Below are 95204 nucleotides of genomic sequence, written 5' to 3' on the forward strand. Positions count from 1 at the left end.
AGTAGAAAGTAGCTGCGTGATAAAGCCTGATAATTCACTAAAAGAGAGTGATTTACCTGTGCTCTCAGCAGGGTAAAAATTGTTATGTTGTGTGCTATCGTAGACTGACGTTGAAAAATCCACAGTAGTGCCCCTATACAAAATGCGTTGATATGCAAAGAAACAAGTGTCAAAGCCCTGACGTTTCTGTGGCCACATCTTCATTTTCGCGGAATTTATGGCGATCACAGCGGCAAAACTTGCCGGATCTGCATTTACACAGGGGATTTTGCAAACTAGATGCCAACAAAGTGTTTCAGGCACTAGTCTTTAGTTTAAAGCGTAAAATCGCGTGATTTATCGCGCTTGTTTTACAAATGGAAGTTTATGTAGCTTTAGGAGGTAGTGTGGGGACGAGCTTTTTAAATATCGTGATATTGATGTTTATATCGGTATGTGCGGTCGCATTATTTAAACGCATTCATCTCCCTCCTATTCTTGCTTATCTGTTTGCCGGCGTACTCGCGGGTCCACAACTATTATCTGTGTTTGCCCACCCAGAAGAAATGCACCTGCTCGCTGAAGTGGGCATAGTGTTTTTGCTCTTTTCACTTGGTCTTGAGTTCTCGTTACCTAAATTGTTGGCAATGCGCTCTTTAGTATTCGGTGTAGGATTAGGGCAAATGGTGTTTACCACGGCAGTGTTTACCTGTGTTCCTCTGTTTCTCGGCATTCCAATGAGTGCGTCCATCATTATTGGTGGTACGCTGGCGTTAAGCTCAACCGCTATTGTAATTAAGCAAGCTACCGAAATGGGCATTCTTAATAACAGGCGTACACAATTAGCGGTGAGTATCTTACTCTTTCAAGACTTAGCGGTGGTTCCGTTCCTAATTGCTATTCCTCTTTTAGCCCAGACTGGTGAAGTAAGTATTGCGCTAGCTTTAGGCGAGGCGTTACTTAAAGGTGTGTTTGTCATTGCGTTTCTAATGTCAGTGGGTAAGTGGTTACTACCTTGGGTGTTTAGAGAGGTAGCAAGAACAAGGACTGACGAGCTGTTTGTTCTGACCACTATATTGATTGCCCTATTGGCAGGAGGGCTCACTTATTACTTCGGGCTATCCATGGCGCTAGGCGCTTTCTTGGCGGGTATGATGTTGGGGGAAAGCCAATACAAGTATCAACTTGAAGCCGACATTCGTCCGTTTCGAGATATTTTAATGGGGTTATTTTTTGTTACCGTGGGTATGCAGTTAGAACTCACTGTACTGTGGAACAGCCTGTTTGAGATTGTTTTTGGCGTTTTTGCTTTGATGATAGTTAAAGTCATTTTAGTAAGAGGCGCATCTCTATTAGTTAAAACCGATGCAATAGATGGCTGGTCTGCTGGGGTTAAACTTTGTCAGATTGGCGAGTTTAGTTTTGTAATTGCTGCGCTTGCTACGACACACGGCGTGTTAACGTCAGAGCAGTCATCGCTGATTGTGTGTATGGGTGTAATCAGTATGGCGTTAACCCCGTGGCTTATGAATAACAGCGTCACCATAGCAAGGCGTATTGTTAACAAGGATATCTCGTTCGATGACAATGTGAGCTTTGGTAATGCAGAACCGTTAACCAACCACGTCATTATTTGTGGGTTTGGCCGCGTTGGACAGTCGGTAGCTCGCATGCTGAAAATGGAAGGCATTCATTTTGTTGCCATAGATATGGATCCTGTCAGAGTACACGAGAGTCGAAACGCGGGAGAGCCCGTCATCTTCGGTGATGCGAGTCAAAAAGATATATTGATTAATGCCAATGTAGAAGGTGCCAAGCTTGTGCTTGTTACGTTTGATCAAGTCGATAAGGCCAAGCAGGTGATAACGCAGACCCGAAGCATTACGAGCACTACAGATGTTATGGTGCGTACCAAACGAGACTACCAGCTTGAAAGCCTATACAGCGCGGGTGCCAATCAAGTCGTGCCAGAGCTTCAAGAGGGGAGCTTGATGTTGGTATCGCAGGTGCTGCACTACGCCGGCGTGCCGATGTCTCGCATTTTGAAACGGGTTCGTGCTGAGAGAAAAGGTCGCTACGATCATATGCACGGCTTTTACCCGGGAGAAACAACAGAGATCACCTATGGCACAGAAGACAAGTTAGAATTTATCCATGCTGTAGTGTTGTCCGAACACGCTTCCTGTATTGGCAAAGCCATAAAAGATATCGATTTCTCGAGAATGCGAGTAGCGATTAAGGGCCTAAGGCGGGATGGAAATGAAGTTAAAGACCCAGACCAAGACGCTATTTTGCAAGCCCATGACGTGCTAGTGATTGCGGGTAAACCCCGGCGTGTAGAGCGAGCAGAGCGAAAACTATTAGAAGGGAGCTAGCACGCAGTTAAACTTAGCGTTGTTTAATCTAGCGCGCTTGCCATGGAACGTGTGTTGAATTACGTGAGTTCAAGCTTACGCTACGCGGTCGCTTTCTAAGTCTGCAAATTGCTTTTTTAGGTCGTAGCGCTCGTCTGTCACTATCTTCTCAAGCACAGAAACTCGTTCCTTAAGCTCTGCAATTTCGGCTTTATAAGCATCGGTTTCTTTGCTGCTAAGTTTCTTCTTACTTTTGTCTTTTGCACTTTCGACAATGGTAACTAAGGCCCAGGCACAAATGGCTACTATTGCAATCGCGGTCATATTCACGGTGGTATCCCTCACAAATGGCTTTAAAACAGTGTAGGTGAAAATTTGGCCTGTTGCCTAATTCACCCCGTATTTAGTTAAATACTTATCGGTAAAATTACTGCTTCGCTTCAGGTACTATAGCGGTTATCTAACATACTTTTTAGTAAAAAATGTAACCTGTTAAGTCCATCACACTAGCAGTGTTATAATGAGAGATTGCAAGTAGGTTGCCAAGTGACAAAAGTCATTACTTTCTAAGAAGTTAGAATGTTTACCTAAGCTAATACAAAATAAATGTTAATGAATTTCACCAAGTAAAGTAGCAAAATTGACGAATGAGTGACCAAAATAGCAACCGTCCAACACCAAATTTCGACCTTGCAAACAAGCAAACGCAAGAAAAAGAGGCTGTGCAGGAGCCGTTGACTGAAATCGCAATGGAAGACATCGCGACAGAAGAAGACATAATGTGGATGAGGCATGCGTTAACGCTTGCCGATAAGGCTGAGTCGATTGGTGAGGTGCCAGTCGGCGCCTGCGTAGTATTAAACGGTGAGCTTATCGGTGAAGGCTTCAATACGCCGATAACGGATAATGACCCATCTGCGCATGCAGAGCTACGCGCTGTTAAAGAAGCAGCAGCTGCGGTGCAAAACTACCGACTTATTGATGCTACGTTGTATGTGACATTAGAGCCCTGCTCTATGTGCGCAGGTATGCTGGTACATGCACGGGTAAAGCGGGTGGTGTTTGGCGCAAAAGATGCGAAGACAGGCGCTGCGGGCTCGGTCATGAACTTATTGCAACATCCTGCGCTTAATCATCAACTTGAGGTTGTATCTGGCGTATTAGCTGACGAATGTGCTAACAAATTGTCAGATTTTTTTCGCAAGCGCAGGAAAGAAATAAAGGCTGCCAAAAAGGCGAAAAGACTGCTAGAGGGTGATGCTTCAAGCTAATTTATAGCGTTGCCTGAAGTTGTGCTTATTCGTGTTTTCGCCCATTTGGTATATACCGGTTACATGGTCAATCATTGTGAACCAGATGGCATAGAGGTGGCTTAGCCAGGCGTACGGGTTAACTGAGTGAACATATCGCTGGTAACAAATAGCTTGCGGCGCTGAAGTACTTTTTGGTGACAACGCTTGAGCATAAGTCTGCGTCTGTTGTTGTTTTTCAATTTTATTCCTTTTTTCATAAATCGATTTTTTTTCATTTGTTCTCCTTTCTCGCGTTGTGGCCACTTTATGTTTTTCGTGACCACTTTTCTTCCTTCGTGCGCAGCTCTCTTTATTTGAACAAGTCTCACGTTATACGAGAGATGTTGTCATTTAAGAGCTGCAGCTCTTCTAGAGCTTGTCATCGTTGAGAAAATAATTATTACTGAGAAAGTAAGTCAGTGTCTGACTAACTTCTTTTTAGGGTACAGTACAAAGATGACATCGAAATGACAGTTTTCAAGAGAGGAGCAAGGTGAACTGCGTCAAATTTTTCCTTGTTCGTCCAACCATACTAAGCTGTCATAATAACGACGAATATTTTCCACATACTGTAACGCTTCATCGCCTCTTGCATAGCCATAGCGAGTAGTACGGTAATATTTCTTTTGCCTAAGCTGTGGCAAGCGACGCTTTACATCTACCCAAAGGTCTGGATTGCCACCTTGTTGCTCGGTAAGAATGCGTGCGTCTTCTAAATGGCCCATACCTATATTATACGACGCCATAGCCATCCAGGTTCTATCTGGCTCGCTAATTCGCGCAGGTATGCGATTGAGCAAACTGGCAAAATAACGAGAGCCTCCGCGAATGCTTTGTTCAGGATCGGTTCTGTCATCTACGTTCCAGTCACTTGCCGTATCCATGGTGAGCATCATTAGACCGCGAACGCCAGTTCTTGAAATAGCGTCACTGTCCCAGTGACTTTCTTGATAACTCATGGCCGCAAGCAGTCGCCAGTCTAATTCACCTGCATACTGTTGAAATAAGGGTTTGTATTGGGCAAGTGCTGTCTCGGCGGCATAATTAAACGCACGACTGTCGACGTAATCAAACTGGCGAATATGGCCAAAGTACTTGTCTTCTAACACCGTAAACCAGCCTGACTGATGTACAGTACCAAAATATTCAATCAGCGCTGCTTTCACTGAGTCATCTTGATGTAATGGGAGTGCCCATGCCATCGGCATATCTTCATTAAGGGTTTTTGCCACGGCTAAGTTAGGATATCGCCTGCGTTGAAGGGCTAGACGGTTACTGTCTGCTACCGTATAAGCAATGTCGCCATTGGCAACTTGTTGTAACAGTTCTTCGGAGTCAGAATCTTCGGTGGTAACAAGTTGGGTTTTTATTATTGGGCTTTCACTATCACTTGCTTGGTCGGTTACCTGGCCTAATAAACTAGACAGTAAGTGAGCTTGGCTGCTACCTGCCACAGTAACAATAGGGGCATCAAGTTCTAATAAGTCTCTAGGTCTCGATGTCCCTGCTTGGAAGACGAGCTCTTGTTGAACGTGTTGATAGGCTGGACCGTAAGCAAAACGACTTTTAAGTGAAGGCGTTACCGCATCGCCTGTCGCGACAATGTCCAGATTACCTTCTTCTAACTGTTCTAACATGACTTCATAGCTGTAGAAGGGGTAAAGGTCGAGCGTCACGCCAAGGTAATCGGCAAATCCTGCCAGCAGCTCATATTCAAAACCCTGCGGCCCCTCTGCGCCGTTATAAAATGTTCCTGCACCATAAACGGTTCCCACGCGGATCGATTCTCGTTCCAACAATGAAGAGAGGGCAGTGGGTACGGAAGGAACGCCACAACTCATAACAGCAATAGATAATATGATTATTAATTGTAGTTTTAATCGTTTTTTATAGTCTTGTGACTGCATAGACCTTTACTTGTTGTCATTAAACCATCTAAGTTTAAAAAAAAGTTCATGTAAGCGCGTTATGAGGTTACTTACTGCGCATAATTACTCTATAATCCGCGCCGAAATACTCATCAATCCAAGAGGCAACGCGTCGCATTGGTGGTCGTTGTTTCTAACAAACCAGGTAAATCAATATGTTGGTCCTTCGAGGCGCTCCTGCACTATCAGAGTTTAACCAAACTAAACTGATTGCAAAGCTGGGTCAATCCGGCGTTAGGGTTAAAAACCTATATAGCGAATATGTTCACCTAGTCGATTCCCAAGGTGACTTGTCTAAGCAGCAAATAGAGATACTCGAGAAGCTGCTCACTTACGGCCCCGCGAGGCAAGCACAAACCCCTTCTGGAACCTTCTTCCTCATTACTCCTCGCCCCGGCACTATCTCTCCCTGGTCTTCTAAAGCCACCGACATTGCTCACAACTGCAGTCTAAAAAATATCAACCGCATAGAACGAGGTTGTGCGTTTTATATAGAAACAGAAAACGTTGTGAGTGAAGATGATTTTGCGCTTATCGCTAGTTTCTTACACGACAGAATGACCGAATCAGTGTTCACCAATACTGATGAAGCTGCGGTACTCTTTTCACATACCGAAGCCAATACTTTTACCAGTGTAGATGTATTAGGCGAAGGCAAAGACGCGCTAGTTAATGCAAATGTGTCGTTAGGCCTTGCTTTAGCTGATGATGAGATTGACTACCTGTTTGATAGCTTTACTAAGCTAGGCAGAAACCCGACTGACGTTGAACTTTATATGTTTGCGCAAGCAAACTCTGAACACTGTCGCCACAAAATTTTTAACGCTAGTTGGACCATTGATGGCGAGGACCAAGAGAAGTCGCTGTTTAAAATGATCAAAAACACCTACGAGTTGTTACCTGATCACGTGTATTCAGCTTACAAAGACAACGCAGCGGTAATGGAAGGGTGGCAAGCAGGTCGTTTCTTCCCGAACCCGCAGTCACACCAATACGAATACCATCATGAAAACATTGATATTTTGATGAAGGTAGAAACCCATAATCACCCAACGGCAATTTCACCTTTCCCAGGTGCGGCAACTGGCTCTGGTGGTGAAATCCGTGATGAAGGTGCTACTGGTCGTGGTTCAAAACCTAAAGCGGGTTTGGTTGGTTTTACCGTATCTAACTTACGTATTCCTGGTGCTGAACAGCCGTGGGAATTCGAATACGGCAAGCCACAGCGCATTGTAAGCGCCCTTGATATTATGCTTGAAGGCCCACTAGGTGGCGCAGCGTTTAACAACGAATTTGGTCGCCCTGCGCTACTGGGTTATTTCCGTACCTTTGAGCAAGAAGTAAATAGCTTCAACGGTGTTGAAGTGCGCGGCTATCACAAACCTATTATGTTAGCTGGTGGTTTAGGTAATATTCGTCGCGAGCATATTGAAAAAGGCGAAATCACGGTAGGCGCTAAGCTTATTGTGCTTGGCGGCCCTGCAATGAACATTGGGCTTGGCGGTGGTGCAGCCTCATCAATGGCATCTGGCCAGTCAAACGAAGACTTAGATTTTGCTTCAGTACAGCGAGACAACCCTGAAATGGAGCGTCGCTGTCAGGAAGTGATTGATGCATGTTGGCAGTTAGGGGATAACAACCCTATTCAGTTTATCCACGATGTGGGCGCAGGTGGTCTTTCAAATGCACTGCCTGAGCTGGTTAATGACGGTGGCCGCGGCGGTAACTTTGAACTTAGAAAAGTATTGTCTGATGAACCTGGTATGACGCCGCTGGAGCTATGGTGTAACGAATCCCAAGAACGCTATGTTTTATCTGTCGCGCCAGAAAATATGCCAGTGTTCGAAGCAATTTGTGCCCGCGAACGTGCGCCGTTTGCTGTGGTTGGTGAAGCCACTGCCGAGCAGCACCTAAACCTGAACGACAGCCAGTTTGACAACAAACCTATTGATATGCCTCTTGATGTACTTTTAGGCAAGCCGCCTAAGATGCACCGCGACGTAAGCTCGACCAAGGTAAGCTCGCCAGCACTAGACGAGGCAGGCATTACCTTAAGTGATGCAGCAAATCGCATTTTATCTTTGCCTACCGTGGCAGAGAAAACCTTCCTTATCACTATTGGCGACCGCTCGGTTACCGGCCTTGTAAGTCGTGATCAAATGGTAGGCCCATGGCAGGTGCCAGTGGCAGATGTGGCGGTTACTGCAACAGCGTTTGACACCTACCACGGTGAAGCGATGTCGATGGGTGAGCGTGCGCCTGTCGCGTTACTATCGCACGGCGCGTCTGCACGTCTTGCTGTGGGTGAAGCGTTAACCAATATTGCCGCAGCAAACATCGGCGATATTAAGCGCATTAAACTGTCAGCAAACTGGATGGCAGCAGCTGGACATCCAGGTGAAGATGCGGGTCTTTATGAAGCGGTTAAAGCAGTGGGTGAGGAGCTTTGCCCAGAGCTTGGCCTAACCATTCCTGTGGGTAAAGACTCTATGTCGATGAAAACCGCATGGAATGAAAACGGTGAAGATAAAGCGGTGACTTCTCCGCTATCACTCGTTATCTCTGCCTTTGGCGCAGTAAAAGATATTCGCAAAACCCTAACGCCTCAGCTACGTACAGACAAAGGCGCAAGCCGCTTGCTGCTACTCGACTTGGGCGAAGGGAAAAATCGCTTGGGCGCAAGCTGCCTGGCACAAGTCTATACTCAGCTTGGTGATAGCCCAGCGGATGTGGTCTCTGCAAATCGCCTTAAAGCCTTCTTTGACGCAATGCAGACGTTAATTGAAAAAGGCTTGGTGTGTGCTTATCACGACCGTTCAGACGGTGGCCTGTTTACCACCGTTGCTGAAATGGCCTTTGCTGGTAAAACAGGTGTAAGCATTAACCTTGATAGCCTAGTTGGAAACGACATTGCCGTATTGTTCAATGAAGAACTAGGTGGCGTAATCCAAGTGCTTGAAAGCGATATGGATGCCGTTAACGCAGTACTGACTGAATTCGGTTTAACTGAATTGACTCACGATATCGGTACGCTTAATAGCACCGACATGATTGAGTTTAGTCGCGGTGGCGTTGCTGTACTTGCAGATAGCCGCGTATCAATGCGTACAATGTGGGCACAAACCACGTTTGAAATGCAGAAACTGCGTGATAACCCTGAATGTGCTGAACAAGAACACGCGGCAAAGCAAGATGCTGCCGACCCAGGTTTGCATGCTGCGTTGTCTTATGATGTAAACGAAGACGTAGCAGCGCCCTATATTGCCAAAGGCGTTAAGCCAAAAGTGGCGATATTAAGAGAGCAGGGCGTAAACTCGCATCTAGAAATGGCGGCTGCATTTACCCGTGCAGGCTTTGATGCTATCGATGTGCACATGAGTGACGTGTTGTCTGGTCGCATTACCCTTGAACAGTTTGCGGGCCTTGCGGCTTGTGGCGGTTTCTCTTACGGCGATGTATTAGGTGCAGGTGAAGGTTGGGCGAAATCTATATTGTTCAACAGCATGGCTCGCGACCAGTTTGAAGGCTTCTTCAACCGTAACGATACGTTCAGCTTAGGTGTGTGTAACGGCTGTCAGATGCTATCGAACCTTAAATCACTGATTCCAGGTACTGAGCATTGGCCACATTTCGTGACCAACCAGTCGGCGCGATTTGAAGCTCGTGTTGCAATGGTCGAAGTGATGGAGTCTAAGTCTGTGCTGCTTGATGGCATGGCAGGTTCGCGTATGCCTATTGCTGTGTCGCACGGTGAAGGTCAGGCTGAATTTGCCAATGACAACGCGCTGTCACAAGTAGGCGCGCAGGTGGCGATGCGTTACGTAGACAACTACGGCAAGCCAACCATGCAATACCCGGCAAACCCGAATGGTTCACCGCAGGGGATCACAGGTCTAACTTCACTAGACGGACGCAGCACCATCATGATGCCGCACCCTGAACGTGTATTCAGAGCCGTGGCAAACTCGTGGCGTCCAGACGATTGGCAAGAAGATGGTGCGTGGATGCGTATCTTCAGAAATGCCCGTAAATTTGTTGGGTAACAATGCACTGTTAGTTCGATAAAAACAGGGGGAAACCCCTGTTTATCTTTCGAAAAAATACTGTTTAATAAACGTTCATACCATAAATAGGTGTCAAAGCTTTGGCAAAGTGTCAAAAATCTGATTTTTGCCCTTGTCATCAGTTTGTCACTGATCTATTGTAGTGCAAGCAAGGAATGCAATTAGGTTACAGGAGTTGAGTTAGGGTTGTACCAGTGAAAGGCATGTGCCAGCTGGTTTAAATAATAAGAGACGACCGATGAATCGTTCTTCTAAAGGGTTTGGCTTAACCGGAGTGGCTGTAGCTGTAGTGCTGATGTTCGTAACTGCTGTTTTTAGCACATCTGCGAAGTCTGCCGAAGCTCCAACAACGCTAAGTGTGCAGTCTTCAGTTAAGTAGTCTGAAAGAAAAATTCTAACGCCCGTATCAAGTTGCTTGATACGGGCGTTAATCATTAGGGGACAATAAAAACGTTCAGCATATAGCGCTTCATGAGAAAAGCCTAAAAGCTACACTTAAAGACAAGCCCAAAAAAGCAAAGCTGACTCAACGAGTTATTGCCTCTCATTTTATCCTTTCTTATTTTTTTCTCTGTTAATTAATTTCTGCTGCGGATGCTTTTTCAAAAGCACATATGTAGCACCAAAGCCTCCGTGCATCGGTTGAGCCGTATGGTAGGCAATGACTTCGTCTAGTTCTCTTAGCCAATGGTTAACATAACTTTTTTTCAAAGCGGGAAAGGGTTTGCTATTTTCACCTGTTCCATGTTTTATGAGCAGTGCACGAACCCCGCGTTCGTGACTAGATTTAATGGTGCTATAAACCAGGTCTCGGCTTTGTTCTAAGGTTTTCCCTGAAAGTGTTACGTTGGCCTCTAGAGGGTATTTACCAAGGCGAAGTTTTTTAAAAACGCCGTCTTGAATACCGGGCTGCTGGAAGTGTATGAAATCATCAGGGGGTACCGGCTTTACACCTTCCATGCTCAGTGGATTAGCGAGTTTTTCGCGGACGCTTAACTGCCTAGCCGCTCGTTTTTGTTTTTCAGCGAGCGCCTTTTCAGGATCGTGTAATAAAGCCTTATCATCTGAAGCGATTGGTTTTACATCTTGCATTTCTGCAAAAAACGAATCGATATCGTCGTTTTCAAATTGGCTCATATTAATCCCCGTATAAGCTACTTCTCTATCTTTTATACGCTATTTCTGCCCCGTTGGTCTATGGAGCATAACCGCTCGATATATCACCGGGCGCAACGAACAGCAGCACCGTCGATTGCAGTGTAATTATAAAGTGGGGATTAAATTCTAAAAATCATCGTTTAGTAAATGGCACCGGGTTCCGCTAAAGCTTCAATAGCATCCCACTCTTCTTCAGAAAATGGGCACTGCTCAGCTGTTTCGGCACAACTATCAGCGTTATCAGATGGGGGGAAATCGAAAGTCATAATGCTCTCCTGTTTTGAAGAGTATTACTTAAATTGGCTAAATTACAACCAAAGTATAATAAATTCTTCAATATTACAGGAGACGGTGTGTATAAGCATCTTTACTAAAAAGCAGAAACGTTGCGCAATTAATGGCGTCCCCAGCTGGAATCGAACCAACATCTAAGCCTTAGGAGGGCCTTGTTTTATCCATTAAACTATGGGGACCTAATGCGTAGGGAGTTTTATTATACGTAGTTCGGGAAAATACGAAACCCTTTGTCAACAAGGTGCAGCGCTATGAGAAGAATGTCTCTGTCATTGACGTGAAAGTAATGTGTCCATGGCCTGTTTTTCTAATGCATATAAAAAACCCTCGTAGATACGAGGGCTTTGGCTATGGTCAGCGTATTTTTAAATATCAAAGTGTACCGCTAGTCTCGTAAATCTAAAGAGCAGTGCATGGGGATTGTTCAATTTGTTAATTTTATATGCCGCTGTTGGACAAAACAGCATGTTTTGTTGAACAAATTCCCTATGATAGTTTGGATTCTAACAAAAACGAATTGAAGTAAAAGATTATAGTTACACTTTATTCAATGCTTGAAGTAATTGATATTCGATACCTTTCCAAAGGCAATTAATTCACTTAGATGACGAAAGTACTATATAAACTGGGAACTCTAAACTGTTTAAGGCAGATCGAGAAAGACTATTTTTTTACTACAAAATCGTGTTCTTGAATGTTTGCGATAATTCCTGCACCTTCGTTTACTACTAGAGACGAATTACCGTAGGCACTACTCACTACAAATTTGCCAGGATATAGCGAGTACTGTAAGTATTTACGGCCACGGTTATCGACAATCTCTTTAGCTTGATAAAGGTATAGTTCATCTTTTTCAGAAATGCCATTGTCTCTGCCTAAAGATACAGAAATTTTATCGCCGGCAACATTAATCACTCTACCTGTCATTGGCTGGCACGCAGTGGCTTCTTTTATGTCTTCAATCGCTTCTGCTATTGTCGCGTTGACAGTTTGCCCATAAAGCGACTGCCAAAATTTTGTCGAAAACTCATCAACATCTTCGAATCTGTCGAATGTCCATTCTCCTTGATTCTGATAAGACTTAGTCAACAACAGGCCTCCATTAATGCCGTCATAGACTTGAATGGTCATAGCAAAGGAGCGTCTAGAAGTACCCTCACGCCACGGTGTAAGAACCGAAGCCTCTTCCCGTGTCACGCTTAAATCATCTATCATGCCCACCAACACAAATTGAGTATTACTTTGCGCTGAAAGCGTGCGTACATTTTGGTCAGTATATCGACTGTCAAATTTTGCAGTATGTGGCGCGATATAGATAATATCTAGGTTTTCAGTTTTATTTCGCATGGCCTGCGCTAACTGCTGGGTGAATGAAGCATCGAAATTGGGAATATTACCCTGTGTTAGCTGCGCTCTGTTACGTACCCTGAAATGTGTAGTAGCGAAATGTTTTTGGTCATTTTGTGCGGCACACACTTTTCCTCTTGGAAAAATGTCAGCGCGAATACTTACCGTAATCACATCGCCGCTATAAACTTCATCAACTAGCTCCAGTTGTTCAACTTCGCCGGTAGAGCGAATGGTCATCTCTTCATTTTTAAGAAGACCATTTGTAAGCTTGGCGACACTATGAACTGATGCGCCTGCAAAAAGCATGGCTTGCTTAAGTGCCTCTTGGGTAGCCGCATGTCTGGCAGTTTCCTTATCACCATTTCGCACCACAGCCTGTCCTGTAGCCTCGTACCACACGGCATTTGCTTGCCCAACGAAAAATGCAAACAGGCAAATTACCGCCACGACAGCATTTAAAATAGTTACCAGCGTTGTTTTGCTAATATGTCGCACCGCACACCTCTGGAGGTTTTTGTCTAACTGCGCTATGCAAAGCGCCCGGTTTATAAGGCGAAGTATGCGAAAAGAGTGCCAATTGATGTGGTTTGGTCGTCATTAAATCAATCGGGCGCATATCTTGCACATACCTTGCAAAAGGTTTGTAAAAAGCGTCAGTTTAGATATGTCAAAATCTGCTACCGCGAGTATGGCGGTATCTCGTAGTTAAAAGGCTGCCACCGACGAGAGCAGCGTAACTACACATTTGATTTTATTAATAATGCAATTTGGAAATGAAACTATGTGCTTGAAAAAAATACATAAATCAAAATCGCTGCTGCTGTCTTGCTTTCTTGGTTTAGCAATAAGCAATGGTGGATGCGGCATTATTGATAAACACGTTGAGTGGGAAACAATAGAACCAGAAAGCTATCCCGTGCTCAAGGCGGTAGGCTATGCGCCAATTTCTTCTCAGCATGGCGAAAGCGACAGCATGAAGCTTATAATGGCGATGAAAGCGTCAAAATTAGATGCATACCGAGAGCTAACTGAACAAGTCTATGGTCAAAAAATTGAAGGCAATCAGTCTCTGTCTCACTTGGTTATAGATAGCGAAACATTGCGAGCATCTGTAGAGGGGGTCATTAGAGGCGCTGAAGTCGTAAAAGCCTATCCGGTAGGTGAAGATACATACGTCACCGAACTCGCTTTAGATATGCAGCAGGTTTACGATATATATCTGTCGACCGCAAAACCGCGCCGAGTAAAGGATGTTAAGTATTATTAAACGTTAACGAAAGGGGAGTTTGCGCAAGTGGCTGTATAGTGAAGTTTTAAAACATGCGCAAATTCACAGAGATATAATTTACTTTTACCGGTTAAGGCTTAATGGTTAAAGCTCGCTGAGTGGGGTTTACTGAAATCGCAAAACATTAGGCGCTCACTCCCGACCCTAAAGTCCCGCCTTTCGGCTTTCCTTTTTTGTCATAGGTGAGCGATTCTTTGGCACGAACTTCCATCATCAAGTTACGTAAGTGTGTGAGGCGTAGCTGTCCTTGCTCTACGGCTTTTTGATTGACCTGCGTGCGGTATTTGCAATCGTCCAGAAGTTTCTTTGCATTAGCCATTAATGCTTCATCTTCTTCTGACATTGAGCCTTGATCGCTAATTGTGCGCTCAATACTTCCATCGAGAGCCTGAATAGACGTTAACAGTGCTGTCTTTTCGTCTAACAAATTCATTAAAGATTCGGCGTCTCGCGAACTGATAAGTTGCAATTCTTTTTCAAGCAATACGGCAAGTGAAGACAGTTGCTCCACTTGCTTTATTAGTGCTTGTGTCAATTGGCTTTCTTGTTCAGTCACGTTAGCTCTCTTCTGGTTAGTTACGAGTTTTGTCGCTCACTATTTAGCGCCAAAAATCTCACCTTCTAGTTTTGCAATCTTGTTGGCAAGCACTTCAGGATTAACTTTATACTCGCCACTTTGAATCGCTCGCTTAAGGCGATCGACTTTATCTTGGTTGACAGGCGCTTCCGAACCTTTCTTCTGAACCTGGTTGAGCTGCTGAGCAGATTGCGTCAACGATACAGAATCCTGACGAGGAACTGATGCGGTTTGCGCAGCCTGTGTTGATGCCTGTTGTGGAGATTGCTGCGTCTGGTTTTGCTGCGCAACCTTTCCATTATCAACGGGTGTTTTCGGTAACCCATTGTTTATATTGTTAATTGCCATAATTAGTCCTCACTACTTTTTCGCCTCTGTAAAGTATATCGGCCTTTTGGCTAATTTCTTTAGCTAAATTGTGAACAAAAAAGTAGATATTCGCTGCCTCGTTTATAAGTGTATCACGACTTCTTCAGGGCTTGCGACTCTTGCTATCACCGCCTTTTGGCTACTGGCATTAATTACCTTAATATTGTCACCAACAACACCGTCTTGCTGAGCGATTCCGGCTGTTTTCACTTCCATACCTGCTACCTCAGCAGTTATGGTAATTCTGTCGCCTTTGCACACAAAGCATAGCATATTTGACTGTATAGCTTGTCCGTCAGTCACTCGGCGTTTTATTCTAGCCCCAATAAGCGCTTCTAGCTCAGTAAATGCGGTATGGCGCAATCGTCTTACATCAACTTTTGCCAGAGACAGATTCGATGATGTTAGTACGGTTCCTGGACTTATTGCGCCTTGAGTGACAACAATTTCTTTGGTACGCGTTACTTGCCCGCTGGTAAAAAGGTACCATTCATTATTTCTGCAGCTCACTCTAACTGAAATATACGATTGGCTCAGCGCTTCTTGCGATGCATTGTATTCGAACCCAGTTGGGCAGTCAGGAATATTTATCCTATCGTCTATCTTCACAATAGACACATCAATGCTAGTATCCTGCGTATTATCAGCAAGTTGAGTTATTAGGTATTGTTTTGCACCTTCTTCAACCTGTTTGTGATTGGTTTGTGCCGCCAAGCAGTTGATAGAAAGCACACTGAAAACGGTCAATGACAGTAATCGTGTGAATGTTAGGCGCGTTTTGGCGTTCATATTTTTCATCATGACTTTTCGTGTTCAGTTTACAAGTTATTGACTATGCTTAATACGGCCGGTTTGCTTAGTGCAAATAAATAACAGCCAAAGTAAATCCATAAGGTTTACAAGCACGAGCGTCAACGCAGGATCATTGACTAAGTTAAGGTATAAACCCTACTAAAGACTGAAAAATGCTATTTAGTGTCATTTTTCTGTCGTTTGACCTGCAAAAATTTAGTGATATTGTCTATCTTTATCATAAGAGGCAATGATCATGCCCAGTATTACTTAGAGGTGACCTATGTCGGGGATTTTAGATTCAGTAAACCAGCGCACGCAGCTTGTTGGGCAGAATCGCTTAGAGTTGCTGCTGTTTAGACTGAACGGCCGCCAACGCTTTGGAATTAACGTTTTTAAAGTGCGGGAAGTGCTTCAGTGTCCTCCGCTAACAGCAATGCCGAAATTAAACCCGTTGGTTCGTGGTGTGGCGCACATCCGTGGTCAAACCATATCGGTCATTGATTTAAGTATGGCAACACGCGGCCGTAAAATTGAAGATCTTTCTAATGCCTTCATTGTCATTGCGGAATATAACCGTTCAGTTCAGGGCTTTTTGGTGGGTGCCGTAGAGCGTATCATCAACACCAATTGGGATGCGATCATGCCGCCACCTCAAGGTACTGGCAGAGCAAGCTATTTAACGGCGGTGACTGAAGTTGAAAATGAACTTATTGAAATTCTGGACGTTGAGAAAATTTTGAACGAAATTTCTCCGTTGAATGCCGAAGTAAGTTCAGAGGTGGCCGAAAGCCTGACCACTGAAGGCCAAGAAAACAAGATTATCTTTATTGCAGATGACTCTGCGGTAGCGAGAAACCAAGTTAAAAAGGCGCTAACTTCACTAGGCTTAGAAATTGAGCTAGCTAAAAACGGTCTTGAAGCCTTAAATAGATTGAAAGAAATTGCGGAAGAGTATGGCGATGTAACAAACCGTGTAGGCGTGCTGGTCTCAGATATCGAGATGCCAGAAATGGACGGGTATACACTAACCGCCGAAATTAAGAATACGCCTGAACTTCAAAAGCTCCATGTTGTATTGCATACGTCGCTCAGTGGTGTCTTCAACCAAGCTATGGTGCAAAAAGTAGGGGCTGATGACTTTATCGCGAAATTCCACCCCGATGAACTTGCTACCGCGGTACAAAAGTGGCTAATGACTGAGTGCGAATAACGGAGCAAGATTGGATTGGCTAATAAAGACGTTTCGCCAGCAAGTTACCTCAAGTTTAGAGAGTTTTTGGAAAAGCAATGCGGCATAGTATTAGGTGATAATAAACAATACCTGGTGCGCAGCCGTTTAGCTTCATTACTCTATAAGCATAAGTATGAGTCTGCTGACGAGCTGATTGACGTGGTTGTGAAAGGGTTCGATAGAACCTTACTACAGAACGTTATTGACGCAATGACCACAAACGAAACGTTGTGGTTTCGAGACAACTATCCCTTCGATTTACTTGTAAAAGAGTTACTACCAACACTATCGGCAAAAAATCAGAAGCTTCGCATATGGAGTGCCGCTTGTTCGTCTGGACAAGAGCCTTATTCTATTGCGATGTCTGTACTTGAATATCAGCGCCAAAGGCCAGGTGCATTAAGAGCGGGTGTTGAGATTGTTGCTACAGATTTATCGTCAGAAATGCTGCAAAAGTGTGAGTTAGGTATTTATGACGAACTGTCCCTTGCAAGGGGATTGTCCCCTCAAAGGAGGCAGGCCTTTTTCCAGCAAAATGATAGCGGGCTTATGCAGGTAAAACCCGACGTTCGTCGGATGGTAAGCTTTAGAAGTCTAAATTTACTTTCGAGCTATGCAGCACTTGGCCGCTTTGATATCGTTTTTTGCCGTAATGTTTTGATTTATTTCTCGGCCGAAGTAAAACAACGCATCCTGCAACAAATTGCCGGGCAGCTGCAGCCTCAGGGTGTGCTTTTCCTTGGCGCCTCTGAATCAATCAGCGCTGCAAGTGATACCTACAGAATGGTTAAGTGCCACCCTGGCCTTTACTATCAAAAAAAATGATCTAACTTATCGGCCTGATAACTAATACTTTTTCTATGATCAGGTCGACACTTTTGACTTACACCCTCCGTCAAAATCTCATTATGGCATTTGCCTTGCTAACTATTTTTACAAACGACAGTAAAACGGCAAGATTCGATATTTAATTGTCCGCTTACATTGTCACCACGAAACAAATTTTTAGTATGTCAGAGGTCATGTTATGGCTATTAACCTAGATAAGCTGGTTGGCTTTCATGAGTCAGCACTCACTATACGCACAGAGCGTATGGAAGTGATTTCTGGAAATCTAGCGAACGCAAACACGCCTGGTTATAAAGCGCGGGATATTGATTTTAATAAAGCAATGCAGTCGGCTATGCGAGAAGCATCTGGTGGTACAGCCAATCACGCTTCTTCAGGAATGGTGCGGACAAATGATCGCCACTTAAGCGGCAATTCTACGTCAGTAGCGGCAAACTTTGACATGCAATACCGCATCCCAACACAACCAGACACTGGCGACGGTAATACGGTTGAAGTTCAAGCGGAAAGAAATCGGTTTTTAGACAATGGATTGCGCTACCAAGCCAGCCTAGAATTTTTGAACGGAAAAATTAAAGGCATGAAAAAAGCGCTTAGCTCAGGAGGTCAGTAGTCATGAGTTTATTTAATGTAATGCAAATTTCGAGTACGGGTATGGAGGCGGAGAATGTACGTCTTAATACTACGGCAAGTAATATTGCCAACGCTAACTCGGTTAGCAGCAGCTATGACGAAACATACCGAGCTCGCCATCCAGTTTTCGCTACGGCGTTGCAAGATGCAATGCGCGATCAGTCAAAAGGTGCAGGTGTTCAAGTAAAGGGGATTGTAGAAAGTGATGCTCCTTTGCAAGTGGAGTATTCACCTAACAACCCGATGGCAGATGAAAACGGCTACATCTATAAACCCAACGTGAACATTGTGGAAGAGATGGCGAATATGATGTCAGCGTCCAAAGCGTATGAAACTAACGTGCAGGTTGCGGACACCACAAAGCGTATTTTCCGTCGCGTACTGCAGCTAGGTCAAGGGCAGTAACTTGCCGCTTGAATAATGTGAGGATTACTCAGTGAATACCATAAACAACACTGGCTTAAATACTGATCTGTATTGGCAAGAGGAAACCGTCAAAATAGCTGACGGCACCGAGCAGCAGTTAACCCAGGAAGATTTCTTCTCAATGTTAACTGAGCAGTTAGCCAATCAGGATCCCACTGCACCTGTTGATAACGATCAAATGGTAGCGCAGATGACATCATTTACGATGGCCGACGGCATTTCCCAGCTTAACGAAAAGTTTGAGTCGTTTGCAGCTTCAATGACATCGAATCAAGCGTTACAAGCCTCTAGTCTTATCGGGCAAAACGTGCTGGTTCAAGGTAACGTGGGTTATATGGCTAATGAAGGCGATGGCATTTCGGGTGTAATTGTGAATGAAAAAACAGTTCAGAATATGACGATCACTATTGAGAACCAGTTTGGTGAAGTCATAAAAACCATTGATGCAGGCACACAAAGCGCTGGCAACATTGAGTTTGAATGGGATGGCAAAGATAAGCATGGCAACCAGATGGCACCGGGTGAATATGTTATCAGTGCCACTGGCGAATTAAATGGAGAAGGTGTTCAGCTAAATACCGCCGTTAATCGCCATGTTGGAAGTGTAAGCTTGGCTGGTAGTGGTCAAGGCGTAATTTTGAATTTGGATGGTGATGTCAGTATCAATCTTGATGACGTCATTCAAATCGGCAGTTAGTAGGAGAATCAATAATGTCTTTTAATATTGCACTGAGTGGCGTATCAGCCGCACAAAAAGATTTGGATGTAACCGCCAACAACATCGCAAACGTAAATACAGTTGGCTTTAAAGAATCTCGCGCTGAATTTGGCGATGTTTATGCGGCATCACTGCTTTCAGGTGGTAAAACTAAAGTAGGTGACGGTGTACTCACTCAAGAAGTTGCTCAGCAATTTTCTCAAGGTAGCCTTCAGTTTACCAATACCTCGCTTGATTTGGCGATTACGGGTAATGGTTTCTTTGCGACAGTACCTGAAATTACTTCTCGCGACTTCTCGTTCACACGTGCGGGTCAGTTCAAGTTAGATAGCGACAATTTCGTGGTTAATAGTAACGGCGATAACTTATTGGGTTTCCCCGTTAACTCTGATGGTACAAGTGCCTCGGTAGCACTTAGTACTACAGAACCAGTACGTATCCCAGATTCTTCGGGTTCACCAGCACAAACCACAGAAGTTGACATTCGAATGAACTTGCCTGCTGGTGATGCAGCCCTAGATCCACAAGATTTTGACCCTGAAGATCCGCTTACCTACAACGCAGCAACATCGGTAACCGTTTACGATTCGTTAGGTGATAGCCACGTAATGACCTATTACTTCATAAAGGATGCGACACCGGGTGTTGATAATGAGTGGTATGTTGCTACTGCAATCGATGACACGCTAGTTGATATGACAGATTCAGCGGGTAATGACACAGACCCAGCAACAGCAGTAAATAGTGTCGGTGGTAACACCGGTAACGCCGTAACAGCATCTAAACTTATCTTTTCTCAAGGTGGTGATTTTGCTGGCATGGAAACGCCTGATGGCCTACCTACACTTGATTTCAAAATGCAAACAGAAGCGTTAGGTGCAGGTATTCTTGCTAATGGCTCAGATCCTACGCAGCAAATAAGCATTGATTTTAACCTCGATGTTAATAACGCGACGCCTAATGAGCCGACTCAGTTCGCCTCTGCGTTTGAAGTTACTTCACTAGAACAAGACGGTTTACCTGTAGGTCGATTAACAGGTATCGACATTGGTCCGGATGGCTTGGTTCGTGCAACGTTCTCTAATGGTACGTCTGAACCTATTGTTCGTGTCGCTTTGGTTCGCTTTTCTAATGAACAAGGCCTAACTCAAGAGAGCAGTACTCAGTGGAAGGAAAGTATTCTTTCAGGTGAGGCACTAGCGGGTGAAGCAACAACCGGTACTTTCGGCGAAATTAACTCTTCGGCGCTAGAACAAGCTAACGTTAACCTTACCACTGAGCTCATCGACATGATTATCGCTCAGCGTAACTTCCAGGCAAACTCGCGTGCGCTTGAAGTGAACAACTCGCTAAACCAGACTATCCTTAACATTCGATAGTTTGCAGTAAGCTACATTAGCAGATTGCTAAGCGGCAAATTTTAGGCGCGGAAAACCGTACCTATTTGACCCGATTTAGAAAGGTCGCAACAATGCGACCTTTTTATTTTTCTATATATATCAATTCAATACCGCCCTTATTTTTCAATTGCACTAAATATCCACAGATTGGCACTGCCTTTGCAAAATCTTGTTTAAGGTTTAATCAGAGTCAAAAGTCAGTCATGGACAAACTTCTCTATATTTCAGCAAGTGGCGCCTCCCAAGACCTTCTCGGAACAGGGATTAGGGCCAATAACTTGGCTAATGCACAGACAACGGGATTCAGAGCGCAGTTAGAGCAGGCAAGGTCAATGCCGGCCTACGGCGAAGGTTTGCCGACTCGCGTGTTTTCCATGACAGAAAGCCCGTCGAATAATTACGAGTCGGGTCCGATGATTAAAACAGACCGCGACTTAGACGTAGCCATCCAAGGTGATGGTTGGTTCGCTGTACAAGATCAAAATGGTCAAGAAGCTTACTCGCGTGATGGAAATTTCAAGTTAGGCGATGACGGAATTTTGACAGATATCCACGATCGCGTCGTGCTTGGTGACAATGGGCCAATATTCCTTCCTGTTCCTTTAGATAATCTCAATATTGCGGCCGATGGCACGTTGTCAATGAGACAGTTAGGTGCCCCTGCCAATGTTATTGAAGAAGTGGGGCGACTTAAATTAGTTAGCCCAAACTATGCAGACATGGAACGTGGGAACGACGGCTTATTTAGAATGGAAGATGGCTCAATAGCGCCAGCCAATGCCAACGTGAAAGTAATGTCGGGCATGCTTGAAGGTTCCAACGTCAATGCGGTTGACGAAATGGTAGACATGATAAGTCTGCAACGTCACTACGAGCTTCAAGTCAAAATGATGAAGCAAGCAGAGAAACTAGATCAAAGTGGCAATGCGTTATTACGCATTCTGTAAACGAATTTTTATCATCGTTGCCCCATGAGCAACGTCGGAGGTTAACATGCATCCAGCACTATGGATAAGTAAAACCGGACTAGACGCCGCACAGACTGATGTGGCAGTGGTATCTAACAACCTAGCCAATGCGTCAACTGTGGGCTTTAAAAAAGACCGCGCGGTGTTTGAAGATTTGCTTTATCAGAATATCAATCAGCCAGGCGGTCGTTCGTCTGCTGACACAGAGCTTCCTTCTGGGCTTATGCTTGGTTCAGGCTCGAAGGTCGTTGCTACTCAAAAAGCACATACGCAAGGTAACCTGTTAACCACTGAAAACGCGCTTGATATGTCAATTCAAGGTCGTGGTTACTTTGAAATATTGCAGCCAGACGGCACCATTGCATATTCAAGAAATGGTCAGTTTTCACTGAACGACCAAGGCCAAATTGTTACATCTGGCGCGGGTTTTTTGCTTCAGCCTGAAGTGGCTATTCCCGAAGATGCGCAACAAATCACAATTTCTCAAGATGGTGAAATTAGCGTGAGCATACGGGGCCAAGCTGAACCGCAGGTACTCGGTCAGCTTAATATTTCTGACTTTGTTAACCCAACCGGATTACAACCAACCGGACAAAATCTTTATGTAGAGACAGCGTCAAGCGGTGCGCCTATTCAGGGGGTCCCTGGTCTGCAAGGATTGGGTTATATCTCACAAGGCACGTTGGAAACCTCTAACGTAAACGTGACCGAAGAGTTAGTAAACCTTATCGAAAGCCAGCGCTTGTATGAGATGAACTCAAAGGTTATCTCATCGGTCGACCAAATGCTTGGTCAGGTTATTCAGCAACTTTAGTAGGTAGCATCATGCGTATTTTAGGTTTATCTGCTGCACTTCTGATACTTGGCGGTTGCGCCAGTACAAACGAGCCTCCCGTTCAGGCAAACGACCCGTCGTTTGCACCGGTAGTGCCAGATTACCCGCGTGAAACGGTAGTAGAGGATGGCTCGCTTTTTCGTTCGCAGCTTGCTAATAACTTATATTCTGACGTTACCGCAAGAAGAGTCGGTGACATCATCACTGTAACGTTAAGCGAGAATACCCAAGCGAGCAAATCAGCCGACACTAGCACAGCGAAAGATTCAAACGTCAATCTTAATCCTATTACCGGGCTTGCTGGGCAGGCGATAAACATTGGCGGAGAGTCCGTACAATTAGGAATAAGTTCATCCCGAGATTTCTCCGGTGATGCCACTGCTAACCAAAGCAACAGCTTAAACGGCGCTATCTCAGTTACTGTGGTCGACGTACTTCCTAACAGCAACCTTGTTATTCGTGGCGAAAAGTGGCTAACCCTGAATCAGGGCGATGAATATATTCGTCTTACCGGTATCATTCGTCCGGCAGACATTAGTCCCGAGAATGAAATCGTGTCCACTAAGGTTGCAAATGCGCGTATCCAATATTCGGGTACGGGAAGTTTTGCGCGAGCACAAGAAAAGGGTTGGTTAACCAAGTTCTTTGATTCTGCTTGGTGGCCTCTTTAGGTTTTAGGATAGGAGAGTGAACATGCGTTTGTTTTCAGTAGTATTAGCCGCTTTCACAATGCTTTTATCTTCACAGGCAGGTGCGCAGCGCATTAAAGATGTAGCGAGTATTCAAGGCGTACGTAGTAACCAATTAGTGGGATATGGTCTTGTTGTAGGTTTGCCTGGAACGGGTGAACAAAGCCCGTTTACCGAACAAAGTTTCAGAACCATGCTGCGCAACTTTGGTATCAGTCTTGACGCTAACACCAAGCCAAAAATACGAAACGTGGCCGCAGTGGCGGTACACGCCGACCTGCCTGCTTTTGCAAAACCCGGACAAACCATTGATATTACGGTTTCTTCAGTTGGCGAAGCGGCCAGTCTTCAAGGCGGAACGCTGCTCCAGACGTTTCTTCGCGGTGTTGACGGTAAAGTCTACGCTGTAGCGCAAGGCAGCTTAGTCGTGAGCGGGTTTGGCGCACAAGGCGGTGATGGCTCTCGTATTGTCGTTAATACGCCAACGGTAGGCAGAATTCCAAACGGTGCGATGGTAGAGCAATCTGTACCAACAGGCTTTGCCAATGGCGACACGTTAACGCTTAACCTCCATTATCCAGATTTCTCAACAGCCAAGTCGCTTGCAGATACGATCAACGAGCGCTTAGGTGCACAGCCGGAAAATGGCTATGTTATTGCTAAGCCCATTGATGCAGCGTCTGTTCGCGTGTCGGCCCCGCGAGATGTCGGTCAGCGCGTGGGCTTTTTGGCTACCTTAGAAAACTTCGAATTTACACCAGCTGATGCGCCAGCGCGTGTGGTAATAAACAGCCGCACAGGCACCATTGTTATTGGCAGTGACGTTCGCTTGTTACCAGCAGCAATTACTCACGGCGGGCTAACGGTGACCATCTCTGAAAATCAGCAAGTTTCTCAACCTAACGCGTTTGGTGAAGGGCAGACTGCCGTTACCACTCAGTCGATTGTTGATGTCGATTTGGCAGATAGCCGCATGTTTAAGTTTGAGCCAGGCGTTACTCTGGACCAGCTTGTGCGCGCGGTAAATGAGGTGGGCGCTGCGCCGGGCGATTTAATGGCAATTTTGGAAGCATTACGTCAAGCAGGCGCATTGCGTGGAGAGCTCGTTATTATTTAAAACGAGCAAAGAGCATTTACGAGACGTTAGTAAAATAAAGTCACAGCGGAATAAGCACGATGGAATCACTTAGCACAAAAAGTCAGCTTGATATGGCTCGCAATGTCCACGATATGGGCAGCATAAACAAAATGCGTGAAGCCATTGCGTCGGGCGACGAGACGGTATTGCAAGAAGCTGCCCAGCAGTTTGAAGCGATATTTGTGCAAATGATGTTGAAATCAATGCGTAAAGCACAAGATGCCCTTGCTGACGAAAATAGCCCATTTAATTCACAGCAAGTTAAGTTTTATCGTGATATGCACGACCAACAGCTAGCGACAGACCTCACTTCCGGTGGCGGTTTAGGTCTCGCTGATGTCATTGTTAAACAGTTAGGTCAAACTGAGGATAGCTATACGCCTGCCAGTGTAATCAGAAGTGACGGAGACTTATCATCACTTAACAGAAACCGTGTGTACAACGTAACTGAGGCGCAGGATATTGCCCTTTCTTCACAGTCTATTCGCAGCCAGTCAGCACAAAAAGATGCCATGTTCGAAAGTCCCGAGCAGTTTGTAGAGAGCCTAATGCCAATAGCTGAGAAAGTGGCAGCAAAATACGGAATGGATCCTAAAGCAATAATTTCCCAAGCCGCGGTTGAAACCGGGTGGGGCAAATTTGTTATCCATAAAGCGGATGGGGAAAGCTCGCACAACTTATTTGGCATCAAAGCAAATAAGGGATGGCAAGGAGAGCAGGCTGTAGTCGACACGTTGGAATTTAACAATGGACTACCGCAAAAACAAAAGGCTGCTTTTAGGTCCTACTCGTCAGTAGAAGACGCAATGGAAGACTATGGACGCTTTATCACATCACAGCCTCGCTACAGCCATGCTGTCGAGAATGCTTCTGACGCAGCGCGCTATACCCATGCGCTTCAAGAAGCGGGTTACGCTACCGACCCTGAATACGCGCGCAAGATAATGGCAGTGTATAACAGCGATCGTCTCAGCACGTTAATGCCATAGCATTGGAGATTACATTGTGAGTTCTGTCGATTTATTCTCATTAGCCACCAGTGGTGTTAACGCCAGTAGTAAGCTATTACAAACGACCAGTAACAATATTGCCAACGTCAACACGCCAGGCTATGTTCGCGAGCGCACTGAGCTTCAAAACAGCCAAGTCTTCGGTGTAGAGATCGGCAATACCGAACGTATCATCAACGTATTTGCTCAAAATCAATTGCGCAGGGACATTACTTCTGTCGGCGAGCTTGAGACATTCTCTAGTAAAACAGCGGCCATTGACAATCTACTAGCGAGTGAGGCTAACTCAATCTCCCAAGGATTGAGCGAGTACTTCGCCGCGTTGCAAACAGCTGCTGACGATCCTACTAACCTGGCGTCTCGCGACCAAGTGTTAGGGAAATCTGAGTCTTTGTACCAACGAATGAAGACACTGTCTGATTATATGTTGGAGAAAGAAGAAGAATTAAACCTAGAGTTCACGTCGATGGTGAATCGAGCGAACACCTTGATTGGCAATATTGGCGATCTAAATCGCAATATTGTTATTGCCAATGGTAACAATACCAGCGACCAGCCTAGCGCATTGCTTAATGAGAGAGATCAAGCGATAGACGAGCTCGCTTCAATCATGGGAATAACAGTTAAAGAAAGCACCACGCAAAATGGAGCGGTAACAATTAACCTGACTTCTGGTGAGTCATTGGTATTAGAAAATGGCGCATTTAATTTATTTGAACTGAATACTAATGCTGACTTAACGTTCAAGCAGCTCAAACTAGAAACAAACTTTGGCTCACAGACAAAAGCTGATGCCTCAATACGTATCGTAGAAGATGATTTAGGTGGCGCACTTGGCGGTTTATTCGGGTACAGAAACGAAATTTTAGGCCCTGCAATGCGGGATGTTGGTCAGCTATCAGTAGCATTCGCCGATGCAATGAATACGCAAAATAAATTGGGGATGGACTTAGACGGCCAACTTGGTAGCAATATTTTCGATATACCTTCGTTTCGCGGATTAGCATATAGCGATACCAATGGTGACTATGTTGTAACTGCACAAATTACCGAAGGTAAAGGTGCAGAGCTAACGGATGCTGACTACAAAATTGAGGTTACGGCAGTAACTGCGGGCGTGCCTAGTCAAATAGAAATTACGCTATTAAATGCAGATGGCACACCGAAAAAAGACGCTTCTGGCAATGATATTATCTATTCCAATTACGCGGTTACAGCTGGGTTTAATGAATTGCCCGGTGGTATTGAAGTTGATTTCTCAGGAACCGATCCCTATACCGTGGGTAATGAGTTTCTCATTCAGCCAACTAAAGATATCGCGTCTAAGATTACACTAGAGACAAATCGCCCTGAAGATTTAGCGTTTGCAAGCCCGGTGAGAGCAGGTGCAAATAATACAAATTTGGGAAGCGCAAATGTCATTGACGTTACGGTATCTAACACAGAAGTCGGCGCTTCTGCTTTTGACGGAGCGGGTGGGCTGTTAAATTCAGCGCCAGCTCAAATTAACTTTACGGCCGCAGATACATACGACGTTGTAGATGGAAGCGGTAATGTTTTAGCTACAGTAACTGGCACAACTGATTTAACTAACCTCATTAGTCAAGCGGGAATAAGCCCAGATCCAGGCTTTGATTTGAGCTTGGATGGCGTGCCAAAAGCTGGGGATAGTTTCTCGATCAGCTATAATACAGATGGCTTTAACGATAACAGTAATGCGCTTAATTTAGCGGCTATTCAAAACGAAAATACCGTGCAAGTCAGCAGTGAGGCAACGAATACACCACGTACCTTCCAAGATGCTTATGCATCTATGGTTGGCCGAATTGGTGAAGATGCCTCGATGGCAAAAGTAACACTTGCTTCGGCGGAAGCCATGAAGGTTCAATCGAAGAATTGGTTTGAGTCTGTCTCTGGCGTTAGCTTAGACGAAGAAGCCGCAAATTTAATAAAGTATCAACAAAGCTATGCTGCCGCAGCGCGAATTTTGTCTACGGCGCAAGAATTGTTTAATACCATTTTGCAGTCAGCAAGGTAGGTGAGTTATGCGTATATCAACGAATCAAATTTATGATCAAAACATGCGCTCGATTATGCAAAATCAGGGCGATTTGGCAAAGACTCAAGAGCAGCTAGCTTCTGGAAAACGCATTATCACTCCGAGTGACGACCCCGTTGGTGCGGCAAAAGTATTACGTTTAACCGAAGAAATCGATGAGCTAACCCAATTTCAGCGCAACAATGATCTAGTAACAGGTTCGCTCGAACAGCAGGAAGCGGTATTGACGAATATTACCAATTCGGTTAACCGTGCTAGAACATTAATCGTTCAGGCGGGAAATGGCATTTTGGATGATCCTGACAAACGAGCTATCGGGTCAGAGTTAGAGCAAATTAAGCTCGAAATATTTGATTTGATGAACACGCAGGATGCAGATGGTAATTACCTGTACGCAGGTTATCAATCTGGCAATCAAGCATTTACTTTTAACCCGGCTTCGGGAGGTAATGCAATATCCTTTTCAGGCGATGCCGGCGTAAACTTCATTCAGCTTTCAAATAGCTCGAAGATTCAGTCTACCAGTAACGGGTATGAAGTTTTTGAGAACGTACTATCTCGTTTCAACTTTTCAGTAACAGCGAATACGGTAACCTCGTTAGAGGGAGCGACAATTAAGGAGCAAGGTACTTTCGATACCTTTTTTAATAATAATTATGATAATGCTAACCTAACAAACAACGACTTTAGGGTAGATTTTCTCGGAACAGGTCAGGCTCAGCTTGTTAATCAAAACAGTGGTGCAGTTATTGAAACGGTAGGCTACACCTCAGGAGAGCCCTTTACGCTGAAAGGTATGCAATTTGAAGCCGTTGCGTCACCAGGCGACTCGATCAGTTTTTCTCTAGATCAACCTGAGAAAAAAAGCATGGCTCAAACAATCCATGAAGTGCAGTCTTTACTATCAGACACTTCAATTAATCATGGAGCGCTACAGGATGCTATCGCCGATGCATTGGTAGGTCTGGATAACGGCCTAGAGAAAATATCTCTAGAGCGCGCTTCCTTGGGAAGTCGCTTGAATATCGCTGAAAGTACTTATGAAAGTAACCTAGACATGGAAATTGCAGCGAAAGCCCAGCGCTCTTCAATTCAAGATGTTGACTACGCTGAAGCATCGACTGAATTTGCGAAACAGGAAACTGCGTTAAGTGCGGCACTGGCAACATTTCCGCAAATTTCCAACCTTTCCTTATTTAACTACATTTAGCCGGGGTTAAAATAACGACTTAACCCCATCAATTTTGGCTACATAGACTCTAGCCTGATTATCTATATGGCTTGAATAGTAAGACATGTAAAGTAGATCATTATCTAATATCAGGCCAGGATAACTTGTATCACCGCTACTGGGCATTGTTAGTATTTCGGTTAGTGTTTTATTTGTCTTATCGAAATGCCAAAGTCGTGTCGAAAACTCTCTGGTTTCCCAGTTCACATGCCGACCAGCAACAAGGAATGTTGTTTTAGTGAGCGCTATGGCACAAGGCCCACCAATATAAATTCCCAAGTCATGCCAGAACCACTTTGTATAGGGAGGCGTAGATGTGCCAAATTGAGCAGAAAATGTATCGGCATCTCGTCTTAAAAATACTGTTGCTTCACCGTCGTGGTCAAACAAGAGGGCGCTTTCATTTGGGAATCCCTTGTTATTTTTAGCAAGACCGAAAACGTTTGGTTTGTGGACGCGCATTGCGCGGGTGGGGTCGCCTTCGTAAAGCGAAATGTAATCAGCGGGGCGGTGATAAGCAAAGCCGAATGCCTTGTTGTTTATCCATTGCGGCTTCCATATCCACCAGCCATCATCGCCGAACCAGTGTTTGCTAGACCAAGATTGTCCAGTTGTGGAGAAAACACTTAGCATCTTAGTATGTGCTTGTTCATTTTCATCAATTGTCTTAGCGAAGGCCGTTACTATTGCTCTTTGACCGTCGTACATCAATTTAGGATCTCTTAAATCGGTACCGAGCTCTTTAATCAATACTTTGTTGATCACTTCTAACGTTTCTTTACGCAAAGTAAGGATAACAATAGCGCCATCTCTGCTCACATGATCTGTTGCTTGGCGATAGCAGCACAGCAGTGAACTGCTACTTTTGTCGAAGGGATTCTCCATCAAATCAGTAAAGGCTGCATGAACTGCAGGTGGTGATACACGACTAATTTCAACTATTTGAAGTTTTTGTTTCAATTGAAATCTCCTTTAAAAATCTGATGGTTACTGAAAGTTCTTGTCTCGTCGAGCGGCAATATATTACCGCTAATCGGCAAATATCGTAATTTTTTCTAAAGAGAATTTATATGTTGTCGATACAGTTTCTGAGAGAGCCAGTTCATCAATTACCCCTCAGGTCTTGATGACTACTAAAACAAAACGTCGGAAATCCCGACAGCCAGCGCACGCTGGACTGAGAGTGTAGGAGAGACTTTATGTCTATGTTCGTTAATACCAATGTATCCTCATTGAATGCCCAGCGTCAGCTTTTTGATGTAAGCAATTCATTGAGTACTTCATTTGAACGTTTATCTTCAGGCTTCCGTATCAACAGCGCTGCTGATGATGCTGCAGGTCTTCAGATTACCGATCGTATGACCTCACAAATCGAAGGTCTAAACCAAGCCGTTCGTAATGCTAACGATGCGATTTCATTGTCGCAAACTGCTGAAGGCGCGTTGTCTGAGACAACAACAGCACTTCAACGTATTCGTACTCTAGCTATTCAATCACAAAACGGTATCAACAGTTCTGCAGACCGCGCAGCGCTTCAAAAAGAAGTATCTGCACTACGTACAGAAATTTCACGTATCGCTACAACCACTGAATTTGCTGGTGTAAGTATCCTTTCAGGTGCGTTCTCTGCTTCGTTCCTAGTAGGTGCAAACTCGGGTCAGACAATTTCTGTTAACTTGTCTACACCTACGCTTACTGCTGCGGGTGTTTCAGGTTTTGGCCCATCGGGTCTTGGTATTGGCACTGGTGATGTTCTTTCAGCAGAAAATGCTTCTACAATTCTTGATAATGTGGACAGCGCAATTTCTGCTATTGGTAGCTTACGAGCTGATTTGGGTGCTTTGCAAAACCGCTTCCAGTCAACTATTCGTAACCTAAGCAATATCTCTGAAAACGTGTCGGCTGCACGTTCACAGATTAAAGATACAGATTTTGCTACGGAAACCGCTAACTTGACGCGTAACCAGATCATTCAGCAGGCAAGTACTACTGTATTATCTCAGGCTAACCAGCGTCCTCAGGCTGCTTTACAGCTTCTAGGCTAATCGCCATTAACGTGAAGCCAGGAGGTAGTGCTCTAGTTCACGTGCGTTCAAAGCTGGTCTTTTGAAGACCAGCTTTTCTATATACCGACCTTTCAAACGCGTCATTCCCCTCATTTATACTATTCGTGCACGTAAAATTACCCTCTAACACTCTGGAATATATAGATTTTTAATTTATATCCGCCGTTTTTCTAAAAATTAGCAAAAAATACCTAAAGTAAAATTCGATCTTTGACGATAACTATTACAAAGGGGAGATAAACCATGTTTCTTTTCTCTACGCTTCTAAAGCTAATGTTTAAGAGCGTAAAAAGCACAGTTTGAATACAAGTTTTTTTAAATTAACTGTATTTAAAAGTTAGGAAAAACAGTGCTTTAAATCGAATAAAATTATTTGAAAAAATTACTAAAGTAAATTCAAGTAAAGGTCGATAAAAAATGGAGTTTGCTGATGAATGGTTAGAGCTGCTGACCGGCGAGATTAGAGCCAGGAGGTAGTGAGAGGTTTGAGGTTCTGGAACACCAAACCCACCGACCAGCAAAGAGAAGTAACTTCTCTACTTAGCAAGTTCCATTGGTAGTGTGCCAATGAAACGTCAGATTAAACTGACATGTAATTCAAAGCACAGGCTATGCCAAATATTTAAACTAATCGCGCAAATAATAAAACCAATAGCGCAACACTCGAAACTGTTAGGAGAGACCCATGAGTCTATTTGTTAATACCAACGTGTCATCTTTGAATGCACAACGTCAATTGTTCACTACCGGTAATAACTTAAGCACCGCGTTTGAACGTCTTTCATCTGGTTTTAGAATTAACAGTGCTGCAGACGATGCCGCGGGACTGCAAATTACTGACCGTATGACCTCGCAAATTCAAGGTTTGGATCAAGCGGTACGAAATGCTAACGACGGTATTTCACTAGCACAAACTGCTGAAGGTGCGATGGCTGAAACTACCACTGCTCTACAACGTATTCGTACGTTGGCGATTCAATCGCAGAACGGTATTAATAGCTCAGCTGACCGAGCGGCGCTGCAAAAAGAAGTTTCTGCATTGAGAACTGAAATTTCACGTATCGCAACAACAACTGAGTTTGCTGGTGTTAGTATTCTTTCAGGTGTGTTCTCTGCTAGCTTTTTGGTAGGCGCAAACTCTGGACAAACAATTTCAGTGAATCTATCGACTCAAGCATTAACCGCAGCAGGTGTTAACGGCTTCAGTGCTACAGGGCTTGGAATTATATCTGCCGACGTTTTGACCGCAGCGGGTGCGTCTGCTCTTCTTGACGATGTAGATGCAGCAATCTCTGCAATTGGTGGCCTTCGCGCAGATTTGGGTGCTATTCAAAACAGATTCCAATCTACGATTAGAAACCTGAGCAATATCTCAGAGAACGTATCAGCGGCAAGATCGCGAATCAAAGATGCAGACTTTGCCACCGAAACGGCAGAACTAAGCCGCAACCAGATTTTACAGCAAGCTAGTACTACTATCCTGGCACAGGCTAACCAGCGTCCACAGGCTGCACTTTCACTACTAGGTGGTTAATTAAAAGACGCTTGAATTTGGGAAGGAGTTGAGAGGCCATCCCCTGAAAAAGGATAGCGGCCGTAAGGCCGCCCCTTTGAGAAAGCGTCGACTAACAGGACTGAGAGTGTAGAAGTGTTGGTTGAGAGGCCAGTTTATCCTACTAAATACCTGCCAGCCGACAGAAACTGAATTTGCTCAATCTCCTAACGTGAGCAAATTGGCCGAGATTAAATAGTCTCGGCCTTTTTTTTTAGTAATACCGAAACATCCCGCCAATTTCAAACAAATTGCAGAGCACGACAATTTGTTCAAAATATACCTTGCAGCATCAATGCCAACTTTAAATTTAGAGTAAAAGATTTCGCCTGTCTTATTGATAAGACATGCAGTGGTACTCTCATTCCAATTCTTTTTCCAATTCTCATTCCAATTCTTTGCCGTTCAATTAACAAGCCGATTCTGTCTTGCGTATGAGAAGTAGGTACTGCCGCTTCGTTGCGAAAAAGACAAACCTTCTTGAACGCTTTAACTCGTTTTAATCATTGCTTGATAAATCAACCGAACAAATGTGATCTTTTTAAATTTTTATAAATTTATTTGTCAACTAATTCAGTAGCTTATCTGTTTGTTTCGAAAAAAGACAAAAAAAACGAAAAAAAAACTAAAGAACCTAAAGGGTTGGCCGATACCAATAGTTGAGGGGTAATTTACTTTACTTTTAACAGAGGCGTTAGCTCGGAGTAGTGACCAAGCTAATTTGAACTGGAAGGATTTGATCGTACCACATTGGTCGACGAGTCCCTAGGAGGTATTCCAATGAGTTTATTCGTTAACACAAATGTGTCTTCGATCAACGCACAACGTCAGCTTTTTGACGTAAATGATCGTCTTAACACGTCGTTCGAAAGATTGTCTTCAGGTTTTAGAATTAACAGTGCCGCAGATGATGCTGCAGGTCTTCAAATTTCTGACAGACTTACGTCGCAAGTTGAAGGCTTGAACCAAGCAGTACGCAACGCGAACGATGCTATTTCTTTAGCACAAACAGCTGAAGGTGCGATCAGTGAGATTACTACGAGTCTACAGCGTATTCGCCAGCTATCAATTCAATCGCAAAACGGCATCAACTCTTCTGCTGACCGTTTGGCGCTTCAAAAAGAAGTATCAGCGCTACGAACTGAAATTTCACGTATCGCAACGGATACTCAGTTTGGTAACGTTAACATCTTAGATGGTAACTTTTCTGCTTCATTCCTAGTGGGTGCTAACGCAGGTCAAACGATTTCAGTAAACCTTTCAACCGGTAACCTAGGATCAATTACTGGCTTTAGTACAGCCGGTCTTGGTATTGATGGTGATAGTGTTGAAACTGCTTCAGGTGCTGCTGCGCTATTAAGTGCCGTCGATGCTGCAATATCTGGTGTTGGGGGCGTTCGTGCTGATTTAGGTGCGCTTCAAAACAGATTCCAGTCGACTATTCGTAACCTGAGTAACATCAGTGAGAACTTGTCTGCGGCACGCTCTCAAATCAGAGATACAGATTTTGCTGCGGAAACGGCTGAACTAACGCGTAACCAGATTATTCAGCAAGCATCTGTTTCAGTTCTGAGCCAGGCCAACCAGCGTCCACAAACTGCGCTATCGTTGCTTGGATAAGCTATAATACAATTAGCCTTAGTTGAGATGTAACGGGTGCTTGCTTAGGCAGGTTCCCGTTTTGTCGTTTCAGAAGGGGGGTAGAAACGTGGAAATACCGAATATTCAAAATGGTCAGCCTTTTGCATCAAGTACAGCGATAGGTACTTCAACAGGTACAGCACCAAATACAGCATCGTCGGTAAGAGACAGTTTAAGTTCACCTAAAGAAGTTAACAGTGACGCAAATCGTATAGATGAGCTTGCTAAGTCTTCTTCATCTCAAAGCAACAGCGTTGAGGTGGAAGATGAAAATTTATCTCAAGGTTTATCTGGAGAAGTCGATAACCAAGGTGGAGAGAGGAATGTTGCTGACCTTGAAGAGGCGGTAGCAAAAGTTGAGTCATTTCTAACTGTTCAAAACAGGGATTTAACTTTTTCAATCGACGAAAATACCAATCGTTCGGTTGTGACAGTTAAAGATAGTCAATCTGGAGACGTTATTCGGCAGATTCCTTCCGAGGAGCTTTTAAAGCTTGCTGAAAGAATTCAGGAATTACAGCAGGATGTAGGGAATAGCGTAGGGGTGTTTATCAACAATCAGGTTTAATGAGGTAGGTTATGACTATTCAGTCGCTAGGTGTAGGTTCAGGTTTAGCTCTTGATGATCTTGTCCAGCAGCTTTTAGATGCTGAGAGATTGCCTAAAGAGGAAAGGCTCAACACAAAAGAAGAGAAGATCGAAGCAGAAATCTCTGGTCTTGGACAGATAAAGTCTAAGTTGTCAGATTTTAAGGATGCTGTCGATGACTTACGTAGCGATACTGATATTAACGGTCGAGAGCCTACAATCGTTAATCCTTCAGAAGATGACGACGTTTTATCTGCTGATGCGTCGAGTTCAGCATTACGCGGAAGTTACGATATTACCGTGCAACAACTTGCATCGGGAAGTCGCATAACTACAGACGCGGGTGCTTTCACTTCAAGTTCAGATCCTGTTTTAAGTTCTGGAACGGGTTCTTTGACCTTTAGCATTCCTGGTGGTGATTCATTTACTATCAACGTTGATTCTGGCACATCTCTTGTAGACCTCAGAGAAGCGATCAACAGCGCAGACGATAATTTCGGTGTAACCGCAAATATTATTGATACAGGTACTGCCGAAGGGCCTCGCCTGGTGTTTCTGTCTGAAGAGACCGGTGATGGCAATGATCTAGTTATCAACAATGATACAGGCGCTGCAGAACTAGACAGACTTTCAACTGCGGGTGGAACTAATAACATTAGCGCTGCCAACATTGAATCTGCCAAAAACGCAATTGCATTTGTTGACGGAATTGAAGTTCAAAGCCAGTCAAATAAGTTCGAAAACACAATTCAAAACGTCACTTTTGATGTTAACGAGATCTCACCCAAAGATAATGCGGGCAACTTTTTGTCGACGACGCTGAAAATCGGTTTTGACAAAGAAGGTCTTGAACAGAAAATTAGGGATTTTGTAGATAACTATAATGCGATTATTGACGAAATTGGAACGTTGACGCGCTATGGTGAATCTGAGTTGGAAGAAGATGGTGCGCTTGCTGGAGACTCATTGCTAAGAGGAATCCAGTCTGGACTATCATCTATAATTGGCGATAACGTGTCTACTTCACAGCTTGGTGGGTTATTCAGACTTGGTATAGAGCTAGACGAAGATGGAAAGTTAGAAATTAGTTCGTCAGACTTTGGAATTGGGTCTGGGGAAGACAGATTAAAAGATGCGTTGGAAGACAATTTCGACGATATCGCTACATTGTTTACAGACGAAAATGAAGGTATAGCGGTTCGCTTATACGATTTCGTTGATGAGTTTACGTCATCTGGAGGCCTTATTTCTCTGCGCGAAAAAACGGCGAAAGAGAATAGAGAAGGTGTTTATTCTGAAAGGGAAACTTTGGAGCTTCGTATGTTCAACTATGAGCAAATCTTACGAAGCAAGTACCTTAACTTAGACCAGACTGTGGCACAGTTGAATCAGACAAGCTCGGCATTATTAGCCGCACTATAACGTACGAGTTTCGGAGAAAGTATGTCTCTTAAAGGTATTAATGCCTACAAAAAAGGTAATTTAAAGCAAGATGTTGCCAATGCAGATCCTCACAAGTTGACCTTGATGCTGCTTCAAGGCGCGCTAGACAGGATTGCATACGCGAAAGGTGCAATGGAACGAAAAGAGTTGCAAGAGAAGGCGACATTTATTTCGAAAGCAACGGCCATTATTATTCACCTGCGCGATACGTTAGATGTAAAAGTGGGCGGCGAAGTTGCTGAAAACATGTTTGCCCTCTATGAATTTATGATCGAGAAACTGAACGAGGCTCATGTTAACAATGATATTAAGTTGTTAGATGAGGTATCTTCACTGTTATCGCCGATTAGAGATGCTTGGGTGCAGATTCCCCAAGAAGCAAAAGAAGAGGCGTTTCGAGCGCAACGAGAAAGTAAGCAAGCGATTTGAACGTCGATAAGTTAAACCATTCATCTACACCTCTTTTCCTAAGCAAAGTTAACGCAGCAATTGCGGTTTGCGTGGCAGCAGAGCCTGCCGCGCTTTCAACTGAAACTTTCCATCATCTAATCAGCCTGCGGCATTCGTTGGTTCTACGCGAGTTAAGCAGACTCTCTGGAAATGAACGCACTACCTTCGCTGAAAATGAACTAATTATTAATCAAGAATTAGAAGAACTTGCGCTTAAGTTGAAGTTAGCTGCAAAAGAGGAGATAGTTGGCTTTTCAAGAGCGCAAAAAGCGGCAAAGAGATATAAAAAATAATGCTTAAAGCTATTAAATTCTACCTTTTAGATGATGAAGATAAACAAACATCGCTAGAAGTTGAATCTGCGTACGCGATTAAAAAGAACAAAGAAAAAAGCCTAATAGCTTTCAAGCGCGTAATGCCGGCTATCTTTACTCAGCTCATTCGGGCGAGAAGTACATCCACCTCAGTTTTCGTTAACAAAGATAAAGAACTCGATATTGTCGACTTTAATAGCGGCAAGGTCTTTTACGGGGAACAGGTAACCGCAAGTATTCACCAACATGTGGACTCGTTTATAAGTTCTCCTTGGGTATTGGACAAAAACGGTTTTTCTCGGCAATCCAAGCCTATCGAAGACGATGCAGAAGTGTTAGTTGTACTGGGGTTGGCTCTTGGAATTCACTTACTTAAATTGGTAAATGAAACTAACTTCAAAAGTATCGTCCTTTACGAGCCTAATTTTGAATTCACACATTGCTCTATGCTCACCGGTGTTTGGCCAGAAATTTTCAAAGTTGCTGCAGAGAAGGGAACGGCAATTTATTTTCAAAGCCAGTTAGACGGTAGTTCTGTATTAGAAGATTTAAGTGAATTAAAGCAGGTAAGTCCTTTTGCTTCAGTTCATTTTTATCAGCATTATCATAGTGCGAGCTTTGACTCAGTACTTAAAAGTCTATCTGGGCTAACAATTAAAGACGTGCAAAAGCGGCTATTTTCATTTTCTTCCTCGCAGCCATTTGACGACTATTTAGTTCCTTGGAGTCCGGTGATTACATCGAATGATTGGGCGACCAGTAACCTTAGTAAAGACGTTTTTGATAATAACATTGAAGCGTTTGCGAAGTATTACCCTGATATAGCTAAAGAATTCAGCGACTACAAGCCGGTCAAGTGGGAGCCCAAAGCTAATCAATCAGGTGAAGTAAACCTCTTCCATATAGAGACCTGCACACCGCTTTACGGTGACAGCCCAAAACGCGAGTCTGAACTAGCTTATGAAGCATTTGTGAAGCAGCCCAACCGCGATAACCTAATATTAGGCTACGCAGGGGGAAAACTCATTCATTATTCGCATCATAAAATGGTAAGGAAAATCCAAGAACATTTGGCGGGAATGGAAGAGGAAGAAAGTAAGCTACCGGAAACCGTTAAATCGATGCTCCTTTTTGGCATGGGAGCAGGATATCAGTTAGAAGCGCTCAGTGACTCGCGAGATATAGAGAAACTCTTTGTTTGCGAACCCAACCGAGACTACTTTTTTGCTTCTCTGTTTGCGATAGATTGGGCGGCAATTCTGAACAAAGTTGAAGAAAAACGGCACCGTATTTACCTTAACATCGGGGATGACGGAACTAACCTCGTTCGGGACCTTTTAAGTCAATTCCACTCTATCGGAACACATATCATTGCCAATACCTACTTAACACTCGGCTATGATAACGAAGTGCTTCTTCCTGCGGTTGATAAGCTAAGAGAAGACCTGCGCTTAATTGTCGCCATGGGGGAATACTTCGAGCATTCTCGCTTTGGCACGACGCATACGAAATGGGCGGTAGAAAATAATATAGGCTTTTATCGCAAATCTGGTGTGCCGGAGCTCAGTAGAAATTTAAGTGAGGTAGCGGTATTTATCGTCGGAAATGGCCCCTCTCTTGATAATTTACTGCCCCTTTTGAAGGAAGAAAGGGAGCGAGCTATAGTCATATCTTGCGGCACAGCCTTACAGGCAATGCACAGTAATGGTATTGTTCCTGACTTTCACGCAGAAGTAGAGTCGAACCGAGCGTCTTTCGATTGGGCATCGCGTATAGGCGATAAAGACTATTTAAAGCAGATCAATTTTATCAGCTGTAATGGTGTTCACCCTGATACAATAAAGCTCTATAAAGACACCTTTCTCGCTTTCAAAGAAGGTGAGTCGTCAACGGTTTTTATGAAGGAACTCTTTCCTGAGTTAGAATTGCCATACCTTCATTTTTCCTATCCTACCGTATCGAATTTTGTCATTAATTACGTGTTAGAACTGGGCTTTAAACAAGTTTATCTATTCGGCGTTGACTTGGGGATGGTTGATGTTAATCACCATCACTCTAAATCCTCAGGCTATTATAAAAAAGATGGCGGAGAACTGTTTAATCACGCAGAGCGCATAGACACTTCATTGGTAGTGCGAGGGAACTTTAGACCCTATGTAAATACCAAGTTTGAATTCAACATGTCAAAGTCGGTGATTGAGAAAACTTTATCTGCTTTCAGTGATGCCGATGTTTATAATTTAAACGATGGCGCAAAAATCGTTGGAAGTCCTCCATTAGAGCAAGACGCGTTAATTATTACTAATTCATTGGAAGACAAACAGGCTGCGATGAGCTGGATTCAAACTCAGGCTCATGTTCCTATTCCGGTAGCTGAATTCCAACAACGTTTTGCTAAACGGTTTAATCATGATGCGCTAATAGAGGACATCACCAATTTTAAAGCGCTATCTGACAAAGAATTTAATGGGCGCGAAGATATCGATAAACTGGTGTTCGATCAGCGCAAGTTCTTAGTCGAGGCGTATTTGCGTAAAAGCTCCATTTTATTTTTTTACTTCAATGGTACTTCGAATTACATAAACAGCATTTTCAGTAAATTAACGCATTTCAAAAATGACGAACTAGTGATGGAGAAATTCGAAGCTATTAAATCGTGTTGGCACAACTTTCTTGATGACGCGTTAACGAGTGTTTCGATGTATCCTGATGCTTTTGACTCAGTTTCAAGTTTCACAAAAGAAAGACAAGAGATCACCTTATCAGAATACGTAAAGAGTAAGAACGTGGGCTTTATTAGTGATTCTGCTAGCCATATTATTGAGACTCTTGGCCTAAACGAAAATATTGATAACAGTCAACATCGCTATCAACTTGAATTTATCTCAAGTGCTGCTGATTTGAAAAAGCGCAAGCCTGAAGTTAGCCGAGCGGCATTCATAACAAACGAACCTGAACTCTTGCTAGAATTACATGAAGGTTTCAACACAGCGGAAACCGACGTTTTGGTATTCAGTCCCTTTAACAATTCGGATAAAAAAGGCGTGGAAAAATCCGTGTTTACTGCGGTACTCGCGCTAGTTTCGAGCAATAAACTGAAATTGGTGTTTCCTAAGCTTGAGAAAGAGGATTGGGGGAGTTTTTTCGATGATTACTTCCACAAGTTGTCAAATAGTATGACGTCTTTTGAAACGTACAGCATGTTTGCTTTAGCTTCTGAGCCTCTTGCCGATAAAGAGATGACCAATGAAGCCGGTGATAGATTTTGGTTATGTCCAAGACCGTTAGAAGCATCACTTTGTAAAACAAAGATCATTTTTAATAAAAAGAAGTCGTCTTAGCGTGAGCAAATTACTCAATCACCGTGCCACTAGCGTCAGAAGTAGCTAAACCGATATACGCTAACAGCAGAGACACTTATGAATGTAGCAATAATCCCAGCGCGAGGTGGTAGCAAACGCATTTTGCGAAAAAACCTCCGCCTTTTTTGCAATAAACCTATTATTGCCTGGTCTATAGAAGCTGCTCTAGCCTCAAAGGAATTTGATAAGGTTATTGTAAGTACTGACGATGACGAAATTGCGCAGTTTGCTATTGAAAAAGGGGCTTTCGTTCCGTTTGTTCGTCCAGCTGAATTGTCTGATGACCATGCGGTAACTCGCGATGTTGTTAATCACGCGTTGACATGGCTGGCCGACAACGAAAAACCAGCAAATTACTGTTGTGTGCTTTACGCTACCGCACCTTTTGTTACATCGGAAGACTTAGTGAATGCGTTTGCAAAATTAAAAAGTTCGAAGAAGGACTTCTGTTTCTCTGCAACAAGCTTTCCTTTTCCTATTCAACGTGCTTTCCATTTTACGCCGCAAGGTGATATTGAAATGTTTGATAAACAGCACATGAAAACACGCTCTCAGGATCTGCTGGAAGCCTACCATGACGCAGGGCAATTCTACTGGGGCAAGGCTGACGCTTTTCTAAAGAATTTGCCAATGTATTCTCATCACGCCACCGCGTTTCTGATGCCAAGATACCGCGTGCAAGATATCGATACCGAAGAAGATTGGGAAACCGCAGAGCTTCTATTCAGAGCGATCCAGTCTCGAGGGCTGTGAAAATGAACAACTCGATTACAGCGTTGGTGCGCGTAGACAGTGGTGAACACATAGGAACTGGCCATGTTATGCGCTGCCTTACACTGGCAAAGCTATTAAGAGCGCGCGGTATTTCAATATACTTTATTTCAAAGCCTCACAAGGGGCATTGTTTAGATGAAATCAGACGCGCAGATTTTAAGGTAATCGAGTTACCGACTTCCAACGCTCAAGAATACGCAGGAAACTGGTGTCCTCACGCTCATTGGTTAGGTGGAACAGAATCCAATGATGCGCGTGAGTCATTAGCGGCATTGCACCATACAACATTAAACGAGCGCGTTATTGTTGTTGTAGATCATTTTTCTTTGACTTCACAGTGGCACATTGCGTTAAAAGAAGCCCTAAATGCAAAAGTTGTCGTTATTGATGGGCTGGCCGACCGAACACTAAAATGTGATGTATTGATTGACCCTAATTTAGTACTTGATGCTCAGAAAAAATGGGATGGAAAAATTCAAAATAATACTAAGCTCATGATCGGTCCCCAGTATTTTCCGTTGCGAGAAGAGTTTGCATTTTCCCCCCCTACATTGCCTCAAGCACTAAAGCGCATTTTTGTATGCTTTGGAGGAATGGATAAAGACAATGCCACTCTATTTATCTGCGAGCTGCTCGCAAAGTGGTGCACAAGCTTAAATGAACCCGTTAGCGTTGACGTCATCATTGGAGAGCATCACCCATTTAAGCCGTTAATACACGCATTTTGTACTCAGCACGGCTTTAAATTACATGTGCAAGCTTCGAATATTTCATCATTAATGGCGCAGGCTGACCTGGCAATTGGTGGTGGTGGCACCATGTCCTGGGAGCGTTGTAAAATGGCGCTACCGACCCTTGTCCTCGCTATTGCACAAAATCAAGTTGCGCAAGCGATCGCATTAGAAGAAAAGGGGGCCGCGGTCTATGTTGGGGACTACAGCACAGAGTCGAAGCGCTTAGAAAAAATTCAACAACGCGTTGTCAATGTGCTTGAGAATTTGCGATGCTCTCCAGATACATTGAAAACAATGTCACAAAGCGCGTTATCGATTATGGAAGCATACAACCACAATCAACCGTGGGTAGATGAAATTATCAAATAAAGGCAGGATGTGTTGAAAAAGGTAGTGATTATAGGTGGTGGCGGTAACGGCTTGGTTGTCGCACAAATCGTGCTTGATCTAATAAAGATTGGCGAGCCTTTAGAGCTAGTCGGCTTTTTGAATGACAATATTCCTGCAGGTGAATATATAGAGCGATGGCCAGTTTTGGGCGCGCCCCATGAATGGGAAAGTTTAGACGAAGATACGTTATTCGTTTATGCACTGTTGTCCGTGGGAAAAATGAAAGCCCGTGCAGAAAAGTTTAAGCGTCTCAACATTCCACAGCACCGGTTAGCTACGCTGGTACATCCGTCAGCGAACATCGGTTTTAACGTTAAACTCGGTTGCGGTGTTGTCATTGCAGCAAATACTGTGCTTCAGCCCGGTACAAGAGTGGGTGACAACTGCTTTATTCGCGCTAATGCTAATTTAGGGCATGATGTTGCGGTTGATGATTTAGTCGATATAGGCCCTAATTCAACACTGTGTGGCTATGCACACATTGAGGAAGGTGTACAAATAGCGCCAAATTCCGTTGTGAGAGACAGCGTGCGTGTTGGGATGTACAGCACAGTGGCAGCAGGAGCAGCAATTTTTAAGGACGTTGCCCCTGAGTCTACCATGTTGGGAAATCCGGCTAAGAGGATTCGATAATGAAAACACAGCTCAAATTTAAAGGCTCGAGAAACTACCTCCATAGTACCGACTTTTATACGTGGTTTAGCACTGCAGTGTGTGAAGAAAATCAAATCGTAACCAAACTCGTGTTTAAACAATTGATTCATCGGCAGTGTGAGGTTTTGTTTGGGCAGCTCGAAGATGATGTTGAAAAAAACATTGTTGGTACAGTTGAGCTTCTTGATAAGAACACACAAGAAAGAACGCGAGGCGTGATTGTTGAGACAGAAAGGCAAGTACAGGAATCCTACCCATTTGACGAAGATATACTAGTACAACGTGCTGATGTCATGTCTGATGAGCAGCAGGCGACTTCTTTTTTTCGTAACGACTGCACAACTGTAGAACTAGTGGTTGCCTTGACGAAAAAACTCCATAACACACTCTTTAGTCTAAAGACGGGCAAGTGGTTAGTGGGGCAGCTTAACTTTTTTGATGAACTGCCGATAGGTTATGAAAGTCTTTCAATTAAAACCACGCGGATAATGCAAAACAAGTTTTCAATTAACGACGTTGTTATCGATGGAAAACGTTTTGGAACCGTACAGTTCATTGTTGGAGAATAGCATGATAGGCATTAAAGCTATTTCAAGTTACATACCGAAAGAAGGTGTCGATAACTTCAAACAAGCAGAGACCTTCGAGGAGTCGGCATCATTTGTTGAGACTAAGCTTGGCGCGCGCTTTTTGCCAAGGTTAGAACAAGGTGATGACACCTCTGATATAGCGGTAAAAGCGGTTGATGCGTTGCTGTGTGAGTCTGATCTTGCCAAAGAAGACATCGATGCCCTTATTGTTGTAACACAAAACCCCGACGGGCAAGGCTTGCCTCACTGTGCGGCATTAGTTCATAAAAAGTTAGCACTACCTACTCATGTTGCGGCGTTTGACGTTTCACTTGGGTGCTCAGGGTATGTATATGGGTTATCGATTTTACAAGGCTTCTTAGCGGCTTCTGGCAAAAAGAATGGTGTATTGGTAACCGCTGATCCGTATTCAAAAGTAATTACAACGCCTAATAGAACAACCTCTATGCTGTTCGGCGACGCCGCTACTGCCACATGGATGGGTGAAAATCCACAGCTTGTGGTGTCAGACTGCTCATTTGGTACTGATGGAAAAGGCGCTGAACATTTAAAGGTTGAACAAGGCGAGCTTTATATGAATGGTAGGCAAGTTTTTAACTTTGCCTCGTTGAACGTTGCTCCTGCAATAAAAACGTTATTAGAAAAGAACGATTGGCCCGAAGAGAGTGTGGACGCGTTTATTTTACACCAAGGAAGCTTAGCTATTGTTGACGCCATAGCAAGACGCTTCAAAGGTAGTGAAGCTAAGTTTATTAAAGCACTGGAAAATACGGGTAACACCGTTTCTTCGTCTATCCCCCTAATATTGAAAAACTATTTGTCTAACGATAACTCAGCGCGACTCGTTTTAAGCGGGTTTGGGGTCGGGTTTTCGTGGGCCACATGCCTATTAAAGAGGAATGAAGAATATGTTAACTGAAGCAGATGTAAAACAAGCAATGACTGACTCTGGTGTGACTACTGATGTAAGCAACCTAGGCAGCGAACAAGCATTTTCTGAGTATGGGTTAGATAGCTTAGATCTATTCAATCTATTTGTTGAACTTGAAGGTAAGACTGGCGTTACTGTCCCAGATGAAGATCTCGATAAGTTAACGTCTATTAACGACGTGCTTGTATATTTTAATAAGTCTTAGCAGATGTATCCATTTAACGACCAAGTCTTCATCATTGCCGAGCTGTCTGCCAATCACAATAACGATTTTGATTTGGCCGTCGATACGATAAAGGCGATGGCGAAAGCAGGTGCCAATGCGGTTAAAGTACAAACATACACCGCAGATTCGCTAGCTATCAATGTTGATAATGACATTTTTGGAAAGCGCAAAGAAGGGCTGTGGAAAGGGCGTACTTTGTGGGATTTATACAAAGAAGCGTCTATGCCTTACGAATGGCACGAGCCACTGCAGAAAGTGGCTCAAGAGCTAGGCTTGGTGTTTTTTTCTAGTCCATTTGATGTAGATGGCGTGGCATTTCTAGAGCAACTGAACGTTCCCCTATACAAAATAGCCTCCTTTGAAATCACAGATATTCCTTTAATCAGGGCGGTAGCAAAAACGGGGAAACCCATAATTATTTCTACGGGAGTTGCTCAAGAGGCGGATATTTCCTTAGCATTGGAAACCTGTCATAGGGAAAACAACCATCAGGTAACACTACTAAAATGCACCTCGAATTATCCCTCCACTCTTGCTGATGCTAATCTGAAAACCATGGCCGATATGCGCGCTAGATTTGATGTGACTGTAGGTGTTTCTGACCATACCATGGGCTCTATTGTACCCATAACAGCTACCGCATTGGGAGCGAGAGTAATAGAGAAGCACTTCATTTTAGACAGATCGCTTGGTGGGCCAGATTCAGCGTTTTCGATGGAGCCTAGGGAATTTTCTGATATGGTAGAAAGCGTTCGCCAAGTAGAGCAGACTTTAGGTAAAGTCACCTATGCGGTAAGCGAAAAAGATAAGCTAAGACGTCGTTCGCTTTACGCCAGTGCACCCATTCAAAAAGGGCAGCCCTTTACCCACGATAATGTTAAGTCACTTAGAACTGGGTTTGGCTTAGCACCGCAACATTTAGACGCACTTCTTAGTCGTGATGCGTCTAAACATTACAACATTGGCGAGCCTATATTAGAACTTGAAGTTAACTCGATAATTGATTAACAACGTCAATTGTCGTATCGACTATGTATTGCGCTTCTTCTTGCGTTAATGACGGGTAAAGAGGTAGCGTAATAGCATGGTGATAGTATTGTTCGGCATGCGGGTAGTCACCTTTTTTGAAGCCTAATTTTTGATAAAATGGCTGAAGGTGAATGGGAATGTAGTGGACGTGAGCAAAAATTCCCTTCGCTCTCAAGGTCTCTATAGCAATTTTATGCGTTTCAGAGTTCAACCTTGTGGCTCTTACAACGTACAAGTGATAGCTACTGTAGCAGTTACTTTTTACATCCAGAGGCGTGATATTGGCTTGATGTTCGAATGCATTGTCATAAAAAGCCGCGAGTACGTTTCTTTGCTCAACGAATTGAGCCAGTTTTGTTAGCTGACTTGTGCCTAGTGCAGCCTCTACATCGTTCATGCGGTAGTTAAAGCCCAATAGCACCTGTTGGTAGTACCAAGGTCCATGAGAAACTTCTGTCATTTCGTCCTGAACTGCCGTAACGCCGTGGCTTCGCATCAGCTGAATTTTTCGAGCTAACTCGCTGTTGTTGGTTAACGCCGCGCCGCCTTCCATCGTAGTGATTATCTTAACGGGGTGAAAACTGAAAACCGTAATGTCTGAATACTGACAGCTTCCAACTGGCTGATCGCGGTATTTCGCGCCAATAGCGTGAGAAGCATCTTCGATAATACGAAAGTGATATTTTTCAGCGAGCGCCGCAATAGCTTTCATGTCGCATGACTGACCTGCGAAATGCACGGGAATGACAGCTTTGGGAAGGGTCCCATGCTCTTTAGCCTGCGCTAACTTTGCGGCTAATGCACTTACATCCATATTGCCTGTTGTGGGCTCTACATCAACAAAGTCTACCTCGGCACCGCAGTAAAGTGCACAATTCGCAGAGGCAACGAAGGAGTTGGGGCTGGTCCATACCGTATCGTTTTTCTCTACTCCAAGAGCAAGGCAAGCAAGGTGCAGTGCTGACGTAGCGCTGTTAACCGCTACAGCATGCTTAGCACCGCTTTGCAGAGTCAGAGCTTCTTCAAATGCTGGTACGGCTGGGCCTTGCGTTAGCCAGTTGGATTTTAGTGAATTAACGACGGTGTTAATGTCATCTTCATCAATCGACTGACGTCCGTATGGGATCACTTATCCGCATCCTTATTACAGGAAACTATTTCCTCTACCGTGAGAAAATGTGGATTTGTATCAGATACATATTCGAAACCATCTGAAACTGGCTTACCTACTTCCTCCAGTCCGTTTGAAGTAAAGTTATTACTCCTGTGGAAGAACTTGATGGATGGTGCAATGACAAAGTGATCGTCATATTCGAAAGTGTGAAAGGCCATGTCGCCAGGGCACATCATTTCGTGAAGTTTCTCGCCAGGTCGAATACCCACTATCTTAATTGGTACACCTGGTGCCATGGCTTCGGCTAAATCGGTAATTCTAATTGACGGTATTTTGGGCACAAATATTTCGCCACCCATCATGCGCTCGAAATTCTTCAAAACAAAGTCGACGCCCTGCTGAAGTGTTATCCAAAATCGCGTCATATCTTTATGCGTAACCGGAATATGGTCAGTGCCTTCTTCAATGAGCTTATTGAAAAACGGAACAACCGAGCCTCTAGAGCCCACTACATTCCCGTATCTCACTACAGAAAATCGAGGTCTGCCCGCGCCAACCATATTATTTGCTGCAACAAACAGCTTATCGGAAGCGAGCTTAGTCGCACCGTACAAATTAACGGGGTTAGCTGCTTTGTCGGTCGACAGCGCGATAACTTTGCTTACCGAATTATCAATAGCTGCGTTTATAACGTTTTCAGCGCCATCGATATTAGTGCGGATGCACTCCGTGGGATTATATTCAGCAGCCGGAACTTGTTTCATGGCGGCAGCATGGATAACGTAGTCTACCCCTTGCATTGCGCGCGTAAGGCGGTCTTTATCTCGCACATCACCGATAAAGTAGCGCATGCAGGGAGCATTAAATTTCTGCTGCATTTCGAACTGTTTTAGCTCGTCACGCGAATAGATAATTAAGCGCTTGGGGTTATAGCGTGATAACAAATTTTCGGTGTATTTATGACCGAACGAACCTGTACCACCTGTTATCAATATAGACTTGCCGTCAAACATAGATCGCCCACGATTTTTATGATTATCGTTTAAATATATCATGTGTCGGCAACAATGCCATAAACCATTAGTTTTTAACGAGTCTTCCTTAAATAAAAAGTGAAATACTCAACAGTAACGATACCGTTGAGCCGTTGGGTATTCATTTTCATACTCTTTAAAAAAACAGTCACTCGTTATTCTTCTGTCTATTTACTACACTATATTAAGTGAAAGTTTAATAGGGTAGCCTCATGATTAAAATAGGTTCCGATTCAGGTAACTCGCTTATTGGTCAAATCCAAGAAAAGCAAAATAACCTGTTTGAGAAGCTTGCCAGTGGTAAGAAAATTAACGATGCAACTGACGGCGCAGCGGCCCAGCAAATCATCGACCGGTTAACTTCAGAAGTAGAAGGCAACCGCCAGGCTATTAATAACGTTTACGACGGAATTTCGGTGGCGCAGGTGGCAGAGGGTGGTTTAGGCAGCATCAATGACGATGTAAACCGCATTCGCGAACTTACCTTACAATCTGGTAATGGTGTTTTAAGCAGTGGCGATCGCCGTGCTATCCAATCTGAAATAACACAGCTACAAGAGAATATCTCCCAAACCATTGAGCAGACGAATTTTGCTGGCAAGCCGTTATTATCTGAAAATGGCTCACTTGAATTCCAATCAGGTTCAAGTGCGGGCCAATCAATAAGCGTCAACACACAGGATGTTGCTGCTCAATTAAACGATGTACTGGCTATCGATATTACGTCGGGAACCAGCATTGAAGATGCGCTAGGTGCAACTGATGCTGCAATTGAAACGCTCGGTAACGCGCGAGGCGATTTAGGTGCTACCCAAAACCGTTTCGAAAGTGCGGCGCGTTCTCTTACTCAAGCTAACGTGAACACCGCTGAAGCGCGTAGCCGCATTCAAGATCTTGATTTTGCTCAAGCTGTGTCACAGCAGGCGTCAAACGATGTGCTTGGTCAGGCGGCGCTAACCGTTCAAGCGCAAGCGAATCAGCAGCAAAGTCAGGTTTTATCACTGTTGAGTTAAACCAACATGAATTAATTTTGCTAAAATTATTCGAAAGAAGCAGGGTAACCTGCTTTTTTTATTGATACATTTCCGAAAACAGCGGTTGCGCTCCGATCTTTTGTCGTTACAATTTATAAATGCGCTAAACTGTAAATAATAACAAAGCGTTCTCGGGGAATTGATGAAGAACATTTTGCTGGTTAGTGACAACCAGGAACTTATTCAAAACTTGGAAACTATCGTTACCTTCATGGGAGAATCGTGTCAATCGCGAGGCTTTAGTGATTGCGAACGGTATTTGCAAGATAGTGGGGCTGATGCTGTTCTTATTGAGCACATATCGCCAGCCATAGTCAGCGGACTGGTTGAGAAGTTTCCTCACATACCATTTGTAGCATTGGTTGAAAATAATAGCCAAGCATCAGCAGGTTGTAATCTCGTTAGCGTTATTGCAACGCCATTAACCTATCCCGTTTTGACCCAAGCTATCCATCGTTGCCAAGAATACTCAAGGCGCAAACCGAGCTTGTCTCGTACATCGGGAACAAAGACGCGACTGTTTAGAAGCCTTATTGGTAAAAGCGAACAAATACAAATAGTTCGTCGATTAGTTGAACAGGTTGCTCCAACTGATGCCACTGTCTTGATTCTAGGTGAGTCTGGAACAGGTAAAGAGGTCGTTGCACGTAATGTTCACTTCTTATCTGAACGCAAAGACGGGCCATTTATTCCGGTAAACTGCGGTGCCATTCCTGGCGAGCTGTTAGAAAGCGAGCTATTTGGTCACGAAAAAGGGGCGTTTACTGGCGCAATCAGCGCGCGTAAAGGCCGTTTTGAGTTAGCGGAAGGCGGTACGTTGTTTCTGGATGAAATCGGCGATATGCCGCTTCAGATGCAGGTTAAATTATTGCGCGTGTTACAAGAGCGTACCTTCGAGCGCGTAGGTGGCAACAAACCCCTTCAGTGTAACGTACGCATCATCGCCGCGACGCACCGCAATTTGGAAACCATGATCAATGAAGACAAGTTCCGTGAGGACTTGTATTACCGACTCAACGTATTCCCGATTGATAGCCCTGCACTTAGACAAAGAAAAGACGATATCCCCTTACTGCTCCAAGAGCTAAATAGCCGTATCCAAGGTGATGGGGTGGAAGGTGTGCGCTTTACCGAGCAAGCGATCGCCTCGTTAATGGAGCACGAATGGGCAGGCAACGTTCGTGAGCTGTCTAACTTGGTTGAACGCTTAACAATTCTTTATCCTGGTCAAATCGTTGATATCGCCGATTTACCTGAGAAATATCAATACGGTGATGTACAGGCTTACGAGCCTGATTATCCAGAAGAAATTCTTGAGCGTGAAGCATTCAATGCACTCTTTGCTGAAGCGGCCGCGCAAGAGCCAGAAGAAGACCTTAACGAGCAAAGCCATGAGGGTCTGAACGGAATGGTTTCTTCATCTTTACCTGAAGAAGGGGTTAATCTCAAAGAGTATCTTTCTGAGTTGGAAGTAAACCTCATTCGACAGGCGTTAGACAATCAAGATTGGGTGGTGGCTCGAGCTGCCGACAAACTTGGTATGCGCAGAACAACGCTCGTCGAGAAAATGCGGAAATATGATATTCAGCGCACTGAAGAAGCGTAATGTCAGGTAATTGACGTTGCGCTTTCCTCTATAATTTTATCCTATCTAACTGAAAAATAAGCCAATGATGAATTGGCACATCTTCTGCTTTATCTAAGTCATAGTTTAACAGCGTCTGCAATTTGACGAGGGCAATATGGCTTTTGACAGCACACCACAATCAACTGAGTACTCAGCATCAAGCTATGCGTTAGATAGTATTGATAATGCGATATCTCGTGATGAATACGACCCGTCAAGCAGTGACGATATTTCGTCTTTACGGTTGCAGGCGAGTCGACTTGAACACTTACTTCAGGTAATGCCTGCGGGCGTTATCGTTATAGACGGCAAAGGGATCGTACGCCAAGCCAATGAACAAGCGAAAGCACTGTTAGGTGAACCGCTGGAAGAGGAAGTGTGGCGAAGTATTATCACGCGCTCATTTAAGCCCCGCGCTGACGACGGCCACGAAGTCTCACTTGTTGACGGTCGCCGAGTGAAGCTTTCTATCACGCCATTAGAAAATGAGCCTGGGCAATTAATTGTTATTACCGACTTAACCGAAACGCGGCAGCTGCAAGCACGCGTGAGTCATATGCAGCGCCTGTCTTCTCTCGGAAAAATGGTGGCATCCCTTGCTCACCAAATTCGTACGCCTCTTTCTGCGGCCATGCTCTATGCGTCTAATTTAACGCGCAAAGGCTTGGGACAAGAAGCACAAACTCAATTTGCAAACAAGCTAACTGACAGGCTTAAAGAGCTAGAGAGTCAGGTTAACGACATGCTGCTGTTCGCTAAGTCAGGGGAAGAACAAGTGGTCAGCCAAATTAGCTTGGGAGAGTTGTTTACTTCAATTGAAGGCAGTGCCCAAACCATGACGGCTCAAGCACAGCAAACGCTAACTTTTAGTGGCTTCGATAAAAACGTATCTATTACCGGTAATCTTACAGCGCTTCAAGGCGCGTTATTAAACCTTGTTCACAACGCGAGCCAAGTTACTCCGAAAGGGGAGTGCGTACACGTAGAAACTGCAGTGTCTGATAAACGTTTGCATGTGGCTATTATAGATAAAGGTCCTGGCGTACCGGATAAACTCAAAAACAAAATTTTTGAACCGTTTTTCACAACTAAAACTCATGGCACGGGCCTTGGCCTTGCGGTGGTTAAATCCGTCGTAAACGCCCACAACGGTTTGCTTAGCGTATCAAATATGCCAGAAGGTGGGGCGTGCTTTAGTGTGTCTTTGCCGTGTGTTGTGAATGCTCAATCTTCACAAACATTGACTCATGTTGCGTAGGTCATAGGAGAGAATAATGTCTAAAACTACCATTTTAATTGTTGAAGATGACGCAGGATTACGCGAAGCACTCCTAGACACCCTTCTGTTAGGTAACTATGAGGTTGTTGCCGCTGACTGTGCTGAAGAAGCGTTAATGGTGCTGTCTTCGCGCTCCGTCGACTTAGTGGTAAGCGATATTCAAATGGGCGAAATGAGCGGTTTAACGCTACTTAAAAGTATCAAGACCAAGTACCCCAATATGCCGGTGCTATTGATGACAGCCTATGCCACTATTGATGATGCCGTGCAGGCAATGCGCGATGGCGCAACAGATTATCTATCAAAACCGTTTGCCCCTGAAGTACTGCTTAATTTAGTGGGACGCTACGCGCCTGCACAAAAAATAGAGTCACGCACGCCTATTGTTGCTGACCCTTCTAGCTTGAAGTTACTTGAGCTTTCTCGCAAAGTCGCGAAGTCCGACGCCACTGTGATGGTAATGGGACCAAGCGGTTCGGGTAAAGAAGTGCTGTCTCGCTATATTCACGATCAGTCGCCGCGCAGTGAAGCGCCATTTGTCGCCATCAACTGTGCAGCCATACCAGAGAATATGCTAGAAGCGACCTTGTTTGGTTACGAAAAAGGTGCGTTCACCGGCGCAATCCAAGCTTGCCCGGGTAAATTTGAACAAGCCCAAGACGGTACGCTGTTACTTGATGAAATAACCGAGATGGATTTGGCGCTTCAAGCTAAACTGCTACGCGTGTTACAAGAGCGCGAAGTAGAGCGTCTTGGCGGACGTAAAACGGTTAAGCTCAACGTCCGTGTTATTGCTACAAGTAACAGAGATTTGAGAAAAGCAGTGGATGCGGGAGAGTTCAGAGAAGATTTGTACTACCGCTTAAATGTATTCCCTATTGAGTGGCGCCCGCTTTCGGAACGTCCGGGTGATATTGTCCCTCTTGCCGAACACCTGGTTCAGCGTCACGCTAGTTCTCAAGGGCTGGGTACTATCAGGTTAAGCGCAGCAGCACGCAATAAGCTATCACAATACAGCTGGCCAGGGAACGTTCGCGAACTAGAAAACGTGGTTCAAAGGGCGCTTATTTTATGTGAACACAATGAAATCGACGCCAGCGATTTAATGATTGACGAAGACATGACTGCACCTGTTGAAACACTGCAAGAGCATGTTGAAGAAAATAGGCTAGGGTCTGAGCTGCGCTACCAAGAACATCAAATTATCCTCGATACATTGGTGTCGTGTAACGGCAAGCGTAAAGATGTGGCAGAAAAGCTCGGCATTAGTCCAAGAACCCTTCGTTACAAATTAGCGCGCATGCGCGAAGACGGTATTGAAGTGCCCGCATAAGGTCGCTTTCTACACTTTCGGTTTCCTCGTCCTTATCCGTCGCCTTTGTAGTAAAGAAGGCGGCGGTTTTTTGTTGCTCACACTAAATCAAACGCCATAAATTTGGCTAACCCTCTTATTTTTGATTTATCTTATTGATATATATTGTTTTTTAAAGTTGGCAAGCCCTTTGCTAAATCCCCTCTATACATAAGTTATACGCCGATGTTCAGGCGGTCTCGAAAAAGCACTAGGAGTGGTTATGGACGTTAAAGCCAATAGTTTGTATCAAGAAATGCAGAACATGATTGGGCAAACTCGTCTTCAAGTTAATGAGCCTCAACAGCAGCCGCTTAGTGAAGTTAATAGCTCGGCAAGTGATTTCTCGACCATGCTAAAGAATGCGGTAGATGGTGTAAACGGCATGCAGCTCGAATCTAAAGACGCGCAGCAGCGTTTTGAAATGGGCGACCCTAACTTAAGTCTAGCTCAAGTTATGCTGACGAAAGAAAAGGCGGGCATTGCTTTTGAAGCCACTGTTCAAGTACGTAACAAAGTACTTGAAGCCTATAAAACAATAATGAATATGCCGGTGTAGGTGGAGTAGGTTATGGCTGAAGCTACAGGTACAAACCTTACGGTTCCTGATCAAAATCAAGCAGTGGACAATGAGCCAGAAAACAAATCTGGTTTTATGGACACTTTAGGTAGCGCAGATATGATGCGCCAAATGGCCCTTGTGGTTGTTTTGGTAATCTGCGTCGCCATCGCTATTTTTATTCTTATCTGGTCGCAAGAACCTGATTACCGTCCACTTGCGAAAATGGAAACCCAAGAGCTTATTGAAACTCTCGATTATATGGATGCAAACCAAATCGACTATAAGCTTGAAGGCAATATTGTTTACGTGAGAAGTGACGAATTCCAAAACATCCGTTTAGGCATGACCCGCCAAGGGCTAACAAAGGCCTCTGATGCCGGTACCGATATCATTATGCAGGATATGGGGTTTGGTGTGAGCCAGCGTGTTGAGATGGAACGTTTAAAACACGCCCGCGAGCAACAAATCGCGGCTACCATCGAAGATATCGCAAGCATTCAAAAAGCCCGTGTCTTGTTAGCTATGCCTAAAGAGAACGTATTTGCGCGAAGAGAGAAGAAAGCGTCGGCAACCGTTGTGCTAACGGCTAAGCGCGGTGCCGTTATTGCAGGTGAAGAGGTTGATGCTGTTGTCGATATCGTTGCGTCTGCAGTTCAAAACATGGAGCCGTCTAAGGTAACAGTAACAGACAGCAATGGTCGTCTGCTGAACTCAGGCTCTCAAGATTCTATGAGTGCTCGTGCCAGAAAAGAATACGAGATTGAGCGCCAGCGTGAGCAAGAGTACTTAGAAAAAATTGACGCGATACTGATTCCAGTATTGGGCATAGGTAACTACACAGCACAAGCTGACGTTACCATGGACTTTACAGCTATGGAACAAACACAGCGTAGCTACAACCCTGATTTACCTGCGGTTCGCAGTGAAATGATAATGGAAGAAAACAGCGTAGGTGGAGGTGTTGGCGGTATTCCTGGTGCACTGTCTAATCAGCCTCCGTTAGATTCTAATATTCCAGAAAATGCTGTGGGCGGCAGTCAACAAACTATGCCGGGGCGCACAGCGAAAGAATCAACACGCAACTACGAACTTGATACCACTATCAGTCATACCAAGAAACAGACAGGGGTTATTCGCAGATTAAGTGTATCTGTGGCGGTGGACTATACCCAAGTTGCGGGTGAAGACGGTGCGATGACGCCAACACCGCGTAAACAAGAAGAGATTCTCAACATACGTAGGCTTTTACAGGGCGGCATTGGCTTTGACGTTACCCGTGGTGATTCGTTAGAAGTTGTAAGCGTGCCCTTTACTCGGATGGACGCAGGGGAAATTGAAGACGCGCCTATTTGGGAGCAGCCCGGATTTCTACCAATTCTTAAGCTAGTTGTTGGTGGCTTGGTTATAATAGTGCTTATCATCTTCGTGATTCGTCCTATGCTACGTCGTCTTATTAATCCTGATGAGTCGAACGACGCCGATGAATTTGATGCAGACGAGGGCTTAGATTTAGGCGACGACACCATTAGCATGTTAACGTCTGACTTTGACGAAGGACAGGTAGGTTTTGCGCCAGATGGTTCACTCATGCTGCCTGACCTGCACAAAGATGAAGATGTACTTAAAGCTGTACGTGCCCTTGTGGCCAATGAACCTGAGTTATCAGCCCAAGTCGTGAAGGGCTGGTTAATGCAAGACGAGTAGTGAGATAAGATTATGGCTGAAGAACTTGCCAATGTTGACGAGCCGTCATACGACGTCAGTAAATTAGAAGGCGTAGAAAAAGCGGCCATCTTGCTGCTGAGTCTTTCTGAAGAAGACGCCGCCCAGATATTGAAACACTTAGAGCCCAAGCAAGTACAAAAGCTCGGTACTGAAATGGCAAAAGTGGACGATATGACGCAAACCAAAATTACGGCGGTTCATAAGCACTTTATCGAAGAAATTCAGAATTACAGTACCATTGGCTTCCAAAGCCAAGACTTTGTTAAACGTGCGCTAACAGCCGCGTTAGGTGAAGATAAGGCGGCAAACCTAATTGATCAAATCCTGATGGGAAGCGGTGCAAAAGGCCTAGACTCATTGAAGTGGATGGATTCTAAGCAAGTAGCCAGCATTATTCGCAATGAGCACCCGCAGATTCAAACTATCGTATTGTCTTATTTAGAGCCTGAACAAAGTGCTGAAATATTGGCGCAGTTCCCTGAAAAAGTGCGACTCGACTTGCTAATGCGTATAGCAAATCTAGAGGAAGTTCAGCCGGCTGCACTACAAGAGCTGAACGAAATCATGGAGAAACAGTTTGCAGGTCAAGCGGGTACACAAGCAGCCAAAATGGGCGGCTTGAAGTCTGCAGCGAACATTATGAACTACCTAGATACCGCGATAGAAGGTCAGTTGATGGATGCTATTCGCGAGCAAGACGAAGAGATGAGCCAGCAAATTCAAGACCTGATGTTTGTATTCGACAATTTAGTCGATGTAGACGACAAGGGTATTCAGGCCATACTGCGCGAAGTACAGCAAGACGCGCTGCTTAAAGCCATTAAAGGTGCTGACGAAGAGCTCAAAGACAAAATTATGCGCAACATGTCTAAGCGTGCTGCTGAAATGCTTAATGATGATTTGGAAGCGCTCGGTCCTGTGCGTATTAGTGAAGTGGAAACAGCGCAGAAAGAGATCCTTTCTGTTGCCCGTCGACTTTCTGACTCTGGTGAAATCATGCTTGGTGGTGGCGGTGGCGAAGAGTTCCTGTAGGAACGCTAGTCCCGTCACTCATTTAGCCTAGGTAAATATATGACTGCCAAAAAAAGTTTCAGCGAAAACGAAGTAAATGAAGCTAAAAAATGGGACCTACCTTTCGTTGATGACCCCACTGCACCCCGAGAAAACGAGCCGACCAACGCGTTAAACAAACGTTCGGACTGGAAGTATGAACCGCCTGAAGTTGAGGAAGAGATTAAGCCGCCTACCGCTGAAGAAATAGAAGCTATACGTCAGGCTGCTTATGATGAAGGTTATCAGGAAGGTAAAGAAAAAGGTTTTGAAGAAGGAAAAGCGCAAGGCCTTGAAGCAGGTTTAGCGGAAGGTAAAGAGCAAGGTCACACCGAAGGACTTGAACAAGGGCTTGAAGAAGGCCGCCAGCAAATGACGGCACAAGCCGAAGTGTGGCAAATGCTTGCTGAAAAATTTCACGACCCACTCTCGCAAGCCAACGATGAAACCCGAGATCAATTGGTAAAACTCGCCGTTACTCTTGCAAAAGCAGTTATTAAAACAGAGGTAAGTACTAACCAACAGGTTATAATGCAGGCGTTAAGCGAAGGTATTAAGGCGCTACCAATTAATCAAGCTGACTATCAAATTCATATGAATCCTGAAGATATTGAATTGGTAAAAGAGCATTTTGGTGAAGAGGAAATTACCAAAAAAGGCTGGAATTTGGTTGAAGCAACAGCAATGGAACGCGGTGGCTGTGACATTACCACTGTGCAAAATGCCGTAGATGTGTCGATTGAGCGTCGATGCCGCGACGTTATCGATAAGTTTCTTTTAAACCAAGGTTTATCTAATGACTAGCCCTTGGCATGCCCATTTTGAATCACTTACTAAACAAGTGACATCGCCACCCGTTGTTGCAGCGGGAAAATTAGTTCGGGGCATAGGGCTTACCCTTGAAGCTGTAGGTTGCCAGCTGCCGGTGGGCAGTCAATGTTTAGTGCAAACCATTGAAGGCGAAATAGAAGCTGAAGTAGTTGGCTTTGGTGATGATATTACCTATTTGATGCCCACTGAAGCGGTTCGCGGTATTGTGCCAGGGAGTCGCGTTATGCCGTTAAACCGGCAAAGCGGTTTGCCGGTAGGTATGGGACTGTTGGGTCGTGTGGTCGATGGCAACGGTCAGCCCCTTGACGGACTGGGTGAAATTAATGCCGACGCGCGAGCTCCCACCACGCGTCCTCCTATGAACCCGCTCATTCGCCGTCCAATCAACACCCCTATGGATGTTGGCGTACGTGCCATCAATGCGTTAAATACGGTTGGCGTTGGTCAGCGTATGGGGCTTTTTGCAGGAAGTGGCGTGGGTAAAAGTGTGCTACTTGGCATGATGACCCGAGGCTGTGAAGCCGATGTGGTCGTGGTTGGGCTTGTAGGTGAGCGTGGCCGAGAAGTAAAAGAGTTTATCCACGAAATACTGACAGAAGAAGAACGCCAACGGGCGGTTGTAGTGGCAGCGCCAGCCGATACTTCACCGCTTATGCGTTTAAAGGGCTGTGAGACGGCGGTAACTATCGCTGAATATTTTCGTGATAAAGGCATGAAAGTACTGCTGCTGATTGATTCTTTAACACGCTATGCCATGGCGCAGCGCGAGATTGCGTTGGCTGTGGGTGAGCCACCGGCCACAAAAGGTTATCCGCCTTCGGTGTTTGCTCGGCTGCCCGCACTAGTAGAACGTGCAGGTAACGGCAGCGAACGACAGGGCTCTATAACGGCTTTTTATACGGTGCTAACCGAAGGTGACGATTTGCAAGACCCCATTGCCGACGCCGCTCGCGCAATTTTGGATGGTCACGTAGTGTTGTCGCGAACCCTTGCCGATAGCGGTCATTACCCTGCTATTGATATTGAGGCGTCAATAAGCCGTGTAATGCCTATGGTCGTGAGCGAAGAACATCAATTGATGGCGCGTCGTATTCGACAAGTTTATTCAAACTACAAACAAAACCAAGACCTCATTTCTATTGGCGCTTATGCGAAAGGATCAGACCCGCGTATTGATCTGGCAATTCGCGCAGAGCCTGCAATCAACGCTTTATTGCAGCAAGGGATGAAACAAGTCATACCGTATGACGAGAGCTTAGAAGGCATGGCTGCACTAGCTAAAGGGCTGGGGCAAGGCTAATGTATAGCGCTGCAATGCAAGTTAGCTTGCCTGTGATCCAGAAGTCATCAACTTTCCAAAAGGTATCGCATAATGTCTAAACAACTAGAACGTTTAGCCGAATTCGAGCGCGAAAAAGAGCAGCGAGAAGCCCGATACTACAAACAGGCCCAACAGAACGTTAATCAGCAAAAGCAAAAGCTAACCAGTCTTGAGCAGTACCGCATTGACTACATAAAAGGTATTCAACAAACCGGTCAAGCAGGTGTTACCGCCACCTATTATCAGCAGCATTTATCCTTCGTTGGAAAACTGGATAAAGCATGCGAACAACAGATGCAAGTGATTGCTCGTGCACAAATGGCGGCGGATCAGCGAAAGCAACTTTGGCTAAAGCAACAACAAAAAGTGAAAGCTGTTACCTTGTTGCTAGATAAGAAAAAGTTGGCAGAGCAGAAAAAAGAAGCCAGAGCTGAGCAGGCCATGATGGATGAGTTCGCTACCCAACGATTTTTCAGAGCTAAGCGCTCGCCTTTCTGATAATTAGTCGAGCCTCTGCCACTTTGGCTCAACCCTTGCAAAAACCATTTCATAATGTACTAGCGCGACGTAATTACTTTGCAATCGCTACTACGGTAAATCATCGTTTCTTTGAGTTTCATCACACAGTATAGCGTTTGAAATTCAGCGAGGGCGACTAAGGGCCGTAGCGAAAAATCATAGCGATACATGCTGACTAAGTAATGCTAAGTGATTGTAATTAAAGTAAGCGTTGGTGGGTTTGCGATGAAATGGCATCAAGTTTTTTGTAATAAAACGCCAAGTGAATCATTCGCATCACGATACGTCTTCTTGGTGAAAGACGATTTAAATGTAGGACGGTAGGACAATATGCAACAAGTTGCCGCACGTAAAACAGACATTGCCGCATTACCATTCTCTGCTTCTGGTACGGCGAAAGCCGTTGGAACGGGTATCGGAACTCAGCAACAAGCGAACAATGAAAATAACCAAGCATTTAACCGACTTTATCAAGACGCGAAAACGACCAAGTCAGATTTTGTTTTAAACGAAAAAGAAGATCAGGTTGCTCAATCTCGAGCAGCAAACCGTTCGGACAGAGCGGCTCCCCAATCTTCAGTCTCCAGTGACACGATCAAAAATGGTAAAGACCGCGATGCGGGACATACGGATTTACCTGTTCGTGACGAAGTGACAGATATTCCAGCTGAGTCTGAAGCTGACTCTCATAATGCAAATCAAGAAGAAAATGCAACGCTTGGTGCACACGAGGTTGCGCAAGGTTCAGCAACGACAACGCAGCCTTCAACTGACGGTGAAAATACCAATCTCGTTATTGACGACGCTGAAGGCGCCGTTGAACAAAAAAACGTGACCGACGCCCAGTATGTCATTGGAGAAGGCGGCAGGAAAGATGCCGAGGCTGGCGTTATTACCTCACCTGGCACGCCAGATGGAAAGCCAAGCAAAGACGACGGCGAGCCAGACTGGATTGCCTACGTTGAGACGGTAGCCAATCGTTTTGGAAAAAGTGATGAATCTTCAGGTGAATCAGGTACCACAGAAGATAAGGGTATCTCTGAAGCTGCAGGCGAGGCAGTTAACGTCGTATCTATAAAAGAAAGCGGAAAACTTTGGAAGCTTCCGGAGGATGTGGATGCGAGCGATATGCCATCGGTCATGGCTCATCTTTTGTCGCAACTTAATAGTAACAATGATGGTGAATTAGCCATCGAATCCCTGTCGTCTGAAGCACAACAAACACTCACTGCACTAACTTCACTTCTTATTGGTGGCAACGCTAACAATCAACAGAGTGGAAGTGATAGTGAAACGAACAATGCGTCTTCAAATGCGCAAACCGATATCAATACTAATTCAGATAAAAAAGTAAAAAATGACAATGAGCTTTCAGCATTAATTGCCAAGCTCATGCAGACTGAGCACACAGAAAATCCCGAACAAGGTCTAGCGTCAGACACTGAAGCCGCAAATGCATTAAGCGGTATGTTAGAAACGTTAAATGGGCTATCTGAAAGCGGTAAAAAATCGGCCGATGAATCGCTCGTACTAAGTCTACTAGCAGATGAACTTAACAATATTCAGGCCAAATCTCTTGATGACAATCTCGCTGAGGCTCAAGAGTTATTGGCCGAGTTAACTTCAGAGACAGCTGTTGCCGGCAGCGTGGCGATTAATGCAGCAGCATCAAACGACGCTAAATCAGCATCATCTGAGGGGCTGTTAAACGTTGAAAACAGCGGTGAGCAAACCAAGGTAGTTGATTCTTTTGGTGCTACAGAAATTTCAAGCGACCTGCTTTCAGCGATAAGTGAGCTATCGCCACAAAGCGCGCAAAAGGCAACAGAAGCGTTTGCAGAGCGTGTAGTCGCGGCTCTGCCTGGTGGTGCACAGCAACAAGCGGTGAAGGCTAACATTATCGCTGGCATTAACGAGTTTCAGCAACAAGTCCAGCAAGGTAGAGAGCCTGGCATTGATTTATCAACTATTGTAGCCGATGCCGCAAAAGATGCTGCGGTAAGTGCTGATGTGGTTGCTTCAATGACAGCGCGTGTAGACGGTCAAGCCAGTCAATTCTTAAATTTGATGACGCAAACTCAAGCAAGTGCTCAACACGCTATTGCTGGATTGGTCAATCCAACTGAATCGGTTATGCAGGAAAACTCTCAGCTTCGCGCTGAAGCGTCAAAAACTCAGCAGCAGTTTGAAGGTTTTGATAAAGCGGTCAATATTCATAAGAGCGACGGCCAGCAGCAGCTTAGTGAGAAAATTCGCTGGATGGTTAATGCGCGAAATACCATGGCTGAAATTCGCTTAGATCCTCCCGAGCTTGGCAGTATGCAGGTGAGAGTAAATGTGGCGGGTGACGCTGCAAGCGTGAGCTTTGTTGTGCAATCACAGCAAGCTAAAGATGCGTTGGCCGATGCTATGCCTAAGCTAAGGGATATGCTCTCAGAACAAGGTATTGAGTTAGGCGACGCCCAAGTTAGGAAAGATAATTCTTCTGGTCAAGAAAATGGCCAGCAACTTGCAGGAAACAGTCACCAAGGTCAGGGAGCTGGGGATCGTGGAGAAAATGACGGTGTAGACGACACGGATGGCATGCGGGTTATTGAGCAGTCGATTTCGCGCGCGGACAAGGGCGGCATAGACTTTTACGCTTAACCACATCCCGTATGAATTATTACCAATAGGTCGCATAGAGAGAATACGTAAACGCTGCTATGTTTTGAATGAAAGGAGTGAGCAGTAGGTGGTATTAGGAAGCGTGAAGACGCAAAAAATTACCCGTACACATATTGTTTTCCTCAAATTATGGCATTGCCATTTTTGACGGAACCTTGATAATACGTTTTTTCCGAGCATTACTGACGAGTTACACATGGCTGAAGAAGAATTACAAGTAGAAGAAGGCGGTAAAAAGAAAGGCAAAATGATGTTGATCATCATTATCGCTGTGGTTCTTTTAGGAGGCGGTGCAGCTGCCTATTTCTTATTGTTTGCAGGCGGTGATGAGCCAGCAGCCGAACAGCTTGCAGAGACTGATGCCGCCGCAGCGGCTGCGAGCGCACCAGCATCAGCAGCAGGGAAAGCTGAAATGGGCACTGCGCTTTACGTAGCGATGCCGCGACCATTTGTTTTTAACGTGCCGGGCGCAGGAAGAGACAGGTTGGTTCAGATAAAAGTGCAGTTGCTTGTGCGCGGTTCTGACAATGAAGAGCTGGCGAAGACGCATATACCGCTAATTGAAGGGACATTACTACAGGCTTTTAGTACTTCAAACGCAGACGATCTGGTTACCGAAGCCGGTAAAATTGAGCTTCGCGAGCAGGCAGTAACTGAAGTACAAAAAGCATTAAAGGACATTACGGGCAGCGATGTAGTTGAGCGCGTATTGTTCACTGGGTTTGTCATGCAGTAATGCATTGACTAAGTAAGGTAGAAGACGGTGAGTGATTTATTATCTCAAGATGAAATCGATGCCCTATTACACGGGGTAGATGATGTAGAAGAAGAAGAGGTCGGCGGCAGCGACTCTGATGCTTCTACGCTCGAGTACGACTTCTCCTCGCAAGACAGAATAGTGCGTGGGCGTATGCCTACGCTTGAAATAGTTAATGAACGTTTCGCACGTCACATGCGTGTGAGTTTGTTCAACATGATGCGACGTTCAGCTGAAGTATCGATTAACGGTATTCAGATGATCAAGTTTGGCGAATATATTCATACGTTATTCGTTCCAACGAGTTTGAACATGGTGCGTTTCCGTCCACTTAAAGGTACGGGGCTTATCACCATGGAAGCCCGCTTGGTATTTATTCTGGTAGACAACTTCTTTGGTGGTGATGGTCGCTATCATGCGAAAATTGAAGGCCGGGAGTTTACGCCAACGGAGCGCCGTATTATCCAGATGCTGCTTAAAATAATCTTTGAAGATTATAAAGAAGCCTGGGCACCGGTCATGGATGTGTCGTTTGAATATTTGGACTCAGAAGTAAACCCTGCGATGGCGAACATTGTGAGCCCGACCGAGGTGGTGGTCATCAGCTCGTTCCATATCGAACTAGATGGCGGCGGTGGCGACTTCCACGTGTCCTTGCCATACTCAATGTTAGAGCCCATTCGCGAATTGCTTGATGCAGGTGTTCAAAGCGATAAAGAAGATACAGACTTACGTTGGAGTAAGGCCCTTCGCGATGAAATCATGGACGTTAAGGTGGCGTTAACTACGCATATGCTAGACGTTGATGTACCGCTTCGCGATGTGATGGAGTTTAAACCTGGCGATATCATCCCTGTGGAGATGCCAGAAACCATCACAGTATTAATTGAAGATTTACCCACATTCAGGGCTAAATTAGGTCGCAGTCGCGACAATTTGGCACTGAAAATTGTAGAGAAGATTGCAAGACCGACTTCAGTGAAGTCTGAGCTACAGTTATTAACCCGCGGTGGGCGCATTATTGATAATGACGCAGAACTGCAAGTACTCGAAGAAGACCTGTAAGGTAGAGGGGAGTTCCCATGAGTGAAGACGGTATGGACGATTGGGCAGCGGCAATGGCCGAACAAGCCGAATCTGAAGCGGAACAAGAGGCTGGCGATAACGAAGACGTACAAGTTGCTGAACTTGACGAATTAACTGACGACGCGCCGATTACGCAAGAAGAAAAGAAAAAGCTAGATACTATTTTAGATATTCCTGTGACTATTTCGATGGAAGTCGGTCGTAGTCAAATAAGTATCCGAAATCTGCTACAGTTGAACCAGGGTTCTGTGGTGGAGCTGGATCGTGTTGCCGGTGAGCCACTAGATGTATTAGTTAATGGCACGTTGATTGCTCATGGAGAAGTAGTAGTGGTCAACGACAAATTCGGTATTCGATTAACGGATGTTATTAGTCAAATTGAGAGAATCAAGAAGCTCAGATAAAACTTCTTATAAAATAAGGGGTTGCGCAATGCTGCCCCTTTTATTTAGCCAGATAGCCGTCGCGCAGTCGACCCAGTCAATTACCAATCCCACGTCGGTACTGTCAATTTTCCTATCCTTGCTCGTCGTCGTTGGCGTCATTTTCGCCCTGGCTTATGTGATGCGTCGATTTAATGTCACTGCGATGGGTGGAAATCAAATTAAAGTCGCGGCCAGCATGGTTGTTGGCACAAAAGAAAAAATTATGGTGATTCAGGTAGGTGAAGAGCAGCACCTCATTGGTGTAACCAGTCACAACATCTCTCATTTAAGCAAATTAGATAAGAATCTCGATGTGCCTGTGAAAGGTGTGAACAAAACCACAGGCGAGCAACAAAATGGTGCCGATGCGTTTAAACAAAAACTTGTTGCTGCCATGGCGGAAAAGCTCAACCCGAATATAGAAAAGAATAAAACAAAGGAAGAGTCGAGAGATGCGTAAGTTTGCCTGGCTACTTTTAATACTGCCCTTATTACTTCTCGTTGAGCCCGCCTATGCTCAACAAGGGATTTCTGCAGTCACGGTTACAACCAATCAAGATGGTTCTCAAGACTACACCATGACGCTTCAAGCGCTGTTTATCATGACAGCGCTAAGCCTTATTCCTGCGTTTATCATGATGATGACCTCTTTCACGCGTATTATTGTGGTGTTGTCTATTTTGCGTCAGGCGATTGGCTTACAACAATCACCGTCAAACCAGATACTCATTGGCGTTAGTTTGTTTTTATCCATGTTTATTATGGCGCCGGTATTCGAAGAGGTGAACGAGCGAGCTTTACAGCCTTACCTTAACGAGCAGCTCACCAGTTTAGACGCTCTTGAGCAAGCCAAAGGCCCAATGCGTGCGTTTATGCTTTCTCAAACACGGGTAAAAGACTTAGAAACGTTTGTACGAATAGCCGGAGACGAAGGAAAATACGCTGATACCAATGAAGTACCGCTAACCATCCTTATTCCCGCATTTGTAACCAGTGAACTTAAAACCGCGTTTCAAATTGGTTTTATGCTATTTATTCCCTTTCTTATTATTGACTTGGTAGTAGCGTCTATATTGATGGCTATGGGGATGATGATGCTTTCACCTATGATTGTATCCTTGCCGTTTAAACTCATGTTGTTCGTGTTAGTTGATGGTTGGAACTTGATTTTTGGCACGTTGGCGACCAGCTTCGGTATGGGCGTCTAGGAGGGCTTATGTCACCAGAAGTCTTTGTAGAAATACTGCGAGAAGCCATGTTCATGGTTATCGTGTTGGTATCTGCGGTGATTGTTCCAAGCTTGATCGTAGGCCTAGTTGTCGCTGTTTTTCAGGCGGCGACCAGTATCAACGAGCAAACCATGAGCTTCTTACCTCGTTTACTTGTTACGCTTCTCGCGCTTAGCTGGGGAGGCAACTGGCTAGTGCAACAGCTTATGGACTTTACTTTCAGAATGGTTGATATGATCCCGCAGGTTGTGGGATAGAAGGCTAAAGCTGTGGAAGTCGAACTCGCGACCATCAATCAATTCCTAGCAGACATGCTGCTGCCGTTTATGCGCATTAGCGGCTTATTCGTGGCCATGATTGGCTTGAGTGCTAAATCCATTCCACCGCAGGTAAGAGCCTTGTTGGGTATAATGCTCACACTCATTATCATGCCGGTAGTGCCTCCGTCACCCATAGAAAATTTGGTGGATGTGGGCACATTTTTAATCGTTATTCAGCAATTACTTATTGGCATTGCTATTGGTTTTATATCAATGATGGTGCTCAATACCTTTGTGCTTGCTGGCCAAGTTATAGCAATGCAAACCGGTTTGGGCTTTGCGTCTATTGTTGACCCAGTCAATGGTATTAACGTGCCAGCGGTAGGTCAGTTTTATCTGATATTGGCGACTTTGTTGTTTTGGACTTTGGATGGGCATTTGTCCATGATCCAAATGATAGTCATGAGCTTTGAGGCGTTTCCCATAGGCGAAGCATGGTGGACCGGTGAACAGTTCCGCGATATTGCCCATTGGGCCGGCTGGATGTTTATATCGGCAGTGACCCTCTCCCTTGCGCCAATCGTCTCGCTGCTTATCGTGAACTTGGCGTTTGGCGTAATGACCAAAGCTGCACCACAGCTAAACATTTTTAGTATTGGTTTTTCCATTGCTCAGGTAATGGGATTACTGATTATTTGGATAACACTTGATAACTTTACTGCACACTTCGAAACCCAATGGTTTAGAGCCGAACAGTTTATGTGTGAACTATTGAATATTTGTTCGTAGGAAAACATGGCAGATTCAAGCGAAAAAACAGAAGACCCCACGGGGAAAAAACTCGAAGATGCCCGAAAAAAAGGGCAGCTAGCCCGATCCCGTGAACTCTCTACGACCCTAGTACTTATCGTCAGTGCTTTTATGTTCTTGTTTGTGGGCGGGTGGATTGCTGAATCTGTTTTTAAACTTACTCAGAGAATGTTCATTCTCTCTCGTGACGAAACCTATGATATCACCCACATGTTTGGCGCATGGGGTGAAGCCTTTTCGGCAGTAGGTCCTGCCGTGCTGCTATACATGGTTGTGGCAATGATAGCGGGCATTTATGGCTCTATCGCCCTTGGCGGTTTTAACTTTACCTGGGAAGGTGCAAAACCTAAGGGTTCAAAAATGAGCCCTATTCAAGGCTTCAAGCGTATGTTCGGCATGAACGGCTTGGTTGAGTTACTCAAGTCTATAGCGAAAGTGGTGGTCATAATTGGCATGGCCATCGGAGCGTTACTGTTCTTTGAAGATGAAGCGCTCCACCTTGATATGGAGCTTTATCCGGGAAACTTCTTTCACGCACTCGACATGCTTAAGTGGGCGTTTCTTATTCTGGTGTGCGGCATGATCCCTATCGCGCTCATTGATGTGCCTTATCAAATGTATAAGCACAACAAAGAAATGAAGATGACCAAGCAAGAGGTTAAAGACGAACGGAAAAATGCGGAAGGCGACCCTATGGTTAAAGGCCGAATTCGCCGTCTGCAATATCAGGCTGCAACCAAGCGCATGATGCAGGAAGTGCCACAAGCAGACGTAGTGGTGACTAACCCGACCCATTTCTCGGTTGCTATCAAGTATGATGAGAAGGGAGTGAGGGCGCCGGTTGTGGTCGCTAAAGGTGCTGATGAGCTGGCGATGCACATCAGAAAAATTGCTACCGCCAACGATGTGCCGCTGATCCCTTCTCCCATGCTTGCCCGCGCCATTTTCTACTCCACAGAAGTGGACGATGAAATTCCTAACGCCTTATTTATGGCGGTAGCGCAGGTGCTAGCGCACGTTTATCAGTTGAAAGCGCATAGAGCAGGGAAGGGCAAGCGACCTAAGCCGCTTAAACGAGATTTGCCAATACCACCAGAATATCGACGTTAATTGCGCAGTAAACATCGAAAAGTTTTAGCGTAAATAAAGTGGGCAGTTTCATTCGGTACTGCCTAACGTTTACGTAAAATGCAGCGTTACCAGCGAGCTAAGGTTCCTCTCACATCAACATGAACGAAAGGCCCGTGCGCCGCATTAGCACCGTAAATACCAAGCCCACCGATTCTTGGGCCGAAAGCGCCTTGTTTAGACATATTTGAGATAAAGTTGGCTAGCCATACCGCATCTTCGCGGTTTACCACACCGTCTTTATTGAGGTCATCCATCACCCCATCTTTCGGTGACTGATCGATATAGAAATCCGCTGCGCCACCCCAAACGTGACGGCTGTACTGAACATTGCCAATAGCTTTGTTGTAGAACGGAGTGCGATATCCACTCATTATGGTTAAGCCTTCAACAGCATGCCCTTCGTCATTTAAGGTGTGCAGTATTTTTTCCAGTTTCAACAAAAGGCCTGCTCGCAAATGTACATATTTGGGAAATCCTTGTTGCTGCTTGGATAGAAATTGACCTAGGGTGAAATTGGGCGACAACCTTACGTCCGTTTGTTCTGGCGATACTTCAATAAGTCCTGATGGGGGTAAATAAATGGGATTGTTTTTTAAAGGCTTATCAGGATATTTACCAATTGTGTAGCCGTTTAACTTACCTGTTTTGTCTACCTTTTCCAAAGATGTCATCACAAAGACGTTGAGCGTCGCAGTTTCTCCTGACTGCGCGTTGGTGGTTTTAAGTACATAGTGCCCTGATTTCTTAGGTGCCATTATTGGCGCTTTCCCCACAACCCCGCTAACTATTGGAAGGTTCGAACTCGTCTTTAGTGCCTCACCGTTCGCATGGTGAAATTGAAAGTTCCCAGTATGGCTTTTGTTGTCAAACTCAACAGTGAACGTTTTATTCGGCATTACGAAAATAGAGAAAATAGGGTAGGGGACCGTATTTCCATTAATAGCAAGCTTAGAGTTGAGCATGTCATTGTCAAAGGAGAACGCATCACTGGCGCGCACTACAGTTAAAAGAGCAATCAGCACTAACAAACACTTACGCACGTTTAAACTCCTTCAATTTCTCAATAATATGGCTGTCCCGATTGTATGCATCGCGGCGAAATACAATGGTTCCTGCTTCATCTGCAAACGCTGTGAAGTACACAATAAGAACAGGTATAGGTTTCTTCAAATATAGTGTACTGGTCTCTTCACTTTGAAGTAATTGCTCAGCTTGCGGTATTGCCTCTGTCTGGCCTGAATGAGTGAGTACCCATTGAGACAGCTTCAAAGGGTTAGAGACTCTGATGCAGCCAGAGCTGAAGTTCCTTTCTAATTTCGAAAAAAGGCTGTGATCGGGCGTGTCGTGAAGATAAATGGCATGCTTATTTGGAAGCATGAATTTCACTTTACCAAGGGCATTGTGCGGACCGGGCTTTTGTCTGAGTGTATAGTGAAATGTACCACGGCTAACATTTGTCCAATCAAACTCATCGACAGGGCTGAAGCCGCTGACACCGGCGGGCTGGGCTTCGTAACCTTGCTCAACCAATAAAGAAGGATTGGTTTTTAATTTCGCCAGCTTGTCTTTAGTGGCTATACTGAAAGGCACGGTCCAGTAGGGGTTAAACACCATATACTTCATTGATTCAGCGAAAACGGGCGTTTGCCTCACTGGTGTACCGACAATCACAGGCATTCCCAATGTTTCCTCACCTTCAGTAAATCCTCTCAACTGAAACGAAGCAATGTTAACGCGTAAATATGTTGACCAAGTTTGATGAGGGAGCCAGCGCCAACGCTCTAAGTTTGCATCAATTCTTTCTAACCAAGAAAACGTGGTGGCATTTAATGCTTCTAAAGTGGAACTTCCCACGATACCATCTGGCTCTAAGCCCGCAGACATTTGAAACTGCTTAACCGCGTCCAGTAAATCTTTATCGAATAACTCTGAATAGGTGCCTGGCCCTAAAAGACGAGACTTCAGCAACACAACTCTTTCGCTCGTTGAGTTCAGCTTAAGTGTTGGGCCAACTGGAATTTGTGTGGTAACTGTAGAAACTGCCGTGAGTAAACTACGCTTTTTTTCTAACAGTAACTGGTATTCATGGTGTGATGGCCACATGGCCCGCAATGTTGCAGAAACACCGTTAGTTAATGCGTGATTTAGCGATGCCACAGGATCCGCTTCTCTTTGCTTAAGGAACCACTGCGAATCTGCATTGGCGGGGCTAACAAGCCCATTTAATCGATGCAGAGTTTGACTGATAAAGGCATCGGTTGCTAGTACATCTAAGAGTGCCGTATTGGCGTCGCGACTTTCGAGCATTGATGCGTGGTAATACTCGGGCGAGAAGCCATGTAACTCTGAATCAGCAATTTCATGGAGGAGTTCCTGAAGACGGTTTTCAGCATCACTAGTACCAAACCATATAAGCTGATAGCCCTGTTGAGTGTAGACCTCGCTTACCAAAACTCTATTGTGCACACGAGATGGGTTACTATTTTGTGAACCGTATATCTCCACTGAATCAACTAGCAAATTCTCCACACGCTGTCGTAAGTTAGGTTGTTTAGATGCATGAGCTACATGACTAAAAGTCAGCATGATGACAAGGCTGACCCAACAAAACGTTGCAACACGATTTTGTAGTACTACCATGAATAATCCTTTTAAAACGAAGAGTAGGCCCTAGGAATAGTGACGTAATTATAAACTGTTCGTATGTCCCTCGGATACAAAATCTTAATCGCTCTATACAAGTCACTGTAGACAGTAATCACGCATGATTACAGCTCAGATTTGGATAACTTTTGCGTAAAACACAAAGCTGGCACGTTAGTTGAAAACTCACTAGAAGATTCACATAAAGCGTCAATTTTCTGATAGAGAGACACCAAGCCATGCAGTTATCCGGTTATCTTCAGCGATTCGATAAAAATCAGCTGCAAAATTTTACCAGTGGTTTAGGCGCACCCATCGTCCTTTTGGCAATTATGGGCATGGTTATATTGCCTATGCCGCCATTCTTACTGGACGTGCTGTTTAGCTTTAATATTGCGTTGTCGCTAGTCATTATCTTGGTGGCTGTACTTACCCAGCGTCCAGTAGATTTCGGCATTTTCCCCTTGGTGTTACTTATCGCTACCGTTTTGAGACTAGCGCTTAACGTGGCTTCTACTCGCGTTGTTTTACTTTACGGACATGAAGGCGGCGATGCAGCAGGTAAAGTTATCGAAGCCTTCGGTGAGGTCGTGATTGGTGGTAACTACGCCGTAGGTATTGTTGTTTTCGCCATTCTTCTTATTATCAACTTCAAAGTTGTAACCGCAGGCGCAGGACGTATTTCAGAAGTAAGCGCTCGCTTTACGTTAGATGCTATGCCCGGTAAGCAAATGGCCATAGATGCTGATTTAAATGCAGGGTATATAGATCAAGACCAAGCACGTAAACGCCGTGAAGAGATTACCGCAGAAGCGGATTTTTACGGGTCGATGGACGGTGCGTCAAAATTTGTAAAGGGTGATGCGGTCGCAGGCCTTTTCATCATGCTGATTAATATTGTCGGTGGTCTTTTTATTGGCATGATTCAGCACGGGCTTTCATTCGGTAACGCTATAGAAATCTACACCATATTGACCATCGGTGATGGTTTGGTGGCGCAAATTCCTTCATTGTTACTTTCGGTCGCTACAGCCATTATCGTTACTCGTGAAAACGAGACCCAGGAAATGGGCAAAGAAATCCGCGGTCAGCTTGGTAATAATCAAGCCCTCTATATAGCCTCGGGGGTTCTATTTGTGATGGGTATCATTCCTGGGATGCCTCATATCGCATTCTTAGGGTTCTCATTCTTGATTGCAGGCTTTGCTTACTGGCAGTCGGTCCAAGAAAAGAGAAAGGCCGCAGAGCCCAAAGTGCCAGACAATGTGGTAAAAGATGAATCGGTTGCGCCTGAAGTGAAAGAGCTTGGCTGGGATGATGTTCAGCAGGTAGATACCATCGGATTGGAAGTGGGCTATCGCTTAATTCCTCTTGTCGATAAATCCCAAGGTGGCGAGTTGTTGACGCGCATTAAAGGCGTACGTAAGAAACTATCGCAAGAACTGGGTTTCCTTATTCCGCCTGTCCACATTCGCGATAACTTGGATTTAGAGCCCAACACTTACACCATCGCTATGCTAGGCGTAACGATAGGCGATTCCATCATCAGTCACGATGAAGAACTTGCTATTAATCCAGGGCAAGTGTTCGGTAAATTAGAAGGGCGTGCCACTAAAGACCCCGCGTTCGGCTTGGACGCAGTATGGATTAAGCCCAATAAACGGGAGCATGCACAAACCCTTGGGTACACAGTAGTAGACGCTGCGACCGTTGTAGCGACCCATTTAAGCCAATTACTCTCTAACAATGCATATCAATTATTAGGGCACGAGGAAGCGCAACAACTTCTTGATATGCTTGCCAAGCAGCATCCGAAACTGGTTGAAGGATTAGTACCAGACATTCTTCCGCTAAGCACCGTCGTGAAAGTACTGCAAACCTTATTGTTTGAAGGCGTGCCTATTCGCGATATGCGTACAATCGTTCAAACACTCAGTGAGTACGGCACGCGCAGCCAAGACCCCGATGTTTTAGTGTCTGCAGTGCGTATTGCCCTTAAACGTTTAATTGTCCAAGAAATTACTCAAGGTGCAAAAGAGATACCTGTCATAACCTTGGCGCCAGAGTTGGAACAGATGTTGCACCAGTCACTTCAAGCAGGTGGCGAAGATGGCGCTGGCATAGAACCAGGTCTGGCAGACAAGCTGCAAAAATCATTGCAGCAAGCCAGTCAGCAGCAAGAGTTAGAAGGAGAGCCTGCAGTACTCCTTACCTCAGGCATGCTACGACCCGTTCTGTCTCGCTTCTTAAAATATTCGGTTGTTGGGCTTCATGTTCTGTCTTACCAAGAAGTGCCTGACGACAAACAAATAAAAATAGTCAGTTCGGTCGGTCAATAATCTGACACTGGGTGATTGGAGAGGTTGCAATGAAAATTAGACGTTTCTTCGGCAAAGATATGCGTGAGGCGTTAAGCCAAGTTAAAGCTGAATTGGGCAGTGACGCTGTGATCATGTCAAATCGCAAAGTCGCTGACGGTATTGAGCTTGTCGCAGCCTACGACAAAGAACCTGAAGCGAAGTTGTTTACGCCGAAAGCGTCTCCACAAGCAGCTGCAAAAACACCTGGCCAAAAGGCAGTGCCTAGCTTGAGCGAAATCATTGGTGACGACGGTCCTGATAGCCTTAAAGCACTGCTAGAAAAGCAGCACGGTGGAAATAATGGCGTAGCGAGTCCCGCGCAACCTAACCAACCAATGACAGCAAATGCTAAGCACGCCAATGAAATTGCTTCGCACTTAGACTTCTCAGAAGCCTTTATTGACGACGTAGAAGCCCAGCAGTCTTCTCATGAACCAGTTCGTCAGAACGCTTTCCCAGAGCATCAAGCGTCGAGTATGGATGATACCGCTGTGACGCAGTCAGCGGAGCTTGCGCAAATCAAGGAAGAGCTAGCGTCTCTTCGCGATGTATTGCAATATCAAGTGGCCGACTTGATGGAAGCTAAAAACAAACGTCAAAAACCTGTTCATCAATATCTAATCACCCGTTTAACCGATATGGGGTTAAGCAACGCGTTAGCGAAACAGCTTATTAGCTATACGCCGTCACATTACAACGAACGAGATGCATGGGTATATCTTCTTAACCTATTGGCTAATCGCATAAATGTGACAGGAAACGATATACTTAGCGCACAAGGTGCTGTTGCATTAGTAGGACCAACAGGTACCGGTAAAACAACTACCGTTGCGAAACTTGCTGCCCGCTATGCGCAAAAATACGGTGCAGAGTCGGTTGCGATGATTACCATCGATACGTATAGAATTGCCGCCTATGAGCAGCTAGCGACATACGGAAAGATTATTGGCTGCACGGTGAGAAAAGCGCAGACTAGTGAAGAACTTGCGGATTTATTATTCCAACTTCGTCATAAGCGACTAGTATTGATTGATACGGCTGGATTTAGTCAAAGAGATAGTCGATTAATTAAACAAATTAAGCAGTTTGATAACGGACAAATGCCAAATGTTAAAAAATATTTGGTAGCGCAAGCAAATACGCAATATCCTGCTTTGCAGAGAATCATTCAAGCGTATGATGATATTGAACTAAGTGGCTGTATTTTCACAAAGTTAGATGAGTGCTACTCTTTAGGAGAGGTGCTTAGTGCAGCGGTTGAATACCAATTACCGGTTAGTTATGTCACCGATGGTCAAAAAGTACCTGAAGACATTAAGATTGCAGAAGCGAAATCTTTGGTTTCCGCTGCTGCAAAGCTTTATAAAAAGTACGGTTTGAATCATACTAGTGGTAACAACGCAATTAAAACAGCATAAGCAGTATGATTGACGACCAAGCGAGTAGCTTAAGAAAAATGAAGCAATCACGGTTAATCAAAGTAATCGCCGTCACCGGTGGCAAAGGTGGCGTAGGTAAAACAAACATTACATTGAACACCGCTATCGCCATGGCGAAGCAAGGTAAACGTGTAATGGTTCTCGATGCGGACCTCGGTCTTGCTAACGTAGACGTTATGTTAGGTTTGCGTGTTGAGAAAAACTTATCCCACGTGCTTTCCGGCGAATGTACACTTGATGAAGTATTAGTGACCGGTCCGCACGGAATAAAGATTGCCCCTGCCACATCAGGCACGCAGTCGATGGCAGAATTGTCGCCAACGCAACACGCTGGCCTAATTCGTGCCTTTAGTGAGCTGCGCTCGCAAATTGACGTGCTTATCGTTGATACAGCGGCAGGTATTTCAGACATGGTGTTGAGCTTTTCAAAAGCCTCACAAGACATCATGGTCGTTGTGTGTGACGAGCCTACTTCATTGACAGATGCGTATGCATTGATAAAAATTCTGAATAGAGAGCACGGTGTTTTCCGCTTCAAAGTTGTGGCTAATATGGTGCGCGACGTGCGAGAAGGCCAAGAGCTATTTAGTAAATTGAGCAAAGTGACAGGGCGTTTTTTAGATGTTGCACTAGAATTAGTGGCGACAGTACCGTTTGACGAGAACATTCGTAAAGCAGTGCGTAAACAAACAGCCATTGTCGATGCTTACCCAGGTTCACCGGCAGCCGTTGCAATAACACAGTTGGCGAGTAAAGCCTTAACATGGCCTATTCCAGCGCAGCCAGGTGGCCATTTAGAGTTTTTCATTGAACAATTAGTTGCAGAAAAAGCCGTAGGAAGTCAGCGTTGAACAGCAAGGCAGCCGCTTATCAACAACAAACCGATAAAGCGCAGTTAGTCGAAAGACATGCGCCATTGGTTAAGCGTATAGCGCATCACTTGATAGCGCGATTGCCGGCTAGTGTTCTTGTAGACGATTTAATTCAATCAGGCATGATTGGATTATTAGAAGCCGCGCGAAACTTTGATGGTTCAAAAGGAGCCAGCTTTGAAACGTTTGCCGGTATTCGCATTCGCGGTGCTATGCTAGATGAAATTCGCAAAGGGGATTGGACACCGCGTTCAGTCCACCGAAATGGTCGAGCGATCACTGAAGCAATTTCGCAAGTAGAAAGCGAAACAGGCCGCGATGCTAGAGATTCTGATATTGCTGATAAGCTTAATGTAAGCTTGCAGGACTATCACCAAATGCTTAATGAAGTAAATGCCGGAAAGCTGGTAGGTATTGAAGATTTAGGTGTGTCAGAAGATGTTATTTCGACAGAGCAAAATCGAGGTAGCGACGCACCACTGGAAGATTTGATGCAAGGCGCTTTCCAAAAAGCGCTTGCCCATGCAATTACGACATTACCTGAAAGAGAAGCGATTGTACTTTCGCTGTATTATGATGAAGAGCTGAACCTAAGAGAAATTGGTGAGGTTCTTGATGTAAGTGAATCGAGAGTCAGTCAAATTCACAGTCAGGCCATGTTAAAACTCAAATCACGAATGAAGTCGTGGCAAGCTGACGAAGAATAGAAATTAATAACAATTAACCCCTCACTGGAGGCTATTTTGGACAAAAGCATGAAAATTCTCGTGGTCGATGATTTTTCTACCATGAGACGTATCATCAAAAACCTACTTAAAGATTTGGGTTTTTCCAACATCCAGGAAGCGGATGACGGAAGTACTGCATTGCCTATGTTGCAGCAAGGTGATTTCGATTTCGTAGTTACCGATTGGAACATGCCTGGAATGCAGGGTATTGACTTGCTTCGCGCGATTAGAGCCGATGACAAGCTCAAGCACCTACCAGTACTCATGGTTACTGCTGAAGCGAAGAAAGAGCAAATTGTTGCCGCTGCGCAAGCAGGTGTTAATGGCTACGTTGTTAAGCCGTTCACTGCAGCAACACTTAAAGAAAAATTAGATAAAATATTCGAACGTTTAGGTTGATCCAGACGCTCACCAGAGAAATGAGGTTTACTGGATGTCAACGAATGTAAACGTTCCAATTTCGTTGGAAGAAGCAAAACAGCTTGTCACCTACCTTGAAGAGGGTGACAACGCTTCAGCCAATGCCCTATTAGAAGCGGCCTCAATGAAAGAAAACGTTGAGTTATTTGCCGAAGTAGGGAAACTGACGCGTCAGCTCCATGACGCGCTGAATAATTTCCAAATAGACGACCGCATTAAAAATCTCGCGACCGATGATATTCCCGATGCACAATCCCGCCTAACCTACGTAATTGAAGAAACTGAAAAAGCTGCTAATACTACTATGGATGCCGTTGAAGCGAGCATGCCTATAGCTGAAATGCTGTCGGCGCGCATCGAAAAGGTTATGCCTGAGTGGAAGAAGCTGATGAATCGCCAAATAGAGTTGGGTGAATTCAAGGCTTTATGCGCAGACTTAGACGAATTGTTGGAAGAAGGTTCGGCACAGTCAGCTAAACTTACACAGTTACTTACAGAAGTATTGATGGCTCAAGGTTATCAAGACTTAACTGGTCAGGTTATTCGCCGCGTTATCGACTTGGTTAAAGAAGTGGAAGACAGCTTAGTTAACATGCTTACCATGTTTGGTGAACGCGACGGTGCAGAACAAACTAAACCATCCAGCGTTAAGGCCGATAAGGTTGATGGTGTAGAGGCAGAAGGCCCTATCATTGATGCCGATAAGCGCGACGACGTCGTGTCAGGCCAAGATGATGTAGATGATCTTCTGTCTAGCTTAGGTTTTTAGGGGAGCGGGCGCATGTCGTTTGATGTTGACGAGGATATATTACAGGACTTTCTAGTTGAGGCTGGAGAGATACTTGAACAATTACAAGAACAGCTCGTTGATCTTGAGAACAATCCTGAAGATGCGGATTTGCTGAATGCAATTTTCCGTGGTTATCACACAGTTAAAGGGGGAGCAGGGTTCCTGTCTCTTACTGAGTTAGTAGAAATTTGTCACGGAGCGGAAAACGTCTTTGACGTAATGCGTAACGGTCAACGAACACTAACCCCTGAACTGATGGATATTATTCTGCAAGCCACAGATGTGGTGGTTGAAATGTTTGAACGAGTGAAAGCTCGGGATCCATTAGAGCCAGCAGATGCACACCTAGTCGACTTGTTACACAAACTAAGTCGCCCGGAATCTCCAGATGAGAATATTTTTGGTGAACAAAGCGCGCCGGCGTCAGAACCTGAGCCCGCGATTGAAGAGCCAGAATTAGTTGTTGAAGAGCCTACTGCACAGGCACCAAGTTCTGGTGATAGCGGCGGTATTGACGAAATCACTGAAGATGAGTTTGAAGCGCTGCTTGATGAGCTTCATGGCTCTGGGGCACCAGGACAGTCCTCAGCGGCTAAAAGCGAACCTGCAAAGGCTGCTGCACCTGCTGCCGCTAGTGATAACGACGATATCACCGACGAAGAATTTGAAGCGTTGCTTGATGATTTACACGGCAAAGGCAAGTTTGGTGGTGAAGAAGCTGCGCCAACGGCAAATACACCAGCTCCAGCACCAGTTACGCCGAGTTCAGCTGGTGATGAAGAAATCACCGATGACGAATTTGAAGCACTGCTTGACCAACTACATGGCTCAGGGCAAGGGCCTACCAAGCAGGGAGCCGTTTCAAAGGCGCCAGAGCCTCCTGTAGATAAGGCAGCAACAGAAGCGGTTCAAAAAGCGAAACAAGCAGCGCCAGCTGCGCCAAAATCGACGCCTGCTCCTAGCGCCGCAGCGCCAGCTAAAGCAAGCGCACCTGCTGCACCAAAAGCAGCGCCTAAAAAAGATGAGAAGAAGGCGGCACCAGCTGCGCCTCCTGCTGAGACTACAGTACGTGTAGATACCAAGCGCCTTGACCAAATTATGAACATGGTGGGTGAACTCGTACTAGTGAGAAACAGGCTAATAAGCTTGGGTATCAACAGTAACGACGAAAGCATGTCCAAAGCCATTGCCAACTTAGATGTGGTAACGGGCGACTTGCAAGGTGCGGTAATGAAAACCCGCATGCAACCTATCAAGAAGGTGTTTGGTCGTTTCCCTCGCGTTGTTCGAGACCTCGCTAGAAGCTTGAAAAAAGAAATAACCCTTGAGCTTGTGGGTGAGGAAACTGATTTAGACAAAAACCTGGTTGAAGCACTGGCCGATCCACTTGTGCATTTGGTGAGAAACTCCGTCGACCATGGTATTGAAATGCCTGATGACCGTGCTGCAGCGGGTAAACCGCGCATGGGTACGGTTCAGCTATCGGCATCTCAAGAAGGCGATCATATTCTTCTAACCATCGAAGATGATGGTAAAGGAATGGATCCTGAAAAGCTTAAAGAAATTGCTATTAGTCGCGGTGTACTAGACGCAGACGCAGCTGCACGGATGTCGGATGTTGAAGCGTTTAACTTGATATTCGCGCCAGGGTTCTCAACCAAAACAGAAATTAGTGATATTTCTGGTCGCGGTGTGGGCATGGACGTGGTTAAGACTAAAATTAACCAACTTAACGGCACCGTGAACATAGATTCACAGCTAGGAAAAGGCACGCGACTGGATATCAAAGTTCCGCTAACGCTAGCCATTCTTCCGACGCTAATGATTGTTGTAGGAAAACAAACCTTTGCGTTACCATTAGGTGCGGTGAACGAAATAATAAATATGGACATCAAAAAGACCAACACGGTCGATGGCCAGCTAACAATGATAGTTCGTTCAAAAGCAATTCCGTTGTTCTTCCTTGGTGAATGGTTGATTCGAGGTCCCAAAAACATCGATAGAGAAAAGGGACACGTTGTTGTAGTGCAAATTGGTACACAACAAGTAGGATTCGTAGTAGACGCGCTAATAGGCCAAGAAGAAGTGGTTATTAAACCTCTTGATGCATTATTGCAAGGCACGCCTGGTATGGCGGGAGCCACGATTACATCAGACGGTGGAATTGCACTAATTTTAGATATTCCGAGCCTGCTTAAACGGTATGCGCGTAAACCCATCAATTAAGGCGATGAATTAACAGGAATAATAATCCATGGTCTTTAAAGTCCTTGTCGTGGACGACTCGACTTTTTATCGTCGTCGAGTAAAAGAAATACTCGATGGCGATAGGGAACTTGAAGTTGTTGGGGAAGCGAGAAATGGGCGCGATGCACTTGAAAAAGCAGAAGCGCTTAAGCCGGATGTGATAACGATGGATGTTGAAATGCCTGTCATGGACGGCATTTCAGCTGTAAAGGCCATAATGGACAAACGGCCTACACCTATTCTTATGTTTTCTTCGCTTACGCATCATGGTGCGCAAGCGACATTAGATGCGTTAGAAGCGGGCGCGCTCGATTTCTTACCGAAGAAATTTGAAGATATCGCGCAGGACAGAAAAGACGCATCGCGCTTGTTGTGTACAAAAGTACGCTTAATAGCGCGTCGTGGTATTGGTCTTAAGCGTCCGTCGTTTCGCTCTACAGAGGCAAGAAAGCTTCCTGATAATGCGCCAAAGCAGGCGTTCTTTAAAACATCAGGGTTGCTATCAGGGCATAAAGACGCAGCCAAACAACCAACCGTTTCGTCTGTAAGAGCGACGGGAAAGCACTACAAGTGTTTGGCAATAGGGGCTTCTACAGGCGGGCCTGTGGCGCTTCAAAAAGTGCTGTCTCCTTTACCTGCAGAGTTTCCATACCCCATTTTGCTTGTACAACACATGCCTGGAACATTTACTACGGCATTTGCACAGCGTTTAGACACAAACTGTAAGATTAGAGTAAAAGAAGCCGAGCACGGCGACATTCTAAAACCAGGTCATGCGTATCTTGCTCCCGGTGGGAAGCAAATGTTGCTAGAAACCATAGGTGCGAATAAACGCATTGCCATTGTTGATGCAAGTGCGAGTGACAAGGTGAATTATAAGCCCAGTGTTGATCTCACTTTCAGTTCTCTGGCTAAAGCTTATGGTGGGGATGTATTAGGAATTATATTGACGGGTATGGGGGCTGACGGCAGAGAAGGATGCCGAATGCTCAAGGAAAAAGGCGCAACGATTTGGGCTCAAGACCAAGATTCCTGTGTTGTGTATGGTATGCCTCAAGCTGTAGCCGTTGCCAATATATCCAGTAAAAATATAAACATTGATGATATGAGCAGTTGCGTTCAAACCGAAATGCGATAGCAGTTTGAACAGTAATGGAACAGCAAATATGAAAGTGTGGACAGTAGCGAATCAGAAAGGTGGTGTAGGAAAGACTACCACTACGGTGAGCCTTGGCGGCTTGCTTGCACAGCAAGGCAAGCGAGTGCTGATGATTGATACTGATCCACATGCATCGCTGAGTTATTACTTCGGTATCGATGCAGAAGCGTCAAGTCATTCAGTTTACGATATTTTTATTAAGTCTAATGACATTACGGCCGATAATGTTATGGATTGTCTTTGCCCGACAAAGTTAGACAACTTATATGTGCTTCCTGCAACAATGGCGCTCGCGACCTTAGATAGAACGATGGGTAGCGAACAAGGTATGGGCTTAGTCCTAAAAAAAGCGTTGGCAAAAATCGCAGGGGAATTCGATGTTGCTATCATCGATTGCCCTCCAGTGCTTGGGGTGCTGATGGTTAACGCTCTTGCAGCGTGTGACAAGGTTATTGTGCCTACCCAAACGGAGTATCTGGCGCTTAAAGGGCTAGACAGAATGATTCGTACCATGGAAATTATGGGACGTTCGTTGGACAAATCCTTTGATACTGTGATTATTCCAACTATGTTTGATAAGCGCACTAACGCGGCGCTTGCATCGCGAAAGCGCTTAATGAATGACTATGGTGAGCGCGTGTGGGAAGGGGTTATTCCCGTCGACACGCACTTCAGGGATGCAAGTTTAGTACAGCTTCCCATTTCCGCAGCGTACCCCAAAACACGTGGTGTGTCTGCGTACAAGAAACTATTAGCGGTATTGGAGAAATAACGAGAACATGAGCAAGCAATCGCCTTTTGCCCGTGAAGAAGTGATGGAGGCATACCTTGATAGTCTCCTCAAAGAGCCAGAAGCACCGGAAGATGTGACTGCGCGCACGGCAAAATTGCTCGAGCAGGCTTCTCAGCAGATGGCTGAAACGGCACTTGCTTCTACCGCCAATGAAAGTGAGCCGCAATCAAATGAACAAGAAGCGATAGCGGAAAAGGTTACATCGTTAATTGAAACGCAAAAAGCAGAGACAATTGAAGATGAACAGCAACAGTCTCACGCAGAAACTTTAGTAGAAAATGAACAAGAAGCTGCGTTAAACCGCGCTGAAAAAACAAAAGTTCCACTAAAGGATACTCTCGGTTTTCGCTTTCAGGCGCTATTCTTTGAGGTTGCAGGGTTAACACTTGCGGTGCCTTTGACGTCGCTAGGTGGGATCCACCAAATTGAGAAGATTGGCCCTTTATTTGGAAAACCTGATTGGTTTATGGGTGTAATGTTGCACAGAGAGTCTAAACTAAGTGTTGTTGACTCTGCAAAATGGGTAATGCCAGAAAAATATGACGAAAACCTCGCACAATCGCTTAACTACCGATATCTTATAATGTTAGGGGAAAGTGCGTGGGGTCTGGCTAGTGAAAAGCTAGTCAATACGGTCAATTTGACTACCGATGATGTTAAATGGCGCGAGTCCACAGGTAAGCGTCCCTGGTTAGCAGGGATGGTTAAAGAAAAAATGTGCGCGTTAATTGACGTTGAAGAATTAATATCTATGCTTAACAAAGGCTTAGGCAGTAACGACCAGACGCCATAGTATTGGGAGCCAGGTTCATGAGCGACGAAAGAATAAATAATAACGCCACCGACAGCAACGACGAAGTCCTTCAATGGGTAACGTATCGCTTAGGTGAAGAAACTTACGGTATCAACGTGATGCAAGTTCAAGAGGTCTTGCGTTATACCGAAATAGCCCCTGTACCCGGTGCACCTGACTATGTACTTGGTATTATCAATCTGCGTGGTAACGTAGTAACGGTTATTGATACACGTGCTCGTTTCGGATTACCGCCAACAGAAATTACTGACAATACCCGTATCGTTATTATTGAGTCTGACGAGCAGGTGGTTGGTATTCTGGTGGATAGTGTCGCTGAGGTGGTTTACTTGAAATCTTCAGAGATTGACAGTGCCCCTAACGTAGGTACTGAAGAAAGTGCTAAGTTTATCCAAGGTGTAAGTAACCGCGACGGCGAACTGCTTATTCTTGTAGATCTTAATAAATTGTTAAGCGACGAAGAGTGGGATGAGCTTAGCAACATCTAAATAAATGAATAGGCGGTATTGATTATAATACTGCCTACATTTCCCCAAGGGTTATGTCCATGGATTGGCAGCTTGCTGCACCTACCTTATTAGAACTCATACTGTGTATTCTTGTAGTTATACTCATCGCCGCGATGGGTGTGCTGTATTCACACATTAAGCAGTTGCGTTCTGCATTAAGCGAAAGCGAACATGCTAACGCAGAGGCTATTGCCCGCACTGAAGCCCTTGCTAAAAATGCAAATAATCAACAAACTGAGGCGCAAGCACGCACCTTGGTGATCACTCGACACCTTCAAGAGTTAGACGAAAAGCAAACTGATATTGAAAACCAGCTTCGAGAACTCAAGCTTCAAGATCCTTCCCTACGCCTATATCAGCGTGCGGCGGACTTAGTCAAGCAAGGCGCTAGCATTGATGAAATTATTGAAGCCTGCGACATTCCTCGTGCCGAAGCTGAGATGTTGGTAATGGTGCATAAACAAAATAATTAGTATTTTTGAACACCAGAGAAAAAAACGTTTAGACGTCTAGACGTAAAGATGTTGACATATCGCCAGTTATAGACACAATACAGATATTGTAATTTATCACTGGAGCCCTCTATGCCAATTCGTATTCCTGAGCAGTTACCCGCGCAGAATGTACTACTAGGTGAAAATATTTTTACCATGGACATGGACAGGGCTGCCAATCAGGATATTCGTCCTCTTGAAGTCGGTATTCTTAATTTAATGCCGAACAAGATAGAAACAGAGGTACAGTTACTCCGCCTGTTATCGAACACGCCACTGCAAATAAACGTGGATTTAATTCGAATTGATAATCAAGCGCCGAAGAATACCCCCCAATCGCACATGGATGCTTTCTATCACGACTTTTCAGCGGTAGCGAATAAGAAATACGATGGCCTCATTGTCACCGGTGCGCCTCTCGCGCTTATCGATTATGAGGAAGTAAAGTACTGGGAAACCATGACCACCATATTGGAGTGGGCGCAGCGTCACGTGAACTCGACCCTTTACTTATGTTGGGCTGCTCACGCCGCCATGTATCACTTTTACGGCATTACACGAGAGCTTAGAGACGAAAAGTTTTCAGGTGTCTTTAAACATAAAGTGAATGACCCGAACAATGAGCTATTAAGAGGCTTTGATCCTTCTTTTTACGCACCACATTCCCGTTATGGACATATTAACACCTCGTTGTATAACAGCGTCGATGGACTTAGTGTTGTTGCAGAGTCTGACGATGTAGGCGCCTATATTGTGGCGTCAGAAGATAAGCGCATGGTATTTGTAACGGGTCACCCGGAATACGATCCAGATACACTTAAAGACGAGTATTTTCGAGATATTGCCGCGGGACAAACGCCAGTAATTCCAAAAAACTATTTTGAAGGGGATGATCCAGCCAAGTCTCCTATTGTACAGTGGCGCTCACACGGCAGCCTATTGTTTACAAACTGGCTGAATTATTATGTCTATCAGACCACGCCTTACGATTTAAGTCAGCTTGCTGAAAAGTCACAGCCAAAGAGGTAGCACGTGAGCCAAAGACCAAATTCTAGCGCGCAAGCAACGCTTACAGAAGCCGCTAAAGAGCGCATCCTTATATTAGATGGTGCCATGGGCACCATGATCCAGCGCCATAAGTTAGAAGAAGAAGATTATCGCGGAACACAGTTTGCCGACTGGCACTGCGATGTTAAGGGTAACAACGATTTGTTGGTTCTTACCCAGCCCGATATCATCTATCAAATTCACTGTGATTACTTTGAAGCTGGCGCGGACATTATTGAAACGAATACGTTTAATGCTACGACTATCGCTATGGCCGATTACGATATGCAGGCTCAATCCCGTGATATTAATTTAGCTGCAGCTAAATTGGCGCGTAAAGCTGCCGATGAGTTCACAGCAAAGACACCCGACAAACCCCGTTTCGTGGCGGGCGTACTTGGGCCAACAAACCGCACTGCTTCAATTTCGCCTGACGTTAACGACCCGGGCAAACGCAATGTTACTTTTGACGAACTCGTGGAAGCGTATAGCGAGTCTACCGAAGCGCTCATTGAAGGCGGTGCAGATTTAATCATGCTGGAAACCATCTTCGATACACTTAATGCGAAAGCGGCAGCCTATGCGGTAGAGTCGGTTTTTGAAAAGCTAGGTATATCGCTGCCCGTTATGGTGTCTGGCACGATTACCGATGCCTCAGGGCGCACGCTGTCTGGTCAAACCGCGGAAGCGTTTTATTATTCCATGCGACACATCAGCCCATTCTCATTCGGCTTAAACTGTGCTCTTGGGCCAGACTTACTGCGCCAATACGTAGATGAAGTTGCTACTGTTAGTGAGTGCTTAATTTCAGCGCACCCTAATGCTGGTTTACCCAACGAGTTTGGTGAATACGACATGGAAGGCCCTGAAATGGCCGAGCACATCAAAGAATGGGCGCAGTCAGGGCTAGTGAATATCGTAGGTGGCTGCTGCGGCAGTACGCCAGAACACATTCGCGAAATTGCTAACGCGGTCAATGGAATTGCGCCAAGAAAAGTGCCACAGTTTGAACCCAAAATGCGTTTGTCAGGCCTAGAGCCGTTTGTACACTAGGAGGGCATTATGAGCGCAGAATTTTCCACATTTATTAATATCGGTGAGCGCACCAACGTAACAGGCTCCGCTCGCTTTAAACGACTTATTCTTGAAGGCGATTATGAAACCGCACTTGATGTCGCAAGACAGCAGGTAGAGAACGGCGCGCAGATCATCGATATCAATATGGATGAGGCCATGCTTGATTCTAAGCAGGCCATGATCACCTTTTTGAACCTCATCGCCTCTGAGCCTGATATTAGCCGAGTTCCCATTATGATTGACTCGTCTAAATGGGATGTTATCGAAGCAGGGCTTAAGTGCGTGCAGGGCAAAGCGATTGTTAACTCTATCAGCTTAAAAGAAGGGGAAGCGCTCTTCTTAAACCAAGCCAAGCTAATAAAACGCTATGGTGCAGCAACCGTAGTGATGGCGTTTGACGAAACTGGTCAGGCTGACACGCAGGCTCGAAAAGTAGAAATTTGTCAGCGTAGCTACAAGCTGCTGACAGAAGAAGTCGGCTTTCCACCTGAAGATATTATTTTTGACCCTAACATTTTCGCAGTAGCGACGGGTATTGAAGAGCACGATAACTACGCGGTTGATTTTATTGAAGCTACCCGTGAGATACGTAAAACCTGCCCGTACTCTCATATTTCCGGCGGTCTTTCTAATATTTCATTCTCGTTCAGAGGTAACAATCCGGTTCGTGAAGCTATGCACTCGGTATTCCTATATCACGCTATTCGAGCGGGTATGGATATGGCTATTGTGAATGCAGGTCAGCTAGAGGTATATGACGAAATACCGGCTGAACTTCGAGATGCGGTTGAAGACGTGATTTTAAACCGCAGAAGTGATGCCACTGAACGCTTACTCGATATTGCACCGAACTATCAAGGCGATGGAAAGGCTGCCGCAAAAGAAGATTTATCCTGGCGCGAGCAAGAGGTTAATAAGCGTTTAGAGCACGCCCTAGTTAAAGGGATCACCGACTACATCATTGATGACACCGAAGAAGCGCGTCAGCAAGCTGAGCGTCCGTTACACGTTATCGAAGGGCCATTAATGGATGGCATGAACGTGGTAGGGGATTTATTCGGTGAAGGTAAGATGTTCCTTCCTCAGGTGGTAAAGTCGGCCCGTGTAATGAAAAAGGCGGTAGCCCATTTACAGCCATACATTGAAGAAGAAAAGTCAGACGACGCTAAAAGTAACGGCAAAATTCTATTAGCCACGGTAAAGGGCGATGTTCACGATATCGGTAAAAATATTGTTGGCGTGGTACTTCAGTGTAATAACTTTGAAGTGATTGATCTTGGCGTAATGGTGCCAGCGGCGACAATCTTACAAACCGCTAAAGATGAAAACGTTGATATGATAGGCCTGTCGGGCCTTATTACACCTTCACTAGATGAAATGGTTCACGTTGCCAAAGAAATGGAGCGTCAGGGCTTTGATATTCCGCTGCTTATTGGCGGGGCCACTACGTCTAAAGCGCACACTGCGGTAAAAATTGAACAAAACTACCATGCGCCTGTAGCCTATGTTCCAAATGCTAGTAGAGCAGTAGGCGTATGTCAGCGCCTTCTAAACAAAACGTCCCGCGATATTTACGCGCAGGAACTCGCAAAAGAATACGATACGGTACGTGAACAGCACGCCCGTAAAAAGCCGCGCAGCAAGCCGGTGACATTAGCTCAAGCCAGAGAAAACGCTTTTAAGCCAGATTTTACGACTTTACCAGTAAAACCTGCGAACCTAGGTGTAACACCGGTAACCGCCGATTTGGCTACGCTGCGTAACTACATTGATTGGACGCCATTTTTCTTAACCTGGTCTTTGGCAGGCAAGTACCCACGTATACTTGAAGATGAGGTGGTGGGAGAGCAGGCAAAGTCACTGTTTAACGACGCCAACGCCATGCTGGATAAAATTATCGAAGAGAACAGCCTTCAAGCGAAAGGCGTTATCGGTTTGTTTCCTGCCAACCGCGTTAATGACGATGTTGAAATTTATACCGATGAGTCGAGAAACCAGATTCAAGGTGTTGCCCATCACTTGCGTCAGCAAACCCTAAAAGACAAATTCGCTAATTATTGTTTAGCAGACTTTGTAGCTGAGAAGTCGAGTGGCATAAATGATTATGTGGGCGCTTTTGCCGTCACCGGTGGTATAGGTGAAGACGAGCTTGCTGACAGCTATATTCAGGCTGGCGATGACTACAACGGCATTATGGTTAAAGCGGTGGCAGACAGGCTTGCCGAAGCGTTTGCGGAATATCTGCACGAGCAAGTGCGTAAGCATTACTGGGGTTACGCCGCTGACGAATCACTAAGTAACGAAGAACTTATTCGTGAAAAATACCAAGGCATTCGACCGGCACCAGGCTACGCCGCGTGTCCCGAGCATACTGAAAAGCAGCTTATTTGGGATTTATTGTCAGCAGAGCAGCATACAGGTATGAAGCTTACAGAAAGTTACGCCATGTGGCCGGGGGCGTCAGTATCGGGTTGGTATTTTGCTCACCCTGATGCCAAATACTTTGCTGTCGCCAAAATTCAAGCCGACCAAGTAGAAGATTACGCCACACGTAAAGGCTGGACCTTAGAAGAGGCTGAAAAGTGGTTGGGTCCTAACTTAAGTGATTAATGCTGGTAAGGCAGGGAAGGTATATGCAAATCGAAAAGCCTTTTAGTCAGGCCTGTGAGAACAACAAGCGCGCTATTTTAAGCGTGCTTGAACGTACATTTGCTAACTGCCGACAGGTATTAGAGATAGGAAGCGGGACAGGTCAACATGCCGTATTTTTGGCTGAGCATTTGTCCCATCTTATATGGCACACAAGCGATCAACCACACTATCACGAAGGCATTGCCGCGTGGCTGAGTGATTCAAATTCGGGGAATGTGAAACCTCCCATAGCATTTACCGTTGGGCAAGATGACTTTCCCAACCTCGACATAGACGGGATTTTTACGGCAAACACCGCGCATATCATGCAAAAAGAAGAGGCGAAGCTACTCATGGAATCAGTAGCGTTGCACTTACCCAAAGGGGGCGTATTCTGTCAGTATGGCCCTTTTACACATAGTGGTAAGTTTACTTCTGAAAGTAACCAAGCCTTCCATACTTCGCTTTTAGCGCGTGGTTATGGTGGCTACCGCGATATCAATGAGCTTACTGCTTGGGCAGGCGAGTTAAGCTTGCAAGAAATAATCGACATGCCCGCCAATAACCATATGCTTATTTGGCAAAAACGCTAAAGAAGTATCAAGGCTGCAGCACTTTGCTTTAAAAACAGTTAAAGCAAAGAAAGTCAGCACTCACATCAAAGGAGTAACTATGAGCTTTAAAGTAAACCATTATTTCGACAATAAAGTGAGCTCGATTGGGTTTGAATCTGCAAACGGCCCCTGCACCTCGGGCGTGATGTCGCCGGGTGAATATACATTTTCTACATCACAAAAAGAGCTAATGAAAGTGGTTGAAGGTGAGCTAGTTGTGAAGCTTCCGGGAAGTGACGAATGGCAATCTTTTGCTACAGGCACCAGCTTTAATGTACCCGCCGATGCTTCTTTTGACGTAAAAGTGTCTACGCCTACCGCTTATCTTTGCTTTTACAGCTAATTCTTAAAAGCGTTTAATTCACTCTGTATTTAAACTTTCGTAGAATTGACTTTCAGAGGTTGTAAAATTTCTCTGTATATCTCAAAGTATTAGAAGTGCAAGCGAGCTTGGCTCACTTGCGCTTTTATACTAATAAAACTAAACCTGAAATGTGTGCGAATTATCAGGGCCTGTTGACCTTTAATGTACAAATTTTGGTCTAAATGGAAGCCTTTTAATCGCGAAACAGTCCTGCAAGCCTAGTGGGCTAAGTTAAAGGGCTGTGACAAAGAGTAAAAGGCTTCCATAACGACCCCTTCGGGCAGCGCCTTTGTGCCATCTATACTGCGTTGAATGTTCTCGATTTAGAACCACTAAACCGTCAAACATTCGCCTTGTCTAGATGGCACACAGACCGCTGCAAAAACGTACTAAAAAGGTCAACAGGCCCTAGTGCTGGAATACACTCTTCACACGTTGTGGCGTTTAGTAAACAATGAGAAGTACAAATGAAATCCATATCACTCCAAAAAAAGTTCATGCTTATCGTTGGCGGTAGCATAGCTTTGATGTTACTCATTACGGCGTTTTTCTTAGTCAATACCGTTGCAGATAACACCCGCAGTCGCGTAGAAAAAGAGCTTAAATCCTTAGTTGCACGTGAGGCTAATGACGTTGAAGGCTTCTTCGCAACCTATGGCGGCGTTGCTAGAGCATTCCTAAGTAGTCCTTTTCTACAAGATTTTTTTACGCGCCATAACACGCGAGGGGCGCCCGAAAGCCAACTGACTCAATCCAAAGATATCTATGCCACATTTGAGGGCATCAGCAGTCAAGATCCCATTATTAAATCGGCGTTCTTTGGTTCTGCTAAGACGGGTGAATACTTCTACGAAGAGGGCCGAGTCGGCGTCGACACTTCGGGTCCTGATGCTGGCAATCCTAACGCCGGTTACTTTGCAACTAAGCGTCCGTGGTTTACTACTGCCGTTGAAAAAGGGAAGCTATATGTAACGCCTCCTGCTGTCGATTCCCAAGATGGAAGCGTATCTGCAGTAGTACAAACCCCGATATACAAAAATGGAGCGTTACTAGGCGTTGGCGGTGTCGATATTCTTATTAGCACGGTGGGTAAGGTCATAGATGCCATTCGTTATGAAGAACAAGGCACGGCGTTTTTACTCGATGAAAACCAAAACATTGTTTACTTTCCAAAACAGAGCAAAGCGTTGCCACTAAGCTCCTCTATTCGCAACTTTGACAGCGTGTTTGATAGCACTGAAGGGTTTGGCAAGTTGGCAAGTAATATAGCGGCTAATGAATCTGGTATTGTGCACGTAACCTGGAAGGGGGAAGACTATGTTGCGGTTTTTGAGCACGCTCAGTTAACTAACCCACAAATGAATTGGTCGCTGGGCATTCTTATCCCTGCAAGCATCATTGATAGCCCTATAAATAATGCAATTACTACGGCAATTATCGTCGCCTTTGTGATTATTGGATTAATAGCGCTTATTACTTATTTTGCGAGTGCTAAAGTCACTCAGCCTTTGGTCGAAATGCGCAACGCAATGGCGGAAATAGCGCATGGCGACGGCGACTTAACCAAGCGTCTGGAAGTTAAGAGTAACGACGAAATCGGTGCGCTTGCCATAGAGTTTAATACCTTTACCGATAAACTAAGATCATTGCTAAAAGATACTGCCGCTAACACTAAGGCTGTTTCTGATGCAGCGGATCACCTTCGAGATGTGAGTCACGCCACTAGCAAGGAAATTAACCAAGAGCGTAGTCAGGTGGACAATGTGTCTACGGCAGTGACGCAGATGGCTGCTACCGTCGTTGAAATTTCAAAAAATGCGGCACAGTCCAGTGACGCTGCGACTAAAGCAGATGAATTGGTACAAGCCGGCAGTGAGCAAGTGCAAGATGCCATGAGGGAAATTCGCGCGCTGGCTGACGCCATCAGTCAGGGTGTTGAAGTTGTAGGCGGATTGAGCAAAGAGTCAGACAGCATCGGTGCTGTAGTCGATGTAATTAACAGCATAGCTGAACAAACTAATTTACTGGCATTAAACGCAGCCATTGAAGCGGCGAGAGCCGGTGAACAGGGGCGCGGCTTTGCCGTTGTTGCAGATGAAGTTCGCTCATTAGCAAGTCGTACACAAGAATCGACGACTGATATACGAAAAATGGTAGAGCGATTGCAGGCGATGTCTGAGCAGACCAACAGTGTTATGCAGGAAGGACAAACCCGTTCTCAATCTGGTGTCGATAAGACAGAGAAAGTGGTCGAAACGCTTAAAGACATTACCCAGTCTATAGGTTTGGTTCACGAGCAAAGTACTCACATAGCACTTGCGACCGAGCAGCAAACGGAGGTGGCGCAAGATATTAATAAGTCGCTCGTAGCTATCACTGGTTTAAGTGATAAAACTAGTCAGCATGCAGAAGAGTTAGCTGTGGAAGCTACGCAGTTAAGTGCCGTTTCTGGTGACTTAAAAGAATTGGTGGGGCAGTTTAAAATTTAGCGCCATTCATACCGTTAACCGCACATAATGCGCAATAGTCTTTAATTAGAGCGTTGTCGCTTGCCAACATTGTTGGCAAGCGAGTTGTTTTATTCCTTAGTTTGACATAAGTTTCCGAAATAAAGTTTGGAAAACCTATGGCTTGTGCGTTTGCGAAAGGGCAATGAAATCATCTACAAACCCCAATACGTCCTGCGCTTTTCTATGACCCAAGTACAGCGTTTTTGATACGCCTTGTTCACCAAGCGACCGACAAGTCAGGAGATCGCTTTCTTTTGATTCATCAATTAACCATTTAGGTAGCGCAGTAACACCACGTCCCGCTGCTACCATTTGTAAGATGATCTCTGTGGTTTCAATCGTTTTATGTTGCCTCACTGTGCAATTGGCAGGTGTAAGGAAATGCGTAAAAACGTCCAGTCGACTGAGTTCTACGGGGTAGGTGATAAGGGTCTCATTACTTAAATCTTGTGGTGCAATATATGGTTTCTCTGCCAAAGGATGGTGTTCATCCATTACCAACACTTGTTCATATTCGAACACTGGCGTGTAGGTAATGGTATCAAGTGAAAGAGGGTCTGGCGTGAGCAATATATCAATATCGTACCCGTGAAGTGCTTGTAAACCGCCAAAAGAGAACGCGCGGCGTACATCTACATCAACATCTGGAAAGGCTTTCAAAAAAGGCGCCACTACCTTGAGCAACCATTCAAAACACGGGTAGCACTCCATCCCAATACGTAATATGCCCTGTTTACCATCGGCGAATCTGCGTAATTGGGCTTCAGTATGCTCAAACTGGGGTAAAACTCGGTGAGCTAAGCCCAATACACTCTGACCCGCCTGAGTCAGCGTGAGTTTTCTGCCGTCTTTTTTCCAAAGCGGTACGTCAAAATGGGCTTCCAACTTTTTCATTGCGTGACTTAACGCTGACTGGGTTAGAAAAAGCGATTTTGCCGCTTCTGTCATCGTGCCTTCAGCATCTATCGCTCTTACTATTCGTAAATGTTGTCTATCAATCATAATAAATTACAACCAGTTTAACGTTTTTGAAGAGGGCTTGGGGCAGCACTGACTATAGTCACGGCGTCCGACAGGCGAGTTTCAATTATCTCTTTTATGATAATTGATATTTCTCTAAAGGTCTTTCGTCCAGGCGCAGTGTTTCTCCACGCTAATGAGTGCTGACGCTCAATAGGCATATCGGCAATCTCACACACGTGTAATGCTTCAGGCTTGTGCAACTCAGAATGAATATAAAGCCCGGGTAGGAAGGCTACACCCATGCCCATTACCACCATTTGACGCAAAGTATCTAGGCTGGTGCCCTCATAATCTCGCTGTAAATCTGCCCCAATCTCATCGCAAATGCGCTGCACTTGATGATGAAAGTGATGTCGGTCTTCGAGTGTTAACACTTTCTCGCCGCTTATTTCTTCTGGTTTAACATAGGCTTTTCCTGACAATTTGTGATCAGAAGGCGTGACGAATTTTAAAGGCTCTTTGAAGAGTGGTTGCGTGATCAATTGAGAGTTTTCGCCTGAAAGTGGCGAAAGAATTAGGTCATATTCACCACGCAGTAGACCGTGTTGCAATGCGTTAGGGGCGCCTTCTCGAACATAGAAGCGCAAGCCGGGCTTCCGTTTGTGCAGATCTGGTAGCACAAAGGGAAGTAAATAAGGCCCTAGTGTTGGCGGTATCCCTAACCGGTAGGTTACAACCTCACCCTCGGACAAGTCTCGTGCAATTTCGCTGAACCGTTGAGAGGCCTGCAGCACCTCTTCCGCTGCATCAAGCAAGGCTTTACCTTGGGGAGATAACAGCGTTCCCGTGCGTGATCGTTCAAAAAGCGTTAGCCCTAAAAGGTTTTCTAGCGCACTGATCTGACTGGTCAGAGTAGGCTGACTAATTCCCAGTATTCCCGCTGCTTGCCTGAAGCTTAGGTATTTAGCCACTGCAACAAAATAGCGGATTTGGTTAATTGACGGGGTCTTTCCGTTGAATTGCATGGTGAAAATGGCTCTCTCTTACTATGCTTATGGGTAGTGTTACGTAAGCAGTGATAGTATTTAGCTATCGCGAGTTAGTATATTAAACTATTAATCTATCAGGTGAAACTGGCGTAATTACATAATCATTACAATTATTAAAAAATTGGGAGTTATATATGGATCACGTTATCTCAGGTGTTGCAAAATTCCAGAAAGAAGTTTACCCAAACAAAAAAGCTACGTTTCAAAAACTAGCTACTGGGCAGAACCCTGAAGTGCTTTTCATTACGTGCTCTGATTCACGTATCGACCCGAACTTAGTAACACAAACTGATCCGGGTGAGCTATTTATCTGCCGTAATGCGGGCAACATCGTACCTCCTCACAGCAATCAAACTGGTGGCATGACAGCGTCTATTGAGTTTGCAGTTGCTGCACTGGGCGTTTCTCACATTGTTATTTGTGGCCATACTGACTGTGGTGCAATGAAAGGCGCCATCAACCCTGAAGGCTTAAGTGCGCTTCCGCATGTAAAAGAGTGGCTAGGTCATTGCCGTGTTGCAACTGAAGTTGTTAAAGAGCGCTGTGGCCATTCAGACCTTTCTATTGACGATCTAGAAGCGGTAACGAAAGAGAACGTTGTTCAGCAAATTCAGCACCTTCGCACTCACCCTGCTGTTGCTGCAAAAATTGCAACAGGTCAGGTTAAACTTCACGGATGGGTTTATAACATTGGTTCAGGTGAAGTGCTTTACTACAACACTGAGTCTGGTGAATTTGATGTAATGGACGAGTCTACTGCCGAAGCACAACTTGCTCGCGGTGAATAAGGTCTATAACTATGGTAAAAATTAACCTTTCAAACCTACGAGGCGATTTTACCGGCGGTTTAACAGCCGGTATCGTTGCTTTACCACTGGCGCTTGCACTGGGTGTAGCGTCAGGCTTAGGCCCAATGGCGGGTCTGTACGGTGCTATTGCGGTTGGCTTCTTTGCCGCACTTTTCGGTGGTACACCAGCACAGATTTCTGGTCCAACGGGGCCTATGGTTGTTGTTCTTGCAGGCTTGTTCGCAAGTCTGTCAGGCGACGCCAGCCTTATATTCACAGCTGTGATATTGGCCGGTATATTCCAGATTGTTTTTGGTGTCCTTGGTGTTGGCCAATACATTCGCCTGGTGCCTTACCCGGTAATATCGGGCTTTATGTCGGGCATCGGTGCAATCATCATCATTCTTCAAATCGGCCGCTTACTGGGCCATGAGCCGCCAGGCGGAACAATCGGCGCATTGACATACTTGCCAACCGCGCTTGCCGATATTGATTTTGCAACCTTAGCGTTAGGCCTTGGTACCTTGGTTATTGCCTACAAATGGCCACCGCAATTAGGAAAGTATGTGCCTGGAGCACTGGCTGCACTTATCATTGGCACGCTTGTAAGTTTAGCGTTGTCTGTGCCAATTCTTGGTGATATCCCGACGGGTTTACCTAGCCTTCACCTTCCAGTATTTGACCAAAGCAAAGCACTGCTTATTCTTGAAGCCGCGTTTATTCTAGCTGTGCTGGGAGCCATCGATAGTCTACTTACATCTCTTGTTGCTGATAACATGACGCGTACCCGTCACGATAGTAACAAAGAGCTAATCGGCCAAGGTATTGGTAATACATTTGCTGGTCTTATCGGCGGTATCGCAGGCGCAGGCGCAACGATGCGTACTGTTGTAAATATCCGTAGCGGTGGTAAGTACAACATTTCAGGTATGGTACACGCACTAGTTCTTCTAGCAATTGTGTTAGGTCTTAGCCCGCTAGCAGCGCAAATTCCTCACGCAGTTCTTGCTGGTATTTTGGTTAAAGTTGGCTTAGATATCATCGACTGGAGTTACTTGAAGCGCGCTCACAAAGGCCCACGTTGGGACTTCGGCCTCATGATTATGGTGCTTGCGCTAACGGTATTTGTAGATCTGATCACAGCAGTTGGTGTTGGCGTGGTATTCGCAGCACTAGCTTACGTTAAGCAAATCGCACAGCTGCAAATTGAAGAGCTTAAGAAAATCCCTGAGTCGTTAAACGACCCTAAAGAAAATGAGCTATTGGAATCTCTTAAAGACAAAGTATCAATCTTTAGTTTTGGCGGACCACTAAGCTTTGGTGCGGCTGCCGATTTGGGCCACCACGTTCGTGAGCGAGTGAAACCGGGTTCTAAAGTCACCATTTTAGATTTCTCGCGCGTTCCACTTATGGATGTTTCAGCTGCGATGGCAGTTGATACAGTTACCTCAGATGCACTAGCGGCAGGTCGTCAGCTGGTTATTTGTGGTGCTAATGCAGAAGTCAATAAGGTGCTTGAGGGCGTAAACGAAGCGCACCCAGGTATCCCCAACTTTGACACGCTACACGACGCCTTGCTTTACGCAGAAAAGCAAGTAGCCGGGACTGAAAGCAAAAACACCCGTTTTCAAGCCGCAACGCAGTCGTGAAGTAATATCAAGGTAAGATAAACCTTTCCCTTTTGGCCCTCCTTAGTGAGGGC

89 protein-coding genes and 1 tRNA gene (1 of these 90 cut by a window edge) are annotated in these 95204 nt (G+C 45.0%); 72 read left to right on the forward strand and 18 right to left on the reverse strand.

All coding sequences use genetic code 11. The features are described 5' to 3' along the window. Positions 1-123, reverse strand: partial view of a GGDEF domain-containing protein gene (locus ACFI6J_RS00530; protein WP_171338240.1) — the 5' portion only. The gene continues 777 nt to the left of window position 1, outside the view; only the first 123 of its 900 coding nucleotides appear in the window; it begins with the start codon at positions 121-123; its stop codon lies off the left edge, out of view. A 263-nt stretch (positions 124-386) separates the two neighbouring features. On the opposite strand from ACFI6J_RS00530, the gene ACFI6J_RS00535 reads away from it, so the two are divergent. Continuing rightward, the gene (locus ACFI6J_RS00535) at positions 387-2354 is read left to right on the forward strand and encodes a cation:proton antiporter domain-containing protein (protein ID WP_283626530.1); all 1968 of its coding nucleotides are present in this window, start codon (positions 387-389) and stop codon (positions 2352-2354) included. A gap of 75 nt (positions 2355-2429) precedes the next feature. On the opposite strand, the gene ACFI6J_RS00540 is transcribed toward ACFI6J_RS00535, so the two are convergent. Continuing rightward, on the reverse strand, positions 2430-2657 hold the full coding sequence (locus ACFI6J_RS00540) for a hypothetical protein (protein ID WP_014975858.1): 228 nt from the start codon (positions 2655-2657) through the stop codon (positions 2430-2432). 323 nt (positions 2658-2980) lie between these two features. On the opposite strand from ACFI6J_RS00540, the gene tadA reads away from it, so the two are divergent. Then, complete coding sequence (gene tadA / locus ACFI6J_RS00545; protein ID WP_014948572.1) at positions 2981-3604, forward strand: tRNA adenosine(34) deaminase TadA; 624 nt, start codon at positions 2981-2983, stop codon at positions 3602-3604. 101 nt (positions 3605-3705) lie between these two features. Here the strand turns inward: tadA and ACFI6J_RS00550 are convergent, their stop codons facing one another. Both ACFI6J_RS00550 and mltF read right to left on the reverse strand, forming a co-directional pair. Continuing rightward, on the reverse strand, positions 3706-3861 hold the full coding sequence (locus ACFI6J_RS00550; protein WP_014975860.1) for a hypothetical protein: 156 nt from the start codon (positions 3859-3861) through the stop codon (positions 3706-3708). A 267-nt stretch (positions 3862-4128) separates the two neighbouring features. Then, positions 4129-5532 (reverse strand): membrane-bound lytic murein transglycosylase MltF, encoded by a 1404-nt coding sequence (mltF, locus tag ACFI6J_RS00555; protein ID WP_069943872.1) that lies wholly within the window; start codon positions 5530-5532, stop codon positions 4129-4131. A gap of 176 nt (positions 5533-5708) precedes the next feature. Here mltF and purL point away from each other — a divergent pair, with 176 nt between their 5' ends. Next, on the forward strand, positions 5709-9596 hold the full coding sequence (gene purL, locus ACFI6J_RS00560; RefSeq protein ID WP_348670318.1) for a phosphoribosylformylglycinamidine synthase: 3888 nt from the start codon (positions 5709-5711) through the stop codon (positions 9594-9596). 259 nt (positions 9597-9855) lie between these two features. Further along, positions 9856-9996, forward strand: a complete 141-nt coding sequence (locus ACFI6J_RS00565) for a hypothetical protein (protein WP_162889815.1) — start codon at positions 9856-9858, stop codon at positions 9994-9996. A 170-nt stretch (positions 9997-10166) separates the two neighbouring features. Here the strand turns inward: ACFI6J_RS00565 and smrA are convergent, their stop codons facing one another. The 4 genes from smrA to ACFI6J_RS00585 form a co-directional block, all read right to left on the reverse strand. Continuing rightward, positions 10167-10754 (reverse strand): DNA endonuclease SmrA, encoded by a 588-nt coding sequence (gene smrA / locus ACFI6J_RS00570; RefSeq protein ID WP_014948576.1) that lies wholly within the window; start codon positions 10752-10754, stop codon positions 10167-10169. A gap of 161 nt (positions 10755-10915) precedes the next feature. Continuing rightward, positions 10916-11041 carry a hypothetical protein gene (locus ACFI6J_RS00575; protein WP_348670319.1) on the reverse strand — a complete coding sequence of 42 codons (126 nt, stop codon included), beginning with the start codon at positions 11039-11041 and terminating at the stop codon, positions 10916-10918. Positions 11042-11173: 132 nt separating this feature from the next. Further along, positions 11174-11248, reverse strand: a tRNA-Arg gene (locus ACFI6J_RS00580). Between the two features lie 484 nt (positions 11249-11732). Then, positions 11733-12914, reverse strand: coding sequence for a flagellar assembly protein T N-terminal domain-containing protein (locus ACFI6J_RS00585; protein WP_348670320.1), 1182 nt, complete (start codon positions 12912-12914; stop codon positions 11733-11735). Positions 12915-13200: 286 nt separating this feature from the next. Here ACFI6J_RS00585 and ACFI6J_RS00590 point away from each other — a divergent pair, with 286 nt between their 5' ends. Then, positions 13201-13686, forward strand: coding sequence for an LPP20 family lipoprotein (locus ACFI6J_RS00590; RefSeq protein WP_348670321.1), 486 nt, complete (start codon positions 13201-13203; stop codon positions 13684-13686). A gap of 145 nt (positions 13687-13831) precedes the next feature. Here ACFI6J_RS00590 and flgN read toward each other — a convergent pair whose 3' ends face one another. The 3 genes from flgN to flgA form a co-directional block, all read right to left on the reverse strand. Further along, positions 13832-14263 carry a flagellar export chaperone FlgN gene (gene flgN, locus ACFI6J_RS00595; protein WP_014975873.1) on the reverse strand — a complete coding sequence of 144 codons (432 nt, stop codon included), beginning with the start codon at positions 14261-14263 and terminating at the stop codon, positions 13832-13834. Between the two features lie 39 nt (positions 14264-14302). Next, the gene (flgM, locus tag ACFI6J_RS00600; protein ID WP_014948589.1) at positions 14303-14632 is read right to left on the reverse strand and encodes a flagellar biosynthesis anti-sigma factor FlgM; all 330 of its coding nucleotides are present in this window, start codon (positions 14630-14632) and stop codon (positions 14303-14305) included. Between the two features lie 102 nt (positions 14633-14734). Further along, entirely contained in the window at positions 14735-15451 is a 717-nt protein-coding gene (gene flgA, locus ACFI6J_RS00605) for a flagellar basal body P-ring formation chaperone FlgA (RefSeq protein WP_348670322.1), read from the reverse strand. 277 nt (positions 15452-15728) lie between these two features. Here flgA and ACFI6J_RS00610 point away from each other — a divergent pair, with 277 nt between their 5' ends. The 13 genes from ACFI6J_RS00610 (at position 15729) to flgL (ending at position 28614) form a co-directional block, all read left to right on the forward strand. Continuing rightward, positions 15729-16658: a chemotaxis protein CheV gene (locus ACFI6J_RS00610; RefSeq protein ID WP_014997593.1), complete on the forward strand. Its 930-nt coding sequence runs from the start codon at positions 15729-15731 to the stop codon at positions 16656-16658. A gap of 15 nt (positions 16659-16673) precedes the next feature. Further along, entirely contained in the window at positions 16674-17504 is an 831-nt protein-coding gene (locus ACFI6J_RS00615; protein ID WP_061484996.1) for a CheR family methyltransferase, read from the forward strand. Between the two features lie 202 nt (positions 17505-17706). Further along, the gene (gene flgB, locus ACFI6J_RS00620; RefSeq protein ID WP_014948594.1) at positions 17707-18141 is read left to right on the forward strand and encodes a flagellar basal body rod protein FlgB; all 435 of its coding nucleotides are present in this window, start codon (positions 17707-17709) and stop codon (positions 18139-18141) included. Between the two features lie 2 nt (positions 18142-18143). Then, positions 18144-18566, forward strand: a complete 423-nt coding sequence (flgC, locus tag ACFI6J_RS00625; RefSeq protein ID WP_012517627.1) for a flagellar basal body rod protein FlgC — start codon at positions 18144-18146, stop codon at positions 18564-18566. 31 nt (positions 18567-18597) lie between these two features. Further along, a complete protein-coding gene (gene flgD / locus ACFI6J_RS00630; protein WP_012517628.1) occupies positions 18598-19284 on the forward strand; it encodes a flagellar hook assembly protein FlgD in 687 nt (228 codons plus the stop codon). Between the two features lie 14 nt (positions 19285-19298). Beyond that, on the forward strand, positions 19299-20684 hold the full coding sequence (gene flgE / locus ACFI6J_RS00635) for a flagellar hook protein FlgE (RefSeq protein ID WP_014948596.1): 1386 nt from the start codon (positions 19299-19301) through the stop codon (positions 20682-20684). 224 nt (positions 20685-20908) lie between these two features. Continuing rightward, positions 20909-21652, forward strand: a complete 744-nt coding sequence (locus ACFI6J_RS00640) for a flagellar basal body rod protein FlgF (protein WP_012517630.1) — start codon at positions 20909-20911, stop codon at positions 21650-21652. Positions 21653-21698: 46 nt separating this feature from the next. After that, positions 21699-22487 carry a flagellar basal-body rod protein FlgG gene (gene flgG / locus ACFI6J_RS00645; protein ID WP_014975875.1) on the forward strand — a complete coding sequence of 263 codons (789 nt, stop codon included), beginning with the start codon at positions 21699-21701 and terminating at the stop codon, positions 22485-22487. Positions 22488-22498: 11 nt separating this feature from the next. Continuing rightward, positions 22499-23179: a flagellar basal body L-ring protein FlgH gene (gene flgH, locus ACFI6J_RS00650; protein WP_014948599.1), complete on the forward strand. Its 681-nt coding sequence runs from the start codon at positions 22499-22501 to the stop codon at positions 23177-23179. 22 nt (positions 23180-23201) lie between these two features. Then, positions 23202-24314 (forward strand): flagellar basal body P-ring protein FlgI, encoded by a 1113-nt coding sequence (locus ACFI6J_RS00655; RefSeq protein ID WP_014975877.1) that lies wholly within the window; start codon positions 23202-23204, stop codon positions 24312-24314. A gap of 59 nt (positions 24315-24373) precedes the next feature. Then, positions 24374-25324 carry a flagellar assembly peptidoglycan hydrolase FlgJ gene (flgJ, locus tag ACFI6J_RS00660; RefSeq protein ID WP_014975878.1) on the forward strand — a complete coding sequence of 317 codons (951 nt, stop codon included), beginning with the start codon at positions 24374-24376 and terminating at the stop codon, positions 25322-25324. Positions 25325-25340: 16 nt separating this feature from the next. Beyond that, entirely contained in the window at positions 25341-27383 is a 2043-nt protein-coding gene (flgK, locus tag ACFI6J_RS00665) for a flagellar hook-associated protein FlgK (protein ID WP_014975879.1), read from the forward strand. 7 nt (positions 27384-27390) lie between these two features. Beyond that, a complete protein-coding gene (flgL, locus tag ACFI6J_RS00670; RefSeq protein WP_075176129.1) occupies positions 27391-28614 on the forward strand; it encodes a flagellar hook-associated protein FlgL in 1224 nt (407 codons plus the stop codon). A 6-nt stretch (positions 28615-28620) separates the two neighbouring features. Here the strand turns inward: flgL and ACFI6J_RS00675 are convergent, their stop codons facing one another. Beyond that, the gene (locus ACFI6J_RS00675) at positions 28621-29595 is read right to left on the reverse strand and encodes a hypothetical protein (RefSeq protein ID WP_014975881.1); all 975 of its coding nucleotides are present in this window, start codon (positions 29593-29595) and stop codon (positions 28621-28623) included. 239 nt (positions 29596-29834) lie between these two features. Here ACFI6J_RS00675 and ACFI6J_RS00680 point away from each other — a divergent pair, with 239 nt between their 5' ends. The 15 genes from ACFI6J_RS00680 to pseI all read left to right on the forward strand — a co-directional run bounded on the left by ACFI6J_RS00680 (position 29835) and on the right by pseI (position 45358). Further along, positions 29835-30680, forward strand: coding sequence for a flagellin N-terminal helical domain-containing protein (locus ACFI6J_RS00680; protein WP_014975882.1), 846 nt, complete (start codon positions 29835-29837; stop codon positions 30678-30680). A 706-nt stretch (positions 30681-31386) separates the two neighbouring features. Then, the gene (locus ACFI6J_RS00685; protein ID WP_014975883.1) at positions 31387-32235 is read left to right on the forward strand and encodes a flagellin N-terminal helical domain-containing protein; all 849 of its coding nucleotides are present in this window, start codon (positions 31387-31389) and stop codon (positions 32233-32235) included. A gap of 798 nt (positions 32236-33033) precedes the next feature. Then, positions 33034-33873, forward strand: a complete 840-nt coding sequence (locus ACFI6J_RS00690; protein WP_014975884.1) for a flagellin N-terminal helical domain-containing protein — start codon at positions 33034-33036, stop codon at positions 33871-33873. Between the two features lie 88 nt (positions 33874-33961). Further along, entirely contained in the window at positions 33962-34462 is a 501-nt protein-coding gene (locus ACFI6J_RS00695; protein WP_014975885.1) for a flagellar protein FlaG, read from the forward strand. 11 nt (positions 34463-34473) lie between these two features. Continuing rightward, on the forward strand, positions 34474-35904 hold the full coding sequence (fliD, locus tag ACFI6J_RS00700) for a flagellar filament capping protein FliD (protein ID WP_014975886.1): 1431 nt from the start codon (positions 34474-34476) through the stop codon (positions 35902-35904). A 21-nt stretch (positions 35905-35925) separates the two neighbouring features. Then, entirely contained in the window at positions 35926-36354 is a 429-nt protein-coding gene (gene fliS, locus ACFI6J_RS00705; protein ID WP_014975887.1) for a flagellar export chaperone FliS, read from the forward strand. A gap of 71 nt (positions 36355-36425) precedes the next feature. Beyond that, complete coding sequence (locus ACFI6J_RS00710) at positions 36426-36668, forward strand: hypothetical protein (RefSeq protein ID WP_232379128.1); 243 nt, start codon at positions 36426-36428, stop codon at positions 36666-36668. Continuing rightward, positions 36668-40030 (forward strand): motility associated factor glycosyltransferase family protein, encoded by a 3363-nt coding sequence (locus ACFI6J_RS00715; RefSeq protein ID WP_101563683.1) that lies wholly within the window; start codon positions 36668-36670, stop codon positions 40028-40030. Before ACFI6J_RS00710 ends, ACFI6J_RS00715 begins: the two co-directional genes overlap by 1 nt. A gap of 78 nt (positions 40031-40108) precedes the next feature. Further along, a complete protein-coding gene (gene pseF / locus ACFI6J_RS00720; RefSeq protein ID WP_075176133.1) occupies positions 40109-40804 on the forward strand; it encodes a pseudaminic acid cytidylyltransferase in 696 nt (231 codons plus the stop codon). Positions 40805-40806: 2 nt separating this feature from the next. After that, a complete protein-coding gene (gene pseG / locus ACFI6J_RS00725) occupies positions 40807-41928 on the forward strand; it encodes a UDP-2,4-diacetamido-2,4,6-trideoxy-beta-L-altropyranose hydrolase (RefSeq protein WP_239299902.1) in 1122 nt (373 codons plus the stop codon). Positions 41929-41937: 9 nt separating this feature from the next. Beyond that, positions 41938-42582 carry an acetyltransferase gene (locus ACFI6J_RS00730; RefSeq protein WP_039224837.1) on the forward strand — a complete coding sequence of 215 codons (645 nt, stop codon included), beginning with the start codon at positions 41938-41940 and terminating at the stop codon, positions 42580-42582. Next, on the forward strand, positions 42582-43172 hold the full coding sequence (locus ACFI6J_RS00735) for a hypothetical protein (protein WP_348670793.1): 591 nt from the start codon (positions 42582-42584) through the stop codon (positions 43170-43172). The genes ACFI6J_RS00730 and ACFI6J_RS00735 overlap by 1 nt, the downstream gene beginning before the upstream one ends. 1 nt (position 43173) lies before the next feature. Continuing rightward, positions 43174-44112: a ketoacyl-ACP synthase III gene (locus ACFI6J_RS00740; RefSeq protein ID WP_014975894.1), complete on the forward strand. Its 939-nt coding sequence runs from the start codon at positions 43174-43176 to the stop codon at positions 44110-44112. After that, the gene (locus ACFI6J_RS00745) at positions 44102-44329 is read left to right on the forward strand and encodes an acyl carrier protein (protein WP_014975895.1); all 228 of its coding nucleotides are present in this window, start codon (positions 44102-44104) and stop codon (positions 44327-44329) included. Before ACFI6J_RS00740 ends, ACFI6J_RS00745 begins: the two co-directional genes overlap by 11 nt. 3 nt (positions 44330-44332) lie before the next feature. Further along, positions 44333-45358 (forward strand): pseudaminic acid synthase, encoded by a 1026-nt coding sequence (pseI, locus tag ACFI6J_RS00750; protein WP_014975896.1) that lies wholly within the window; start codon positions 44333-44335, stop codon positions 45356-45358. On the opposite strand, the gene pseC is transcribed toward pseI, so the two are convergent. Together pseC and pseB are read right to left on the reverse strand one after the other, a co-directional pair. Further along, positions 45339-46508, reverse strand: a complete 1170-nt coding sequence (pseC, locus tag ACFI6J_RS00755; protein WP_039224844.1) for a UDP-4-amino-4,6-dideoxy-N-acetyl-beta-L-altrosamine transaminase — start codon at positions 46506-46508, stop codon at positions 45339-45341. The genes pseI and pseC overlap by 20 nt on opposite strands. Beyond that, the gene (gene pseB / locus ACFI6J_RS00760) at positions 46505-47506 is read right to left on the reverse strand and encodes a UDP-N-acetylglucosamine 4,6-dehydratase (inverting) (RefSeq protein ID WP_014975898.1); all 1002 of its coding nucleotides are present in this window, start codon (positions 47504-47506) and stop codon (positions 46505-46507) included. Before pseB ends, pseC begins: the two co-directional genes overlap by 4 nt. 233 nt (positions 47507-47739) lie before the next feature. Between pseB and ACFI6J_RS00765 the strand changes: the two genes are divergently transcribed. From ACFI6J_RS00765 to flhB, 19 genes are all read left to right on the forward strand, one after another. Next, complete coding sequence (locus ACFI6J_RS00765) at positions 47740-48540, forward strand: flagellin (protein ID WP_239244388.1); 801 nt, start codon at positions 47740-47742, stop codon at positions 48538-48540. Positions 48541-48703: 163 nt separating this feature from the next. Next, a complete protein-coding gene (locus ACFI6J_RS00770) occupies positions 48704-50167 on the forward strand; it encodes a sigma-54 dependent transcriptional regulator (protein WP_239218636.1) in 1464 nt (487 codons plus the stop codon). Between the two features lie 136 nt (positions 50168-50303). Continuing rightward, complete coding sequence (locus tag ACFI6J_RS00775; RefSeq protein WP_239299892.1) at positions 50304-51446, forward strand: sensor histidine kinase; 1143 nt, start codon at positions 50304-50306, stop codon at positions 51444-51446. Positions 51447-51462: 16 nt separating this feature from the next. Next, on the forward strand, positions 51463-52800 hold the full coding sequence (locus tag ACFI6J_RS00780) for a sigma-54-dependent transcriptional regulator (protein ID WP_239299890.1): 1338 nt from the start codon (positions 51463-51465) through the stop codon (positions 52798-52800). 241 nt (positions 52801-53041) lie between these two features. Beyond that, complete coding sequence (gene fliE / locus ACFI6J_RS00785) at positions 53042-53377, forward strand: flagellar hook-basal body complex protein FliE (protein WP_014948630.1); 336 nt, start codon at positions 53042-53044, stop codon at positions 53375-53377. Positions 53378-53389: 12 nt separating this feature from the next. Further along, positions 53390-55084 carry a flagellar basal-body MS-ring/collar protein FliF gene (fliF, locus tag ACFI6J_RS00790; RefSeq protein ID WP_014948631.1) on the forward strand — a complete coding sequence of 565 codons (1695 nt, stop codon included), beginning with the start codon at positions 53390-53392 and terminating at the stop codon, positions 55082-55084. A 12-nt stretch (positions 55085-55096) separates the two neighbouring features. Further along, positions 55097-56137, forward strand: a complete 1041-nt coding sequence (gene fliG / locus ACFI6J_RS00795; RefSeq protein WP_014975903.1) for a flagellar motor switch protein FliG — start codon at positions 55097-55099, stop codon at positions 56135-56137. A gap of 39 nt (positions 56138-56176) precedes the next feature. Further along, positions 56177-56959: a flagellar assembly protein FliH gene (gene fliH, locus ACFI6J_RS00800; RefSeq protein ID WP_014975904.1), complete on the forward strand. Its 783-nt coding sequence runs from the start codon at positions 56177-56179 to the stop codon at positions 56957-56959. Beyond that, a complete protein-coding gene (gene fliI / locus ACFI6J_RS00805) occupies positions 56952-58286 on the forward strand; it encodes a flagellar protein export ATPase FliI (protein ID WP_014975905.1) in 1335 nt (444 codons plus the stop codon). Before fliH ends, fliI begins: the two co-directional genes overlap by 8 nt. A 72-nt stretch (positions 58287-58358) precedes the next feature. After that, a complete protein-coding gene (gene fliJ, locus ACFI6J_RS00810) occupies positions 58359-58805 on the forward strand; it encodes a flagellar export protein FliJ (protein WP_014948635.1) in 447 nt (148 codons plus the stop codon). A 351-nt stretch (positions 58806-59156) separates the two neighbouring features. Beyond that, a complete protein-coding gene (locus ACFI6J_RS00815) occupies positions 59157-61472 on the forward strand; it encodes a flagellar hook-length control protein FliK (RefSeq protein WP_014975906.1) in 2316 nt (771 codons plus the stop codon). 217 nt (positions 61473-61689) lie between these two features. Next, positions 61690-62229, forward strand: a complete 540-nt coding sequence (gene fliL / locus ACFI6J_RS00820) for a flagellar basal body-associated protein FliL (RefSeq protein WP_014948637.1) — start codon at positions 61690-61692, stop codon at positions 62227-62229. A gap of 27 nt (positions 62230-62256) precedes the next feature. After that, positions 62257-63315: a flagellar motor switch protein FliM gene (fliM, locus tag ACFI6J_RS00825; RefSeq protein WP_014948638.1), complete on the forward strand. Its 1059-nt coding sequence runs from the start codon at positions 62257-62259 to the stop codon at positions 63313-63315. 17 nt (positions 63316-63332) lie between these two features. Beyond that, the gene (gene fliN, locus ACFI6J_RS00830) at positions 63333-63740 is read left to right on the forward strand and encodes a flagellar motor switch protein FliN (protein ID WP_014948639.1); all 408 of its coding nucleotides are present in this window, start codon (positions 63333-63335) and stop codon (positions 63738-63740) included. Between the two features lie 28 nt (positions 63741-63768). After that, positions 63769-64221, forward strand: coding sequence for a flagellar biosynthetic protein FliO (gene fliO, locus ACFI6J_RS00835; RefSeq protein ID WP_239299888.1), 453 nt, complete (start codon positions 63769-63771; stop codon positions 64219-64221). After that, on the forward strand, positions 64214-64969 hold the full coding sequence (gene fliP, locus ACFI6J_RS00840; protein ID WP_014948641.1) for a flagellar type III secretion system pore protein FliP: 756 nt from the start codon (positions 64214-64216) through the stop codon (positions 64967-64969). The genes fliO and fliP overlap by 8 nt, the downstream gene beginning before the upstream one ends. Before the next feature lie 8 nt (positions 64970-64977). Beyond that, on the forward strand, positions 64978-65247 hold the full coding sequence (gene fliQ, locus ACFI6J_RS00845) for a flagellar biosynthesis protein FliQ (RefSeq protein ID WP_012517675.1): 270 nt from the start codon (positions 64978-64980) through the stop codon (positions 65245-65247). 12 nt (positions 65248-65259) lie between these two features. Next, entirely contained in the window at positions 65260-66039 is a 780-nt protein-coding gene (gene fliR, locus ACFI6J_RS00850; RefSeq protein WP_014975908.1) for a flagellar biosynthetic protein FliR, read from the forward strand. Positions 66040-66045: 6 nt separating this feature from the next. Continuing rightward, positions 66046-67170 (forward strand): flagellar biosynthesis protein FlhB, encoded by a 1125-nt coding sequence (gene flhB / locus ACFI6J_RS00855; RefSeq protein ID WP_069943908.1) that lies wholly within the window; start codon positions 66046-66048, stop codon positions 67168-67170. Between the two features lie 86 nt (positions 67171-67256). Here flhB and ACFI6J_RS00860 read toward each other — a convergent pair whose 3' ends face one another. Both ACFI6J_RS00860 and ACFI6J_RS00865 read right to left on the reverse strand, forming a co-directional pair. After that, entirely contained in the window at positions 67257-68231 is a 975-nt protein-coding gene (locus ACFI6J_RS00860) for a D-Ala-D-Ala carboxypeptidase family metallohydrolase (protein ID WP_061485038.1), read from the reverse strand. After that, positions 68224-69831, reverse strand: a complete 1608-nt coding sequence (locus tag ACFI6J_RS00865) for a L,D-transpeptidase family protein (RefSeq protein ID WP_014975911.1) — start codon at positions 69829-69831, stop codon at positions 68224-68226. Before ACFI6J_RS00865 ends, ACFI6J_RS00860 begins: the two co-directional genes overlap by 8 nt. A 242-nt stretch (positions 69832-70073) precedes the next feature. On the opposite strand from ACFI6J_RS00865, the gene flhA reads away from it, so the two are divergent. The 18 genes from flhA (at position 70074) to ACFI6J_RS00955 (ending at position 90681) form a co-directional block, all read left to right on the forward strand. After that, complete coding sequence (gene flhA / locus ACFI6J_RS00870; RefSeq protein ID WP_039224872.1) at positions 70074-72173, forward strand: flagellar biosynthesis protein FlhA; 2100 nt, start codon at positions 70074-70076, stop codon at positions 72171-72173. Positions 72174-72202: 29 nt separating this feature from the next. After that, entirely contained in the window at positions 72203-73612 is a 1410-nt protein-coding gene (gene flhF / locus ACFI6J_RS00875) for a flagellar biosynthesis protein FlhF (RefSeq protein ID WP_061485040.1), read from the forward strand. Between the two features lie 5 nt (positions 73613-73617). After that, complete coding sequence (locus tag ACFI6J_RS00880; protein ID WP_014948648.1) at positions 73618-74484, forward strand: MinD/ParA family protein; 867 nt, start codon at positions 73618-73620, stop codon at positions 74482-74484. Further along, positions 74481-75212: an RNA polymerase sigma factor FliA gene (locus ACFI6J_RS00885; protein ID WP_014948649.1), complete on the forward strand. Its 732-nt coding sequence runs from the start codon at positions 74481-74483 to the stop codon at positions 75210-75212. Before ACFI6J_RS00880 ends, ACFI6J_RS00885 begins: the two co-directional genes overlap by 4 nt. A 36-nt stretch (positions 75213-75248) precedes the next feature. Further along, on the forward strand, positions 75249-75632 hold the full coding sequence (cheY, locus tag ACFI6J_RS00890; protein WP_012517682.1) for a chemotaxis response regulator CheY: 384 nt from the start codon (positions 75249-75251) through the stop codon (positions 75630-75632). A gap of 34 nt (positions 75633-75666) precedes the next feature. Continuing rightward, positions 75667-76422 carry a protein phosphatase CheZ gene (locus tag ACFI6J_RS00895; RefSeq protein WP_014948650.1) on the forward strand — a complete coding sequence of 252 codons (756 nt, stop codon included), beginning with the start codon at positions 75667-75669 and terminating at the stop codon, positions 76420-76422. Positions 76423-76434: 12 nt separating this feature from the next. Further along, positions 76435-78669, forward strand: coding sequence for a chemotaxis protein CheA (locus tag ACFI6J_RS00900; RefSeq protein ID WP_462585582.1), 2235 nt, complete (start codon positions 76435-76437; stop codon positions 78667-78669). Between the two features lie 28 nt (positions 78670-78697). After that, entirely contained in the window at positions 78698-79828 is a 1131-nt protein-coding gene (locus tag ACFI6J_RS00905) for a protein-glutamate methylesterase/protein-glutamine glutaminase (protein ID WP_014948651.1), read from the forward strand. Positions 79829-79856: 28 nt separating this feature from the next. After that, positions 79857-80621, forward strand: a complete 765-nt coding sequence (locus ACFI6J_RS00910; RefSeq protein ID WP_462585585.1) for a ParA family protein — start codon at positions 79857-79859, stop codon at positions 80619-80621. A 7-nt stretch (positions 80622-80628) separates the two neighbouring features. Continuing rightward, a complete protein-coding gene (locus ACFI6J_RS00915; protein WP_014948653.1) occupies positions 80629-81435 on the forward strand; it encodes a chemotaxis protein CheW in 807 nt (268 codons plus the stop codon). Between the two features lie 17 nt (positions 81436-81452). After that, positions 81453-81944, forward strand: a complete 492-nt coding sequence (locus ACFI6J_RS00920; RefSeq protein ID WP_014948654.1) for a chemotaxis protein CheW — start codon at positions 81453-81455, stop codon at positions 81942-81944. 59 nt (positions 81945-82003) lie between these two features. Then, the gene (locus tag ACFI6J_RS00925; protein ID WP_014948655.1) at positions 82004-82438 is read left to right on the forward strand and encodes a DUF2802 domain-containing protein; all 435 of its coding nucleotides are present in this window, start codon (positions 82004-82006) and stop codon (positions 82436-82438) included. Between the two features lie 111 nt (positions 82439-82549). Further along, positions 82550-83488, forward strand: a complete 939-nt coding sequence (gene metA / locus ACFI6J_RS00930; protein WP_039224879.1) for a homoserine O-acetyltransferase MetA — start codon at positions 82550-82552, stop codon at positions 83486-83488. Positions 83489-83491: 3 nt separating this feature from the next. Beyond that, on the forward strand, positions 83492-84559 hold the full coding sequence (locus ACFI6J_RS00935) for a homocysteine S-methyltransferase family protein (protein WP_156086071.1): 1068 nt from the start codon (positions 83492-83494) through the stop codon (positions 84557-84559). A 9-nt stretch (positions 84560-84568) separates the two neighbouring features. After that, positions 84569-87193 (forward strand): methionine synthase, encoded by a 2625-nt coding sequence (gene metH / locus ACFI6J_RS00940; RefSeq protein WP_342324581.1) that lies wholly within the window; start codon positions 84569-84571, stop codon positions 87191-87193. Positions 87194-87216: 23 nt separating this feature from the next. Continuing rightward, positions 87217-87807, forward strand: coding sequence for a DUF938 domain-containing protein (locus ACFI6J_RS00945; RefSeq protein ID WP_342324579.1), 591 nt, complete (start codon positions 87217-87219; stop codon positions 87805-87807). A gap of 79 nt (positions 87808-87886) precedes the next feature. Next, the gene (ppnP, locus tag ACFI6J_RS00950) at positions 87887-88171 is read left to right on the forward strand and encodes a pyrimidine/purine nucleoside phosphorylase (RefSeq protein WP_014948660.1); all 285 of its coding nucleotides are present in this window, start codon (positions 87887-87889) and stop codon (positions 88169-88171) included. A gap of 488 nt (positions 88172-88659) precedes the next feature. Continuing rightward, a complete protein-coding gene (locus ACFI6J_RS00955; protein ID WP_014948661.1) occupies positions 88660-90681 on the forward strand; it encodes a methyl-accepting chemotaxis protein in 2022 nt (673 codons plus the stop codon). A gap of 135 nt (positions 90682-90816) precedes the next feature. Here ACFI6J_RS00955 and ACFI6J_RS00960 read toward each other — a convergent pair whose 3' ends face one another. Continuing rightward, on the reverse strand, positions 90817-91704 hold the full coding sequence (locus tag ACFI6J_RS00960; protein ID WP_342324577.1) for a LysR family transcriptional regulator: 888 nt from the start codon (positions 91702-91704) through the stop codon (positions 90817-90819). 17 nt (positions 91705-91721) lie between these two features. Continuing rightward, positions 91722-92690, reverse strand: a complete 969-nt coding sequence (locus ACFI6J_RS00965; RefSeq protein WP_014948663.1) for a hydrogen peroxide-inducible genes activator — start codon at positions 92688-92690, stop codon at positions 91722-91724. 158 nt (positions 92691-92848) lie between these two features. Here ACFI6J_RS00965 and ACFI6J_RS00970 point away from each other — a divergent pair, with 158 nt between their 5' ends. Together ACFI6J_RS00970 and ACFI6J_RS00975 are read left to right on the forward strand one after the other, a co-directional pair. Next, positions 92849-93502 carry a carbonic anhydrase gene (locus ACFI6J_RS00970; RefSeq protein WP_014948664.1) on the forward strand — a complete coding sequence of 218 codons (654 nt, stop codon included), beginning with the start codon at positions 92849-92851 and terminating at the stop codon, positions 93500-93502. 11 nt (positions 93503-93513) lie between these two features. Continuing rightward, positions 93514-95151 carry a SulP family inorganic anion transporter gene (locus ACFI6J_RS00975; protein ID WP_014948665.1) on the forward strand — a complete coding sequence of 546 codons (1638 nt, stop codon included), beginning with the start codon at positions 93514-93516 and terminating at the stop codon, positions 95149-95151. Positions 95152-95204: the final 53 nt, after the last annotated feature.

The sequence above is a fragment of the Alteromonas sp. G4i13 genome (assembly GCF_054960505.1).

Bases quoted from the DNA above. Each gene is read 5' to 3' on its own strand.
- ACFI6J_RS00540 (WP_014975858.1), bottom strand. From the start codon at position 2,657: ATGACCGCGATTGCAATAGTAGCCATTTGTGCCTGGGCCTTAGTTACC.
- tadA (WP_014948572.1), top strand. From the start codon at position 2,981: ATGAGTGACCAAAATAGCAACCGTCCAACACCAAATTTCGACCTTGCA.
- ACFI6J_RS00550 (WP_014975860.1), bottom strand. From the start codon at position 3,861: ATGAAAAAAAATCGATTTATGAAAAAAGGAATAAAATTGAAAAACAAC.
- mltF (WP_069943872.1), bottom strand. From the start codon at position 5,532: ATGCAGTCACAAGACTATAAAAAACGATTAAAACTACAATTAATAATC.
- purL (WP_348670318.1), top strand. From the start codon at position 5,709: ATGTTGGTCCTTCGAGGCGCTCCTGCACTATCAGAGTTTAACCAAACT.
- ACFI6J_RS00565 (WP_162889815.1), top strand. From the start codon at position 9,856: ATGAATCGTTCTTCTAAAGGGTTTGGCTTAACCGGAGTGGCTGTAGCT.
- smrA (WP_014948576.1), bottom strand. From the start codon at position 10,754: ATGAGCCAATTTGAAAACGACGATATCGATTCGTTTTTTGCAGAAATG.
- ACFI6J_RS00575 (WP_348670319.1), bottom strand. From the start codon at position 11,041: ATGACTTTCGATTTCCCCCCATCTGATAACGCTGATAGTTGTGCCGAA.
- ACFI6J_RS00590 (WP_348670321.1), top strand. From the start codon at position 13,201: ATGTGCTTGAAAAAAATACATAAATCAAAATCGCTGCTGCTGTCTTGC.
- flgM (WP_014948589.1), bottom strand. From the start codon at position 14,632: ATGGCAATTAACAATATAAACAATGGGTTACCGAAAACACCCGTTGAT.
- flgA (WP_348670322.1), bottom strand. From the start codon at position 15,451: ATGAAAAATATGAACGCCAAAACGCGCCTAACATTCACACGATTACTG.
- ACFI6J_RS00610 (WP_014997593.1), top strand. From the start codon at position 15,729: ATGTCGGGGATTTTAGATTCAGTAAACCAGCGCACGCAGCTTGTTGGG.
- flgB (WP_014948594.1), top strand. From the start codon at position 17,707: ATGGCTATTAACCTAGATAAGCTGGTTGGCTTTCATGAGTCAGCACTC.
- flgC (WP_012517627.1), top strand. From the start codon at position 18,144: ATGAGTTTATTTAATGTAATGCAAATTTCGAGTACGGGTATGGAGGCG.
- flgE (WP_014948596.1), top strand. From the start codon at position 19,299: ATGTCTTTTAATATTGCACTGAGTGGCGTATCAGCCGCACAAAAAGAT.
- ACFI6J_RS00640 (WP_012517630.1), top strand. From the start codon at position 20,909: ATGGACAAACTTCTCTATATTTCAGCAAGTGGCGCCTCCCAAGACCTT.
- flgG (WP_014975875.1), top strand. From the start codon at position 21,699: ATGCATCCAGCACTATGGATAAGTAAAACCGGACTAGACGCCGCACAG.
- flgH (WP_014948599.1), top strand. From the start codon at position 22,499: ATGCGTATTTTAGGTTTATCTGCTGCACTTCTGATACTTGGCGGTTGC.
- ACFI6J_RS00655 (WP_014975877.1), top strand. From the start codon at position 23,202: ATGCGTTTGTTTTCAGTAGTATTAGCCGCTTTCACAATGCTTTTATCT.
- flgJ (WP_014975878.1), top strand. From the start codon at position 24,374: ATGGAATCACTTAGCACAAAAAGTCAGCTTGATATGGCTCGCAATGTC.
- flgL (WP_075176129.1), top strand. From the start codon at position 27,391: ATGCGTATATCAACGAATCAAATTTATGATCAAAACATGCGCTCGATT.
- ACFI6J_RS00680 (WP_014975882.1), top strand. From the start codon at position 29,835: ATGTCTATGTTCGTTAATACCAATGTATCCTCATTGAATGCCCAGCGT.
- ACFI6J_RS00685 (WP_014975883.1), top strand. From the start codon at position 31,387: ATGAGTCTATTTGTTAATACCAACGTGTCATCTTTGAATGCACAACGT.
- ACFI6J_RS00690 (WP_014975884.1), top strand. From the start codon at position 33,034: ATGAGTTTATTCGTTAACACAAATGTGTCTTCGATCAACGCACAACGT.
- fliD (WP_014975886.1), top strand. From the start codon at position 34,474: ATGACTATTCAGTCGCTAGGTGTAGGTTCAGGTTTAGCTCTTGATGAT.
- fliS (WP_014975887.1), top strand. From the start codon at position 35,926: ATGTCTCTTAAAGGTATTAATGCCTACAAAAAAGGTAATTTAAAGCAA.
- ACFI6J_RS00715 (WP_101563683.1), top strand. From the start codon at position 36,668: ATGCTTAAAGCTATTAAATTCTACCTTTTAGATGATGAAGATAAACAA.
- pseF (WP_075176133.1), top strand. From the start codon at position 40,109: ATGAATGTAGCAATAATCCCAGCGCGAGGTGGTAGCAAACGCATTTTG.
- pseG (WP_239299902.1), top strand. From the start codon at position 40,807: ATGAACAACTCGATTACAGCGTTGGTGCGCGTAGACAGTGGTGAACAC.
- ACFI6J_RS00735 (WP_348670793.1), top strand. From the start codon at position 42,582: ATGAAAACACAGCTCAAATTTAAAGGCTCGAGAAACTACCTCCATAGT.
- ACFI6J_RS00740 (WP_014975894.1), top strand. From the start codon at position 43,174: ATGATAGGCATTAAAGCTATTTCAAGTTACATACCGAAAGAAGGTGTC.
- ACFI6J_RS00745 (WP_014975895.1), top strand. From the start codon at position 44,102: ATGTTAACTGAAGCAGATGTAAAACAAGCAATGACTGACTCTGGTGTG.
- pseI (WP_014975896.1), top strand. From the start codon at position 44,333: ATGTATCCATTTAACGACCAAGTCTTCATCATTGCCGAGCTGTCTGCC.
- pseB (WP_014975898.1), bottom strand. From the start codon at position 47,506: ATGTTTGACGGCAAGTCTATATTGATAACAGGTGGTACAGGTTCGTTC.
- ACFI6J_RS00765 (WP_239244388.1), top strand. From the start codon at position 47,740: ATGATTAAAATAGGTTCCGATTCAGGTAACTCGCTTATTGGTCAAATC.
- ACFI6J_RS00770 (WP_239218636.1), top strand. From the start codon at position 48,704: ATGAAGAACATTTTGCTGGTTAGTGACAACCAGGAACTTATTCAAAAC.
- ACFI6J_RS00775 (WP_239299892.1), top strand. From the start codon at position 50,304: ATGGCTTTTGACAGCACACCACAATCAACTGAGTACTCAGCATCAAGC.
- ACFI6J_RS00780 (WP_239299890.1), top strand. From the start codon at position 51,463: ATGTCTAAAACTACCATTTTAATTGTTGAAGATGACGCAGGATTACGC.
- fliE (WP_014948630.1), top strand. From the start codon at position 53,042: ATGGACGTTAAAGCCAATAGTTTGTATCAAGAAATGCAGAACATGATT.
- fliF (WP_014948631.1), top strand. From the start codon at position 53,390: ATGGCTGAAGCTACAGGTACAAACCTTACGGTTCCTGATCAAAATCAA.
- fliG (WP_014975903.1), top strand. From the start codon at position 55,097: ATGGCTGAAGAACTTGCCAATGTTGACGAGCCGTCATACGACGTCAGT.
- fliH (WP_014975904.1), top strand. From the start codon at position 56,177: ATGACTGCCAAAAAAAGTTTCAGCGAAAACGAAGTAAATGAAGCTAAA.
- fliI (WP_014975905.1), top strand. From the start codon at position 56,952: ATGACTAGCCCTTGGCATGCCCATTTTGAATCACTTACTAAACAAGTG.
- fliJ (WP_014948635.1), top strand. From the start codon at position 58,359: ATGTCTAAACAACTAGAACGTTTAGCCGAATTCGAGCGCGAAAAAGAG.
- ACFI6J_RS00815 (WP_014975906.1), top strand. From the start codon at position 59,157: ATGCAACAAGTTGCCGCACGTAAAACAGACATTGCCGCATTACCATTC.
- fliL (WP_014948637.1), top strand. From the start codon at position 61,690: ATGGCTGAAGAAGAATTACAAGTAGAAGAAGGCGGTAAAAAGAAAGGC.
- fliN (WP_014948639.1), top strand. From the start codon at position 63,333: ATGAGTGAAGACGGTATGGACGATTGGGCAGCGGCAATGGCCGAACAA.
- fliO (WP_239299888.1), top strand. From the start codon at position 63,769: ATGCTGCCCCTTTTATTTAGCCAGATAGCCGTCGCGCAGTCGACCCAG.
- fliP (WP_014948641.1), top strand. From the start codon at position 64,214: ATGCGTAAGTTTGCCTGGCTACTTTTAATACTGCCCTTATTACTTCTC.
- fliQ (WP_012517675.1), top strand. From the start codon at position 64,978: ATGTCACCAGAAGTCTTTGTAGAAATACTGCGAGAAGCCATGTTCATG.
- flhB (WP_069943908.1), top strand. From the start codon at position 66,046: ATGGCAGATTCAAGCGAAAAAACAGAAGACCCCACGGGGAAAAAACTC.
- ACFI6J_RS00865 (WP_014975911.1), bottom strand. From the start codon at position 69,831: ATGGTAGTACTACAAAATCGTGTTGCAACGTTTTGTTGGGTCAGCCTT.
- flhA (WP_039224872.1), top strand. From the start codon at position 70,074: ATGCAGTTATCCGGTTATCTTCAGCGATTCGATAAAAATCAGCTGCAA.
- flhF (WP_061485040.1), top strand. From the start codon at position 72,203: ATGAAAATTAGACGTTTCTTCGGCAAAGATATGCGTGAGGCGTTAAGC.
- ACFI6J_RS00880 (WP_014948648.1), top strand. From the start codon at position 73,618: ATGATTGACGACCAAGCGAGTAGCTTAAGAAAAATGAAGCAATCACGG.
- ACFI6J_RS00895 (WP_014948650.1), top strand. From the start codon at position 75,667: ATGTCAACGAATGTAAACGTTCCAATTTCGTTGGAAGAAGCAAAACAG.
- ACFI6J_RS00900 (WP_462585582.1), top strand. From the start codon at position 76,435: ATGTCGTTTGATGTTGACGAGGATATATTACAGGACTTTCTAGTTGAG.
- ACFI6J_RS00905 (WP_014948651.1), top strand. From the start codon at position 78,698: ATGGTCTTTAAAGTCCTTGTCGTGGACGACTCGACTTTTTATCGTCGT.
- ACFI6J_RS00910 (WP_462585585.1), top strand. From the start codon at position 79,857: ATGAAAGTGTGGACAGTAGCGAATCAGAAAGGTGGTGTAGGAAAGACT.
- ACFI6J_RS00915 (WP_014948653.1), top strand. From the start codon at position 80,629: ATGAGCAAGCAATCGCCTTTTGCCCGTGAAGAAGTGATGGAGGCATAC.
- ACFI6J_RS00920 (WP_014948654.1), top strand. From the start codon at position 81,453: ATGAGCGACGAAAGAATAAATAATAACGCCACCGACAGCAACGACGAA.
- ACFI6J_RS00925 (WP_014948655.1), top strand. From the start codon at position 82,004: ATGGATTGGCAGCTTGCTGCACCTACCTTATTAGAACTCATACTGTGT.
- metA (WP_039224879.1), top strand. From the start codon at position 82,550: ATGCCAATTCGTATTCCTGAGCAGTTACCCGCGCAGAATGTACTACTA.
- metH (WP_342324581.1), top strand. From the start codon at position 84,569: ATGAGCGCAGAATTTTCCACATTTATTAATATCGGTGAGCGCACCAAC.
- ACFI6J_RS00945 (WP_342324579.1), top strand. From the start codon at position 87,217: ATGCAAATCGAAAAGCCTTTTAGTCAGGCCTGTGAGAACAACAAGCGC.
- ppnP (WP_014948660.1), top strand. From the start codon at position 87,887: ATGAGCTTTAAAGTAAACCATTATTTCGACAATAAAGTGAGCTCGATT.
- ACFI6J_RS00955 (WP_014948661.1), top strand. From the start codon at position 88,660: ATGAAATCCATATCACTCCAAAAAAAGTTCATGCTTATCGTTGGCGGT.
- ACFI6J_RS00960 (WP_342324577.1), bottom strand. From the start codon at position 91,704: ATGATTGATAGACAACATTTACGAATAGTAAGAGCGATAGATGCTGAA.
- ACFI6J_RS00965 (WP_014948663.1), bottom strand. From the start codon at position 92,690: ATGCAATTCAACGGAAAGACCCCGTCAATTAACCAAATCCGCTATTTT.
- ACFI6J_RS00970 (WP_014948664.1), top strand. From the start codon at position 92,849: ATGGATCACGTTATCTCAGGTGTTGCAAAATTCCAGAAAGAAGTTTAC.
- ACFI6J_RS00975 (WP_014948665.1), top strand. From the start codon at position 93,514: ATGGTAAAAATTAACCTTTCAAACCTACGAGGCGATTTTACCGGCGGT.